Source organism: Azospirillum agricola (genome assembly GCF_020005195.1).
Taxonomy (GTDB): domain Bacteria; phylum Pseudomonadota; class Alphaproteobacteria; order Azospirillales; family Azospirillaceae; genus Azospirillum; species Azospirillum agricola.
The window spans coordinates 262,504-374,013 of record NZ_JAIFZR010000008.1; the positions used below are offsets into that span (position 1 = coordinate 262,504).

Below are 111,510 nucleotides of genomic sequence, written 5' to 3' on the forward strand. Positions count from 1 at the left end.
CAGATCGATGGTGTCGCGATCCCAGGGGACACCCAGCCCATCGGCCAGCGGGCTGACCTGTGCCCAGTCCAAGCTGATGGGAGGACCGCCCATCGCCGGGTAACGCCAGACCCGCTCACACTTCAAGAACAGCTCGAACACGGGCCAGAGGGGCTTCCAGAGACGGACGGTGTCCTCCCCCCTCCCGCCGCCAGCCGTGGGTGACAGCCGGCCTCGGGTCGAGCCGCTGCCAGCCCAGCGCTGGACGGCGGCGATCAGTTTCCCTTTTTCGGATCCCCGTTCAGCACCAGGAGCCATGCGTCCCACAGGGCGGTGCGGACATGGCGATAGGCGCACAGCCGCTCGATCAGCTCGGGCGAGTAGACGGCGAGACTGCCGTCCTTCTCGGCGATCCCGTGACCGTCCGGCAGGGCGACGACGAACTCCTTCAACTGCTCGGTCATGCCGTTGCGGATGTCCTTGTTGATGCGGACGACCTCGGCGTCGGCGGCGAGGCGGGCCTCGTCGTCCTCGGCGCCCGCCCGGCTCTTCTCCGCCTCGGCGAGCCGCTTCAGCAGATCGGCGTTGTGCTGGCGGGTGCGCTCCTGCACCTCCTCCAGTTCATCTTCGGGGGGGACGCGGATGTCCACGTAGGCCGTCTTGGTGACGAACTCCTGCTTGGACACGCCGCCGCTGGTGCGGGCGGACTTCGGCACGCGGATGTGGACGGGTGCGGTGACGACCAGGTCGTCATCGAGGACGAAGGCGATCTTGCTCATGGCGGTCTTCTCTCGGATCAAGCGACGGCGGTGGAAGAGGCGAAGATGGTCCAGTCGGCGCCCTCGGCCGCCGGGACCGCCTTGCCCGACAGGTCGAGCATGAAGTCCTTCTTGGACTCGCCCGGCTTGGGCGCGGCGAGCTGCCAGCGGGGCGTCCGGATGACGACGGCGTCACCGGCGCCGACACCGTGCTGGAACAGGAACTCGCCGAAGGCCCGGCTGGTGCAGAGGGTCCACCAATCGACGTCGTCGATGCTGGCCGCCTCGATCTTGGCGGACAGGGTGGTCTTGGCGTCGGAGATGCGGGCGCCCTTGCGACCGACCCGGCTGACATACTCCACCGTGTTGCCCTTGTCCCAGGCGACCGTCTCCAGCACGACGTCGTGCCCGAAGAGGCGGGCCAGCGGCGTGTTGTCGGTGTCCATCACCACCGGATCGGGCCACGCGGCGTAATCCGGGGTGATCTCGGCGATCAGGGACGGGGCGGCGTAATCCGCCGTCACCTCGACCTCATAGTACGGGTAATCGTCGGCGGTGCCGGACGCCTTGATGGTGCAGCGTCCGCCCAGCATCCGCCACGCCTGATCCTGGCCGTCGTTCTCCGGGTCTGGCAGCGTGAGGACGATCTCCAGACTCTTGTGTCCTCCCCGGTCGCTGGACGGCGCGTAGGTGCAGCCGGCCGGGGTCAAGGCGACGGTGAAGATGTCGCCGGCGACGAAGGGCGTGCCGATGGCGCCGGGAGTGATGGCCGCTCCGCCGGGCAGGTCGAAGGTGGTACCGATGGTCATGACGACGCCGGTTTCCTCATACTCCGCATCCGAGCCGACCCCCGGCGCCGACACGGTGAAGGCCGCGACCCCGGTGCCGCCGCCCGTCGTGCAGGTCAGCGTCGCGACGCAGGGGTGGACGCCGCCATAGGCGGTGGTGCGCGCGTACGTGAACGCGCCGGCGCCGCTGGTCTTCACGGCGGTGGCAGCGATCGTCGCCATGGGCGTCTTCAGAACCTGCGTGCGGACCGAACCGCCGGCGCGCATGAAGCGGTCCCAGCACGGCACGCCGGCGGCGCCGGCCCCGACCAATGCGACCTTGAACGAGAGCTTCGAGCGCTTGTTGATGAGGACCGAGGCATTAGAGCCGAAATAGGGCTTCACATAGGGAAGCTCCTTCTCCTCGGCCTCCAGCGGCGTCCACGTCACGTCCCAGAGGTGCACCGCGTCGGCGCCGGTGATCGACGCGGCGCCGGCGCCGAAGGCGGTTTCAATGGCCGCGTAGACGGCCTTGTGGTCCCAGTTGACCGGTTCGGAAGGCAGGGTCGCCATGGGGTGTTACTCCTGTGGACGGCGGCGGCGGGGGGTGGTGGTGACGAGTTGGGCCAGCGGCGACAGGGGCGGCTCCAGCTCGGGATCGGTTTCGGCGGCCGGCTCGGGAGCGGGCGGGACGGCCGGAGCCTCCGCCGGGACCGAGACGGCGGACGGCGGCGTCCCGTCCGGCACCGGACCTTCGGCCTGATCGTGGATGATGGTGTCGATGCAGCGGCGCATGGCCTCACTCCTGAAGGAAGCGTTCGGTGATGAGCGAAAGGGTGGCGCGGTGCGTCAGGACGCCGGCGAACATGACGGGCTCCAGCCGCAGGATTTGCGCGCCGACTGGGGCACCCTCGCCGGCGTGGCTGTCGGACAGACGGGAGACGGCGCCGTCCAGCGTCGGGTCGGCGCGGAAGGCCCGCACCACCGCCCGCGCCAGATCGGCCATAGCCAGCTCACTGGACCCGTCGTCGTCGAAGCCCATCAGCCCGACGATCCGCCATTCAGCGAGCGCGGTGGCGCGGCCGACGCGCTTGGGCCGGTAGACCTCCGACGTCAGCGAGACGAACCAGCCGCGCAGGGCGGCGCTGGCGGTGTCCGGGTCGGTCCAGCCGTAGAGCGCGAGCAGGCCCTTGCTCTCCTTGGCGTAGCGCTCGCGGTCATGGACCCGGCCGATCCGGGGGACGCCGGCGAGCGTGGCGACGATGGCGTCGCGGACGGGGTCGGTCATCACAGCCCCTCGACCTTGTGGATGGCGCGCAGGGCGGCGGCGCCCATGATGGCGTCGAGCTGCGGCTGGATGGCACTGAAGGTGTCGCGGAACATGAAGGCGCCCTTGGTGCCGACGTGGAAGATCTTCCACTGGATGGCCCGCGCGATGCCCAGCGCCTTGCCATCGTCGGCGTTGCGCAGGCCGAGCTTGCGCTTGACCCAGTCGAACAGCGGCTCGATCGGTGGCATGTGCGGCTTGCTGCCCAGCTCGACCGGCTCGGCGTAGGCGAGCGCGGTGCCGACCAGACCGGTGACGCGGTCGCCGGACAACTGCACCGGCAGCGCGCCGATGCTGTCGCGCAGGGTGCCGGCGCCGCTGGTCGGGGTGCGCTCCTTCACCTCGCGCTCGGCCAGCATCTGGCCTTCCAGGATGCCGCGCGCCAGCTCGGTCAGGAAGATGTCCGGCGCGCGGGCGAGGGCCGCCGCCGCCCGCGCGTCGAAGGCGAGGCCATAGGACGGCGTCGCCATCACTCCCTCCGTCCGCGCAGCAGGCCGAGGCGGCCCGGAAGCCCGACCTCGGCGGCGCCGACCGGCCGCACCACGCCCGCCGCGCCGCCGAGGTGATCGTCGTAGACCTTGCGCGCCGCCCGTGCGCGGGCGGCGTAGCGGTCGGACGCCGTCTTGTGGTCGACCGTGTCGGCCGGGATGGTGCTGTCGGTGTCGCCGGCGGTGGCGACCGCCAGCTGCTCCAGCAGGGTCGAGGCGGCGAGGCTGGCGACGGCGGTGCGGTCGCCCTCCGGAATGGTGTCGTCGCTGCCGGTCAGCCGGTGGCCGACGCTGAAGGTGATGCGCACCGTCACGCCGTCGGCCGGCGGCAGCACCTTGCATTGCAGGCGGGGGCCGTCCGGTGAGGCGTAGAGGGTCAGCGCGCCGGGCCGGCGGATGGCGGGCGGGTTGGCGCCGACCGGCCATTCCAGCGACAGGATGCGGCTGCCGTCCTCCCAGCCGGCCGGGACGGCGAGCAGATAGTCGCCGGTGGACACGGTGTCGGCGACCAGGACACGCGGCCGGTCCTTGGCGTAGCGGCGCACCGCCTCGTCGATGGCGCGGTCAACGGCGCCCGCGCGCAGGCGGGCGTCCTCCTGCACCAGATCGGCGATCAGCGCCTCGATGTCGCTGCGCGCCATGGCGTCAGGCCCGCACGAGATGAAGGGAGACGCTGATGTCCTTGTAGACCGGGCTGGTGCCGGCCAGCGTCGCGCCGATGGAGAGAACACCTTCGTCGGCGACGGCCGGACGCAGGCCGCCGGTCGACGGCACGTTGACCATGGTGGCCGACGTCACGGCGGTCGAGGTGATGCCCAGCGGCGCCACCAGCAGGCTGGCGCCGTCGACCGACAGGGTGAGGGCGCAGGACTGGCCGGTGCCGGTGGACGCGCGGGCTACGGCGTCCATGCCGAGGATCATGTGCCGCCCGTTGAGCTTGACGCGGGCGAGGTTGGCGGTGGTGGCGGTGTGGTCGCCGCTGAGCTGCACCAGCATGGTGTAGGCGCGGGCGCCGCCGTTGGGGGTGTGCGGGGTCGGCATGGGCGTTCCTTCTGACGGGGGCGTCGGCGGGTTCTGACGGAGGGAATCAGGCGGGAACGACCGACTTGCCCAGGCCGCGGTAGTCGAGGACGGTGCCGCCGTAGGTGTGGCGGATTTTGTAGGTGATCTGGTCGTTCGAGAAGAGAGAGCCGGCGGTCGGGCTGTCCTGGGTCCACAGCTCCGGTTCCTGCTGGCCGTCGAGGAAGCCGATCTCGATCGTCGGCACGTCGCGCGGATCGGCCGACACCGCCCAGTCGTTGGCGTCGGTCCAGTACCAGACGGGGCGGATCGTCGGCTTCAGCGTGGCGGTGAAGTCGGGGTCGTTGCGCTGCCCCAGCGTGAAGAGGTCGAAGGCCGTCTCCTCCTGCTCGTCGGGCACCCACAGGAACTTCGGGTTGACGCCGATGACGTCCTCGCCGCCGACGTCCGGCTGCTGCTTCATCTTGAGCCGCAGATCCTTGTAGGAGGCGGACGCCAGGGCGGCGGTGATCAGGTTGCCGTGGTCGACGTGGAACAGGGCCTTGCCGTCGTAGATCGTCGGGTTGGTCCGCAGGAAGTCGAGCACGAACTTGGCCAGCGTCCGCTTGGCCGCCCGCCCCAGGCCGGTGGGGATCCAGGACACGAAGCCGACGTCGTCGTTCTTGATGTCCTCCAGCGCGATGCTCTCCAGCCGGCCGCGCTTGCGGACCTTGTACTTGGCCGGATCGTCCTCGCCGGGGCTGTCGAGTTCCAGATAGGGGTCGTTCTTGGCGACGATCGGCAGGTCGCCGTAGCCGCCCCAGCGGACGCGGGATTGCTCGCGGAAGTCGCCGACGTTGACGACGATGGCGAGGTCGCGCCAGATTTCCATCTCGACGTAGGCGCGATAGACCTGGATGACGCGCTTGTTCATGGAGTCCAAGAAGACGTTGACGAAGTCGTCGCCGTCGAGCGCCTCGCGCAGCAGGGCGCGGTCGCAGTTGCGCAGCCGGCCGGTGACACGCTCGTCGCCGGTGGCCATGACGTAGAGCGCCTTGATCGACTGGGCCTGGGCGTGGTGCTTGTGCGTCTCGTCCCAGAAGGCGTCCAGCGCTTCGCGGAACTTCTCTCCGCGGCTCTGGCCGGGCTCGAAGGTCGGGGCGTCGCCCAGCTCCATCACGGCGCCGTTCCGGGCGAAGGGCGCCAGATAGGCGACCTCGTCGCGGATGCGCTGGTCGACGGCCGCCTCCGTGAAATCGACCTTCGCTTCGAACTCGCCGACGATCCGGGCCTTGGCCTGGGGCGGCAGGCCGCAGCGCTCGACGCGCTCGCGCATCAGGCTGTTGCGGCGGATGGTGGCCGACATGCGGGCCTCGACCAGCCGGGCGACCTCCTCGGCGTTCGGCGTCGGCGCCGGGGAGGGCGGCGGCGAGGTGGGCGCGGGCGTGTCGAGCGCCTCGGCGAAGATCGCCTCTAGCGCGTCGTCGGAGAGGGTGGCGACGTCCTTGCCGGCAAGCAGCGCCGGCCGCTTGGTCTGGATCGCTTCGATCATGCGGGCGCGCAGCGCCATGTCTTCGTCCTTCGCTTCGATGAGGGAGATGACGGCGCCACCGGCGCCGGGCTCGACGATCAGATCGACCGAGCGGATCTTCGTGATGGCGGTGGCCATGCGCAGCGGCTTGCCGCCGGCCTTGCCGGTCCTGGCCTTGCCCTCGGCGTCGATCGACAGGCCGAACAGGTCGGCCATGTCGCGGGCGACCGCCTCGCGCAGCTTCACGCCGATGGCGTCGGCCGGGTCGATCAGAGACAGCACCGCCTGCACCTCGCCGCTGTCGGCGCCTTGGCCCTCGACGAAGGCGGCGCCGGAGATGCGGCCGACCAGATTGCGGAGATCCTTGCCGCCGCCCTTCAGGTGTTCGGCGTCGGACTTGACGAAGACGCGGACGCCTTCAAACAGGCCGACCGCCTCGCGCAGCACCGCGTCGGGATAGAAATTGCCGTTGCCCGACAGGCCGGCGCGGATCACCCGGACCTTGAACTTGCCGGTGACGGCGGCGTCCTCGCCGGCCGCCGCCTCCAGCAGGGCGCCGGCCGCCTCGCGCATGCTGGCGTCGATCGGCGTGAAGGTCTCGACCACCGGGACCGGCGTGCCGAGCGTAACGGTGCCGTCCTTCACCAGCTCGTAGGGGTAGGAGAGCAGACGGTCGTCGGCGCCCTTGCCGGAGACGGACACCACCGCCTCGGCCGGCCACAGGCCGCGCAGGTAGACGTAGACGTCGGCGGTGCCAGCCTGGGTGAAGAGCGCGCGGACGGCACCCTCGACACGGCGGATGATGTCCTGGAAGGAGCCGGCCGCCGCTTCGCGCAACGCCACCTCTCCCACGATGCCGGCGGGCGGGAACAGCATGCTCACGCCTCCTGGACGAGCTTGCGCCCGTCCACCGTCACGACGACCGCGCGCTCGGCGGTGATGGCGACGGCGAGGATGTCGTCGCGCTGGATGCCGAAATGGCGGGCGGCGGCGACCAGGGTGTCTTCGTCGACCGGGTCCGTGGCGACCGGGGTGGCGACGGGTGCGGGTTTGGCCGCTCGGGAGCGGCGGGGCGGCGGGGCCATGCGGTGCGTCTCGCATCGGGGAGCTGAGGTCCCGATTGTGAGGCGCCGAAGGCATGCGCATCATGGGTATGGATACTGCGTCCGAGGTGCCCCGATGGCGTCAATTCTGACGGTGGTTTGACGGGGGCTGGATGCGTTCGGGGCGGTTGGGGGCACCCTCGTTAGGGTCGGGAGGCGGAACGCGCCACAGGCGACGGCGCGCCGCCTTTCCAATCCGACCGAGTCATTCTATATATGGGACGTGACCGCCGCCGTGATGTGAAGTCGGCTTCATCCTGGCGTGCGCCGCCGCAAGCGGCGAGCTGCCGGCCTTACCCGCTCGACGGGACAGGGGTTTCGGGGGAGTTGCGCCCCCTGGCGACGGTCACAAAGTCCCATGGACCACCTCATACGCTTTGCCGTTGGTCAGCTCGCTCCGGGCGACCAGACCGGCGGTGACGACGCTGTTGTGCCGCTGGATTTTGTTGCGGCTGTCGCGGTCGCGCAGCACCACCGTGAAGCGCGCCAGACGCTTCTCCGCCCCGCCGACCTCGGCGATGTATTGCAGGGTCGGTCGCCCCGCCTTCGCCGCGGCGAGGTCCCACAGCACCGCCTTCGGTGATGCAAGGATCTGGGGCAACCGGCGGGCAAGGTCGGCGGGGACGGTCTTGCCCTTCGCCGCCTTGGTGTCGCGCAACATATGCGCCAGCATGCGGTCGGCGACGCCGATCTCGCGGGTGGCCACCACGGCGCCGGCCGTCCGCTTCAGATAGTCCTCCACCTCGGGCAGGAGCTGGGCGGCGGTCATCACCGTTCCATCGGGCTTGGCCTCCCGCCGCAGGATGCGGCCGGCCCAGTTGTCGAAGCCGGTGGCCTTCGCCTCGTCGAGCAGGCGCTTGGTCGCGTTGGCGTCCAGTTCGTCGCGGGTGAAGGGGACGTCGAGCGGGTGTTTCACTTCCCAGCTCGCCATCAGGGGCAGGCTGGTGCAGCCGCAGCGGATGCGCTCCTTCGCCGGCGCCTTCGGATCGCGCGGGAACATGATGGGCTTGCCGCCGACCAGGAAGGGTTCGTCGGGCTTCTTGACCTGGCCGTCAGCCAGGTCGTGCGTCAGGCGGGAATGAACCTTGCCGGACCGGCGCCACTGTTTGCGCATGCCGGGGAGAACCGTCTGGGCCTGCTCCTGGCGGGCCTGGGCGGCGGCGGCGAAGGCGGCACCGATCTCGGTCTGCACAATGGTGACGGCGCGGTTGATGCCGCCGGCCTTCAAGTGCCCGGCCACGGCCTGCGCCGCCTCGAACGGCGTCCGGCCGCCGACCATGGCGATCCCCAGCTCGCCGTTGATCTTGTCGATCAGGGTGGTCGAGATGCCCTTGATGCGGTCGGTGCAGAACGCCTGCATCGCCTCCAGCCGGCGGGTGTCGAGGACGCGCAGCATGCCGCCCAGCTCGACGCCGGCGGCGGCGATCGGCGCGTCGACCAGCAGGGCGCCGGCGTTCCAGGCCGACGACAGCCCGTCCGAGACAGCGCGGTCGAGCCTGCCCTCCATCTCGGTGATCGCGCGGGCGATCTCCGCCTTGAGCGCCGTCAGGTGGTAGAGCTGCCAGTCGGTCGGCGCGCCGGCGAGCTGGGCGAGAACGGCGGTCTGCGCCTCCTTCAGGACGCGCAGCACCTCGGCCTGGGTTTCGGCCTGGATGCGCGACCGGTCCTTCAGCCGGGCCGTGCGCTCGGCCTTGAAGGCGCGGTCGCGTTCGGCATCGGAGGCAGGGGGGTCAGCCATGGCAGCCCATCATCCGGCCTTCAAGACGAGCTGCGAGAGTGCTGAACGCGAGCGCGCCAGCCAATGGAACCACCCCGTTACCGCCGATCCGCAGTCGGTCCACCCGATGGGCCATCCCATCAGATGCTCGACGAACCGCGGGGACAAGCGACGGGTTTCGGCTGAGAACGTCCAACCAGGAACCGTATTCAGCAGGACCAGGAGCGAAGAGAGGCAACTCGTCGCCGGCCAATCGTGGGCCACATAGTTGGAAAGCTGCTGACCCAACTTGGAGCGCTGGGTCCGCTCCTTCTGCGATCGCTTGGAATTGGGGGTTCGGAAGTCCCGCGCCGCAGGCGAAGGCCAGAGCTGGATGGCGTCGATCAACAGAAATTGCCGGTCCCGGCGCTTGCCATCGACCTTTGGCAGCTGGCGCGATCCGAGCCGAGTTACGGCAGACGCGAATGAACTGCCACGCTTCCCGATGTCGATGGGCGTAGGCCAGGATAAAAAGTCGCTCGCGCCTGTGACTTGCGCCGACCTCCTGCGCGCTGAACAATCCTTCCGCAACGATGAAACCCAGCGCTTCCAATTGTCCGCGCACGACGGAATACCCCAGCGTGAGATGGCCGGGCACGTTTTCAAGCCAGACGAGCCAAGGCCGGGACTGGACGATGATGCGGCGGATGTGAGGCCAGAGATGGCGGGGATCGTCGGCGCCACGTCGCCGGCCGGCGTGGCTGAAGGGCTGGCAGGGATAGCCCGCAGACAGGATATCCAGCGTTCCACGCCACGGTCGGCCGTTGAAGGTGGCAACATCGTCCCAGACAGGAGCCTGATCCAAGGCCGCGTCCGCCATCCGCGCCACGAGAGTGGCCGCCGCATAGGCTTCCCGCTCGACGTACACCACAGTGCGATATCCGGGGATGGCGATGTGGAGGCTGAGTTCAAGCCCGCCACCGCCGGCGCAGAAGGCGCCACCTCGCAAAGGCCGGGAGGAAGATACAGCCAGGTCATGGGGCATCCACGTCATCCGGTTCCTGATAAGCATCGCTCGCCGCCTCGTCCTCGGCGTCGGCCATCGCCTTCTCCAGCTCCTGCTTGGCGTCGATCTTCTGGCCGAGCTGGCTGGCGACCAGGGCGATCAGGGCCACGGCCGTCTCGCGCGACAGCAGCTTCTGCATGACGGCGTTCGCCGCCGCCGCCACCGTCTGGGCCAGGGCGCCGGCCATGGCGGCGACGTCCTTCGTCGCCAGATCGGGGAAGACGGCACGGACCTGGAAGGCCGGATCGGCCGGATCGGCGGCGCGGTCGAGCGCCGCGCGCCGCCGCCAGACGACATAGAAGCCGATCTCTTCCAGGATGTGCTTCAGGTCGGTCTGGCGGTCGGTCAGCACCTTCAGCGTCGGCGTTGCCATCTCCGACGCACTGGCGCGGTTGACGTTGCCGCCGTTCCCGTACCAGTGCTCCGGCAAGGTCGAGCCGCCCAGCACGTCGTTGCGCAGGTTCCGCAACGCCTCGCCGCTGTCGGACGCCGAGAAGGTCGGGGCGATGGCCTCCCACTTCTCCCGCTCGTTGTGGACCCGCACAGTGCGCGGGCGCGGCGCCTCGATCTTGGACGCACGCTCGTCGACCTCGGCCTGATCGGCGCCGTCCAGCGTGACGTCCCACAGGACGGAGCGTTGCAGCTCGACGCGCTCGATCTCGCCGAACAGCATCTCCTCGTAGGCGTCGCACTTGTCCACCGCCGAGAGCAGGTCGGAACGCCCCCGGCGCCCCAGCGCCAGCCCGTTGATGCGGAAGAAGAAGCAATCACCGTCCGTCATGCCGGCGCGCAGGCGCAGGGCGCCTTCGCCGAACAGCTGGTCGTCGTCGCCGGCGACGATCACCCGGTACAGCTTGCGCCCGCCCGACAACTTGCGCACCACCACGCCGATCGGCTGGGCGGCGTTGTCGGGATCGGTGACGATCGCCTCGATGGTGCCGGGGTCGACGTAGCCGAGACGGATGGCGCCGGACGTCTCGTTCTCGAACACCCGGAAGCACAGCTCGCCGAACAGCCCCAGCTCGCGGGCGTACATCTTGAACTTGCGGTCGAGCCGGTTGATCGGGTCGCGCACGAAGCCGTCGAGCCAGCCCTGCGCCTCGTCGTCGTCGGCCTCCAGTTTCCAGCCCTCGGCCAACAAAAAGGCCAAGGGCAGCTCGATCAGGCGGTTGGCCAGCCGGTTGCGCTCCCAGGCGTAGACGGCCAGCTTCTGCATGCGCACCTGTGTCATCGGCGCCAGGTCGCGCGACGCATCCGAGGAGATGGGGCGCCAGGACCCGTCCTCGTCGTCGGGGGCGATGCTGTCGCCGGCCGCCTCGCGCAACGGCGCGGACACCGGACCGGCTGCAAGGCCGAACTGGGCCAGCCAGAGTTTCGGATCCAGGAACCACATCACAACCTCCGCAGCAGGCGCGACAGCCCGCCAAACATCCGTCCGCGCTCGCGGGGCGCGCCCGTTGCCTGGGTGCGCCGGCCGCGCTCGCCTCGGTCACCCGCTGGCGGCACGCTGGCGCCGGCGGCGGCGCGCGAGCCGATGGCGATCTGCCAGAGCATTTCCAGGCAATCGACGCCATCGTCATGGTCGACCAGCGGGTAATGCTCGATCTGCTCGATCAGCTGGGACATGGCGGCCGAGAGCCGAATCATGCCGGCCGACAGGTAGGGCTCCAGGCTCTCGATCCGCAGGGCCTTGTCGGTGTGGGGCACCACGGCCTTGGCCGGTACCGGGATGCCGCGCTCCACCGACTTCTCCAGCGGGCTGGTGCGGAAGAATTCCTGGAACTGGATGGCTTCCACGCCCCAGCTCGTGCAGTGATAGGTGTCCTGGAAGCCGATCACGTCGTTGATGATCTTGGCCGGGACGCGCCGCTTGATCGACGCCTCGACGACGTCGAGGATCTTCTTCTCACGGTCATAGCCGCCGACCAGGATGGCGGACGGATCGCGCGATTTGTTCTGCTTGCCCATGCTGGGATCGACCGCGCCGAAGAACGCCCAGACATCGGAACGCTGCACCCAGTAGGTGATGACGCCGAACACCCGGTCATCCTCGGACAGTGGGTCGTTCTGCTGCTCGCTGGCGAAGGCGGTCCGGCCGATCTTGAAGCGGAGCTTCATCAGCGCCTGGAAGGGCCGCACCGCCGGCCAGGACACCTCGGCCCCGCGCACCATGGCGGCGAGGTTGGCGGCGAGGAAACGCTCGGCGGCGTCCTTGCCGTCGTTGCGAAGCTTCTCCTCCCACTTCTCCCAGAGATCCATCCGGTCGGGCCAGCGGCGCACCGACTGGAGCTTCACCGACCGCCAGAGCGGGTTCTTCATCGTCCTGCTGAGCACGCTGTCGTAGTGCAGGATCGTGCCGATGTAGAGGATGTCCAGCGATCCGGCCGCGTCGCCGACGTTGATGACGGCGGAGTTCAGCCACCGCTCCAGCTTGTTGCGCTGGTCGACGGTGCGGACGTTCTCGTCGTTCTCCAGATCGTCGAGCACGGCCAGATCGGGCCGGTGAGGGCCGTGGCGCAGGCCGCGCACCCGCTGCCCGCCACCGCGCGCGTGCACCTTGATGCCGTTGGCAGTGACGATGACGCCTTCCTTCCAGGTCCGCCCCTGCCCGCAAATCTCCGGGAAGTCGAGCTTCAGGCGTGGGTTGCTCTCCAGCTCCGTCTTGATCGCCTCGACCATCAGGACGGCCTGCTCGTTCACATCCATGATGACCAGGATGTATTTCTTGATCGCGCGGGCGATGCACCAGAGCGGCGTGAGCTGGGAGCAGATGGTGGACTTCGCCTCGCCGCGCGGGGCGGCGATGGCGTCGGTTTCGCCTTCGGGCGAGGCGAGCAGCTCAGGGATGCGGGCGTAGAGATGGTCGTGCAGCCGGGAGTTCGGCGACTTGATGTAGTGCGGGAAGTAGGTCCGGGCGAAGAACTCCAGCCCGTCCGGCGCCAGGGCCTGGGCACGCCGCGCGGCGATGGCGTCGGCGGCCTCGTCCAGTCCCGTCACCTCGGCCTCGATCGACGCCTGCCATTCGGCACGCATCTCGGCGACGGTGTCGAGGAACTCCTTCCGCGACAGCTTGGTCAGATGCTCGGACCGATGACGCGCCATCAGGCGAAGTCCCGCGCCAGCTCGGACGCGAACTCGTCCAGCGCGTCGATCAGGAACTCCAGCACGGCCGGGGGCGCCTTGCGCTTGCGGATGAAGCCGGCGAGGCGCTGGATGACGTCGGTGGCGACGGCGAGGCGCGACAGCTCGGGCGACGCCTTGCTCACGGCGCCCATCGTCTTGTTGAAGGCATCGGCCAAGCGGGACAGCACTTCCGCCTTCTTCAGCGGGTCAATGGTCCGCGCCGCCTTGACCTCCTCCATGCACGCCTGATGAAGCATCAGATAGTCGTTGAGGATCATCTCGGCGACGGACTGGCGACCATCGCCGGCGAGCCGCGCGGCGGTGCGCGCCTTTTCCCAGTCGTCGCCCTCGGCCTCCGCGTCGCTCTTCCAGCGCCGGGCGGTGGACAGGGAGACGGCGACCCGGTCGGCCGCCGCTGGCAGCTCCAGCCGGTCATAGACATAGGCGCGCCGCAGATCGGCGCGGGTGGCGTCACCGTGGGCCATCAGCTCTGCTCCAGCGTGCCACGGGCCAGCCCGGCCGCCGTCAGCAGGGCCAGCCGGCGGGCGGTGCCGGCGCTGGGGCTGTCCACGGCGGAGTGGGTGCCGTTGCCGCACACCAGATCGACGCCGTTGTCGGTCAGGGTGAGGACCACGTCGTTCCCCGTCTCGTCGGCGAAGGCGAGGCCGACGGAACCCAGGAAGCGCACCTGTTCGGCGACCTGCTGACGGGAGATGCGGATGCGCTGGGAGCCGGTCAGGATGCGGTGGAGCGCCCCTTCCTTGATCGAATGACCGGGCAACTTGTAGGCGGCGATCAGCATCGCCAGACGGGTGGAGCGCAGCCACGCCGCGCCCTCGGCCTCCAGCTCGAAATGGTCGGTCATGCGGACACCTTTTGACGGTTTGCGGCGGCGTTGGAGAAGATGCCCTCGTGGCGGAGCACCCGCTCGTCGATCTGGTCGACGGTGCGCTGCACCGCCTTGATGTCGCCCTGCACCTCGGTCAGGCGGACCAGTACGTTGGTGATCTGGGCCGCCGTCGGCATCTGTTCCATGGTCTGGCGCAGCTGGTCCATCTGGCCGTCGAGCTTGGCGTGGGCGACGTTGTGGTTGGCGACCCACTCGGACAGCAGGTCGAACCGCGCGTTGAGGCGCGCCTCCAGCGCCACGGCGGCGTCGGCGGACGCCTTGGCGCTGGAGGCGATCTTCTCGGCCGCGTCGATGCGCAGGCTCTGCAAGTCGTCATGGCTGGCCAGCCCCTTGCGGAGCTGGCCGACGACCCATTTGACGAAGGGGAAGACGAGCATCGCCAGGACGAAGGCGACGATGGGCCAGTAATCGCGCAGCCATTGCATCATCGCGGGCGTTCCTCGGTTTCTGTCTGGCAGTCGATGCAGCGCGTCGCGGCCTCGTAGGCGATGCGGCGGGCGGTTGGGATGGGCTCGCCGCAATCCTGGCAATGGTCGCGGCCGGGGGCGGCGAGCCGGTCGCGGATGTCCGCGACCGGCGCCATCAGGTCGATGCGGGCGGCGGCCTCGGCCGCCCGGTCAGCGTCGTCAGCCAACGGCCGGCGCTCCGGCGGAACCATCCTGGAAGACGGTGTGGCCGTCGTCGTTCTGGAGGATGACCGAGCCGAAGGTGCGCGCCATCCGCGCCTCGACCATGGTGGTCAGCGCCGCCGCGGTGATCCCGAAATGGGCAAGGGCGTCGGGCACGCGGTCCAGCGCGTAGTTGACGGCGAGAGCCAGGGTGCGGTTGTGCAGGTCGACCGCCGACAGGGAGGCGTCGGCCGCCTCGTCGATCCGCGTCTCGGCGTAGGCCACGGCCTGAAGCAGCGCCCTGTCCAGGTAGTCGCGGACGTGCTCGTCCAGGTCGAGCCGGGTCCGTTGCTGGATGTGGCTCACCAGCACGCTGATGACGGCGCGCCCGAGCCAGAGCGCGGCGGCGCCGATGACGGTGACGACGGTGCTGGCGATGCCGGACAGGTCGACCGTGGTGCCGCCCGCCGCGCTTGCCAGCGCCGGCAGCGGCACCAGGGCGGCGATGGAAAGGGCGAGCAAAGACCGGCTCAGGCCGGCCGGCGTAAGGGCGACGGACAATGGGAGCCTCCTACAGGAAAGGCGCGACACGGCGCCGGTAGTTGTCGACGAAGTCCTCGACCCGCCCCTTGCCCTTCGGGGTGTTGTAGACCTGCTTCCAGACGCGCCCATGCCCCTCTACGTCACCGGGGGCGGCGAGGCGGACGGGCGAGCGGTAGTAGATCAGGCGGGCGATGGCCGTGGCGTAGGCGAGGTTGGAAGCGAGCTGGTGATCCGGCGACGGGTCGGCGGCCAGCAGGCGGCAGACGCGCGCGTTCAGTTCGGGACGGTGCCGCAGGAAATTGGCGTGGACGTCCGCACGGGTCGCCGGCTCGATTTGATAGATGCCGTAGGCGGGGCCGAGGCGGATGTCGCCGGGACCGGTGATCTGGTCCAAAGCTCTGAAACCGCTTTCCTGTGCGGCGGTGCCGAGCAGAAGGGCTACGGCCGCCTCGCTGTCGATGCCGGGAGCGTCCGGACCGGAGAGGCGGGCCAGGGTATCGCGCACGATGTGGCGCGCGAAGTGGGAGACGGAGAGGCCGGTGGCCAGGGGGGCGGTTGTCGTCATGACAACCATTTTCGCGCGTTGCTACCCCTATCGACATGGAGACGAAATCGAGTGGGCTACCTCAGTCAGGCAGCGTTATCCCGATGCTGTCGAACAGGGGGAGCGGGCGGGCGGGCGGAGCCTGCGGTTCCGTGACGAGCATCTCACCGGGCTTCATGCGGCTGAAGCGATGGGGAACGTCACTGAAGATCGCGCGCAGAACCCGCCTGTCCACCGGTGCGGGCGGAAAGCTGATGGCGGGCGCCAAATGCTGCACATGCTCCCGGCTCATGTCGAGGAGCATAGCGATTTGGGACGTGGTGTAACCGGCGGTGCGCAGGACGCGAGCGCGGTAGGCCCGCAACACAGGCCGGGCGTTCGGGATGGACAAGGTTTCGCGGCCATACGCCTGGGCGATCAGGCGGGCGGCGCGCCACCCGACCGCCCGCACCAAGGGATGGGCCTTGGTCAGGCTGTTCCGCTCCGGGATGTAGAAGCGACGTCCGCGTGCGGCCACGCACAGATCGACCGCCGCCTGCAAGCCGGCAATCTCGGCGATCTCGCGCAGGATGCCGGGCAGGATGTGCGGGGTAAGGCCGGGCGGGACGTCGGTGGTCATAACGAAGGATCCTCTGGCCGGGTGGTGGCGCGGGTGCGCCAGCTCTTCAGCGCCTCGACGACACGGACGGCGACCTGGGGCGACAGCCAGCCGACGTCCTGGCGGGTCTGCCGCTTCACGAAGGCGGCGAGCGCCGCCTCGGACCGATCCCGGACGGCGCCGAGGTCGGCCAGCTCCAACCAAAGGCCCCGGATCATCGCCATCTGCGCCGTGTCGGTGTAGCGGCGCCGGCCGATCGCCGCCGGGGCCTTGCGGGGCGCGCCGGCTCCGTGCAGGGCGTCGACGACGGCGCGGAGCTGGGTTTCGGTCATCGACCGGGTGGAGGTGGTGCCGCCGGTGACATGGGCCAGCCAGGGGCGCCAGACGTCGTCGTCGGCCAAGTCGGGGACCTGACGGCGGAGCACCTGGACCTTGGTCCGGAGCGGCTTCAAGGCGTCAACGGTTGCGGGGGTTTTGACGGTGCGGGTCATGACGGCACTCCCTTCTTGGCCTTGGCCGGATCACCCTTGCAGATTGGGCAGACACGGCCTTTGCGTTCGGCGGTGACGCTGCGCTCCGGAACCCAGCCGGTCGTGTGGTGGCAGATTTTGCACCACAGTCGGATGTAGGCCCGTCCATCGTGGCTCGGATTGCCGGCGTCGAACACATGCATGGTGCGGGGCCGGTGACGAGCTGGCGCACGGGGCTTGCGGAAGAGGTCGAGCTGCCGCATCACGGCGCCCTCCGAGTCAGCGGGCCGACGTTCCGTTCGGCGGCGTCGTTGAACCAGGCTGCCAGATCGCCCGGCGTGACGCCGGCTTCCCGGCACAGATCCATGGTGACGTCGAACAGGGCGCGCGGATCGGCGTCGAGACGCACGGGCGGCGTGACGCCGGTCAACGCCATGGCGGCACGGAGGAGGAGGCGCGCAAGCTGGGCACGCGACGCACCATCCAAGGCGCGGCCCTGGTGCAGGCGCTGGGCGGCCACGCCGAGGGAGAGCGCAAGGGCGGCGGTGTCGCGCGGCATGATTCAGCTCTCCAGCCGGCCGGAGAGCGGCGGGCGGCCCAGCGCCGAGAGCGACCGGTTGGCCTTCTCGACCAGCTCGTCGTCGGACAGGGTCTGGCGGTCCACGCGGTGGGCACCGGCGCCGGCCGACAGGACCACGTAGCCCCGGCTCATCAGGTGACGGCGGGCTTGGTCGACGACGTCGACGCCGAACAGCGGCGACGTTGTGGAGGGCGTGGTGCGGCCGAAGCGCTGAACACTCCACCGGCTCGACTTCCCGGCGATGGTCGCGCGACGCTCCGCTCCTTTACGGTACTCGAACGACAGGCGCCCGTCGCTGGCCAGGGTGCCGATGGCGCGCGACGCTCGGCGAAGGTCGGTGCCGATCTGACGGGCGACTTCAGCGTTCGTCGGACAGGCCGCCCCGGCGTCGACGGCGGCGGCGAAGATGCGCAAGATTGCGTCGGCCATGGAAGGTGGTGCGCCGGCCGGAGCCGGCGTTGCGGTGCGCGCGGGTTTGGACGGTGCCGGCACCGATGTGGCCGGCTCCGGCAGAACGATGCGCAGCGGCGCGGGCTCCGGCACGGGCGCCGAGGGCGAAGTGATCGGCGTGGGCGGAAGCACGGCGGCCACGCGCTGTCAGGGAAGCATCAGGAGCGCCGCAATCTCCTCCGGCGGACGACCGGCGGCGTGGTGCTTGAGAATGCGGCGGTCGATGGTCGTGGGCGACAGATCGGCGGGAAGCATGGCGGCCTCAATCGGCGGGAAGGTCGGCCGCGACGGTCGCCGACCGGCGCAGGATCGCGGCAAGGCTGGACTGGCCCGGCACCATCGGGCGCTCGGGCAGGCGCGCGGGGATGCCACGCGTCGGCCGGAGCGTCCGGACGTGCGGGCCGTCGAGAAGGAAACCGACCTCCTCCCGGTGGCCGGGGATGCCGGCGACCAGGAGGACGGGGACGACGCCGTCATAGACGGTGACGGACAGAGCGATGGGGGCGGCCTTCATGCGTGCCCCACCACGGCGTCCAGCGGATCCGCGAAACGAAAATCCGGAAGGATCTGGCGCAGCTCATGAGCGACCGCGTTGGTCCACCACACGTTGCTCCAATCCCAGGCGCGGACGATGCGCGGCTCGTTCCGGTAGTTGATGACGCCGATCCGCCAGCCCACGGCGCGGCGGTACCAGCCACCCGCGATACAATCCGTGAACTCGGTGCTCTGGCCCGGCTTGGTGTAGCGGTCCATGCCGTAGATCAGCTCGTCAGCGCCGCCGAGGATGGTGCGGCGCAGATGGGCCATGACGCCTCCGGGCGGCAGAGCGAGCGCCCCCAGTTCAAGCCTGTCACCATGGCGGGTGATCATCTGGTGCGGCCAGACGCCGTCCTCGTCGATGCAGGCGGCGACCAGTTCGTGGAATAAGGCAGGCAGATCGGTCATGGCATCAGCCCTTTCGCGGCTTCAGCCAGTCGGTCAAGCTGATCCGGCTGCTCATGGAGCTGTTGCTCGCGGGCGGCTTCGTTGATCGCCTTGTCGCGAGCGGTGCGGTAGGCGCGCAGGGCCTCCCAGGTGGCGTCACCTACGGCGCGCCGGTTGCGGCTGAAGGCGCGCCATGTCCGATAGACCTCCGCCTGCGTCGCCGGTGATACCAGCCGCCAGTGACGCAGACACATCAGCTTTCCGGCCCGCTGAGAGCCGGTGCAGCCGGGGACGGGGCAAGGGCTGCTCATGATGCGGCCCCCTTCCGGCTGGCGCCGACGATGGCGCCGGCCACCTCGGCGACGGTGTTGCCGCTGGAAATCACCAGCACCACGCCCCAGCGGGACGCGATGGCGGTCTCCAGTTTCTCCATGTCGGGGATGGCGCCCAGCAGCCGGCCGACCAGCATCCGGGGTGTGACGGCGGCGATCGCCGCCTCGCCGGTGCGGCCCATGGCCTCGCCGATGTGACGGCGGAGCCAGTGCGTCACCTCCTGCTCCAGCGGCAGGCGGCTGGACACGGGCATCACGGGCGCCGGGCGGTCCCAGCGCTCGATCGCGGCGACCGTCAGGGCCGCCACGTCGAGCAGACGGTCGCGGTAGGCGGCATCCGTCTCAGCGCGGGATAAGCGGTGGAGTTGCGCGTGGATGTGCCCCTCCATGTCCTCCGCGTTGTGGGCATCATCATGAGCGTGGTCATAACCGCGCTCGATCTGATGGACGCGCCGGGACGCTACGTCCGACAGGACGTGCGCCAGCGCGTGACCGGCCGGGCCGTCGAAGACGGGCGGGTACTGGACCAGCTCCACTTCGACGGGGCGTCCTTCCGTCAGTGTGGCGGTGTGGATGCGGTCACACATGGGGCGCCTCCACCGCATAGCTGGCGAGCCGGCGCTTGATCTGCTTGCGGAACCAACTGGCCGCCTCAAGCGCGACCTCGTCGGTCCTGGCCTCCGGGATGCCAGGAACCAGAAGCGTCCGGCCGTCATAGCCGTGCCGGGCGACCACTTCAGCCGCCTTGCGGACATGGGCGGCGGGACCACGCCCCAGCACCAGGGCGCCCTTGGGGGCGATGTGGGAGAAGCCGATTTCTCCGGAGCGGTAGCAGAAAACGGCAAGGGGGAGCTTGGCCATGCTGCACCTCACGCGCTGGCAAGGTCGATGGTGACGGCTTCCCAACGGGCGTCGGGCGTCGGTCGGCGGTGGAACCGGACGTAGGTCTTGGTTCCTTCGATCCGCACGCTGTCGGCAATCGCCGCCATGGCCCGCTGCCACCTGTCGTCTTCGATCGCCACGCGGCGCAGGGCAAAAACGCCGTCCCGGCTGACCTGCCCTTCCTTGTCGACGCGGAAGGCATGCTCGACCAGGGCGCGGATGTTGACGTTCGCGTCGGCGGCCCATTCGGCGATGCACTCGTCGATCAGGTTCTTCGCAATCTGAAGCTCCGGCCCGAAGGTCATGTTGTCGGCGACGGCGACCTGCACCCGCAGCGTCCCGTCGTAGCTGGTCAGGGTCAGGTTGCCCTTCTGGCCGCCGCGCTGGGCGTCGTACTGCTCGGCCAAGAGCGCCAGGAACGCACCGACGTCGTCGAAGGTGTGGCTCTTGAAGCGGGCGACCTCAGCCGACAGGGCGTCGGCGTAGCCCATCAGCTTGCGCACGAGCTGGTCCTGAAGCTTGTCGACCGGCTTGACCAGCGCTTCGGGAACCAGCCGGCCCTTGGCATCGGCCATGTAGCCGGCCGGGATCGTGGTGGTGGTGACGGTGTCCATGGGTTCGTCTTTCACTGCGAAGAAAATGGCGGGGAAGCGCTCCGGCCCGGCGGGGGCCGGCGAAGCGGTGGGCGGGGCGAGGCCAAAGGCGGTGTGCAGCGCCGCCTGGATGCGGGTGCCGGCGTCGGTCACGGCCGGCCCCGGCGGGGATCGGAGGGCGGCGGCTGGATGGCGACCAGCAGCGAGACGCACAGCCAGCGGCCGGCGTGCTGCGCCAGGGTGGCGGACGACAGCCCGCCGCCGTCCGGATCGGCGAGGAGGCAGGCGTAGCGGTCGCCGCCACGGTCCTGCCACGTTGAGATCCGGCGGATGACGGTGCGGCGGCCCTCGGCCGTGGCGATGTCGATCTCGACCAGGGCGCCGGGCCGGAGCGCGGTCATCGGCGCGACCGTGCGACAGCATGCAAGGTCACCTCGCTGGACTGGAAGGCGGTGGTGCCCTTGCAGGGTGTGCAGATGCGGTTGCCCACCCCCTCGGACGCGAAGTCGCTGCCGCAGCACAGGCACCGCCGCTGACGGAGCGCGGACTGTCCTCCCTTCTGGGGTGGCGGCGCATCGACCAGCGCATCCCACCCCAGCACCGTCAGCCGCAGCACGCTGGTGCGGCCCAGCCAGCCCGCCGCCCTAACCCAGCCGCGACTGAGGAGGTCGGCACGGATGGCCGCACCGTGCTGTTCGGAGCAGTCCAGAGCGACGCCAAGGTCCGGCCCGCTGATCGTCGATCCGGCAGCCTCGGCGTCGGCGACCAGCCGCAGGGCGCGCAGGGCCTTGGCGCGGCTGTAGGGCACGGCCTTGACCGGCGCCGCCGCCACACCCGTGTCCAGCGCAGCCCAGCCGGCAGACGTTACCCGCAGCCGGCCGGGCAGGCTGCCGCGGGGCGGCTCGACGACATCCAGCCAGCCGCACTCGACGCAGGCGCGGCGCAGGCCGGGACCGGTGCCGCCCGCCATGCCGATCTGCTCGGCGAGCGCGATGGCCGACATGGTCTGGCCGTCCGCCTCCAGCGTGGCGTAGGCGCGCAGCATGCGCAGGAGGGTGGCGTCGGTATAAGCCTGGGGCGCGCTCATGCGGCGTCTCCACCGACCGGAGACTGGGCGCGGCGCCGACGCTCGGCCGACAGATCGATCACGCCGTCAGGGATGTCCCGCGCCGACGCGGGGACGACATGCTGTTCCAGCCGCTCGGCTTGGTCGGCCAGCGCCTCCAGCAGGCCGATCACGTTGGCGGCCTGATGGCTGTCCATGAAGATCTGACCGTCGAAGGCCGCCACCCGCCGCCGGAAGGTGCCGCACAGGGAACGAAGATCACCGCTCAGCATCGGAACCTCTCGCGCGATCAGGGTTGGACGAGCACTGGCGGCACGCCTGCCAGTGGCGGAAACTGCGGGCGGAGCCCGTGGGCATCGGGCGGGCGCGGTGCTTGCTGCACACGTCAATCGCGATGGCCTCGCCGAGATACGGGCAGGCGACGGCACCGAAGCGCTCGATCACCCGCCGCGCCATCCGGTCCAGCCCACCGACGTAGCTGCCCGCCAGGGCCATGGAGACGGCGGGACGGGAATACTCAATCTCGCGGGCAGTGGCGGCGATGCTGGTCGCCTCGACGCGGGCGCGCAGTAGGGCCATGGCCGTCTCGATCTCGGCCGCCGTCATGGCTGGTCGCCCCTCTGGCTGTTGCGGGCATGGACGGTGTCGGTGTTGGGGTCGTACACCTCGGAAGCCCTGGCGCGGGCAATCGGGGTCAGGGGGCCGCTGTCACGGATCAGTGCGTAGCGTTTGACCGGCGGTCGCCCCGGCCCTTCTACCTTGGTCGGGCGCAGCTCCGCCAGATAGCCCGCCTGTTGCAGGGCGCGGACGTACCGGTGCGCCAGCGAGCGCGGGCACGTTTCCTCGCCAGCCGCCAGATCCAGAAGATCGCCGATGGTGAATTTGCGGCGCATCCGTATGGCGCGCCACAGCCGCGTCGGCAGGGATTTGGGCGCTGCCCGCATTCGGGGCAGCGAACCGGTCGGACCGCCGTTCAGCGGCGCTCCCGTGGCCCTGAAATCGGCGCCGGCCTGCGTCACCTCGTAGCAGCCCCGCTCCCGCCGCACGACGAAGCCGCGCTCGATCAGGCCGCGGGCGCCGTGGGACACCTGATGCGCCGCCAACCCCGTTCGCCCGGTCAGCTCGTCGAACGGGATGCAGCGCCCGGCGTCCGACAGCGCGGCGAGGACGGCCTGTTGCAGCGTGGCGTTGCCGGTTTCGGTGGCCATGGCCGGCTACTCCTTGACCGTGATGGGGCGGCCCGAGGTGCGGTCGTTCAGCAGCACCTGCCCGGCCATCATCGCCACGGTCACCGCCCCGGAGTTGCGCCGGCCACACCGCTCGATCGACTTGATCCCCTCCTTCAGCTCGCGGATGTAGCCGCCGCAGGAACGGTGCAGGAAATCCAGCATGCAGCCGGCGACCGACACCTCCGACAGGCCGCTGACCAGGGCGGCGGTGTCCTCGGGCGTGAGGGGGTGGAACTCGCAGAACTGACCGACGCGGCTGCCGATCTGACGGTGGCGCGTCAAGGAACTGCGCACCCGATCCATGCCGACCAGGATGAACGGGATCTCTAGCATGTCGGACAGGTCGCGCAGGGTTTCCAGCACATCGGTGCGCCGGGCGATGTGGTCGACCTCGTCGATCACCACCGCCATCTGCCCGCCTTCCTGCACGGACAGCCGGGACCGGGCGGCAAGGGCTTCCAGGGTCTGGCCGTACATCCGCTCGAACGTGTGCAGCGGTGCCGTGGACAGTTCGCCCAGCAACTCGCGCAGCATCCAGGACGGCGTCCAGCCCTGCTTCGCGCGGAGGAACACCACGCCCTGCTGAGTGGCCCACCACTGGACGGTTTCGGTCTTCCCCAGGCCGGGCGGCCCGTCCACCACCATCAGGCAGGCTTCCTCGGCGCCGCGATCCTGCAAGGCAGCCAGCTTGGCCAGGAAGCGGGTGGTGTTGCTCGTCTTGATGTACTTGTTACGCATGGCTGTTCTCGGCCTTGGGTTTGCGCACGATGGCGGCGAGCGCGTCGAGGGACACGTCCTCGGCCGCCATCAGCATGCGGAAGGGGTTGCGGCGGAGCTGCTCCGCCAGATACTTGCGGTCGTCGTCGGTGGCGCCGTCCGGATGGGCCGCCAGCCAGCGTGCCCAGGACGTGTCGTCCGCGAAATTCGGCCGGACATCCGCCGCCACGGGCTGGGCGGCGGGAACCGGAGGCTCCAACGCGGCGTACATCGCGTCGGCCGCCTCGATCTGGTCGGGCGTCAACTGGACGGGGGCCACGTCGATCAGCGGCCCGGCCCCGGCCCGCTCCAGCTCGATCTCGCGCAGCCGGTCATGGGCGATGCGGGCGCGCCCCTTGGCACGGACGTTGCGGGCATGCTCGACCTTCGTGGCCGGCATGTAGGGCTGGACGTTGCCGTCCCGCTGCGCGACGCACAGCAGCCGGCCTTCCACCGACCGGACCCACACCCGGTCACCATCGTGGATGTCGTAGCCGACCAGCACCGTATCACCGTGGTGCTGGACGAGCTGCTGATGGTAGTAGCGACCCCAAGGGAGCTGGACTTCGCCCCGGCGGGTGGCGCGGCGCTCGTAGGGCCGGAACAGATCGTCCATCTCGGCCGCGTCGAGCATCATCGGCTGCCAGCCCTTGTCCCGCCAGGATTGCAGGCACTCGGCCGGCGACATGTGGCGCATCTCCAGCGTCTGCGGATCCCGGATTTTCGGCAGCTTGCTGTGCGGGCGGTTGTTGTAGGCGTCGACTTCCGCCCGGAGGAAGGTCAGCAACTCCTGCCAGCTCGGCAACAGGTCGGACCGGCCGGCCCGCTTGATGTCGTCAGTGGTCAACTTGTCGATCCGTCGGGCCGCTTCGCGGTCCATGTCACGGGCGACGTAGGAAACCTGCTTCTTCGCCGAACGGCGCCACAGCGACTGGTTGGGGCGTTCGATCAGGCCGCGGGCCTGGGCGCGGCCGGCCTGCGCCTTCTCGTGGATGCAGTGTAGTCGAGCGTAGAAACCCGTCAGCTCGTCGCCCGTCACCTCGTTGACGAAGCCGCTGCCCCGGTCCGTGTACATGATGGCGAACAAGCCGAGGTTGGAGACGCCGTGCCGAAGCCCATCCATCACGACGTGCGTGCTTTCCGACAGCCCGGCCGACCAGCCGCAGACGTAGCGGGTGGCGGCGTCCATGACGGCCATCACCTCGGGCTGGAACGGCTTGCCGTGGATCGGATGAGCGCAACGGGCGCGGAATGTGTGGCCGTCTGACACGACGATGTCCATCGGCTCCAACATCGACGTGTCGCGTCTGATGAAGGCTTTCAGTGCCAGCATGGCGCGCTGCCCCAACCGGCCCTTGCTGCGTTCCTGGATCGACATCTTGTTCATCCAGCGGCGAGCGGTGGTTTCGGTCGGTGCGGTTATGTCGGGGGGGAGGTGCTTCGGCAGCTCTTCCAGACAGGCGAGCAGCGACGGGTGCTGCGGCTGACGCCAGAGCTTGAGCAGCGGCGCCAGCCACACCGGCACCGGAGCCGCCGGCTTGCTTTCCTTGGGCACCAAGCCGGCGATGCCGTGGGCGGCGCGGGCGCGGTACCAACGGAGCACGGTTTCGACCGACAGCGTGCGGTTGCCTTCACCCTTGCGGGAGCGGGCGTTGGCGACCGGCACCAAGGACAACAACGCCGACGACAACTGCCCGATGCGAGCGCCCTGGGCCACGAGAGCGACGGCACGCGTCGTGCTCGTACCTCCGAGCAGCTGGAGGCGGTCGACCTCGGCCAGCACTGCGGCGCGGGCGTCGCGGGTGCGCCGCTGCCAGTCGGCGAGACGCGCGGGTTCGGTGGCGACGGCGGGGGCTGGAGTGGCGGCCCGCGTTGTGGGGACCGGCAGCGCGCTGGACGTGACGCCGTCTTCGATTTCAAGGATGGCGCGCACAGCCGGCACACCGGCTTTGACCGCCTCCGTCAGAGCCTCGCGCAGCGGCGCCGGCCAGAATTCGATCGGGTACTCTAGGCCGCCGCCCCTCTTGCCCTTGCGAGGGCGAGAGGGCCAGCCGTCCCGCTTGAGAACCCGGATCGTGCCGGACTCACTCTCCGCCGGAACAGGAAGACAGGAGCGCAGAGACGCAATCTCTTTGGCCGTCAGAGCGTCACGCATAGCGACCGCCCATCTTGGCAAGGCGCCGCTTCTCAGCCTGCGCCTGGGCGGCGATGCGATCCTGTTCGGCCATCTTGGCGGCGATCACATCCTGCCCGATCAGTACCATGGCACCGACCAGCTCAGCGATCTGGGTCAGCAACGTATACTCACCGGTCGCTTCGGCGAAGGCGGGCAACCACTGCAAGGGGAAGCGATGCCCCTGATGGCTGTCGGCCGTCATGGCGTTCAACATGTCACGGGTGATGCGTTCGCCCGTCAGTTCCGACATGCGGGTGGCGACATCATCGCGGCTACGGCCGCGCTCGATGCGGGCTTGATCCAGGCCGTAGGCAACCAGACCGGCAACCCGCGTTGCGCATCCCAGGCTGCCGGGCAGAGCGACGGGAGGTTTGGGCAGGGCGCAGTAGACATCCGGGAGCATGCTGAACTGCGCCGGATGCGGGCTGGTGCCAGTGTGACGGCGGCGGCGCGTCATGCCCAGGTACTCGCCAGCGCGGAAAAGGAATGGCTCATGCCTACGCGGCCTCCTGACCTTTGACATTGCGGGGGGAGCGGGGCGTGGTACGTTTGCGCTTGGGACGCAGGCGATGGCCGGCGGCGTCGTAGCGCTCGGGAAAGAGCTTCTGGACGGGTAGGTGGAGCTTCTCGGCAACCGCCCGTTCCAGGCGTTCGGACGACCCGTTCGTGACCGCGTCGCTGACTGCTGCTACCGTCACGCTCAACTCGGCGGCTAAAGCCGACAGGCTGGACCCGGCGATACGCAGTCGAAACACAATCCACGGCCCGCGGACGCGGGCTTTTTTCGGGATGTCTGAGCTTGAGGTTTTAAGTTCCATGGCTGAAATTTGGCTCATTCGCGCTCGTCAAACAAGCTCAATTTTGCGGTCAGAGTTTAAATTTGCTCATAATTGCCGTTATTTGCTCAATTGCGCTTATCCGTCAAAGGCTTGCTGGAACTCTGGCTGGTCAGACTTCCAGCGCGCTTACGGTCAGGGTTCAGCCTATGAACTCTGACCAAGGCACGCTGGCGGCACGCCTTGCCCAGCTCGCTGATGAAGCGGGCAACGTCACGGCTTTAGCTCGAATTTGCGGAATTCCTCAGCGCACAATGGCTGGTTGGGTCGCTGGCGACCGAGAGCCTAAGATTTCTGATGCCGCCCAAATCGCGACACGAACCGGCATTCGACTAGAGTGGCTGGCGACGGGTGTCGAGCCGATGCGGCACGGTGAAGAGGTTGACGTCGCGGCCGGAGCGCTGAGTTCCCAGCCTTCGCAGCCAATCAACCGTCAAGCGCTGATGGATGTCATTCGTCTGGTGGAAGAGTGGCTGCGGCGGAACAAACGCGACCTATCACCTGACAAGAAAGCCGAAGTGTTTACCGAACTTTATGAAATGTCGATTGAAAATGACACGGACAGCGCAACAACTGATCCAAAGATCGTTGGGCGCATTTTACGTCTGGTATCATAAATGCTTGGGGATGAATGATGGCGATTCGGAATAACGGTGACGACGGCGACCGGCGACGGAAAAGGGTGGCGGACATATTCGAATATGCTTCAACTCCGCGCCGACGGTCAGGGTCTCAGAAGCCGTCCGCAGAGGTTGCTGTTTCCGGTAACATCATCACCGGCAATAATAATAGTTTTACTGTCATCAAGACGGAGCGGGTTGTTCGCAAGGAAATTGCTATCCCACAACCAGGAACTGAGCACATCACTGAAGCACAGATGGGCAAGTTACACGCCTTGGTTAGTGAAATTGTTCGTGTAGAAACCTTAACAAAGCGGGAACCCGCAACGTTCCAGCGTGTCTGGGGTGCTTTAAGAATGAAAATGAAAGTTGGCTCTAATCGTATGATACCAGTCGGAAAATTTAGTATGGCTGAGCGGTATTTGCAGCAATGGCTTGGGCGCCTCAGCGGGACAGCAGCTGCTCAGAAAGAAGATGATGGCCTGCGAAGCAGGCGCATCAAATATATTCAGACAAATATGCGTAAGCTCGGCTTTGAGGAACGGGTACGTGGCTATATGGACGGACAATTTCACGTATCTTCTTTATCTGATCTAAGCATTGAACAGATTGAGAAAGTCTATAGATATGTGGCTGGACTCAAAAAATCTCTAGGCTCGTAAAATGAAACATCCACCGGCACATGCTTGAATAAAATTATGGCGCCGTCAATTTCCCACTGCGGACATCTTTAATACGCTGAACCAATTCTTTGATAGCTGCGTCAGCTTCAGCGTATCCGATATGATCACGTGGGATATTGCGGCGCTCAAGGTCGGATTTATATTCATACCAACCTTGAAGATCTTTTTCAAATGGCTCGGCGGATTTTTCTTTTTCCTGTATTTTCTGTCGTTCGATATGCTCTCTTCGAACCACCAGGACTCGCAATATCGCCGTCAGAAATATTGCAATCATGATAATTGCAAGCGTTATTTCCCAATACGTAATTATTGTTACCCAGCCAATAGATAAAACAATAATGCTTAATATTGACCCCGCGATAATCCCGAATACATTCATTACGGCTGCTGCGCCAAAGAGTAGTGTTGCTGCGATGATCGCCAGTAAAATTATAACGAGCGTCATTGAGGCTTCCCCTGAGAGTGGTGGCCTTGATTGATCCCTCGCACTCTTAGCCAGTCAACTCAAAATGCCATCGACGCGAGACGGAATGAACCAACCTGTTTTGTGTCAAAGCATGTGCAAGATTTTCCATTTTCCGCTCGATCCTGGTCATTCCGCGTCAAATCGTCGAGCGCTTCCAGCCGTGCCAACCGATTGATCCACCTAACCCTTTCGATTGTTTCCTCTCCCTCCTCTCATGTCAAACCAACTACCTCCCCACAAAGCCTTGCACGCGGGTTTGCCGCCTTCAGGGAAGATCGGCAGTGTCAATCGGCTTGCAATTTCCAGCCGGCATCGGCTTGCAATTTCCAGCCACGCTTGCGGTTGCAGAACCTGTTGTCCAGGGAGTCCACGGGAGGGGCCTGTGGGCCCCCTGGGCAACGGGCGGAGGGAAGGCTTTGGATCAGGAGCGGTTCTTGAACCGCCAGCTCTCGTTGCCGGTTTTCAGGATGTCGCAGTGATGCGTCAGCCGGTCGAGCAAAGCGGTGGTCATCTTGGCGTCGCCAGCGAACACCGTCGGCCATTCAGCGAAGCTCAAGTTGGTGGTGATCAACACCGAGGTCCGCGAGTACAACTGGCTGAGCGCGTGGAACAGCAGTTGGCCGCCCCTCTGTGAGAACGGCAGGTAGCCGAGTTCGTCCAGCACCACGAGATCAACGCGGGTCAACTGGTCAGCGAGTTTGCCCGCCTGCCCGGTTCGGGCTTCGGCCTCCAACCGGTTCACCAGGTCGATGACGTTGAAGAACCGGGCACGGGCGCCGCGGCGCACGCAGTTGGCCGTGATGGCGATGCACATGTGCGTCTTGCCGGTCCCGGTTCCCCCGATGAACACGGCGTTGCGCTGGGTTTCCAGAAAGCCGCCATCGTGCAGGTCGCGCACCAGCCCCTCGTTGAGGGGACTGGCGGTGAAGTCGAACTCGGCCAGCGTCTTGGCCAGGGGCAGCTTGGCGGCGCCGAGCTGGTAACGGATCGAGCGCGCCTGCTTCTCCGCCCGCTCCGCGGCCAGCAGATCGCCCAGGATCTGCTGGACGGTGCGCTGCCGCTTCAGCCCGTCGCCCATCACCTCGTCGTAGGCGGCACGCATGCCGGCCAAGCTGAGCTCGGCCATCAGCGCCATCAGCTCATGCCGTTCCATGGCAGCCCTCCCGCACCGCGCGCAGGCGGTCGTAGCGCCCGCAGTCGGCGGCCGGCTCGATGGACAGCGTCAACGCCGTCGGCACCGCCATGGCCGGTGCCGGTGTGACGTCGTGGCGCCGGGCGAGGATGTTCAGGATCACGTCCCGGCTGTGCGTACCGCTCGCCAGTGCCTCGCGGCAGGCGACCTCCACCGCCTCCAGGCCATCGGTGAGGATGGCGGCGAGCACGCCAACGAACTGCCGGTCAGCGTCGTCGCCGCGGCCCAGGCGGGTCCGCACCGTCGCCAGGGCTGGCGGCAAATCCCAGTCCCGGAACGGCGCCCCGTTGCGCAGCGCCCCCGGCTTGCGGACGAGAACCGGAAGGTAGTGCAGCGGATTGTACCGCGTGTGGCCGTGCCCGAAAGCTCGAGGGTACTCGGCGACGATCGCCCCGTTGAACCACACCACGATCCGTGTCGCGTAGGCGCGGACCTGCACCGGCTTTCCGGCGGCGACCGCGGCCACGCTGTAGCGGTTGCGGTCAAAGTGGATCAGGCAGGTTTTCGAGACGCTGAGCGTGGCCTCGTGGAAGCCGTCGAAAGGATCGCTCACGGTGATCAGCGCCGGCCGCTCCGCCTGGAACACCTCCCACACCGTCCGGCTTTTATCCTCTGGATGCGACGTCTGTTGGGCCCAGACGATCACCTCGTCGTGCAGGCGTTCGTTCACCTCTTCCAGCGTCTTGGCCCGCAGCCGCGGCGTGAACAGCCGCTGGCGCAAGGTGCCGACCTGGTTCTCGACCTGGCCCTTTTCCCAGCCCGAAGCCGGGGTGCAGGCCACCGGCTCGACCAGGTAATGCGAGCACATCTGGGCGAAGCGGCGGTTGAAGCGGCGCTCTTTGCCGACAAATACGGCGTCCACCGCCGTCTTCATGTTGTCGTAGATGCCGCGCTCGCACAGGCCGCCGTAGAAGGCCGCGGCACGGGCGTGGGCGTCGAACACCATCTCCTGGGTCTGGCGCGGGTAGACCGCCACGAACGGCATGCGGCTGTGGCACAGGCGGGCATGGGCCACCTGCACCTTGGCTGTCACCCCGTCCAGGATGATCCACTCCTCCGCCCAGTCGAACTGGTACGCCTCGGCCGGGGCGAAGGTGAGCGGAACGTAGGCGTTCACCGGCCCACTCGGCGGCTGGCGCTGCTTGAAGCGCTTGATGTAGCGCCGCACCGTGTCGTAGCCGCCCTGGAACCCGGCATCCTTCAGCCGTCCGAAGAGCCCCAGGTAGTCGAGCCGGTCACGCACCGGCCGCCGCTCGTTCTCCGTGATCAGCCGTTCCAGCTCCTCCTGGAACCCGGCCAACTTCGGAAGCGGCTGGTGCTGGCGTTCGTAGCGCGGCGCCGTCTCGCCCGAGCGCGGGTATTTCGTCACCGTCTCCCGCGACACCTTCAGCGACCGGGCAATGGCCCGGATGCTTTTCCCCTTCGCGTGCTCGCGTCGTATCCGTGCGATCGTCTCCACCGTCAACATCCCTGTCCGCCCCACCCTGTCGTCCAAACCCAGGGTCGTAGTCTGCCAGATCAGGGGTGGCTGGTTATTGGACGCCGATCACCCCTGAAACTGGCCCAGTGTTGCAGGCCGATGCACACTTCACCGGCCTCTTGACCGCGGCCGGCATCGGGGTATCGATGGACGGGCGCGGCCGGTGGATGGACAACGTCTTCATCGAGCGGCTGTGGCGATCGATGAAGTACGAGTGCGTCTACCTCCACGCCTTCGAGACCGGCAGTGAGGCCAGAGCCGGGATCGGCCGGTGGATCGATTACTACAACATGGACCGTCCGCACTCCGCGCTCGGCGGCAGAACCCCGGAGGAGGCCTACCAGGGCACACCGGACCCCATCAGATTGGCGGCATGACACGGACCTGAACCAAGCTTAGCAAAGCCGCAAATCTGTCCGGGAAACGGGGGCCATCTCAACTACGCGTGGCGTGGGCGGCCGGAAAGCCAGCGGGCCGCTGCCAACCGACAGCTTCTGGTCGAGGTCCGACGCGTTCATGGTCGCCACCATGGCCGCTATGGCAGCCCGCGCGTGCATGCAGCCCTCCGTGCGGAGGGCGTCGCCGCCAGCCGGGGCCGGGTGGCGCGTCCGATGCGCCGGCACGGCATCCGGGGTGCCGCCGCACGCCGGTTCCAGCCCGTCACGACCGACAGCCGCCATGGCCTGCCAGTCGCTCCCGATCTGCTGGGCCAGGCCTTCCAGGTGGCCGAGCCCAACCGGGTCTGGCTTGCCGACATCACCTGCCTGCCCACCGCTGAAGGCTGGCTGTATCTGGCGGCTGTCCTCGGCTTGGCGACCCGGAAGATCGTTGGCTGGGCAATGCGCATATGCGCGCCGAACTCGCCATCTCGGCCCTGGTCATGGCCATCCCGCGCCAAAGGCCGCCGGTGGGCCTCACCCAGCATTCCGGCCGCGGCAGTCAGTAGGCTTCCTGGGAGTACCGGGACCTGTTGCAGGCGGCCGGGATGCGGCAATCCATGTCGCGCAAGGGCTGCTGCTACGATAATGCTCCCATGGAGAGCTTCTCCCACACTCTCAAGGTCGAGTTGCTCCATCGTACTCGCTTCGAAGCCCGCGACCAGGCGCGCCGCGAGCTGTTCGCCTACATCGAAACCTACGACAATCGCCAACGCGCCCACTCGGCCATCGGATACATCACCCCCGAACAGGCCGAGCTAAGATCTGCGTGAACCCGTGTCCACCCAAACGGGGCAAGATCACCCTCAGGACGGCGGGTCGACCCGCTTCATCGCCTTGCGACAGTGAACCAGCGCGTCGCGGATCATGACGTTGACCAACGTCGGCGACACGCCGAGGGTCTCCGCGATGTCCTTCTGGCTGTGGCCATGGATGCGGTGCATTTCGAAGGCGTAGCGGGTCCGTTCCGGCAGGTCGGCCAAGGCGGATTCGAGTGTCAGCAAAAGTTGGCGGTTCACATTCACGCTTTCCGGCGAGGCCGCTTCCGGCGTGCTCACCGCCTGCCCTTCCTCCTCCGCCGCCATCAGACGCGATTCCAGGCCTTTCCGGCGGTAGTGATCGATCGCCAGATTGCGGACGACCATCATCAGGTAGCCCGCCTTGGCCCGGATGGAACTGGTCGATTCCGTTCCCAGCAGCTTCAGGAAGGCGTCCTGAACCACATCCTCGGCGTGGTGGCGGCATCCGGTGATCCGCTCCGCCACCCCGATCAGCGACCGCCGATGCGTCGTGAAGACGTCGGTCAGGGTCTGATTCTCGGCGGTTCCTACCGGTCGCATGGGACGATCCTTGTGCAAAGCGACGCCACGGCGGGGCAGCAACCCCCAAGGCTTGACAAGCCGTCGCAAATTAATGCAACTGACAGTCATTTGCAAACGAGGAAAAGGAAGAATTTCCTGCGGTGATTTCCCGTATTTGTTGCGCGCGTTCTGGATGACCCCGCGCCTCCCAGGCTTTCTGCTCGGCGGGCTGGCGCTCGGCTGGTCAATGTTCGCCGCGCCGCCCGCCGCCCTGGGCGATTCCCTGGAGCCCACGGTCCAGGACAGGCCGCTGGCGATTCCGGCCCTTCCCCTCGGCGAGGCGCTGACCCGCTTCGGCCAGCAGACCGGCTTGCAAATCCTCTACAGCCCGGACCTCGTGTCGGACCGCCGGTCGCGCGCCCTGTCGGGACGGATGGCTCCGGCGGCGGCCCTTGCCGAACTGCTGAACGGAACCGGCCTGTCCTTCGACCTGCGGGACCGGATGGTGACGATCGGTCGGCCGCCGGAGACCGCCGACGTCCTGCCCGCCTTGACGGTGGAGGGCCGGTCGCCGTCGTCCGGCCGGGCGGCGAGCCTCGCCAGTTCCGACCGCAGCGTCGGCCGCACCGAAACCCCGGTCGAGGATCTGCCGCAGGGGCTCTCGGTCGTCACGCGCGCCGATCTCGACCAGCGGGACGTCCAGGACATCAACGGCGCGCTGGCATACAGCGCCGGCGTGCGCCCCATCGACTATCCCGGCGGCCAGGGCGCCATCGACGTTTACGTCCGCGGTTTTCGCCAAAGTTCCGAAGCCGTCCTGATCGACGGGCTGCGCAGCGGCTACAACCCCTATGGGCTGGAGTACGAGCCCTTCGGCGTGGAGCGGGTGGAGGTGCTGAAGGGACCGGCTTCCGCCATCTATGGCGCGATGCCGCCCGGCGGCGCCATCGCGCTGACCAGCAAACGTCCGACCGACGACCCGCTCCACCGGCTCCAGTTCCAGGTCGGACGTCATGACCGGCGGCAGGTCTCCGCCGACTTCAGCGACCGCATCGACGCCGGGGGATCGCTGCGCTACCGCCTGACCGCGCTGACACGGCGCAGCGGCACGCAGATCGACCACACGCCGGACGACCGCCTCTATGTCGCCCCTGCGCTGTCCTGGTCAGCCGGCGAGGGCACCGAGATCACCCTGCTCGCCAGTCTCCTCGACTTCCGCAAGATGGGGGCGGAGCAGAGCTTCCCGGTGTCGGGCACGGTGCTGGACAACCCCTACGGCCGCCTCGATTCCAGCCTGTTCCTGGGCTATCCGGGGGTGAGTTCCTACCGCTCGCGCACCCTCTCGGCCGGTTACGGGGTCCGCCACACCCTGTCCGGGGACTGGACGCTGCACCACAGCCTGCGCTACAGCCGCAGCCGCGTCGGCTACCGGTGGAGTTGGGCGGACTCCGGCGCGCTGGAGGCGGACCGCTATTACCGGTTCGGGCTGCAGGACCGGCCCAAGACCAGCTCCACCCTGCTGGCCGACGCCAACCTGCAAGGCGGCGTCACCACTGGGCCGTTGCGCCACAGCCTGCTGGCCGGCGTCGATCACGCCCGCTACCGGGTGCATGAAACGCGGCGGAACGGCACGGTGGCCGACCCGATCGACGTCTTCGCCCCGGTCTATGGCGGCCCCTACGCCTGGGACGCGGCACTGCTCAACGACCTGACCGACCGCGTCCGCCAGACCGGTCTCTATCTCCAGGACGAGATCGCCGTCGGCGGCTGGCGCGTGACGCTCGGCGGGCGGCTGGACTGGAGCACAACCGGCACCGGCGGCCGCCTGTCCGGCAACGTGCCGGTGGAGACGATGCAGTTCGACCGCGCTGCCACCAAGCGCGTCGGACTCGCCCACCGCTTCGAAAACGGCCTGACGCCCTACGCCGGCTATTCGACCTCCTTCCAGCCGACCAGCGGCAGCGACGCGCAAGGCCGCTCCTTCTCGTCAAGCCGCGGCACGCAAATCGAAACCGGGCTGCGCTACCGGCCCGAAGGCTTCGACGCGCTGTTCACCGCGTCGCTGTTCCGCGCGGTGCAGCGCAACCTCACCACCGCCGATCCGGACCATCCCGGTTACTTGGCCCAGACCGGGGAAACGCGATCACGCGGCGTCGAGCTGGAGGCGCGGACGGCGATCGGCGAAACGACCGATTTGATGGCGGCCTACGCCCACACCGACGCGCGGGTCACCCGCGACACCGCCGCCCCCGGCGGCACCGACAAGACCGGACATCGGGTGGCCTCGGTCCCCCGCCACGCCGCATCGCTCTGGCTGCGCCAGCGTTTCGAGGACGGGCCGGCCGATGGCCTGACCACCGGCATCGGGATGCGGTACGTCGGCGTGACATACAACGCCGCGAACAGCGTGCGCATTCCCGCCTACACGCTGGTCGACGTCAGCCTGGGCTACGAGTTGGACCGGCTCGGTCCGGCGCTCGACGGGGTCGGGCTGACGCTGACCGCGACCAACCTGTTCGACCGCCGCTATTTCTCGCCGGGCTTCTATGAGGATTCGGTCTTCGTCGGCAACCGGCGGGCGGTGCTGGCGACCCTGTCCTACCGCTGGTGAATGGCCCGCTGGTGACCGGCCCGCCGGCGACCCGCAAGGCGCCCGGCGGCCTCAGCGGGCGGAGGAAAGGAGGAGCGCGCCGTCCTTCGCGGCGATCGTCACCGGCAGCACCCGCGGCAGCGAGGCCACCACGCGGTCGAGGTCGGCGACGTCGTACACGCCGCCGATGCGCATCGCCCCGACCCGGCGGTCGGCCAGCCGCAGCGGCTGCGACAGGTAGGGGTTCAACAGCGGGACCGCCTCGGCCAGGGTGATGTCGTCGAACACCAGCTTTCCTTCGCGCCAGGACAGGACCCGCCTGGGATCGACACGCGCGACGCTGCCGAACCGGCTGTCGCGGGCGAAGCGGCCCTGCTGGCCCGGCGTCAACCGCAGGGGTTCCTCCCCCACCGCGGCGGAGGCGCTCACGGTCACCGCCCCTTCGGCCAGCGTCACGGCCAGCTCGCCGTCGTTGGCCCAGACGTTGAACCTCGTCCCGGTCACCCGGACCCAATGGGCGGCGGTGAAGACGGTGAAGGGCCGCGCGGCGTCGCCCGCCACCGCGAAATAGGCCTCGCCATGGTCCATCAGCACGCTGCGGCGGTCGCGGAACTGGGCGTAGAACAGGGTGGTGCGGACGTTCAGGTCCACCGTCGAGCCGTCCGGCAGATCGACCACGCGGTGCCGGTCGCCGCCAAGGAAGACGTCCACCGTGCCGGGCAGCACACCGAACGACCAGCCCACCGGCCAACCGACGGCCAGGGCCGCCGCGACACAGGCCGCCAAAGCCCAGCGCCGCTGTCCTGGCGCCCGAACAACGGGAGACCGCACCGTCTCGGCAGGACGTGCCGGAGCGGGGCTTGCGGTCGCCTGTGGCCGCAGCCCGGCGGACAGGCTCCAGAGTTCCCGCATCGCGTCGAATTCCGCCACGTGGCGCGGGTCCTCCCGGCACCAGCGCTCGAAGGCGGCCCGGTCGGCGTCGCTCATCTCCTCCGCTTGCAGGCGCAGGCACCAATCCGCCGCCTCTTCGGTCACGCGGTCGTCGTCGGAAGGATGGGACGGAGGCATACGGGCGCGCTCGGCTCCGGAAATCGTGTGCCAGCTATAGGGCAGACCGGGATCACACTGCAAGGCGGGCGGGGTCTCCGCGACCGCTCCGGAGGTGCCGCTTCAGTTTTGTGCCGCTCGTTCGTCCTAGTCGTCAGGGCCGTGCGCGTCCGCCTTCCCGGCGGGGGCGTCGCGTGGCCGGTCGTCCCCGTCCCTCAGGAACCCCGATGCCGACGTCTCCCCGTTCCAGCTTTTCCGCGCTGCTCCACCTCCTGCGCCCCTTCTGGCCGTTGCTGACCGCCGCCACCCTGCTGGGTGTGCTCGGCGGGCTCAGCGTGACCGGGCTGCTGGCCGCCATCAACCGGATCCTGCACGCCGGGGACAGCCCGGGCGCCGGGCTCCTGCTCGCCTTCGCCGGGCTGTGCGCCTTGGCGCTGGCCGGCTCGGTCCTGTCCGACATCGGCACCAACCGGATCGGGCAGCAGGTCATCGCGCGGCTGCGCAAGGATTTGGGCGACCGCATCCTGACCGCGCCGATCGACCGGCTGGAGCACCACCGCAGCCACCGCCTGATCCCGGTGCTGACCCACGACGTGGACACCATCAGCGACTTCGCCTTCGTCTTCGCGCCGCTGGCGGTGTCGCTCAGCGTCACGCTGGGCAGCCTCGTCTATCTGGCGCTGCTGTCCTGGCCGATGTTCCTGGCGACGGCGGCGGCCATCCTGATCGGCAGTGCCGTGCAGTATGCCGCGCGCGCCCGTGGCATCGCGGGCTTCCAGGAGGCGCGCGCCCACGAGGACGCGTTGCAGAAGCACTACCGCTCGCTGGCGGAGGGGGCGAAGGAGCTGCGCATCAACCGGCCGCGCCGACTGCGCCTGCAGAGCGAGGCGCTGCGCGGAACCATCGACCGCATCTGCGAGGTTCAAATCCGCTCGATCACCCTCTTCGTCGTCGCCAAGGGGTTCGGCTCCACCCTGTTCTTCATCGTCATCGGGGTGGCACTCGGCGTCGAGGCGCTGTGGCCGAGCACCGACCGCGGCACGCTGAGCGGCTTCATCCTGGTCCTGCTCTGCATGAAGGGGCCGCTGGAGCATCTGATCGGCACCCTGCCCATCGTCAGCCGCGCCCAGGTCGCCTTCCGCCGCATCGCCGAGCTGTCGGCGGCCTTCGCCTCGCCCGAACCGCATCTGCTGATGAAGGACGACGGGCGGCCGCCCGAAACCATCGACTCGCTGGAGCTGCGCGACGCCCGCTACGCCTACCCGCCGGCCGGACCGGGCGTGGAACCCTTCGTGCTCGGTCCCGTGTCGCTGCGCGTCGGGCGCGGCGAGATCCTGTTCATCGTCGGCGAGAACGGCTGCGGCAAGACCACGCTGATCAAGATGCTGCTCGGCCTCTACGCCCCGCAGGACGGGGAGATCCTGTTGAACGGCCGCCCGGTGACGCCGGAGACGCGCGACGACTACCGCCAGCTCTTCACCACCGTCTTCGCCGACTACTTCCTGTTCGACGACCTGATCCAGGCGGGCGGAAACGTGCCGGAGGAGGCACGTGCCTATCTGGAACGGCTGGAGATCGCCCACAAGGTGACCCTGGTCGACGGGGTGTTCAGCACCACCGACCTGTCCACCGGACAGCGCAAGCGGCTGGCCCTGCTCCAGGCCTGGACGGAGGGACGGCCGGTGCTGGTGTTCGACGAATGGGCCGCCGACCAGGACCCGGCCTTCCGCCGGATCTTCTACACCGAGCTGCTGCCGAGCCTGAAGGCGATGGGCAAGACGATCATCGTCATCTCGCACGACGACCGCTATTTCGACGCGGCCGACCATCTGCTCCGGCTGACTGCGGGGATGGTCGTGCAGGAAAAATTCACGTCGGCGGAAAAATCCCCTTAAGTTCCGCCCACCCCCTTCGTCTTAGAGCCAGAAGACGGGTTTCGCAGGACGCGGAACCCGCCGGATCGAGCGTCATTCGGGGGTTTGGAGATGGGGATTGGGGTTGGGCCGGCCGCACCGGCCGGTCGTCCGGCAACGGGCAAGCGCGGGCGTCCGAAGGCTTTCCTGCTGGCGACGACGATGGTCGGGATGGCGGCTTTGGCACAGCAGCCGACCGCCGCCCTGGCGCAGCAGCCGGCCGGTGGATCGATCAACAGCGGATCGGCCAACAGCGGATTGGCCAGCAACACCACGGTTCTCGCCCCGATCACCGTCCAGGGTGTCGTCGGCGGCACCGAAGGCTATGTCGCGACGCGCAGCGCCGTCGGCACGAAGGTGGAAACGCCGCTCGTCGAGATTCCGCAGACGATCTCCGTCGTCACCCGCGAGGAGCTGGACCAGCGCGCCGTGCAGGATTTCGGCGGCACGGTCGCCTACTCGCCCGGCATCGTCGTGGTCGATTATCCGGGCGGCCCCGGCGCCCCGGACTTCTCGATGCGCGGATTTCGCGACTTCAACCTGTTCGGCATCTACCGCGACGGCCTGCGGACCGGCTTCAACAATTACGACACCAATTTCGAGCCCTACGGGCTGGAGCGCGTCGACGTCGTGAAGGGACCCTCGTCGGTCCTGTTCGGCCAGACCTCGCCCGGCGGCGTGGTGAACCTGACCACCAAGCGGCCGACCGCGACGCCGCTGCACGAAATCCAGTTGCAGACGGGCAGCTACAAGCGCCGTCAGGCCGCCTTCGATCTCGGCGGGCCGGTCGACGGCGAGGGCAAGGTGCTGTACCGCCTGACCGGGCTCGGCCGCCTGTCCGACACCCAGATCGACCACGCGCCGGACGACCGCTTCTACATCGCGCCGGCCGTCACCTTCAAGCCGACCGACAAGACCAGGATGACCCTGCTCGCCAGCTACCAGACGCTGAAGATGAGCGGGACGGAGCAGAGCATCCCGCGCGCCGCGCTCGACCTGATCGGCACCGATCTCTATTTCGGCGTCCCGGGCGTGTCCGACTGGCGGGTGAAGAACACGTCGATCGGCTACGAGATCGAGCATGAGCTGAGCCCGAGCTGGACGATCCACCAGAACGCCCGCTACATGCATTCGCGGGTGAGCTTCCAGTCCGCCTTCAGCACCGAATGGCCGGTCGAGCTGGTGAACGGCCGCTATTACCCGGTTGGGCTGCAGGATCGTCCGAAGAGCACTGACACCTACCTGGTCGACAGCAACGTCCAAGGCAGACTGACCACCGGCCCCGTCTCGCACACCATCCTGGCCGGTGTCGACTACGGCTACTACTCCGGCAAGGAGACGCGACGAAACTCATTGAATTCATTGATCGTCGACGTCTTCAACCCGACCTATCCGGGGACGGAGTTCATCTACGCCGACCCCTGGGTGAACGGGAAGAGCAAGCTGTCCCAGATCGGCGCCTATCTCCAGGATCAGCTGCGCTACGACAATTGGATCCTGACGCTCAGCGGCCGTCAGGACTGGGTGGTCGGCAAGGAGGTCGACTATCTCTCCAACGGCTTCCAGACCACGCGCGACCACGACTTCACCGGGCGCGCCGGCCTCGGCTACGTCTTCGACAACGGCATCGCGCCCTACGTCAGCTACGCGACCTCGTTCCAGCCGACCACCGGCACCCTGGCGCCGGAACGCGGCGGCGGCACCTTCCAGCCGACCACCGGCACGCAGTACGAGGTGGGCGTGAAGTACCAGCCGACGGGCTGGAACAGCTTCATCTCCGCCTCGCTCTACCACATCACCCAGCAGAACGTCGTGACCAACGACCCGCTCTACAGCGGCTACGCCGTACAGGAAGGCGAGATCCGCAGCCGCGGCGTCGAGCTGGAGGGTAAGATGGCGCTGACGGAGGCGTTCAGCCTGATCGCCTCCTACGCCTTCATCGACGCCGAGATCACCAAGGACAACCCCGCCGTCGGTTCCTCCACCAGCTCGGTCGGGCTGCGGCCCAAGGGGATTCCGCGCCACATGGCCTCGGCCTGGGGCGACTACACCTTCCAGTCCGGTCCGCTCGACGGGCTTGGCCTCGGGGCGGGAGTGCGCTATATCGGCTCGTCCAAGAACATCGCCAACACCGCGACGATCCCCGAACACACGCTGTTCGACGCCGCCATCCGCTACGACCTGGGCGTCCTGCGTCCGGAACTGGCGGGCGCCAGCGCCGCGCTCAACGTCAGCAACCTGACCGACAAGAAATACTATTCGGCGGGCTTCTACGACAACACCGTGCTGTACGGCAACCGCCGCCAGATCCTGGCGACGCTGAAATACAGCTGGTAAGGCCGGGCCCTTGCCACCGATGCCAGGCATCGACCATGCCCTCGTCCGGCGCCAGCTCCTCCGCACCGCCGCTCTGCTGCCGATCGGCCTGATGGCCGGCCGCGCACGCTCGGCGGAGCGAAAGACGATCGGCGGAGTCTGCGCGCTCGACTGGACGAGCGCGCAGGCCCTGCTGTCGCTGGGCATCGTGCCCCGCGGCATTCCCGAGCGTGACCGCTACCGCCGGGCGGTGGTCGAACCGGCGGTGCCGGACGGCGTTCCGGACATCGGCGCGCGGGCGGAACCGAACCTGGAGCTGCTCGATCGGCTGGCGCCGGCGCGGTTCGTCAGCGACGGCATGCTGTCGGCGGTGCAGGGCCGGCTGGAACGGATCGCCCCTGTCACCCTCTACCCGTCCTTCGACACCCGGTCCGACGAGGACAGGCAGCCTGGTGGACAACTCGCCTTTGCCATCGCCTCGCTGCGCGGGCTGGCGGCCGGCCTCGGCGTGCCGGAGGCGGCGGAACAGCCGGTCGCCCGGCTCGACCGCGCGCTGGCGGCGGCGCGCGACCGGCTGTCGGGATGGGAGCCGCGCCCGCTCTACGTCCTCAGCGTCCTCGACGGGCGGCGCGTCCTCATCCACGGGCGCAACAGCCTTTATCAGGACGTCCTCGACCGGCTGGGGATCGCGAACGCCTGGACCGGCCCCAGCGGCCCCTACGGCCACGCCACGGTGACCATGGACCGGCTGGCCGGGCGCCCCGACGCCGGGCTGGTCAACATCGGCAGCGAGGGCTGGCGGGCGCTGGAAGCGCTGGCCGCCCTGCCGCTGTTCGCCGGGCTGCCCTTCCTGCGCGAAGGCCGGGTCACCATCCTGCCGCCCATCCTGTTCTACGGCGGCGTGCCGACGGCGGAGCGTTTCGCCCGCCTGCTCGGCGAGAGGCTGGCGCCGCATCATGACTGACACCGCGATGGCATCCCCGTCCCGCCGCCTCGGCCCTGCCGGACCGGTCGCAGGCCTGTTCCTGCTGGCCGGGCTGGCGTCCGTCACCGCCCTCGGCCGGCAATTGCCGCCGGAGCTGTGGTGGCGGGCGCTCGTCGCTCCCGACCCGGCGCGGCTCGACCAGCTCACCGTACATTACGTCCTGTTCCCGCGCTTCGCGGTCGCCCTGTTGATCGGGGCGGCGCTGGGGCTCGCCGGGGCCATCCTGCAGCAGGTCCTGCGCAACCCGCTGGCCGAGCCCGCCACCCTCGGCATCTCCGCCGGCGCCCACCTGTCGCTCGCCGTCGCCACGCTGTGGCTGCCCGACGTGCTGGCGCTGGGGCGGGAATGGGTGGCGCTGGCCGGCGCCGGGCTGTCGGCGGGGGCGCTGCTGGCGCTGTCCTGGCGCAAGGGGCTGTCGCCGGTCACCGTCGTTCTGGCCGGGCTCGTCCTCAGCCTCTACGCCGGGTCGGTCAGCGGCGTGATGGTGCTGTTCAACCACGACCTGCTGATCGGCCTGTTCCTGTGGGGCGCCGGCTTCCTCGACCAGCAGGATTGGGGCATGGCCGCTTTCCTGGCGCCGCGGCTGGCGGTGCTGGCGCTCGCCGCCACGCTGGTGCTGCGCCCGTTGATCCTGCTCGGCCTCGGCGAGGGCGGGGCGCGCAGCCTGGGCCTGTCGGTGGCGGGCGCCCGGCTGGCCGGTCTGGCGATCGCGGTGACGCTGGCCGCGCTGAGCGTCGCCGCCGTCGGCGTGGTCAGCTTCGTCGGGCTGGCCGCCCCGACCATCGCCGGCATGGCCGGCGCCCGCCGGCTGGGTCCGCGCCTGCTCTGGGCGACGCTGTGCGGCGCCGCCCTGCTGTGGGCGACCGACGCCCTGGTGCTGCTGGCCCCGGTCACCTACCGCGAACTGCCGACCGGCGCCGTCACCGCGGTGCTGGGCGTGCCGATGCTGCTCTGGCTGCTGCCCCGCCTGCGCAGGGCGGCACCGCCGGTCACGGCCGCCGCCGCGCCGCCGCCGCGGGCGTCCCGGCCAGCCGTGCCGCTCGTCGTCGGCGCCCTGCTGCTGCCGCTGGCCCTGTGGGTGGCGGTCGCCGCCGGCCGCGGTCCGGACGGCTGGGAGTGGAGCGTCGGCAACGACCTTGCCGTGCTGGAGCCCTGGCGCCTGCCACGGGCGCTGGCCGCGCTGGCCGGCGGGGCGATGCTGGCGGTGGCCGGCGCCACGCTGCAGCGGATGACCGGCAACCCGTTGGCGGCGCCGGAAATCCTCGGCGTGTCCTCCGGCGCCATCCTCGGCGTGATCGTTCTGATGTTCTCTGCCGACGCCCCCGGCCGCGGCGCCCAGATCCTGGCCGGCGGGGCAGGGGCGGCGGCGGTGCTGGCGGCGATGCTGGCGCTTGGCCGCAGGGACGGCTTTTCGCCCGACCGGCTGCTGCTGGCCGGGATCGCCACCAGCTCCATCTCCGGCGTCGTCGTCGCCGTCCTGATGGCCGGGCACGATCCACGCCTGCAGACGCTCGTCACCTGGCTGTCCGGTTCGACCTACATGGCCGGCCGGACCGACGCGCTGGCGGCAACGCTGCTGGCCCTGACCGCCGTCGCCGTCATCCCCTTCGTCGCCCGCTGGCTGGACCTGCTGCCGCTCGGCGGTGGGGTGGCGGCGGCGCTGGGGGTCAGCCCGCCGCTCAGCCGCGTCCTCCTGTTCAGCCTGTCGGCGCTGCTGACCGCGGCGGCGACGCTGATCGTCGGGCCGCTGAGCTTCGTCGGACTGATGGGGCCGCACCTCGCCCGCATGCTCGGCCTGCAGCGGGCGGCGGCCCATCTCGCCGGCTCCGCCATGCTCGGCGGACTGGTCATGCTGGCCGCCGACTGGCTCGGACGCGGCGTGATCTTCCCCTATCAGGTGCCGGCCGGGCTGCTCGCGTCCGTGATCGGCGGCCCCTTCCTCCTCTGGCTTCTGGGACGGCGCTGATGCCCCGCGTCTTCTGCGACACCGTGATTTCCCAAGACATCCTTCCCGGCACCCCCGCCGCCGCCGCGGACTGGCTGGTCGTCGCCTCCGAGCCCTATGGGCTGACTTTCACCCGCGAGGGCGACCGCCGGACGGCGGACGGGCCGTTCGGCCGCCTGACGCTGACCGTGGGCACGGATGCCCTGTGCCTGCGGGTGGAATCGGGCGACCGTGGCCTCCTGGAGCGGTTCCGCGGCTCCGTCACCGAGCATCTGCTCGGCCTGCTCGGGGAGGGCGCGGCGATCGTCTGGACCGGCGACGTCGAGACCGGGGCCTTGTTCGCCGATTTCCGCGAAATCCGCGTCACCGCCGTCCGCGACCTGACCCCCCGCCTGCGCCGCATCACTTTCCGGGGCCTCGATCTCGGCCGTTTCGCCGGCTCGGACAACCTGCATGTCCGCCTCTATCTGCCGCCGCCGGGGCTGGAGGTGCCGTCCTGGCCGCGCCCCGCCCCCGACGGACGGCCGGTCCTGCCCGAACCCGAGCGGCGGCCGGCGGTCCGCTACTACACCCTGCGGCGCGTCGATGCCGATGCCGGCGAGCTGGACATCGACGTCGTCCTTCACGGGGATGACGGCCATTCCGGGGAGGCTCCCGGCGCCGGCTTCGCCCGGCGGGCGCGGCCCGGCGACCTCTGCGGCATGTCCGGTCCCTACGGGCTCGGCGTTTCTCCGGCCTCCTGGTACCTGCTGGCCGGCGACGAGACGGCGCTTCCCGCCATCGCCCGCATCCTGGAGGAACTGCCCGACGACGCCTGCGGCACCGCCCTGATCGAGGTGGAGGATGCGACGGACGAGCTGCCGCTCCAGGCCCCCGCGGGGGTCGCCATCCGCTGGCTGCATCGCCGGAGCGCCGCGGCGGCCAGTCCGCTGGTCGAGGCGGTGCGCGCCCTGACCCTCCCGGCGGACAGCGCCACCCTGTTCGCGTGGGTCGCCTGCGAATTCGACGAGCTCGCCCGGCTGCGCGCGTGTCTGCGCGGGCGCGGTGTCGACCGCGACCGCATGCTCGCCGTCGCCTACTGGCGGCGCACCCCGCCGACAGCCTCTCCAGACCGCGGGACCCCCGGATGACGTCAGCGATCAAGCCGATGTTCCACCTCGACGGGGTGCGCTTCGCCCTGCCGGGGCGCCTCCTGCTCGACCTGCCGTCCTGCGACCTCTATGCGCGCCGGGTGACCGCGCTGATCGGCCACAACGGCTCCGGCAAATCGACCCTGTTGAAAATCCTCGCCCGCCAGCAGAAACCCAGCGGCGGGCGGGTGCTGTTCGACGGCCAGCCGCTGGACCGCTGGCGGCAGCGGGCGCTTGCCCGCCGCATCGGCTACCTGCCGCAGCACATGCCCGCGGCCTCCGGTCTGCTGGTGCGCGAACTGGTCGCGCTCGGCCGCTATCCCTGGCACGGCGCGCTCGGCGCCTTCCGGGCGGAGGACGCCCGCAAGGTGGAGGAGGCGCTGGCGCTGACCGATACCGTGCCCTTCGCCGACCGGCTGGTCGACAGCCTGTCGGGCGGCGAGCGGCAGCGGGTGTGGCTGGCCATGCTGATCGCGCAGGACGCCGGCTGCCTGCTGCTCGACGAGCCGATCTCGGCGCTCGACGTCGCCCACCAGGTGGAGGTGCTGGCCCTGGTCCGCCGCCTGTCGTGCGAGCGTGGCATCGGGGTGGTCGCGGTGCTCCACGACGTGAACATGGCGGCGCGCTTCTGCGACGACATCGTCGCCCTGCGGGGCGGGCGGCTGATCGATCGCGGGACCCCGGCCGAGATCATGACGCCCGACCGGCTGGGCGCCGTCTACGGCCTGCCGATGGCGGTGATCCCCCATCCGGACAATGGGGAGCCGGTGGCGCTGGTGCGCTGAGCGTCGGCGGTGTTGCTGATGGTGGAGCTGTGGTTCTCCTTCTTCTTCGGCCGCTGGTGAAGACCGTCGCGCCGAAGGCGCTGGCCGCCGCCAAGAAAGCGTGAACCGCGCCGGGTTTCCCGGCGCGGTTCAACAATGGCCGCCGACAATCCCGGCGCGGTTCACGATACCCCCGCGCCTTCGGCTATTGAGGGTCCGTCATCCCGGGTCGGAAGGCGGTCGCGGGATCATGACCAGCCGAAATCATCGTCCAGCGTCTTGAAACGCTGTAGATCGACCAGGGCGCTGAAGTCGGCATAGGTCATCATGGCGGATTCCCGCGACCTCGGCGTCCCTTCGGCGCGCAGCGCCGCCAGCGTCTGGGCGATGGCGCGGGTGGCCGAGAACAGGGCCGACACCGCGTAGAAGACGACGGAGAAGCCCATCTCCTGAAGGTCGGCGGCCGTCAGCGCCGTCGTTTCGTTGCCGTCGACGATGCTGACGACCTTCGGTCCCTCGACCGACCGGGCGACGGCCTCGACCTCGGCGATCGTCTTGATGCCGTCCACGAACACAAGGTCGACCCCGGCGTCCTGGTACAGCTTGGCGCGGCGGATCGCCTCGTCGGGTCCCACCGCCGCCACCGCGTCGGTGCGGCCGATGACCAGCAGATCGTCGGTGCCGCGCGCGGCGAGGGCGCATTTCAGGCGCCGCACATTCTCCTCGGCGGAGATCAGCTTGACGCCGGCCAACTGGCCGCAGCGTTTCGGGGCCATTTGGTCCTCGAAATGGACGGCGGCCACCCCGGCCTGGATGTATTCCCGGACCGTGCGCTCGATGTTGGCAGGGCCGCCATAGCCGGTGTCGGCGTCGGCGATGATCGGGATGGTCACGGCGCGCGCCATGTCGCGGGCGTGGGTCGTCATCTCCGTCTGGGTCATCAGCCCCAGATCCGGCGTGCCCAGCCGGACGGCGGTGGCGCCGAACCCCGTCATGTAGAGGGCGGGGAAGCCCGCCGCCTGGACGAGGCGGGCGGTCAGGGCGTCCTGCGCGCCGGGGGCCATGACGATCTCGCCCCGGTCGAGGAGCTGCTTCAGTGTCTTCGCGGAATTCATGACGGCGTCCCGTTCTGCGCGGCCGGCGCGGGAAGGCGCCGGCCCGGTTTTCATGAAGCGGCCAAGCCCAGCGGGGTCATGCCGCAATCCTGGACGGCGAAGGTGGTGTGGAACACCTCGCCCTCGAACATCGCCAGCAGGTCGCGCGTCGGCTCCCGCGTTTGTTCGCGGATGTCCGAGGCCAGGGCGTCCCGCATCGCCGCGAGGCTCGGGTAGCGGGTGGACAGCACGAGTGCCAGAGGCGGCGCGTGGTCGTCGGCGTCCAGCGGGCGCAGCAGCCGCACCTCCAGCGCGCCCGGAAAGCGTTGCCACAGCGGCACCAGCCGCTCGGCCAGCAGAGCCTCGAACTCGGCCTCGCAACCCGGCGACACCCGGCCCCGGAAGAAGGCGCAGCGCAGGACCGGGGCGGAGTCTTCCGGTGGCGCCGTCATCGGATCATCCCCAGATGGCGGGGAAGCCACAGCGAGACGTCGGGCACCAGGACCAGGACCAGCAGGGCCGCCACCAACACCGCCAGATACTTCATCATCGGCCGGACGACGTTCTTCATCTGCGTCCCGGTCAGCGCGTTGGTGACGAACAGCCCGACCCCGATCGGCGGCGCGAAGAAGCCGAGCCCCATCGCGATCACCATGATGACGCCGAATTGCAGCGGGTTGATGCCCATCGCGCCGGCGATCGGGGTCAGCAGCGGCCCGAACAGGATCAGCGCGGGCGCGCCCTCCAGGATCATGCCGAAGCCGAACATGATGACGATCGACACCAGCACGAAGCTGAGCGGCCCGAACTGCTGGCCGAGCGCGATCATCGCGGTGGAGATCTGGTCGGGGATGCGCTCGATCGTCAGGGCGTAGGACAGGCTGGAGGCGACGGCGACGATGAACAGGATGCTGCCGGTCATCGCGGCGGCCCGCACGAACAGGGCCACCGTCATCTTCAGCGTCAGCTCGCGGAACATCAGCCCGCCGACCACGAAGGCGTAGATCACGGCGAAGGCCGAGATCTCGGTCGAGGTGGCGATGCCGGTGGTGACTCCCCGGCCGATCATCAGGATCATCGCCAGCGTCACCGCGGCGCCGCCGATCAGCGGCAGCAGCGGACGGCGCGGAACCTCGACGAAGACGCGGTCGAGATCGACGCGGGTGCCGGCGTAGATCGCGACGCCGGCCAGGCACAGCGCCATCAGGACGGCCGGGATCACCCCGGCCATGAACAGGCCGCCGATCGAGATGTTGGACACGAAGGCGAAGATGATCAGGTTGACGCAGGGCGGGATCGTCTCCGCCATCACCGCCGTGCAGGCGAGCAGCCCGGCGGTCTCGTTCTCGTCCTGCCCGGTCTTGCGGATCGCCGGCATGATGACGCCGCCGACCGCCGCGATGTCGGCCAGCTTCGACCCCGACACGCCGGAGAACAGCATGGTGGCGAAGATGACGATCAGGTTCAGCCCGCCCCGGAACCGCCCGATCATGCGCAGCAGCAGCTCGATCAGCCGCGACGACATGCCGTTCACCTCCATGGTGAGGCCGGCGAGCACGAAGAAGGGGATGGCCAGCAGCACGAAGTGATGGGCGCCCGAGGACACCTGCTGCGCCCAGATCAGCATCGACAGCGACGGATCCATCAGGAAATAGGACATCGACCCGAGCCCGAGCGCGAAGGCCACCGGCACGCCGAGCACCAGCCCGCCGATCGCGGTGACGCAGAGCAGCAGGATCGGCGACACCGTGTTGTCCGGCAGCAGGACGTTCCAGCCCAGGATGGCGGCGACGACGGTCAGGCAGACGGCCAACGCCGGCCAGCGCGCCACCGGCTCCGCCTTGAAACAATTGTTGACCGCGAACACCGTCATGGCGGCGACGCCCAGCAGCACCGGCAGGTGGAACCACCATTGCGGCAGGCCGATCGGCGTCGTCTGCCCGTGGGTGTCGAGCATCAGGTCGTAGGTCGCGTAGAGCAGCATGCCTGCCATCAGGGCGGTGGCCCAGGCCGCGACGGACGCCACGAAGGGCCGCCAGCGCGGGGGCAGCAGGTTCACGACGACGTCGATGCCGACATGCTGGGTGCGGCCGAGACCGCTGGCGGCACCCAGGAAGATCATCGTCGACATCAGGCCGCTGGCGATCTCCTCCGCCCAGTCGAACGGGGCGTGGAAGTAGTACCGCGCCACGACGGAGGCGGCCACGATGACCATGTCCAGCGCCAGGATCGCGGCGCCGAGATATTCGATCGCCGTGACGAAACGGGCGAGCACGCGCCCGGTCAGCGCCGTGTCGGCGTATTCCCGGCGCGGGGGCAACGCTATGTCCATGACAGTCACCTCGCTTGGGAGAGGGGGGCGGGGCGGGGGACCGGTCAGGCGCTGGCCTTGATCTTCTCGAACAGCGGCGCCGTGGCGGGATACTGCTTGAGGTAGGCGGTGTAGAGCTGCTCGCTCATGCGGCGCTTCAGGTCCTGCATCTCGTCCGGCTTCACCTCCAGGAAGGTCAGGCCCTTCTCGCGCAGCTGGGTCATCGCCTCCTCCTCGACCTTCGGCACCTCGGCCCGGCAGGCGGCGGTCGCGGCGGCGGCGGCCTCCTGGAACTGCGGCAACAGCGCGGCCGGAATCTTCGCCAGCCCGCGCTTGCCGATGTAGGCCAGCAACGGCGTGTAGATGTGCCGGGTCTGCAGGCAGTGGCGCGACACCTCGTACCATTTGTAGGACAGCACCGTGCCCGGATCATGCTCGAAGCCGTCGACGACGCCGGTCTGGAGCCCCGTGTAGACCTCGTTGATCGGCATCGGCGTCGGGGTGGCGCCGATGATGTTGAAGGTGTCGATGAAGGCCTTGGTCGGCAGCACCCGCAGCTTGTTGCCCTTGAGCTGGGGCAGCGTGGCGATTTCCTTGTTGGTGTAGATGCTGCGGGCGCCGACCTGGAAGCCCCAGCCGAGAATGGTGACGCCGGCCCGCTCCTGGAGCATCGCGTCGTAGGCGTCGCCGACTCCGGCGTCGAGCGCGCGGGCGCAATGGTCGTAGCTGTTGAACAGGAAGCCCAGATCCAGCAGCCCGAATTCCGGCACCATGGTGGCCCAGATCGAGGCGCCGGTCAGCATCATGTCCACCGAGCCGCCCTTCACCTGGTTGACGACGTCGGCTTCGCGGCCGAGCTGGCCGTTGGGGAAATACTCCAGCTTGATCTGGTCGCCGACGCGCTTGGCCAGCTCCTCCTGGAACGGCTTGAACCACAGGTAATGGGCGCCGAAACGGTCCGGCGGGGCGGAGGAGGACACCCGCAGCGTGATCGGCGCCGCGGCCTGCGCGCGGCCGGAGCCGGCGATGCCCAGGCCGGCGATCCCGGCGCCGAGCGTGAGGCCGGTTCCGAGGGTGGCGGCGCCGGCGATCAGGCGGCGGCGGGAAATCGGGGTGTTCTGCATGGATGTTTCCTCGAATTGACGGCGTCGGCCGTTCTTGTTGTGAAGGCGTTGCGCTTCCGGTGGGGTAGGAGCCGGCCGGTCAGGCCGCCGGCAGGACCTTGCCGGGATTCAGGATGTTGGCCGGGTCGAGCGCCGCCTTGACCGCCTGCATGACGCGGACGGCGCGGCCGTGCTCAAGCTCCATGAACTTGATCTTGCCCGAACCGATGCCGTGTTCGCCGGTGCAGGTGCCGTCCATGCCGATGGCGCGGCGGATCAGCCGGTCGTTGATGCCGTCCGCCTCCTCCAGCTCCGCCGGAACCGACGGGTCGATGACGAGGCCGAGATGGAAGTTGCCGTCGCCGACATGCCCGACGATCGCGACGAAGAAGGAGGCCGACGCGATGTCCGCCTGGGTCTCGGCGATGCAGCGGGTCAGGCTCGATATGGGGACGCAGACGTCGGTGCTCCACACCTTGGCGCTGGGGCGCATGGCCTGGACCGCGTAATGGACGGCGTGCCGGGCGCGCCACAGGGTCGCGCGGGTGTCGGGATCGCTGGCCGCTTCGAAATCCAGCGCGCCGTGGTCGGCCGTCAGCTCCTTCGTCATCGCGATCTGCTCGGCGACGGTGCCGGGCGAGCCGTGGAACTCGAAGAACAGGGTCGGCGTCTCGCGGTAGGACAGGCCGCAGTAGCGGTTGGTCGCCTGCACGGTGCGCGTGTCCATCAGCTCGACCCGCGCGACCGGAATGCCGCACTGGATGACCGACACGACCGAGGCGACGGCGGCCTCCACCGTCGCGAACGGCACGACGGCGGCCGAGATGGTCTCCGGGATGCCGTAGAGGCGGACGGTCAGCTCGGTGATGATGCCGAGCGTGCCCTCCGAGCCGACGAACAGCCGCGTCAGGTCGTAGCCGGCCGAGGATTTGCGGGCGCGGCTGCCGGTGCGGATGATCTCGCCGTCGGCGGTCACCACGGTCATCGACAGCACGTTCTCGCGCATGGTGCCGTAGCGCACGGCGTTGGTGCCCGACGCCCGCGTCGCCGCCATGCCGCCCAAGGTGCTTTCCCCGCCGGGATCGATCGGGAAGAACAGCCCGGTGGCCCGCAGCTCCTCGTTCAGCTGGATGCGCGTCACCCCGGCCTGGACCGTCGCGTCCAGATCCTCGGCCCGCACGGCGATGACGCGCGTCATGCGGCTGAGATCGACGCAGACGCCGCCGCGCAGGGCGGAAACATGCCCCTCCAGCGAGGTGCCCGCCCCGAAGGGCACCACCGGAACGCCGTGGGCGGAACAGAGGCGCAGGATCGCCGCCACCTCCTCCGTGCTCTCCGCGTAGCAGACGGCGTCGGGCGCCTGGGTGGCGTGGTAGGATTCGCCCCGCCCATGCTGCTCGCGCTCCGCCAGGCCAAGAGCCAGGCGCGCGCCCAGAAGCTGCCGCAGATCCGCCAGCATCGCGTCCGGCAATCGCCTGCCGCCCTCGGCGTCCGGGATCCTCTGGGTGGCCACGATCTCCATCGGCGTCTTCCCTCGCATGATTCCGTGTCTCCGGCGTCTGGCCGGCCCGTTTGCTGGGGATACCCTCTATCACGGTGCGTGACTGTGTGCAACACCCTGTACCTTGGATACAGTGTCCAAGATGGAAGATATTGCTCTTCGGGGGCGGAGGGATTATCTCTGCGTGATGGCCCGGCGGTTCGATGACCGCCTGATGAAGGCCTGACAGGGCGCGCGCAACCGGCGGACCGTGGAACAGACAATGATACCCCGCTTGCAGATCGAGCTTCCCAAGGCCCTTTCGACGATCGTCGAGGAGCGGCTGCGCGACGCCATCGTCAACGCCGAGCTGTCCTTCGGCCAAGCCCTGTCGGAGGACGCGGTTGGGCTGTCGCTCGGCGTCAGCCGCACCCCGATGCGGGAGGCGCTGACCCGGCTGGAGCAGCAGGGGCTGGTGGTGATCGTGCCGAAGAAGGGGACCTTCGTCTTCCAGCCGACGCTGGAGGACGTCGAGCAGCTCGCCTCCTTCCGCCTGCTGCTGGAGACCAGCGCGCTGGAACGCTGCATGGAGAGGGCGCTGACGGAGACGCGGGACGGCATGGCCGCCGCCCTGGAGATGATGCGGGTTGCGCGCGAGGCCGGCGACACCAAGGCCTACGCCCGCGCCGACACCGTTTTCCACGAAAGCTTCGTCAACCATTGCGGCAACGTGCATCTGGCGAACGCCTACCGGACGATCTCCGGCCGGGTGGCGGCGTTGCGCGCCCATCTCTCGGTCCCGCACAGCGATCAGCAGGATTTGTCGTTCGGCGAGCACCGCAGCATCATCGAAGCGTTCGAGAATCGGGATTCGGCGCTGCTCGGGCAACTGCTGTCCCAGCACATCCTGCGCGCCCAGGCCGCCTACGCGGACGCCCTGGTCGAGAGGCAACGGTAGCTGTCGGCTGCGGCGCGCTTTCGGATGGCGGTGCCCTCGATGCTTCCATGAAGAGTGCCGATGGCCGGTGATGTCGCGTCGAGGTTGTCTTGATGGCGGGTTGCTGCTATTGGCTTGCCGCGTGTTCCGCGCGCTGGGCGACCGCATGCTGCAGATCGAGGATGTGTCGAAGGGTTACGCCGGGAAGCCGGGGCTCGTTCCGGTCCTGGACGGCGTCACCCTGTCGCTTGCCCGTGGCGAGCTGTGCGCCCTGACCGGCGCCTCCGGAGCGGGCAAGACGACGCTGATGAATTTGATCGGCCTGCTCGACCGGCCGGACAGCGGTGACATCCGGATCGATGGAGTGCCGGTCGCCGGCCTTCGGGATCGCGAGGCGGCGGCGCTGCGCAACCGGATGATCGGCTTCGTCTTCCAGTCCTTCCATTTGCTGCCGCGCCTGACGGCGCTGGACAATGTCGCCCTGCCGCTGCTCTACCGCGGGGTGCCGGCGGTGCAGAGGCGGCGGCTGGCCGCCGCGGTGCTGGACCGCGTCGGGCTCGGCGGGCGGGCCGGCCATCGGCCCGACGAGCTGTCGGGCGGCCAGCGTCAGCGGGTGGCGGTCGCCCGCGCGCTGGTCGGCGGGCCGGCGCTGCTGCTGGCCGACGAGCCGACCGGCAACCTCGACAGCGGGGCGGCCAACGGCGTCATGGATCTGTTCCTCGCCTTGAACCAGGATCTCGGGGTGACGGTCGTGATCGTCACCCACGACCCAACGATCGCGGCGCGCTGCCCGCGCCGGATCGTGATGCGGGACGGCCGGATCCTGGACGACAGCCGGGGCGGGCCGCGCGCGGTTGACGGAGCGTGACCACGGGGGTGGACATCGTGCCGCCGGGGCGTCTGGCGATCCTGCGGGAAATCGCCGCCGACGCGGCCGGCAACCTGAGGGCGTTGCGAGGCCGCACGGTGCTGGCGCTGCTCGGGATCGCCATCGGGACGGCAGCGGTGATCGCGATGCTTCACATCGGGCAGGGCGCCCGCACCGAGGCTTTGCGGCAGTTCGAGGCGATGGGGGTCGATCTCGTCGCCATCACGCCGCGATCCGACGACCGCGGCGGCGCGGTGATCCCGCTTGCCGCGGTGCAGGCCCTTCCCCGCCTGGGGCTCGGCCTCCGGCGGGCGGTTGCGATCGTCACCACGGGGGCGAGCGTCCGGACGGGGCGCGCCGAGATGGGCGCCAGCCTGGTCGCCAGCACGGAGGAGCTGCACGCCATCCTCAAGGCGCCGCTCCTGTCCGGCCGCTTCATCTCCGTCCTCGACGGCCATGCTCTGTTCGCGGTGATCGGCAGCGGCGTGGCCGAGGCTATGGCGGAGGCCGGGCGGGCGGCGCGGGTCGGCGCCGCCGTCACGGTCAACGACCAGGTGCTGACGGTCGTGGGAATCCTGCAGCCGGCGCCGGCCAACCCGCTCCTCGGCATCGACCTCGACCGGTCGATCGTCGTCCCCTTCGCCGCCGCCCGTCGCTTCGCCGGCGATCCGCGGATCACCAGTGTCGCGGCCCAGCTCGCGCCGGGCGCCGGTGACGAGGCGGCGGCGGGTGCCGTCCTGGGGTATCTCGGCGGCCAAGTCCCACCCCCGGGGGTGGAGGTGCAGACGGCGCGGCGGATGATCGTCGGGGTGGAAGCGCAGATGCGCGTCTACAGCCTGCTGCTGTTGGCAATCGGATCGGTGTCGCTGCTGGTCGGCGGCGTCGGCGTGATGAACGTGATGCTGATGAACGTGATGGAGCGGCGGGCGGAGATCGGCTTGCGGATGGCGATCGGGGCGAGCCGCCACGCCATCCGCGTGATGTTCGTCCTGGAGGCGCTGATCCTGTCCGGCGTGGGATGCGCGGCCGGCACCGCCATCGGTTATGGTGCCGGCTGGCTGTTCGCCATGGCGTTCGGCTGGCCCTTCGCCCCGGCGCCGCTGGCGTTGCCCTTGGGGGGCGGGATGGCGATCGTCGTCGGGCTGTTTTTTGGAAGCTATCCCGCCGCCCGGGCGGCGCGCTTCGATCCGATCGCGGCGCTGCGCAGCCAGTAGGAGGCAGTTGGCGGGATGCCGCTACCGGAAGTTTATGATCCTCGCGCGCCGCGCAACGTGCGTGTTGCCTCGTGCACAACCTTATGGTATTTTTCTTCTGAGAATTTCCCGATCGCAAGGGGTGACGTGATGGCCGTTGTCAGCTCGGTTGTCGGTGATGCCGGCGCTTACCAGGCGCGGGCGTTCATCGCCGGCAAGGCCCCGGCGGAGGCGCCCAAGACCGCAGGCCCGGCGGCTGTCGGCAAGCCGGCGGTCGTCGTGACGCTTTCCGGTGCCGTGTCCACCGCATCGAATCAAGCGGCATCGGCCGGAAGGAGCCTCGCCGAGGTCACCAGCGACGCCCGGTCGGCGCTCGACGCCAATCTGGCCAGGATGAAGGAGGCGGGACACACGCTGGGCATGGGGGAAAATCAGGGAACCCAGGCGGACATCGACGCCGCGTTCCAGGGCCTCGACCGGCGCTCCCTCCATGCCATCGCCAGCAACAGCGGCGGCCTGTTCTCGGACGACGAGCAGGCCTTCGCCCGGACCGTCATGTCGCAGCAGCAGGCCGCCGCGATGGGGCTGGGGGAGACGGGCAGCTTCATGAGCGATCCGGCGGCCGGCTTCAGGAACGGCGTCCGCTTCCTGGATGCCGCCAGCCCGGAAGAGCGGGCGTCGGACAACTGGCGCGTGAATCGCGCCGCCACCCAGGTCGGCTATGAATCGTCGATGCAGCGGGATCATCCGGGCGAGACGGCGGAGAATCTCGACAGCGGCGATCCGGTCGTCAACCTGCTGGTGAAGGGGATTCATGGCGTCGAAGGGACCTGGGCGTCCGTGCATGACGGCTCCTACGTCAAGGACATCGGTCAGATCGCCCTTTTAAAGGGCGGCGCCCAGGCATCCGACCTGCAGCAGGCCCGCAAGGAGCTGGAGGCGAACAGGCAGGCCGCTTCGGTGCGGGTCGATATGACGCTCTGACCGCCCGGCTTGCGCCCGGTTCGGGGCGCGCTGCCCATCAGATTGCTCGCCGGGATCTATTGGCTCACCGGGGTCTACGACTTCGTGCGTTTCATAGGAAACGCGCGAAGCCGTAGCCTTGTGTTCGGCGATCGGAGTCACGCTGCAAGTCGATTCCGATTTTACGCGATCCGATCCCATGCGGAACAGAGTGGTGCGGAACAGAATGGCGGACGTGTTGATCGCACGTCCGCCATTCCTTTTTCAGTTCAGCGTGAAGGTGATCGAATAATTGTGCGTCGTCGGGTTGAACGCGGTGATGGAAGCGGAGCAGCTCACGAAGGTGCTGCCCGACGAGGTCGCGGCCTGGGTGTAGCCGCCGCCCGTGGTGTAGGACGTGTCGAATTTGCAGCCGCGCGTTCCATTCTCGAAATAGAAATGGATGGACGCGATATCGGTGAAGGAGCTGTTGACGCTGAACAGCGACTGGCCGCCGCTGGCCGGCGCCACGCCGGGCGGATTCGGCGACACGGTGCCGAGGATCTGGCCGCTCGGAGACCGGAAGGTCATCGCGAAGGCGGTGTTGTTCTTCACGGTGATGGAGGTCAGCAGGCCAGCCTGCGCCGCGCCGGCCCCCATCGCCAGGACGGTTCCGGCCAAGGCCGCCGCCAGCAGGCGAGATTTGCGGCGCATCGATGCATTCAACATGGTTTTCCCCCGTTTATGATTTTCTCGCATATGGCGAGCAATTTTGAAGTTGAACCATCTCATATTGATTTGCAACAAATTTTATACACTTTATAGGTGTATCAAATTTTACAGATCGCAGCCGCGCGGCCCTGCGCAACGGGGCATCCGGGCATTCGCCAAGGCAGGTCGCGGGTTCGAAAGCGGGCGGTGCCAGGGGCCGGCGGCTCGAACGCCGTCAGGGAAGGATGACGATGTCGCCCACGGCGAGGCCGGAAAGCACTTCGACGCCGTTCTCGTGCGTTGCGCCCAGGACGACTCGACGCTCCTGCGGGGCGCCCGACCGGGGATCCCTCACCAGAACGGCCGGCACCGCAGGCTCGCCCCGGATCGCGTCGATCGGGACCAGCAGGGCGTGGGGGTTGGCGGCGAATTCGATGGTCATCCGCGCCGACATGCCGATGCGGATGGGTGGGCGTTGCGAATCGCGGTCTTCGGGAAAGGTCGCCCGAATCTCGAACATCGGCGTCCGGGCGCCCGGTTGCGGGTCCGCCTCGGCGCTGATGCCGGTGACGCGGCTTGGGATGGGGGCGCCTGGAAAGGCGTCCCCGGTGATCGAGACCGGCTGCCCGATCCCGATGTGGTTGACGTCCACCTCGTCGATCTTGCCGATGACCACCAAGCTGGCGGTGTCGGCGACCGCGAAGGCCGGCTGGCCGCGCGCCAACCGCGTCCCCGGCTCGACCGCCGCCGGATTCGGCATGCCCGGTCCCGGCGGGGGAGGGCGGGTCAGGATGCCGGCGGCGGTCGCGCGCAGGACCGCGCTGTCGGCCTGCCGTTGCAGATCGTCCAGCCGCGCCCTGGCGTTCTCCAGCTCGAGTTCGGCCAGCGTCCGGTTGTCGGCGTTGCCGCGCTCCATCGTGACGGCCAGATCCTGCCGCGCCCCGGCGAGGAGCAGGGTCTGCGCGTTGCGCTGCTGGACCAGCCCGTCATGCTCGTTGCGCGACACGATGCCCCGGTCCAGAAGCGCCTTCGTCTCCGCAACCTGGCGGACCAGCGCCGCCAAGCCGGCCTCCGCCGCCTGTAGGGCGCGGCGGGCGCGCAGCACGTCGGGGCTCGCGTCCCAGCGGGCCAGGGCGCCCGCCGTCATCGTCGCCTTCAGGACGCTCGCCTGGGCGTCGCGAAGCCGGCCCTGTAGCTCTCCGGACTCCAGGGTCAGCAGCGCGTCGCCCTCCCTGACCCGGTCGCCGAGCTGGACGTGCTTTTCCCGGACCACCCCGTCGAAGGGCGCGACGACCGGAACCGCCCGCCCGGCGGCGACGGTGCCCAGCACCGTCACCCGCGACACGACCGGCGCCTCCGCGACCGTGATCGTCCGCGCCGCGCCTTGCCCGTCGCTTCGGCCATCCGGCGGCATGGCCGGCCCCCATCCGAGCCCGATGGCGACCGCCCCAGCAACCAGGACGGCCGCCATTCCGGCCATGGCGGCGCGCCGCCGCCCGGGTCCGGCCATGGGACCGTCCACCATGGGTTGGGCCGTCATGGGTTGGATGGCGTCGGAGGCCGGGCGTGGGCGCCGGCCATGCCGGGGGCCGCCTTCGTCGGGACCCTGGCCGTGATTCAGTCCGCCAGCGTGATTTGCCATGTCGACAGCGTCGTCCCAAGTTGCATATCGAGAATCGTCAGGGCGTTCAGGTAGCCGATCATCGCGCTGAGCTGCTGGTTCTCGACCGACCGCAGATCATTCTCCAACGCCCTCACCTGGAAGTTGGAGGATCGCCCGACCTTAAGCTTCTCCTTCTCGATGTCGACGGCGCGCTGGGTCAGGTCGCGGGCCCGCCGCGCCGATTCGAGCTGGCGCCAGCGGATGTTGATGTCGGTCAGGGAATTGCGGACCTGCATCTCCACCCCCTGCCGGATCGCCGCAAGTTGCAGTTCGGACGTCTGGAGGGCCGTCGATGCCTGAACATAAGGCTGGTCCCGGCGCAAGCCGTTGAGCGGAATGGCCAGCGACAGGCCGGCCGTCATGTCGGAGACGCGGCTCGACTCCGCCCCGGCGCCGGAAACGCTTTCCCGCCCAAGCCGGCCCGTGGCGAAGAGCGACACGTCCCACAGCCTTTCGTTCCGGGTGACGGTGACGCCGAGCCTGTTCTGCTCGACCACCAGCCGCTGGCCCAGATAGTCCGGCCGTTCCGCCAGCGCCATGTCCATCGCCTGCGTCAGGTCCGGCGCGACTTTCGCGGGGTTGGTGCTCTCCTGGGCGACGATCGCCGTGCCAAGGTCGAGCGCCAGCAGATCGAGAAGCAGCAGGCGGGCCGCATCGAGTCCCTTGACGGCTTCCAGCACGCGGATCCGCTGGTTCTCCAGGTCGGCCTCGGTCTGGACGACCTCGACCTCGGCCATCCGGCCTGCGGCGATCAGCGCGCGGTTGACCGCGAGGAGGTCGCGGGCCCGGCCGACCGCGCCGTCCGCCAGCGCCGCCTCCTCCTGCGCCCGAAGCAGGTCGCGGTAGGCGAGGATCACCTGGGCGATCGTTTCGGAGACCGTCGCTTTCAGGCGAAGCTGGTTGATCCGCTCCGACAGCCGGGCCGCGCGGACCGGGGCCATGTTGACCTCGACGCCGCCGCCGCGGAGCAGGGGCTGGTTGACGCTGATTTCCGCCACCGAACTGCGGGTCCGTCCGGCACCGCCTTCCGTCAGCGTGTTGGCCCAGGCGAATCCGAAGGTCGCGCCGGTCGGCAGCTGGATCGTCGCCGACGGCGCGACTTCGGCGCCGGTTGTCCGGAGACCGGCGCTCCGCTGCCGGATCACGCTGCCGCTGACGGCGAACTGCGGGCCGAACCGGTCTTCGGCAACCCGCAAATCGAATTTCTGCGCGATGCGGTCAATATGGGCGCTGCGAATCGTCCGGTTGTGGCGCAGCGCCAGAAAGACGGCGTCGGCCAGGGTCAAGGGAACCGTCGAGGGACTGCCGGTCCCCCCCCGCTTCGCCTTGGGAGCGGGGGAGGAGGGTGGTGCCCCGGCGGCATCACGGGCCAGCGTGTCTGCCGGGTTCAGGCAGAGCGCGATCGAACAGGCCAGGACACCGGTCAGGACGCCGGGGAAGCGCCGCAGGTGGGTAACCTTTGCATGCATCGTATCGCTTGTCCGGATCGCCGAAGGTCGAACTCTGTTTCCGCCTGTGACCGACAGTAGCTTGAATCGTTAAGTTTTATCAACCGTGAATTGGTTTTCTGGTCGTTCCTGCTCGGCTGGGTATCGGAGGGGAGATGGCCGAGGCGCCGTCGAGTTGGCGGCGGAGCGGTTGCTGGCGGCGTCTGGCCTGGGTTATGGCGGGGGTATGTACCGCGGCCCGGAAATGAGACACCGGGCCTGAGCTTATTCAGGCGGCCAAGGGTAGCTCGGCCATGGGCATCTGATCAACCTGGAGCTGGTCGGCGCGCACCAGGGCTGGGGTGCGGTGTCCATGCCGGGCGACGAGCCAGGTTTCGTTGCAGTGGTGGGCGAACTCGACCAAGGGGCGGCGCAGGTCCTCGACGGTGTCGAAGGTGTGGACCCGGAGGAAGTTCTCCTTGAGCGTCCGGATGAAGCGCTCAGCGACGCCGTTGCCCTCCGGCTCGCGTACGAAGGACGGCGAGCTGACGATGCTCAAGCACATGATTTCCGCCTGGAAGTCGCCGGACATGTAGTTGGAGCCGTGGTCGTGGCGCAGCTTCAGTCCAGCCGCGACGCCTGGGCCGATGCTGCCGAAGTGTGCAGGCGGTTGCCGCTCTTGGAGGCGTGAATGCCTACCACCTCGGAGTTGGCGTGATCGACCGCGATGAAGACGCGCCCCACGCCCTCGGCCACGGTGACCGTCTCGGTCATGTCGGTCCCCCACATCGTGTTCACAATCTCGGTGACGATGGTGCCGTCGTGTGGGCGCGTGCGGGGCCGTCCAACCCGATGCGGTGCCAGCAGCCCGTGGCGGCGATCTTTTCCTCCAGCAGCTCGTTGGCCATGGTGATCTCGCCGACCTTGACCTTCAGGCGCGCGATCTCCTCATCGCGCTCGTCGCGTTCGCGCTCCTTCATGGCGGACGCGGCGGCCGCCAAGGCTCGCTCGCGCCACTCCGACAGGCGCGCCACCGTGACGTTCAACTCGCGGGCGACGATCTCCAGCGGCTCGCCGCGCAGCAGGCGCGTGACCGCCGTCACCTTGCGCGCGGCGGAAAAGCGTTGGGGCGTGCTGGCGTCCGCGCCCGAGGGGGCGCCTGCGCCAGCGTTGTCGGCGAGATCCGGCGCCCCCTCGGGCTTACGCTCCTGTTCCTTGTCCATCTCGAAGACATCCAGTTGCGGTGCAATCTACCGCAGCCGGATGTCTCGTCGAACCGTGCCGCGGCCCAGGCGGAGGGATCCCTCTGCCGCATCGCCCCGGTCTCTATCGCGTGAACGCGGTGGATCAGGCGCCGAGCTTCGGCACCGTGTGTGTGTCGAGCGCCACGCAGATGTTCTTCGTCTCCATGTAGAAATCGAAGCTGTAGTCGCCGCCGTCACGGCCGATGCCGCTGGCCTTCATGCCGCCGAAGGGGGTGGGGAGATGGCGGTTGTTCTCCGAATTGATCCACACCATGCCGGCGTCCAGCTTCAACGCGACGCGGTTGGCCCGGCCGACGTCGCGGGTCCAGACATAGCCGGTCAGCCCATAGGCGACGTCGTTGGCCACCGCGACCGCCTCCGCCTCGTCCTGGAAGGGAATGGCGGTCAGGACAGGCCCGAAGATTTCCTCCTGGGCGATGCGCATGTGGTTGTGCGCGCCGGTGAACAGTGTCGGACGGACGTAGTTGCCGCCGGTGCCGGCCTCTTCGGCGCGGATGCCGCCGACCTTGACCGTCGCGCCGTCCTCCCGCGCGATGGCGCAATAGCCCAGAACCTTGTTCAGATGGCGCTCGTGCACCAGCGGGCCGACCTCGGTGGCGGGATCCAGCGGGTGGCCGACGCGGATGCGGGCGACGCGCTCCGCCAACCTTTCGACGAAGGCGTCATGGATACCGCTCTGCACCAGCAGGCGCGAGGACGAGGTGCAGCGCTGGCCATTGAGGCTGTAGATCATGAACACCACGGCGTCCAGCGCCCGATCCAGATCGGCGTCGTCGAACACGATGACCGGGTTCTTGCCGCCCAGTTCGAAATGCACGCGCTTCAGCGTCGGGGCGCCCTGGGCCATGATGTGGCTGCCGGTGGTCGATTCACCGACGAAGGCCACCGCCTTGATCGCCGGATGCTCGGTCAGCAGCTTGCCGGCCTCCTCGCCCAGCCCGTTGACCAGATTGGCGACGCCGGCCGGCACACCGGCTTCAGCCATGATCTCGGCCAGCAGCATGGCGGTCAGCGGGCTCCACTCCGCCGGCTTGTGGACCACCGTGCAGCCGGCGGCCAGCGCCGGGGCGATCTTCCAGGTCGACAGCATGAAGGGCGTGTTCCAGGGCGTGATGACCGCCACCGGTCCCAGCGCCTGCCGGACGGTGAAGTTCAGGTGATCCTTGGCCGGCAGCGACAGGCCGTTGGCGGCATCCGGCGCCCGGTCGGCGAAGAAGCGGAAATTCTCTGCCGCGCGTTCGGCGGCCTTGCTCATGAAACGGATCGGCTGGCCGCTGTCCAGACTTTCCAGCAGGGCGATCTCCTCCGCCCGCGCCAGGATGCCGTCGGCGACCCGGTGCAGGATGCGCTTGCGCTCGGTGCCCGGCAGGGCGGCCCAGGCGGGGAAGGCGCGCTGCGCCGCCGTCGCGGCGGCATCGACGTCGGCGGCGTTGCCGGCATGGACCCGGTTGATGATCCCGCCGTCGATGGGGGACAGGTTGTCGAACAGCCGGTCCGACTGGCCGGGCACCTCCCGCCCGTCGATGAAATGGCCGAGCGGACGATCCCGGAAGCGGGTCAGGAGCCGTTCCGCGGTTGCGAGATTCGTTTCGAAAAGGGATGCCATGGCGTTTCACTCCAGAGTTTGGTTGGCGCTTGTTGGGCCGAGGCGGGGTGGGCCGAGGTAGGGCCGGCCGGGGCGCGGCGGGCGGTGCGCCCCGGCGCAAACTTGACTTGTTAATATTTAACATGTTATATAAATCGGGCGACGGTGCTGTCAAGCGCTTTCCCTGCGTGGGGCCGCCGCGCTATGGTGCAGGAAACCTCCAGACATGCGTCGATTCTTTCCAGATGAGGCCGGAGCCTTGGGCAGACCTTCCAGAAAAGCCGCGGCGGCAGCCGGACCGGTGGTGGAACCCACAGAGGTGGCCGGGCACTCCGGTGGCGAGATGCGGGCCTTCCGCCGGTCCCTGCCGATGGCGCTGCTGAAAGCGCGCGAAGCGGTGATGGCGCGCTTCCGTCCGCTGCTGCACGAACATGACCTGACCGAACAGCAATGGCGGGTGCTGCGCGCCCTGACCACGGCGGACGGGTTCCGCGCCGGTGAACTGGCACGGGTCAGCAGCATCAGCATGCCCAGCCTGTCGCGCATCCTGCGCACGCTGGAAAAGCGCGAGCTGATCCAGCGCGGCATAGAGGACAAGGACCTGCGAGCGGCCCAGATCTCGATCACGCCGTCCGGCCGCGACATGATCACGCTGATCGCCCCCCACAGCGAACGGCGCTATGCCGAGATCACCGCGGCCTTCGGCGCCGACCGGCTGGCGACGCTGTATGGGCTGCTCGACGAACTCGCCGATTGCCTGGGCGGTCCGAACGGGGACGGCGAGGAGGAGTAGGGGGCGGGGAGCAGGCAGGGCTCCGAAGTCAGGTTAAGAAGGGCGCCTATAAGCCCTCTCCCCAGGGGAGAGAGGGCTTTACATGGTGCACGTCCTTTATAGTCCCCCCATGCACAGATATTTGATCTCCATATAATCCTCGATGCCGTAGCGGGAGCCTTCGCGGCCGAAGCCGGATTGCTTCACCCCGCCGAACGGGGCCACCGCGGTGGAGATCAGGCCGGTGTTGATGCCGACCATCCCGTATTCCAGCGCTTCGCCGACGCGCCAGACGCGGGCGTGGTCGCGGGTGAAGAGATAGGCGGCGAGGCCGTAGTCGCTGTCGTTGGCGAGACGCACGGCGTCGGCGTCGTCGGTGAAGCGGATCAGGGGAGCGACCGGGCCGAAGATCTCCTCCACCGCCACCCGCATCGACGCGGTGACGCCGGTCAGCACCGTCGGTTCGAACCATGTGCCGCCCAGCGCATGGCGCCGCCCTCCCACCGCCACGGCGGCGCCGGACCCGGTGGCGTCGGCCACCAGCTCCTCCACCTTCGCCAGGGCGGCGGCATCGATCAGCGGCCCCTGCTGCACGCCGTCCTCAAGCCCGTTGCCGACTGTCAGCGCGGCCACCGCCTCCGACAGTTTGGCGGCGAAGCGCTCGTAGATGCCGTCCTGCACCAGGAAGCGGTTGGAGCAGACGCAGGTCTGGCCGGCGTTCCGGTATTTGGAGGCCAGGGCGCCGGCGACCGCCGCGTCGAGATCGGCATCGTCGAAGACGATGAAGGGGGCGTTGCCGCCGAGTTCCATCGACAGCCGCTTGACCGTGCCGGCGCATTGCCCGATCAGCAGCCGGCCGACTTCGGTGGAGCCGGTGAAGGTCAGCTTGCGCACCGCCGCGCTGGCGGTCAGCACCGCGCCGATCTGCCGGGCCGACCCGGTCACCACCGAAAAGACACCGGGCGGAATGCCGGCGCGCTCGGCCAGTGCCGCCAGCGCCAGCGCCGACAGCGGCGTCTGTTCGGCCGGCTTGACGATCATCGTGCAGCCGGCCGCCAGCGCCGGCGCCGCCTTGCGGGTGATCATCGCCGCCGGAAAATTCCACGGCGTGATGGCGGCGCAGACGCCCACCGGCTCCTTCACCACGACGATGCGGCGGTCGGGCAGGGGGGACGGGATGACGTCGCCATAGAGGCGCTTCGCCTCCTCCGCGAACCATTCGACGTAGGAGGCGGCGTAATCGATCTCACCGCGCGCCTCGGCCAGCGGCTTGCCCTGCTCCAGCGTCATCAGCAGGGCCAGATCCTCGCGGTTCTCCTGGATCAGCTCGAACCAGCGGCGCAGCAGGGCGGCGCGGCGGCCGGCGGTTTCCGCCCGCCAGCCGGGGAAGGCGGCCTCGGCGGCGGCGATGGCGCGCGTGGTCTCGCCGGCGCCGCAGCGGGGGACATGGGCGATGGTGGCGCCGGTCGCCGGGTTGGTGACGGGGCTGCGCCCGCCATCGTCGGCGTCGATCCAGGCGCCGGCCACGAAGCAGCGCTCGCGCAGCAGGGTGCTGTCGGTCAAGTCGATCATCGATGGGTATCCTGCGGAGGGTATCCTGCGGGGTGGTCAATAGCCGCCAGGCACCGGAGCGGTTGTCGCTGGAGAGGTCGTCGGTTCGGAAGACGGCTGGAGGAAGCGGGCGGCAAGGTCGGCGGCGGCGCGGGCGAACAGGGTGGTGTCCACCCCGACCCCGACGAACAGGGCGCCGGCCGCCAGATAGGCGCGGGCCAGCGCCTCGTCGGTCGCCAGCACGCCGGCGGCCTTGCCGGCCTTGCGGGTGCGGGCGATGCCGTCCTCAATGGCCGCGCGCACGGTCGGATGTCCCGGCTGGCCGCGCAGGCCCAGCGACGCCGACAGGTCGGCCGGGCCGAAGAAGACGCCGTCCACCCCCTCCACCGCGGCGATGGCGTCGAGATTCTCCAGACCGCGGGCGGATTCCACCTGCAGCAGCAGGCAGATCTCGCCGTCGGCCTCGTCCAGATAGGCGCCGATGCGGTTCCAGCGCGAGGCGCGGGCGAGCGCGCTGCCCACCCCGCGGACACCCTCGGGCGGATAGCGGGTGGCGGCGACCAGCGCCGCCGCCTGCTCCGCCGTCTTCACCATCGGCACCAGCAGGGTCTGGGCGCCGAGGTCGAGCATCTGCTTGATGATCGCCGCGTCGCCGACCACCGGCCGGACGATGGGATGGCTGGGATAGGCGGCGACGGCCTGGAGCTGGGCCAGGATGCCGCGCAGGTCGTTCGGGGCATGCTCGCCGTCGATCAGCAGCCAGTCGAAGCCGGCCCCGGCTGCGATCTCCGCGCAATAGGCGTCGGCCAGCCCGAGCCACAGGCCGAACTGTGGCTGGCCTGCCGCCAATGCCCGCTTGAAGGCGTTTTCCGGATTCCTCATCGAAGCCCTCCTTGAAACCTTACACGAAGCGCAGCGCGATGGAGCCGAAGGGGCCGTAATCGGCATGCACCGTGTCGCCGGCCTTGACCGGCACCGGGCGGGTGAAGGAGCCGGCGAGCACGACCTGCCCCGGCTCCAGCGCCACGCCATGCGGCGCGAAGCGGCGGGCGAGCCAGCAGATGCCGTTGGCCGGGTGGTTCAGCACGCCGGCCGCGACGCCGGTCTCCTCGATCACGCCGTTGCGGTAGAGCAGGGCAGCGGCCCAGCGCAGGTCGGTGTCCAGCGGCCGCATCGGCCGGCCGCCCATGACGATGCCGGCGTTCGCCGCGTTGTCGGAGATGGTGTCCATCACCTTGCGCGGGCGCTTGCTGTCGGGATCGATGCGGTGGCAGCGGGCGTCGATGATCTCCAGCGCCGGCACGACATAGTCGGTGGCCGACAGCACGTCGAACAGGGTGACGTTCGGCCCCTCCAGCCGCGCTTTCAGGATGAAGGCCAGCTCGACCTCCACCATCGGGGCGATGAAGCGGTCGATGGCGATGTCGCCGCCGTCGGGGAACAGCATGTCGTCGAGCAGGGTGCCGTAATCCGGCTCGTCGATCTGCGAGGACTGCTGCATCGCCCGGCTGGTCAGGCCGATCTTGTGGCCGATGACCTTGCGCCCCCCGGCGATCTTCGCCTCCACCCAGCAGCGCTGGATGGCGTAGGCGTCCTCGATGGTGATGTCGGGGTGGTCCAGCGAGATCTGGCGGGTCTGGACGCGGGTGTTCTCCGCCTCGTGCAGGCGCGCGGCGGCGGCCCGGACGGCATCGGGACTGAGCATGGGGAAAGCCTCGTCTCAAGCGGCCTTGTAGCGGCCGTGGATGTTGTTGTGCTTCCAGGTGCCGGCCTCGCTGAACTCCTGGATGTCCAGCGACAGGGCGAGGAAGCGGCTGGCGAAGAGGTCGGCGAAATGGTCCCTGACCATGGCGAACAGCTCGTCGCCGGCCTTTTTCTTCTGCTCGGCGCTGCGGCCGCTGCCGATCCTCAGCGTCAGGTGGACGAAGGCGTCGTCGGCCGTGCCGTCCGCCACGCAGAAATCCTCCAGCCGGATGGCGCGGGAGCGGATGCCGCCGATGGGAAAGGCGCCGCCCTGGGCGATCAGCACGGCGTTGGCCTTGCGCAGCAGCGCCGGAATGTCGGCTTTGGCGCCGAGGTTGCCGGTGTACTCGACGGTCAGATGCGGCATGCTCCGTCCTCCCGCCTCAGACCGAGAAGACGGCGTTGATCTGGCCGGTGCCGGAGGAGGCGAAATAGGGCGTGACGATGTCGACGCTGCCCTCGTAGCGGTCCCAGCCCAGCGCGCCGAACAGCATGGCGGTGTCGTGCATGTAGCCCTCGCCCCAGCATTTCTCGGCATACATCGGCAGCATGGCGGTGAAGGTCGCCCAGTCGCCGCGCTGCCACAGATCGACCACGCGCAGGTCGACCTGCTCCAGGAAGGGGTCCCACATCTTGTGCAGGTATTGCTCCGACACGCCGTTCTGGGCGAAGCGATGGGACAGCGAGCCGCTGGCGAGGATGGCGACGGTGCCGTCATACTCCTCCTCGATGGCGCGGCGGACGGCGCGGCCCAGCGTGGCGCTGTCCTTCAGGTCGTGGACGGTGCAGAGCGAGGAGACCGACACCACCTTGAAGCGGCGATCCTCGTTCATGTAGCGCATCGGCACCAGCGTGCCGTATTCCAGCGTCAGCGAGGTTTCCGAATGCGACCGGGTGTTCACCCCGGCCGCCGTCGCGGTGCGGGCGAGCAGATGGCCGAGCGCCGGGTTGCCGTCATAGGCGTAGGGCAGGTTCTTGATGAAGTGCGGCAGCTCGTTGCTGGTGTAGACGCCCTCGAAATGGGCGGCGCAGTTGACGTGGTAGCCGGAATTGACCAGCCAGTGGGTGTCGAACACCACGATGGTGTCGACGCCGAGGTCGCGGCAACGCCGGCCGATCTCCTTGTGGCCGGCGATGGCGGCGTCGCGGCACCCCTTGTGCGGGCCGTCCAGCTCCGACAGGTACATGGACGGGACGTGGGTGATCTTGGCGGCGAGTGCGAGTGTGCCCATGCTTTCCTCCGGAATGCGGCCGGTTCGGCCCGGCTTGGTGATGGAAGTCTGAAAACCCGTCAACCGGCGACGATGTGGTTGACGAGGCTGCCGATGCCCTCGATCTCGGTCGTGACGGTGTCGCCCGGCATGACGTCCGCCAACCCTTCCGGGGTTCCGGTCAGGATGACATCGCCCGGCGACAGGGTCATGATCGACGACAGGTAGGCGATCAGGTGCGGCACGTCGAAGATCATGTCGCGCGTGCTGCCCTCCTGCGTCACCTGCCCGTTGACCAGCGTGCGCAGCGAGAGGTTCATCGGATCGGGCACGTCCGCCGCGTCCACCAGCCAGGGGCCGAGCGGCGTGCAGCCGTCACGGTTCTTCACCCGCAGGTTCGGGCGGTAGTAGTTTTCCAGATAGTCGCGGATGGCATAGTCGTTGGCGACGCTGTAGCCGGCGACCACTTCATAGGCGCTGTCGCGCGGCACGTCGCGGGCGGTGCGGCCGATCACCACCGCAAGTTCGCATTCGTAATGCATGAAGGTGGCGTCGGCCGGGCGCCGGGTGCGGGCATGATGGCCGGTGATGGTGTTCGGTCCCTTCAGGAAGACCAGCGGCGTTTCCGGCGCCTTGAAGGCCAGTTCCTTCGCATGGTCGGCATAGTTGAGGCCGAGCGCGAAGACGGTGCGCGGCTCCACCGGCGGCAGCCAATCGACCGCCTCGGGGGCAACCAAGCGGCCGTCGGACAGCCGCAGCCGTCCCTCTTCCTCGACGGCCGCATGGACCGTGCCGTCCAGCAGGATGCGGGCGCGCTTCATGGCGTTTCTCCTTCCACCGCGGCGTCTTCGATGACGATGTCCAGCGGGGCGAAGCCGTCGATCTCCAACCGGACGCGGTCGCCGGCCCCGGCCTGCGGCCCGTTCAGCGCGATCCCCAGATGCAGGATGTCGCCGGCCCGCAGGGTCATGAATCCGGTCACCTCGGCCAGCAGCCGGGCCGGCGGGCGGACCAGATCGGACAGGCCGCGCTCCGCCACCACGGTGCCGTTGACCAGCGTGCGCAGGGTCAGCCCCTCCACCGCCGCCACTGCCGCGTAGGGCAGCGTCTCGCCCATCGGGCAGGAGCCGTCGAAGCAGCGTTCGCGCACCGGCGGTCGGTAGACCGACGGGTTGGGCAGGCTGACGTCCAGGATCGGGCGCAGCCCGGCGACCGCGTCCATCGCCGTGGCCTCGTCCAGGGCGGTGGCGTCGCGGCCGATGACGAGGCCCAGCGTCGCCGCCACCTCCACCCGCTCCGCCCCGCGCGGCAGCCGCACCACGGCGCCGTTGCCGGCATGGGTGTTGTAGGGTTTGATGTAGAGGATCGGCGCCTTCGGCGGCGCGCCGTAGGGTGGCTGCGACAGGGCCGGGCCGAGGCGGTCCAGGGTTGGGCGGTCGTTCAGGATCACGCCGTAGACCATTCCCTGAGGGGAAGTGGTTTGCATGGTGTCAGCCTCCGAAGGCATGGACGAGCCACAGGCAGATGCCTGGCACGAAGACGATCAGCAGGATGCGCAGCAGGTCGGATGCCAGGAAGGGCATGACGCCCAAGGCGGTTTCGCGCATCGGCACGCCGCGCGCCAGCCGGTTGATGACGTAGAGGTTCATGCCGACCGGCGGATGGACGAGGCCGATTTCCACCACCATCAGCGCCAGGATGCCGAACCAGACCGACTTGTCGTCGGCGGCCATGCCGAAGAAGTCGAGGCCCATCACCACCGGGTAGAAGATCGGGATGGTCAGCAGGATCATCGCCAGCGAATCCATCACGCATCCCAGCAGGATGTAGATGCCGATGATGCTGAACAGGACCAGCAGCGGCGGCATGCCGCTGTCGCGCACCCAGGCGGCCAGCTCCACCGGCATCTGCGACACCGCCAGCGCCGAGTTCAGCAGGTCGGCGCCGATCAGCACGACGAAGATCATGGCGGTCGCCTGGGCGGTGCCGTGGATGCTGGCGACCAGCTGCGGCCAGCGCATGCCGCCCGAGGCGAAGGCGATCAGGCCGCAGGCGGCGGCGCCGATGGAGGCGGCCTCCGTCGGGTTGGCCCAGCCGTCATAGATGCCGACGATCACCACCAGGAAGACCAGCAGCACCGGCAGTACGCCGAGCTGGGCGCGCAGCCGCTCCGACCAGGGCAACGGGGCGCTGGCCGGGCCGGCGGCCGGGTTGCGCCGCACGATCAGCGCGATCACCGCGAGATAGCCGAGCGCGGCGATGACGCCGGGAACCACCGCGGCGACGAACAGCTTGCCGATGGATTCCTGCGTCAGCACCGCATAGACGACCAACGGCACCGAGGGCGGGATCAGGATGCCCAGCGTCCCGCTGGCCGCCAGCGTTCCGGTCGCCAGCCGCCCGGAATAGCCGCGCGCCTGCAATTCGGGCAGCGCCACCTGGCCCATGGTGGCCGCGGTCGCCAGCGACGATCCGCAGATGGCGCCGAAGGCGGCGCAGGCGGCGGTGGAGGCCATCGCCAGACCGCCGCGCCAATGGCCGATCAGGGCGCCGGCGGCGCGGAACAGTGCCTTCGACAGCCCGCCATGGGTGGCGAACTGGCCCATCAGCAGGAACAGCGGGATGACCGACAGGTCGTAGTTCGACAGCCGGGCGAAGGCGAGGTTGTTGAGGGTGAACAGCAGGGCGGCGGTCTGGCCGTCGTTGATGGTCAGGTAGATGGCGCCGCCGGTGATGAACATCGCCACGCCGATGTGGACGCGCAGCGCCAGCATGCCCATCAGCCCGGCGAAGCCGGCAAGTCCGATTGCGGTCCCGCTCATCGTGCCACCTCCGCCGTGCCGGCCGTCTGTCGTTCGTTGGATGTCAGGTCGCGCCAGCCGCGGGTCAGCGCGCACAGCGCCGTCAGGATGAGGCTGGGCAGCATGGCGAGCATCGGCATCCAGACCGGCAGGCCCAGAAGCGGCGTCACCTCTCCCGCCTCGCGGATGTCGATCACCTGGAGACCGGTGCGCCAGACCAGCAGCAGGGCCAGCGCGCCGAGCAGCAGGTCGGCCACCGCGTCGAGCAGCCGGCGCATCCAGGCCGGGGCGGTTTCGGTGAAGAAATCGACGCGCAGATTCTCGCCCAGGATGGTGCAGAGCGGCAGGAAGGCGCAGGCGGCCACTGCGGTGCCGACCTGCATCAGCTCCACGTCGCCGGTGACCGGCAGGTTGGCCAGCTTGCGCCCGAAGATGGACAGCAGCGACATGCCGATCAGCGCCATGAAGATGCCGCCGCCGGCCAGGGCGAAGCCTTTCGCCGCAAGCAGCAGGGCACGCTCGCCCGCGCTCCTTGGCCGGAAGTCCGGGCTTCCGATGGGTTCATGCATGATGAAGGGTCTCCGCGAGGGGGATCAGCGGGCGGCGAGCGCGCGGGCGTCGGCCGCCAGGGCGGCGCCGTCGATGCCGCGCTTGGCGATGTCCTGGCGCCATTCGGCTTCGACCGGCGCCGCGGCGGCGCGCATCACCTCGTAATCCGCGGGATCCTGATTCTGGATGGTGCCGCCGTCCTTGGCGACCAGGGCGCGGGTGTCGGCGGTCACACGGTCCCAGACCTGACCGAAGCTCTCGACCAGCGCCGGGCCGCTGTTGCGGTCGATCACCGCCTTCAGGTCGGCCGGCAGAGACTGGTAGCGCTCCTTGTTCATCAGCAGCGTCAGGACCGTGGTGGAGTAGTAGGGCTGGCCGGCCGGCGGCTGGGTGTGGAACTTGGTCACTTCCTGGAGCTTGGTCGGCGTCACCACCTCCCAGGCGCCCATGGCGCCGTCGACGATCCCCTTGGAGATCGCTTCGGTCACCTGGGCGGGCGGCATGTTGACGGGGGTGGCGCCCAGCGCGGTCAGCAGCTTGGAGACCATGCGGGTGGAGGCGCGCAGCTTCTGCCCCTTCAGGCTGTCCACCGCGGCGATGGGCTTGCCGGCGGTGTGGAAGGCGACGCCGCCATCGACATGGACCGCCAGCACCTTGTAGGCGGCGAACTCCTCCACCGCGTGTCGCTGGTAGAAGTCCCAGGCCGCCCGGCTGCCCGACTGGCCGTCGCGCACGACGAAGGGCAGCTCCATCGTCTCGATGATCGGGAAGCGGCCGGCCGAATAGCCGGGGGCGGTCCAGACGATGTCGGCGACGCCGTTCTTCGCCAGATCGACCAGCTGCGCCGGCGTGCCGCCGAGTTGCATCGCCGGATAGAACTGGCAGGTGATGCGTCCGCCCGACTGCTCGCCCAGGGCCTTGCACCAGGGCTCCATCACCTGCTTCTGCGCCGGCGCACCCGGCGGCAGGAAATGCGTGATCTTCAGCGAGACGCCGTCCGCGGCTGTGGCAGGGTTGGAGACGGCAAGCGGCAGCAGCGTGGCCAGGGCGAGTGCCGCCGGCCGGATCGTTTTCAGCATGGGGTTTCCTCCACCGATGCGCGGGGGACTGGGCGGACCGAAGGGTCCGCCCGTCCTCTTGTCGGCGCGTTGCTCATTGATGGCGTATGATGCTGTTAACGAGTTAAACATTAACATGTTAAACAGTCAAGCGCGATGTGCGCGGCTCGGCGCGCTGGCCGTCTCGGAAGGTCAGTCCATTGCCGGGTAAAGGCCTCGGGTGCCCGCCATCAGCCGCGTCAGGCCGAGCAGGGCGTCGAGGTTGGGGGTCGCCTGCCCCAGCCGCCCGGCGATCTCCTTCACCACCCCCAGCAGCGCGTCGATCTCCAGCGGCTTGCCGGCTTCGGCATCCTGGAGCATCGATGTCTTGAAGGCGCCGAGCCGCCGCGTCACCGCGTTGCGGTCCTCGCCGCTCTGGTCGATCGGGCAGCCGATGAGGCGGCCCAACTCGGCCGCCTCCGCCATCACCGACAGGCAGAAGCCGCTGACCAGCGGATCGTCGAGGATCCGGTCGCAGGTGGCGCCGGTCAGCGCCGACACCGGATTCATCGTCATGTTGCCCCACAGCTTGTACCAGATGTCGGTCTGGATCCGCGGGGAGGACTGGACCTCGAACCCCGCGGCGGTCAGGCAGTCCGCCAGCCTGCCGAGGCGGGGCGACAGGCTGCCGTCCGGTTCGCCCACGATCAGCCGGTTGCCGAAGCCGTGGCGCACCAGACCCGGCTCGGCAACCGAGCAGGTGGCATGGACGACGCAGCCGATGACCGCATCATCCGGGATGGCGGCGGCGATCCGTCGGCCGGGATCGACGCTGTCGAGCGGCATCCCGGCGAGCGGCCCGCCGAAGCGGTGGAAGAACCACCAGGGCACGCCGTTCATCGCCGGCAGGACCATGGTCTCCGTCCCGATCAGAGGCGTCAGCGACGGGGCGAGGCCGGGCAGCGACTGCCCCTTCACGGCGATGACGACGAGATCCTGCGGTCCCAGCGCCGTCAGGTCATCGGTCACCCGGACGGCCCCCGTGACCTGCCCGTCCGCGGTGGCGAGCCGCCAGGGGCCGGCGCGCAGGGCGTCGGCGGTGGCGCCGCGCGCCAGGACCGACACGTCACAGCCGGCCTGGGCCAGACGGATGCCGACGAGGCCGCCGATGGCGCCGGCCCCGATGATGCAGGTCTTCATCGACGTCCCGTCTCCATTGCTTGGGTGATCCTGAGGGTGCCTATGCGCGCCGCCGCAGCGTTTCCGACGGCGTCTCGCCGTAGCGGCGGCGGTAGTCGCCGGCGAAGCGTCCGAAATTGCCGAAGCCCCAGCGCAGGGCGATGTCGGCCACGCCCCCGGTTCGCGTGCTTCCGGTTTCCGGGCCTTGCAGCAGATCGTCCCGCGCGGCGGCCATGCGGATGTCCCGCAACTGCTGCATGGGGGACTGGTCGCGGAAACTGCGGAAGCCGGCGGTCAGGGTCCGGATGCTGACGCCGGCCGCCTCCGCGATCTCCGCCAGGGTCAGCGGCTCCCCGGCGTTGGCGCGCATGAACTCCTCGGCCGCCCGGACATGGCGCGGGGCGGCGGCGGCGGGCGTGCCCGCCATCTGCTCCGTCCCGCTGTGCTCATGCCCGGTCAGCAGCATCAGCATCGCGGTCTCCTCCAGCTGCTTCCGGAGAAAGTCGGGCAGGGCCGGGTGGCCGGCCGCATCCGGTCCGGTGGACGATGGCCCGGCGGATGGTGCGGTGCAGGACAGCACCATCCGCACCACCGACCGCCAGCGGGCCTGCATGGCGGTTCCCGGCCGGATGCAGGGCGCGAATTCCAGCGGCCGGACGGGGGCCTTGCCGACCAGCCGCTCGTACAGGCCGTCCAGCGCCGCGGTGCCGAGGCGGAGATGCAGCCGCTCGCTGTCGGCGCTGAAGCGCTTCCTCACTGGCGATCTGGCGGAATCGACGACCATCAATCCCGGGCCGCCGCTGAAGCTCTGCGCCTGCGTGTCGATCTCGGACCAGCCGCTGACCTGCGTCGTCACCAGGATGAAGCGGCCGGTCGGCACCTGCGACAGCTCCACCCCGGTGTTGAAGCGCAGCAGGGCCATGCTTCCCGACCAGCCGACCCGCAGCCGCATGCGGAAATCGCGCGGCGGCCCGATCACCCGCATCCGGTGCGGGGTGTAGCTGCGGAACAGGCGCTCCGAGGCGCAGTCGGGGTCACTGGTGACCCACTCTCCCGCCTGTTCGCCGGCTTGGGAGGCCAGGGCCTGTTCCGCCTCCAGCCCCAGCAGCCGGGCTTCGGTGGCCGACCGGCTCGTTTCGTCCCGACCGCATCCGTCCCCACCGCTTCCAATCATTGTTCGCGAATCCCCTTGTGGAGCACGCGAACAATGAAGCGATTAACATGTTAATTAGTCAAGGCCCTTGGAACGGGATCTTGGGCCGGGGCCTTGGACTTTGTCCGTCACGACCGGTAGGTCGGGTCGATGCGGTCGATGATGCGGGTGAGCGCCGCGAAGGCGTCTTCGCCGGCCCCGTATTTCGGATTGAAATTCAGGCTGTCGGCAACGCATTTCTCCAGCACCGCCACCGGGATCGGCCGCGCCCGGCCCATCGAATGGGTGGCCATCTGGATCTCGCAGGCGCGGTTGACCAGCCACATCAGCGAGAAGGCCTGTGCCAGCGTGGATCCTACCACCACCGGGCCATGGTTGCGCAGCAGCAGGACCGGCTTGTCGCCGGCGCTGGCCAGGATGCGCCGCCCTTCGTCGAGATGGACGGTGATCCCCTCGAAATCATGGTATGCGATCTTGCCGTAGAGCTGGGCGGCGTAGAAGTTGGTGAAGGCCAGCCCGTCCTCCAGGCAGCAGACCGCCTGCGTCTGGGTGGTGTGGACATGCATCACGCAATGGGCATCCGGCAGGGTTGCATGGATGGCGCCGTGGAAGGTGAAGCCGGCCGGATTGATCGGCCAGTCCGAATGGCCGACGATATTTCCCTCCACATCGACCTTCACGAGGTTGGAGGCGCGGACCTCCGAATAATGCAGGCCGAACGGGTTGATGAGGAAGTGGCCGGGTTCGTCCGGGACCCGGAGCGAGATGTGGTTGTAGATCAGCTCCGACCAGCCGAGATGGTCGAAGATGCGGTAGGCCGCGGCCAGCTTGACGCGGGCCTGCCATTCGGCCGGGCTGAAACGGGCGGGCTGTTCGAAATAGCGGGGGGCCGTGCTCATGTCTGGTCTCGTTGTTCCTGGTTGGTGGGACGCCGAAATCAGCGGGGCCGCGGGGCCAGCTGACGGGCCGCGGCGGCGAGGGGGGCCGCGTCGATGCCCTTCGCCGACGCCTGGACGATCCATTCGGCGGTGACCGGCTCCAGCTTCTTCAGCGCCTCGTCATAGGCGCTGCCCGACAGCACCGTGACCGACTGCCCCTGTGCCTTCACCCTGTCGCGCGTTGCGGTGATGGTGGCGTCCCAGGCCCGTCCGAAGCGCTCGACGAGGACCATGCCGCTGTTCTTCTCAAGGATCGCCTTCAGGTCCGCGGGCATGGCGTCGAAGCTTTTCCTGTTCATCAGCAGGGCCAGGACGGTGGCGCCCAGGACGGGCTCGTCGGGTGAGGTTTCCAGATGGAAGCGGGTGACCTCGTCCAGCTTGGTCGGGCCGATGACCTCCCAGACCGCGGACGCACCGTCGACCACGCCCTTGGAGATCGCCTCGGTCATCTGGGCGGGCGGCATCGCCACGGGGGTGGCGCCAAGCTCCGTCAGGGTGCGGGCGATGGTGCGGTTCGGCGTGCGCAGCTTCAACCCGGCGAAATCGGCCGCCTTGGCGATCGGCTTGTTCGCGGTGTGGACGGTCATGCCGCCGTCGCCATGCAGGGCGAGCAGCTTGTAGGCGGCGTATTCGTCCTGGAGATGCGCCTGGTGGAAGGTCCAGATCGCCCGCCCGCCTGCGACGCCGCCGACCGGCAGCATGCCCGGAAGCTCCAGCACCTCGGTCTTGGGGAAGCGGCCGGTGGAATAGCCGGGAGCCGTCCACACGATGTCGGCCACGCCGTTGCGCGCCAGATCGACCAGCTGGGCCGCGGTGCCGCCCAGTTGCAGCGCGGGATAGAACTGGCAACGGATGCGGCCGCCGGACTCCCGGCCGAGATCGTCGCACCACGGCTCCAGGACCTGCCTTTGCATCTGCGCCACGCCGGGCAGGAAGTGCGCGATCTTCAGCGTCACGGTTTCGGCCGCATGGGTGCCGGCCGACGCCATGAGTCCTGTTGCAAACACGATTGCGGACGTGAGCGTGCGCAGACTGCTCATCCCTTGAACCTCCCATTGACTTGGCTTTTCTGTCCGCCGGTGGTGTTCACGGCGGTGTTCACCCAGGGTAGGCGGGGCTGGCGTCTTGCTCTATCCGTGCCGGGCAGGCGCTGTCCGGAACAGGCGGAAATTTTGCAATAGAACCCGACAAACGGCCTTATGGCCGGTCGAATGGCCGAACTTGCCCGATTACAGAAGGCGCTCTTTTGTTGTCTTCTTGCAGCGGATCACGTTACGAGCTTGGGAATTTCAGCCTCAGCCAACCGCAAGAATCGGTGGTTGCGTGGCCCCCGCAACCATTTTAACCCGACAATTTTTGGCAATGTCTTGGAAGCCGCTCCTTGTGAGCGGTTTTTCCTTATTTGCAGCAGATTTTTTTATTCGCGAACGCAAGGATACCGGCAAGATCGCCTGGCACTACTTTGGCGGTTCTACTGGGGCCTGGGCCGGGCAAGACCGACTGCGTGCACTGGATGCCGACCGCCCAGGTCAGGCCGTGCACGCTCAGCCCCTTGTGGAAGGCGGCGCCGTCGCCGTACACCATAACCGCTATTGGAAAGGTTGTCCGAGCAACGGCGAGATGGCGGGGAGCGGGCTCCGCGAACGGTGCGGGGCGATGGCGGAACGCCGTCCCGCGGATTGGCGGTCAGAACGACATCAGCAGCCGTGCCTGAGCGGTGACGGTGCCGCGGTCCGTTTCCGGCCCGTCCGTCAGCGCGACGCCGACGCTCAGCCCGCCCTGCACGTTCCGGCCAAGCGTGTAGTCGAGGCCGAGGCCGAGGCCGACGAGTCTGGTGTCGGCCCGTTCGTTCACTCCCTGTAGGGCATCCAGGCTGTAGTTGTGACCATAGGCAGCATCGACGAAGGCGAAGGGAGAGGCCGCATCCTCCACCCGTCCGACGCCGGGCACATCGGCGATCCCCAGAGCGGCGATCCCCAGAGCGCCCAAGACCGGGAATGCCGGCAGCCGCAGCTCGTTGCGCAGCACGAACCCGGTATCGACGCTGCCATCGCGCAGCGTGTAGCCACGGGCGGCATAGTAGCCGCCAAGCGCAAGCTGCTCGGTCTCGGGCAGCGCCTTGCCGGCAATCTGGCCGGTGAACGCGGTGGTCCAGACGAAGCCGTTCAGGGCAGGAACAGCGGCAAGCGACGTCACCTGATTGAGTGTGCCGTACCCATAGGCATAGTCGGCCCCGGCCACCCGTCCGTTGGAAAAGCTGTTCCAGGCCGCATCGGTGTTGCCGGGCACGATCCCGGTCCGGTTGACCACGGCGCGGACGTCAACCTCGGTCGCATCGCCGCCAGAGTGCTGCCAGGCGGCCGCCCAGCCGACGGTCAGGTCGAACACCCCGGCCGATCCGTCGGCCAGGTTCGTGCCCCGGTACAGGGTCTTGCGTGACATCCATTTTGGCGCGATGCCGGCATAGACGTCTCCCCACCCGGCCAGCCGCTTGTCGATGTTGGACAGCGCCGAGCGATAGAGAATGGGAATCTCCACGGTGGTGGTGTGGAAGGTCAGGATGTTGCCGGCGCTCTCCTGGCCCGTCGCGACGAAGTTCGGGGCGATGCTGACCGCCTGCCGCGGAAAGGTCATCGCCGCGATGCGCCCGGCATGGTTGACATAGGTCGGCCAGCGCCCCCCCGACAGCCTGACCGAGGCGGGATCGGAGACGACGTCCGGGCTGCCGGTGAACTGATAGGCGACGGTCAGGTCACGCACGGCCTCGATGCCCGCGCTGAAGCCGGCGAAGATGCGGTTGGAGTCGTGATCCTTGACGGTGCTGGTGTTGGACCAGCCGGCGAACGCCTGCCATGGCCGGGAACGGTTGAGTTCCAAGGTCAGGTTGCTGGTGCCGGGATCGGACCCCGGCTCGAACACGCCGTTGAGCTGGCGGTAAGGGAAGCGGTTGAGCCACTCGAGATCCTCGGAGATGCGTTCCGCTTCGATGAGTTGGCCGGCGGGCGCGCGCAGGCTGGCGGCGAGCGCCGGAGCGGTTTCCTGCACCCCGCCTTCGCCGTCCTTGATCTGCACGCGGCCGGTCCGGAAAGCCACCACGCGCAGGTGCAGCACGCCCGAGGTGATCTCCTGGGGGGGTGCTGTGATCGAGACGAAGGGGCGGCCTGCCTCGCGGTAGGCCCGCGCCACAGCCGCCTGAACCTCGGTCAGCAGCTTGCGTGACAGCGGCTTGCCGATGAAGGGGGTCAGGGCCTCCCGAAACCCGGTTTCATCCAAGCCCTCCGCCCCCGTGACCGTGATGCCGGCCGGCGGATGGGGGATGATCGCGCTGTCCAGCCCGATGAGGCGGAAGCCGGCGACATCGACCCCCAGTGGGGTATCGTCCCCGGACCCCGTCGGCGCCGGACCGGGGCGCAGCCCCCCACCGGTCCCCTCCACCGCCGGGGGCAGATGGCGTTCCATCGCCGTGGACTGGGCAAAGGCGGCGCCCGGGGCACCGCCGGCGATTCCCATCGCCGCCGCCGTCGTCACCACCCCGAACAACCGGGAGGCGGTTCCACGGAACCGCGACGGACGAGCTTCGACTCCGTGCATCTGAAACATCATCACCGGGCCTGTCACGGCTGTTGGAAGAAGCGCAGGAAGCGGCCGACTTGCGTGTTGGCCGGATGTGGCTGATTGGCGCACGCCCCTCCGGCGGCCCCGCCGATACAGCCGGATTCGCCTTCGTCCTCCCGCATGCCGTTGCCCCGCCCGCTCCGGGTGGCGGACGCGGTCGCGCTTTGGGTGTCGGAAGTGGGGGCGCTGTCGCCACCGGACAGGAGGGGCTTGCCGCCAGAGAACGCGGCGTCCGTCTCCCCAACCGTGGTTTCGACCATATTGCGCGGCAGCGTCGCTGCGATGACCTGGCGGGTCACCTCTTGCGGGGGGGCGTTGGTCGGCGGCCCGCTGTTGGCGCTCTCGGTCTGCTGCACGGTGAGCACGCCCGCCCCATAGGACAGCGCATAGTTGGAAGAGGCTGCAAGGGTTCCCTGCGTGATGGCGTAGGAGCCGGCGGGCGAAGACGCGGTGGCGCCGGTGGCCAGCGCCCCCGACAGCGTGTCGCCGTTGACGAGGCCGTCGCCGCCGACGCTGTAGGTGAGCGCCGGATTGGCGTTGCCGTAGACCCGGCTCTTGCTGTCCGCCGTCACGGTGATCGGGCGCGCGGTGACCGACAGCGTGCCGGGGTTGAAGACAAGGCTGTAGTTGGACGAGGCCGCCAGCGTGCCCTGGCCGATGGCGTAGGAACCGACCGCCGACGCCGTCCCGGCGGCGGTGGCGAGCCCCCCCGACAGCGTGTCGCCGTTGACGAGGCCGTCGCCGCCGACACCGTAGGTAAGCGCCGGGTTGGCGTTGCCGTAGAGCCGGCTCTTGCCGTCCGCCGTCACGGTGATCGGGCGCGCGGTGACCGACAGCGTGCCGGACTGATGGAGGATGGTGTAGTTGCCGGCAGCACCGCCGCCCAGGGCGCCGCCGGATGTGGTCGTGGCGTAGCTGCCGACATTGGAGGCGGCGGTGGCGGTGGTCGCCGTGCTGACCCCGGTCAGCAGGCTGCCGTCCTGCCCGTTCTTCCACCCCGCAGTGGCATAGCCGATGGCGGGCACATTGCCGCCATAGGTCATGCTGCCGCCGCCGGCGGTGACGGTCAGCGCCGCCGGGGTCACGCTCATCGTGCCGGCGGCGTAGCTGAGGGTGTAGTTGCCGGTGGCGGCTCCGCCCAGCGTGCCGCCGGACGCCGAGGTGGCGTAGCTGCCGACGTTCGAGGCGGCGGTGGCGGTGGTGGACGTGGTGACCCCGGTCAGCAGCGTGCTGTCCTGACCGTTCTTCCAGCCAGCGGTGGTGTAGGCGATGTTGGTTGGAGGGGCGTCGCCGTAGGTCATGCTGCCGGCGGCGGTGACGGTCAGCGCCGCCGGGGTCACGCTCATCGTGCCGGCGGCGTAGCTGAGGGTGTAGTTGCCGGTGGCGGTTCCGCCCAGCGTGCCGCCGGACGCCGAGGTGGCGTAGCTGCCGACGTCCGAGGTGGCGGTCGCGGTGGTCGTCGTGGCAACCCCGGTCAGCAGGCTGTCGCCTTGCCCGTTCTTCCAGCCAGCGGTGGTGTAGGCGATGTTGGTTGGAGGGGTATCGCCATAGGTCATGCTGCCGACGGCGGTGACGGTCAGCGTCGCCGGGGTGACGCTCATCACGCCGTTGACGTAGCTGAGGATGTAGTTGCCGGTGGCGGCTCCACCCAGCGTGCCGCCGGAGGCCGTGGTGGCGTGGCTGCCGACGTTCGAGGTGGCGGTGGCGGCGGTGGACGTGGTGACCCCGGTCAGCAGCGTGCTGTCCTGACCGTTCTTCCAGCCGGTGGCGGTATAGGTGATGGTGGTCGGGGGGGTGTCGCCATAGGTCATGCCGCCGTCGGCGGCGGTGACGGTCAGCGTCGCCGGATTGACGATGCCGGCACCGGCGAAGCGTGTGGCGCCGCCTGTGACAAAGGTGCCGCTGAGGCCGGACACGGCGAGGGACTGCGCCCCGGCCTCGGTGGCCGTGAGGGGGCCGACGGACAGGGTGCCGGTGACGGTGTTCCACCAGCCGTCGCCGACCGTGCGGGCTGTGGCGCCGGCCGGATCGTCGCCATAGGTGATGCTCCGAATTCCCCCGACCACCCCGGAGACGCCGTAAAGTTCCGGCCGGAGGCTGCCGGGCACGGGCAGCGCCCACACCGTCCAGTCCCAGCCCTGGAAGAGGCTCCAATCCTCCGCCATTTCGGCAGTTGTCAGGCCGACCGCCCCGCTGCCGCCGGCCGATCTGGCCTGCCCGGTGCTGTCCGTACCCCAATAGGACGCGGTCACGGAGCCGGCATCGCTTCCGATCAGGCCGCCGATGTCGGTGCCCGAGCCGCTCACCGCGCCGGCGGCGTAGGCCTGCGTCACGGTGCCGGCGTTGAGTCCGATCAGGCCGCCGACCTGATCGGTGCCGGTGACGGAGCCGGTGGCATAGACCTGGGTCACTGTGCCGCCGTTTACCCCGATCAGGCCACCGACCATGAGGTTGCCGCTGACGGCGCCGGTGGCATAGGCCCGCGTGACGCTGCCGATGTTCATTGCGCCGATCAGGCCGCCCACCGCGTTTGTGCTGCCGGTCACGGTGCCGGAGGCGAAAGCGTCGGTGACGGCCCCGTAATCCAGGTAGCCGATCAGGCCACCGGCCGTCCCGGAACCGGCGACGGAACCGGTGGCGTACACGTTCGACAACGTGCCGGCGCTGTTCTTGCCGACCAGTCCGCCGACATTGGTCATGTTGTCGCCGCCGACCGAGCCGGTGGCATAGGCGTTGGTGATGGTGCCCGCGTTGCTGCCGACCAGCCCGCCGGCCTCCGGGGAGTTGAGGACAGACCCGGTTGCGTAGGAGTCGCGGATCGTACCGTTGTTGTCTCCGATCAGGCCGCCGGCCTTGCCGACGCCGTCGACGGTGCCGGTGGCATAGGCCTGCGACACCGTGCCCCCGCTTGTTCCGATCAGACCGCCGGCTGGGCCGACCGTGGAACTGACCGCCCCGGTGGCATAGGCCCGCGTGACGCTGACACCCCAGGCCAGATCGCCGATCAGGCCACCCACCGGGCTCCAGTGGGCGCTTACGTCGCCGGAGGCGTAAGCGTCGGTGACGGCACCCCCCGCCATGGTGCCGACCAGACCGCCGACCGGCCCGTTGCCGTTGACGGATCCGGTCGCGTATACGTTCGACAGCGTGCCGTCGTTGTTCACGCCGACCAGTCCGCCGAGAGAGTTCCTGCCGTCGCTGCCGACCGAGCCGGTGGCATGGGAGTTGGTGATGTTGCCCGAGTTGATGCCGACGAGCCCACCGGCGAACCAGGAGTCGGGGACAGACCCGGTTGCGTAGGAATCGCGGATCGTGCCGGTGTTTTCGCCGACCAGCCCGCCGGAGTTGTTGGCGTCGCCCCAGTCGGGCCTCACATCGCCGGTGGCGTAGGAGGACTCGATGGTCCCGCCGTTGTTGTAGCCGACCAGCCCGCCATTGTAGAAACGGCCGCTGTTCGCATTGTTGATGACGGTGCCGCTGGCGTGGACCCGCGTCAGTGTGATGCCGGCGCCGTCGACACGGCCGATCAACCCGCCGACGTAGCCTTTTCCGGTCACATCGCTGTTGCCGGACGAGTCGGTGACGCTGCCGCCGGTCATCTCGCCGATCAGGCCGCCGACATAGTTCGTCCCCGTCACCGTCGCCGCCGCGTTGACGTTCTTGATCAGGCCGCTGCCACGTCCCGCCAGACCGCCGGTATGGGCCCCGCCCGTCACTCCTCCGGTCAGCGACAGGTCGCGGATGATCGATCCGGGACCGGCGTTGGCAAACAGGCCGACACCCTCCATGGACCCCGCGTCGATGGTCAGGTTGGCGATGGTATTGCCAAGCCCGGCGAAGGTGCCGACGAAGCGCCCGTCGACCAGGGCGTTGCTGTAGGTGTTGCCGTCGCCGTCCAGGCTCTGGGCCAGCGCGTAGTTGCCGGTCCGGTCCGCATCGCCACGGTTGAAGTCGATGTCGTCGATATCCGACAGCGCGTGCAGCAGAGTGTAGGTCGCGAGGCTGCCGGTCGGACCGATTTGCAGCGTGGCGCCGTCCCCCGACAGGGTGATCGGTGCCGTGACGCTGTAGTCCTTGCCGACGCCGTACTCCATCACCAGCCCGGCGCTGTTGCCCGTCGCCGTCACCGCGGCGTTGACCGCGATGCGCCCGGCGGCCTGGAGAGTCAAGGTCGTGTTGGCCGACCATGACACCGGGTCCGCCACCGTGATGTTGCCCTCCTGGCTGCCGCCCGCCCCGGTGGACACCGTCACGTTGGCCGTCGCCAGTGCCGCCGTCAGCGTGCCGACACTGAGCACGCTGTCGTCGCTGGCGGCGTCGAAGCCCGACATGCCGCTGCCGGTGCCGTTGGAGATCGTCAGGTCGTGGGGATCGAGCAGCAGCGATCCCGTCCGGCCGGACTCGGCCCGCAAATCGGCGGTCCCATGGAACGACAGCGACGCCTTGCCCGACACCTCGGCCCGGCCGCCGTTGCCAGCGATGCCGTCGCTGCCGATGCCGTTGCCCCGTGCGCTGATCGCGCCGTCGAACAGCGTGCGCTCGTCCGACCACACCACGACGCTGCCGCCGTTCCCGGCGCTTCCGTCCGCCGACAGCCGCGCCCCGGCCTCGACGGTGGTGGTCGCGGCGTTGGCCACCGTCTCGGCAAGCGTTTTCGTCCGCGCGTCCTTGCCACCCTGATAGTCGCCGCCGATCAGCACGGCGCCGCCGCTGGTGCCGCCCGCGTCCACGGTGGCGGTCCCGGCCACCGTCACCGCCCGGCCCGTCACCGCCACGGTGCCGCCCGCCGTCCGCGCCGGCTTGACGCCGGGTATGGGCGGCGCCGATCCCTTGGCCGTCAGCGTTCCCGTGACCGTGGCCCTCCCTCCCGATACCCGGATGTCGCCGCCCTGGCGGGTGCCATCCGCCATCGTCCGCATGGCGGCGATGGTGCCGCCGGCTTCCACCGCGCCGTCGTCGCCCGCGGTCAGGTAGATCCGCCCGCCGCTGGCCGATGTGCCGGTCGCCGAGATGACGCCGCCGGTGTTGCCGGCGAGCGCGTAGACGTTGCCGCCGTTGGCCCGCAGCTCGGCCACCGCCGCGCTGATGGTGCCGGTGGTCTTCGCCTCGGTGTCCGCACCGCCGACCCTGACCTGGAACTTGCCGCCGTTGACGGCGCCGTCCCGCGCCAGCACCTCGTAGCCGGCGGCCAGCGCGGCCGTGCCCTTGGGCGCCGCGATGGTTCCGGTGTTCTCGACCGCCCGCGCGATCAGCGCCACGTCGCCGCCCAGCGAGCCGATCGACCCGGCGTTGGTCACCGTCGCCTTGGAGGTGCCCGAGAAGGTCTTGTCGCCGCCGCGTAGGAACTCGGCGTCGCGAACATCCAGGGTGGAAGCGACGAACGATCCGCCGGTGGCGACCCGCCCGCCGGGTCCGACCGCGACCCCCGCGGGGTTGATCAGGTAGACCGAGCCGGTGGCGGTCAGCGAGCCGTCGATGCGCGAGGGGACGTTGCCGGTGACGCGGTTGAGCGTGGCGCCGCCGCCGTTGTTGACGTGAACCGTGTTCCCCGCCCCGATGGAGAATGACCGCCAGTTGACGATGGCGTTGGGAGAGGATTGGTCGATGATGAGGCTGGTGCCTGACGGCGTCGCTATGGACACCAAGCCCGCGGCGACGGCCGGCCCGCTTGGCAGCGGCTGCGCCAGGGCCGTGCTTCCCCGGCTCGCCAGCAGCGCGACGCTCGCCATCAGGCTCAGCAACAGCCGTGATGGCCGGCCCGACGATCCGGCCCTGCGGAACGCTTGAGAATCGACGCTGGTCATCCGCTAACCCCTGTTTCGGTCTTCATCGGCAATGGGCGGTCCGGCCGGCTTGGCACGGCGGCTCCCGGCCCTTTCCGGGCGCCAAGCCGCTGTGCCCGGGCCGAAGGTCGGCGCGGTGCTGATGGGGGTCGCCTCCGGCCGCTTCGTCGGGCGTGTTTCCCGGTGTGGAGGATGGGGCGACGTGCGGCGCGAGCTTAAGTCAGGCTCGACAGGTTGCGGTATCCCCACATCGTGTGATGGGGCGGGCGTGCCGGCCGCGCCGCCTCACATGTTCGTGGGATGCCGCGGCGAACCCGTTGCCGGTAGACTCCCCATGAGGGCACTGTCCGCGCCCTTGACCTGTGTTTGGGTATTGTCACGGTTTCGCGAACCTTCCTATCCTGCGCTCGCGGACCAAGACGCGATCCCCCTCGGACGAAAGGCGTTCCCCTGTGGTGACCAGTGAGTTGCACGCAACCCCGTCGCCGGACCACCGCATCCGCGTCCTGCTGGTGGAGGATGACCGTCCGATCCGCGAGCGCATGACCGCGATCCTGCGCGCCGCCGACCGTGTCGATCTGGTGGCCGCCGCGGCCACGCTGGCGGAGGCCCGCGCGCTCTGCGCCGCCCATGTGCCGGCGGTCCTGGTCACCGACCTGAAGCTGCCCGACGGCAACGGACTCGACCTGATTCACGAAACCCGGCGGCTCTACCCGGCCATGGAGATCATGGTGGTCTCGGTCCTGGGGGATGAGCGCAGCGTGCTGACCGCCATCGAGGCGGGAGCGGCCGGCTATATCCTGAAGGATTCGACGGCGATCGATCTGGTCGGCTCCGTGCTCGACCTGGTGGCCGGGCGCTCGCCGATCTCGACGTCCATCGCCCGCACCATCGTCCGCCGCGTCCAGAGCAGGCCGGACTCTCCGTCGGCCACGCCGCCGGCCGAGCCGGTGCCGTCGCTCACCGAGCGGGAGACCGACATTCTGTGGGGGGTCGCCAAGGGACTGACCTATGGCGACATCGCGGAGCGGTTGGGCATCTCCCGCAACACGGTGCTGACCCACATCAAGAACATCTACCGCAAGCTGGAGGTGAACTCCCGCGGCGAGGCGGTGTTCGCCGCGATCAATCACAACATCATCAACCTGAAGGGCTGAGGGGCCGCCATGCCGTCGACGGACGCCGTTCCGGGCATGAGCGGTGGCGTGGCGCCCGCCCCGCTGTCCCGGCCGGCCTGGGCATGGCGGTCCGCCCTGTGTCTGGCGATCCTGATTCCCGCCCTCACCGCGCTCGCATTCATCATCAATCCCACCCTATCCGATGAGGCGGCCGCCCTGTTCATCGGCGAGGCGTTGCTGGCGGTGCCCGGCGATCAAGCCGCCGACCCGGCGGCCTGGACGCCGGTGCCTCTGCCGTACCGCTGCCCGACCACAGGGACCGCGGAGGGGTGCGTGGCCAACTTTCGCATCGGATACTGGTACGATCCGGCCGCCCAGTCTGCGGACCAAGGCGGCGTGTCGTTCTATGCGCCCTCTTTCCAGGGTGTGCTCGTCGTTTCCCTGAACGGCGTCTTCCTCGCCACGAGCGCGTGGGGACGGGCGGAAGCCGATGTTTCCGGCAACATCCCGTTCCTGGTGCCGGCGCCGCTTCTGCGCCCCGGCATGAACGAGTTCGAGATCGTTTTGTCCAAGCGCGGCGTCATCAGCGCCTTCCTCGATCGCGTCGCCATCGGGCCCGACGCCCTGCTGCGCCCGGACCATAACTGGCGACGGTTCCTGTACTCGACCCTGCAACGGATGATCGACGGCTGGCACATCACCATGGGCCTAGCGCTTTTCATCATCTGGCTCGCCTGCCGGCGCGAACGGATCTTCCTGGTGACCAGCAGCGTTATCCTGTCTCACGCCGCCGTGTCGCTGCCGGCGATCCTGGGCGATGGGGTGCTGAGCGAAACCTCCCTCCAACTCATCAACCACACCCGGTTTCTGACCACCAGCCTCGTCCTGCCCATGGCGCTGCTGTTCGTCCGCCGCCCGCTCCCGGTCCCTCTGGGCGTCTTCCTGCTGCCGCCGTTCATTGCTGTCGTCAGCTTCCTCACTCTTCCGGTCGATCTGCACCGCTGGTTGCTCACGACCGTCTACTTTCCGATCATGTCCGTCGCCGCTCTTTGGGTGCTGTCGGTGGTGGTGCGCGTGGCTTTCCGTGAGCGCGACATCGCGGCCACGGCGCTGGCCGGCGCCTTCCTGTTCAATCTGGTCATCGCGGTGCATGACATTCTGCTCACCCGCGACGCCCTGGGGGAAAGCCGGGTGCTGCTCGGCCGCTTCGCCTGGCCCGTCATCATGGCGGTCGTCTCCGCGGTGCTGATCTGGCGCTTCGCCCAGACCATGAACGTGCTGGATCAGTTCAGCCAACGCTTGAGGAGCGAAGTGGCGGCGGCCGAGGACGCCCTGCGCCGCAGCTTCGCCCGTGAGCAGCAGCAGGCCGAGGCCGCCGTGCTGGAGGCCGAGCGGGTGCGCCTGATGAGTGACCTGCACGACGGCATCGCCGGTCAGCTCGTCTCGATCCTGGCGCTGTGCGAGTTGCGGGGGGAGGCCTCGGGCGAGGTCGCCGTCTCGGTTGGCGGCGCGCTGGCCGACCTCCGGCTGGTGGTGGCATCGCTGGAGAGCTCGGGCGATGATCTTGGCGTGATGCTCGCCCTGTTCCGCGAACGCATCGAGCCGCAGCTCATGGCCCAGGGTGTGACGCTGGTGTGGCGTGCTTCCGCCCTGCCGGAGGTGAAGGGGCTGCACCCCGGCGCCACCCTCAACATCTTCCGCATCCTGCAGGAAGCTTCGGTCAACGCCGCCCGCCACAGCGGCTCGTCCACGCTGACCATCGAGGCCGGGCCGTCTCCGCGACCGGGCCATGGCGTGCGCTTGTGCCTGCGCGACCAGGGACGCGGCGGGGTGGCCAGCCGGCCGGGCAGCTACGGCCTGGGAAACATGCGCCGACGGGCGGATGCCCTGGGCGGGATGCTCGACATCCAGTCCGGCCCTGACGGAACCGCCGTCACTTTGGACTTGCCGGCCGAGATACGCGGACCGGCACCGGCGTGACCCATCTCGCGCCCCTCGGATGGCAACACATCAATCTGGCCGGCGACTGTCTCTGGAGCGCGGACCGGGTGCCGGACACGTCGGGATACCGCTCCCATCGAACTCCTGGCCGCCTGATCGTCCCGTTCTGTCCGATTGGCGTGTATTTTCGCCCGTCCTATGGCGTCACCCCAAGAGGGGAGGCCCGCCCAGCTTGAACGGCCCGATGGTCCGGTTGATCCGGTTTGCGGAGTTGCCGGTGTCGCTGGGGGCCGGCTTCGTCTCGTCGGAGGAGAAGAGTTCCAGCGTGAGCGGATAGAGGGCATTCCGCTGATGGAGCCATCACATTATGTCGAAATATTTATGTCGGACGCGCGGCCGCCATCTCCGCGAGGTCAAACGGCGGGGCGTCACCGGCCTGATGGGATGCCATCGCCCGCCGAAGCGCGGCCAGGACACGCGGGTCTTCCGACTGGGTGACGTTGAAGCGCAGGAAGGCCGCGGCGCTCTGCGAGACGCTGAACACGTTGCCCGGCGCCAGGACGATGTTCTCCTCCATCGCCTTGCGGGCAAGCGTGGCGGAATCCTGCCCGTCGGGCAGGCGGCACCAAAGATAGAAGCCGCCGCGCGGCATGAGCCAGGGCCGGATTCCGAGCCCATCCAGCCGTGCCGCCGTTTCACGGCTGGCCCGCGCGAGGCGCCGGCGCAGCTCGGCCATATGCTTGCGGTAGCCGCCCTCGGCAAGAATGCCGGCGATCAGCTCGGCCGCGGCCGGGCTCGCTCCGGCGAAGCGGGTCGCGACCTGGAGGTCGACCAGGCCTTCGATCCAATCCGCTCTCGCGGCGATGTAGCCGCAGCGGATCGAGGCGGACAAAGTCTTGGAGAAGCTGCCGACCCGGATGACGCGGTCGAACCCGTCGAGCACGGCGAACCGTGGCGACGGGTCGGGCTCGAAATCGGCGAAGATGTCGTCCTCGACGATCGTCAGGCCGTGGGCCGAGGCGACGCTCAGGATCCGGTGGGCGGTCCGCGGCGAGAGGCTGGCGCCGGTCGGGTTGTGGAGCGCCGAGTTGGTGATGTAGAGCCGCGGCCGTTCCCCGACGAGCGCCGCCTCGAACGCGGCTGCGTCCGGGCCCGAGGGGGTGTAGGGGACGCCGACGATGCGGGCCTGGTGTGCCCGGAGCAGCGCCTGGAAATTGAAATAGCAGGGATCGTCGATCAGCACCGTGTCGCCGGGCCGCAGCAGGAAGCGGCAGATCAGGTCGACCGCCTGCGTCCCCGAACCGGTCAGCAGGATTTGGTCCGGTGAGGCGTCGATGCCCTCCTCGGCGAAGCGCCCGAGCAGCAGCCGGCGCAGCCGCGGCGAGCCGCGCGTGCCGCCATAGTCGGTGAGCGGCGCGTCCTCGTCGCGCGCAAGCGTCCGGAGGCCGCGGCGGAGGGCCGCGGTCGGCATCCAGTCCGCCGGCAACCAGCCGCAGCCGGGTTTCAGGGCGGCGGGATCGGCATCGAGCGACTGGCGCGAAACCCAGAAGGGATCGACGGCCCGGTCACGCCGGGGACCCGTCTCCGCCAGCGCCGGCGTTGGAGGGACGGTGCCGGCGACATAGAAGCCGGACCCGCGCCGGGCCTGGATCAGACCCTCGGCGGCCAGACGGTCGTAGGCTTCGACGACCGTGGAGGGCGACACACCCAAGGTCGCGGCAAAGCGTCGGATCGAGGGCAGGCGGTCGCCGGCCGCCAGCGCGCGGCTCGACAGCTTCAGCCGGATGGCCGTCATCACCGCGCCGGTGCGCGTCGCGTCTTCGCGCTTCATACCTTCTCCAAAAGCAGTGCGGCCGGGAATTGTGTGTGTCTGTGAGGGCGTACAGTTTCGTCGAATCGTATGGCACTGTCCCTGTCCATTCCAGCACCGAGTTTCTACGATCGCCGCTTCGGAGAGCGGAGGATCAGGGGCTTGCGCATGGATCGGACAATGGACGGGTGGGGCAGCGGTCTCCTGGGCGTCGTCATCTTCAGCGGCTCGTTGCCGGCCACGCGGATCGCCGTCGGCGATTTCCCGCCCCTGTTCCTGACCTCGGCCCGCGCGCTGATCGCGGCGCTTCTTGGGGCGGCCTTTCTTCTGGCGCTTCGTCAGGCCAGGCCAGCGCGAGGCGATCTTCGTCCGCTCGCCGTGGTCGCCCTCGGCGTCGTGGTCGGTTTCCCATTGCTGACGGCGCTGGCGCTCCAGCGGATCACCGCGGCCCACTCCGTCGTCTTCATCGGTCTTTTGCCGCTTGCGACCGCTCTTTTCGGTGTCCTGCGCGGTGGGGAGAGGCCGAAACCGGTGTTCTGGCTGTTTTCGGGCATCGGCGGCGCGACGGTCGCTGGCTTCGCCGCCCTCAACGGCGGTGGCGGGGCGCTCGTCGGGGATGCGCTGATGGTGGCCGCCATCCTGCTGTGCGGCCTCGGCTACGCCGAGGGGGCGGCGCTCGCGCGCAGGCTCGGCGGCTGGCAGGTCATCTCCTGGGCCCTGCTGCTGGCGCTGCCGGCGATGGCGGCCGTGGCGTTGGCGACGGCGCCGGATTCCTGGGCCGGGATCGGCGGTCCGGCCTGGCTCGGCCTCGGCTACGTGTCGGTCTTCAGCATGCTGGTCGGCTTCGTCTTCTGGTATCGCGGGCTTGCGCTGGGCGGGATCGCCGGGGTCGGGCAGCTTCAGTTGCTCCAGCCCTTCTTCGGCCTGGGCTTGGCGGGGCTGCTGCTTCGCGAGCCGGTCGCCTGGACGATGATAGCGGCGGCCGGGCTGGTGGTGCTCTGCGTCGCCGGCGCCAAGCGCTTCGCCTGAACGGCTAGGCCGGCAGCCCGTCCTCGAAGGCGGGAAGCCGCCACGCGCCGCCCAGTTCGGCGTTGCGCAGCAACAGCACCAGCTCCTCGCGCGACCTCGTCACGGCCGTGTAGAGCCAGCGCCATCGGTGTTCCCGGAACGCGGCCGAATCGTCGATCACGGTGACTGATGGGAACTCCGACCCCTGGGAAGCGTGGCAGGTGATCAGCCAGGCCCAGTCGTAGAGCTGGATGTCCTTGCCCACGCGCGGCTGGACCATTCCCTCGGTGTAGTGCGCCTGGAACATCCAGGGATGCACGATCAGCTTGCCGCGCGACCGGACCTCATCCTCCATCTGCACGCCCAGCGACCACAGCCCGGCGTCCCGGCCGCTGGCCTCGGTGGCCGCCCGCGTCAGGGAGCCGATCATCCCGTTGAACAGCTCCTCCTCCTTCTGGTTGCGTCGGCAGATGACGCGTTCGCCCGCCTGCGGCATCACCGACTCATGGCCAAGAAGGGAGCGCATCCTTCTGGTGTAGGTGGTGCGGACACGGTGGGTGCCGCAGATGGCCTGCGACGAGGGCCGCATCACGAGCCCTTGGGTGCCGCGCTCCAGGGGCAGGACATGGACCTTGCCGACCGAGCCGAACCGTCGGGGAAGTTGCTGCCGGCGCAGCAGATGGGCGAGCCGGATCACCGGGCTTTCCTGGGCGGTGCGGTGCGGCTCGGTCAGGCGGAAATCGGGTTCCCCGCTGGTGAACAGTCCTTGCCCGGACACCGGCGGGAGCTGGTAGTCGTCGGCGATCACCAGGATCTTCTTCCCGGTCCGCAGCAGGTCGCGCGCCACGTCGTCGCCGACCATCGAGCCTTCGTCGCAGACGATGAGGTCGGCCTCGGCCATCGGTCCATCGGAGCGGCGGGCGAAGAACAGCTCGCCGGTGTCGCCGTCCTTGCGCGGGGCGTAGAGCAGCGAATGCAGCGTCGCGGCCCCCTCGATACCCTTCTGGCGCAGCACCTGCGCCGCTTTTCCGGTCGGTGCACCGACCACATAGTCCCTCAGCCCGCGACGATCCTGGAGATGTTCGAGCACGAAGGCGGTGGTCCTGCTCTTTCCCGTTCCGGCCTCGCCCGCCAACCAGAAGACCTGCGCGGCCTGATCGTCCATGTACCAGGCGTCGATCGCCTGGATGGCGCGGTGCTGCTCGTCGGTCGGCGTGTCGGAGGGCGAAGGCATGGGCTCGCTTGGATGATGGTCGTGATCGGGCGCACGGTTGCGCAACGCGTGGCACCAAGGCTGCCCGGCCGAAGCCGGACGGGGTCACGCCGGACACATGTTCTCCTATCGTTCCGCCGTGCGGTCCGTCAACCGGGAATGTTCGGCCAACCGGGAATGCTCGGCGCGTATCGCGCAGGGAATGGAAATGGTTCCGACACGGGGCGGGGCGAACCGCTCACGCCGCGAGGGCGCCGGACGGGATCAATCTTCCGGTCCGGGGCTGCGATCGGTCACCGACGGGGTGGGACGGGACACGACATAGACGCCCACCGCCACCAGGACCAGACCGACGCCGCCGAGCACCGCGAAGCCGGGTGACGACAGGGCCAGGATTCCGAAACCGGACGCCATTCCGGCAATGGCCATGAGCTTGGCCTTGAACGGAATCGCACCCCGGTCCTGCCAGTCGCGGACGGCTCGTCCGAACCGGGGATCGTTGCGCATGCGGTCACGCAACTCCGGATTCCCGCGGGCGTAGGCCCAGGCCGCCACGAGAAGGAACGGCACGGTGGGCAACAGCGGCAGAAACGCACCGGCCGTGGCCAGGCCGACCGCTCCGTGGCCGACCAGCAGCCATGCCAGCCGCCGCTTGCGTCCCACATCTTTTCTTCCGTCTGCCACCCGGCTCCCCGCCCGCTGTCGACGTCCTCCGGAGTCCTAGCACGCCTTTCCATCACGGTCCCAGTGTCTTGACAAGCCCGGTGCCGCCTGTCCGGGAAGGCGGAGGCCGCAAGCCCTGCCCGGCGGAAAAAAGAAACGGGCGGCCGGAGAGCCGGCCGCCCGAGTGGAGGGAGAAAACGCGACAGGGAACCTGCCTCGTCCCTCATCCTCTCCCGAACCCCATCCTGAGTCTTGTCGGGTTCCGCCCTGTTCGGGACAACCCTGATCGGCGTCCAGGCGGCGTAGGGCGTGGCGTGGGTGGCAGCGCGGGCGGATTTCGCCCATCCGGCCAGCCCGCTCAATCGTAATGCTGGAAATTGCCTTGGCTGGTGCAGGCCTTCCAATAGGCGACGACCGAACAGGCGTCCGCGGGCAGGCGGAGCGTCTGGCGGACGTGGGAACGGATGCGCTGCGCGGCCCTGTGCTCGGTTCCGGTCCAGACCGCCGTCCCGCCGGTTCCCGCCGGGGTGGCCGCCAGAACCGCGTCGGCCAGGGGAGACGAGCCCGTCCGGGGGCCGCCATGCCCGTGGAACCATGTGATGGCGGCGGTCGCCGGCGAGGGCAGCTCCTGCCGCTCGGCGTCGTCGGGCACCTCGATGAACACCTCCGCCGTGGCCGTCCCCGGCAACGCCTCGAGAAGGTGGGCGATGGCCGGCAGGGCGGTGTGGTCGCCGGCCACCACATAGCGGTTGGCCGGCTTCATCGGGATCCCGCCCGTCGCCGTCAGGCCGGCCCGTTCGCCCGGCTTGGCGCGGGCCGCCCAATTCGAGGCCACCCCGCCGCCGTGCAGCACGAAATTCACCTCCAGCGTGCCGGCGGCGGCGTCGAAGCGCCGCACCGAATAGATGCGCAGCGGCGAGGATGCCGAGCCGTCCTGCGACGGGACGACGATTCCGACATGCGGGGCGAGGACGCCGGGCTTCAGCGTGAAGCCTTCCAGCGCCGGGCCGCCAAAGACGATGCGGCGCGTGCGGGGCGTCGGGCTGGAGACGGCGATCACCTCCGCCCAGCGCAGATCGTGAGGCGGCGTGCTGGCCAAGACGAAGGCTCCCTGCTTCGGTGCGTGCCTGACCGGCATCCTAGATGGTAATGCGACTTGTTCGCAACAATCCCTTGTCCTATAGGTGGGTGGGCCGAAGGAAGGATTCCGGGGGTCACCCGATCCGGCGGCTGGGAAGTCGATCCATGCTGTTCCATCCCAGAATGCAAAGCAGCACGGAGGGGATCACCATCCTTGGCGACCTCCAGTGGCGCGCCTGGAACGGCATGATCGCCGATGTCTGGAACGTCGCCTGCGATCGGGATGCCCGCGGCGAGTATGTGTCGGAGGCGCCGCGTCTGGTGGTGGTTCTCGATCAGGTGGGCGAGGGCGGCCTGCACCTGATGGCGGCGCCCGGCCGCGATGGTGGCCGGCTGGGCCGGCGCGAGCCGTTGAGCTATGTGCCGGCCGGCTTGCGGGTGTGGTCGCGCACCGAGAACATCCGCCGCCTCACCCATCTGGACCTGCATTTCGACATGACCGTGCTGGGAAGCCGCTTCATGGAGGGGATGGACCTCCAGGGGCTGGACCGGCCCCGGCTGACCTTCGCCGACGACCGGCTTCTGTCGTTGGCGCGCCTGATCGCGGCGGAATGCAACGCCTCCGGCAACCTGCACGACCTCTATGGCGAGAGCCTGATGGCCGCGCTGTTCGTCGGGCTCCTCCAGACCGAGCCGAGGATCGACCGCCGCAAGGCGCAGCTGCCGCCGCGCCAGCTGCGGCGGGTGATCGACTACATCGAGGAGCATTGCAGCCGTCCCATCCGGTTGCATGAGCTGGCCGAGCTGACCGGCCTGTCCACCACCTATTTCTGCTGCGCCTTCAAGGAATCGACCGGCGTGCCGCCTCACAAGTGGCAGATGCGGGCGCGGGTCGAGCGGGCGAAGGCGCTGCTCACCGGCTCCGCTCCGGGCATGACGCTGGCAGCGGCGGCGGCGGCGGCCGGTTTTTCCGACCAGGCGCACCTGACCCGCGTGTTCCGGCGGATTGTCGGCACGACTCCGGCCGCATGGCTGCGCGACGGCGGCGCCTGAGCCCGGATCACCGGGAAATTCACGGGGCGCGACGAATGTCGGAAGATCGTCCAACCCAGCCAAAGACGGTTCAATCCGGCCTTCCATGCGTATGCTAATCACTCGCAACAAGGTTCCACGTTCGGACGGGCTGGTCGTCCGGAGCGGTTCCACCGGTGGTGCATACAGTCCGAGGCCGATTGCGATGGTTCCTGTTTCGAATAAGCGACTGATCCGTCTTCTCTTGAACGGCACGGCGCTCGCCGCCCTGCTGCTGCCGGTGGCCGTCCACGCGCAGAGCGCGCCTGCCTACGCGCAGAGCGCGCCGGTCCAGACGCAGAGCGCGCCGGCCAGCGGGCCGGCCGTCCTCGGCCCGGTGACGGTGCAGGGCAGCCGGGCCGCCGAATCGGCGACCGGCCCGGTCAAGGGCTATGTGCCCGGCCGCTCGGCGACCGGCTCGAAGACCGACACCCCGCTGGAGGAGATCCCGCAGTCGGTGTCGGTGGTCGGCCGCGAGGAGATGGACGACCGCGGCGCTCAGAAGGTCGACGAGGCGCTGCGCTACACCCCCGGCGTCTTCAGCCAGCCCTTCGGTCCGGACAGCGACACCAACTGGGTCTTCATCCGCGGCTTCCAGGCGACGCAGTCGGGCATCTACCAGGACGGGCTGCAACTCTACAGCTACGGCTTCGGCGGCCAGTTCGTCGACAGCTACAATCTGGAGCGGATCGAGGTGCTGCGCGGCGCCTCCTCGGTGCTCTACGGCGGCAGCAACCCCGGCGGCCTGCTGAACTACGTCACCAAGCGGCCCGGCGGCGCCCCGCTGCACACTGTCGAGGCCGGCATCGACGAGCATGGCAACGCCCATCTCGGGATCGACTACAGCGACAGCATCGACCCGACGCTGAGCTACCGGCTGACCGGCCGCATCGCCGGTGGCGACACCCACACCGACTTCGCCGACGGCTTCCGCGGCACCATCTCGCCCAGCGTCAAGTGGTCGCCGAACGACCGCAACACGCTGACGGTGATGACCAACTACACCGACATCGACGAGACGCACAACGGCGGCGCCTTCCTGCCCTATTTCGGCACGGTGGAGAACGCGAGCTTCGGCCGCATCGACCGCACCCGCAACTTCACCGAGCCGGGGATCGACACCTACCGCCGCAAGCAGGCGTCCATCGGCTACGAGTTCGAGCACCGCTTCGACAACGACCTGACCTTCCGCCAGAACGCCCGCTACGGCTGGAGCCGGGTCCACGAGGTCTCGGTCTATCCCTACGGCTACAACGCCTTCTCAGCCCTGCCGACCGATCCGAACAACCTGCTGTCGCGCATCAATTTCGAGCACACGACCGAGGTCAACTCCCTCCTGATCGACAACCAGCTCGAAGGCCGATTCCAGACCGGGCCGGTCGCGCACACCCTCCTGGGCGGGATCGACTACAAGTACTTCAACATGAGCCAGGTGCAGGCGTCCGGCTCGGCGACGCCGATCAGCGCCACCAACCCGGTCTACGGCGCGGCGCAGGGCCAGCGCTTCGCCTACATCGACCAGGACCTGACGATGAATCAGGTCGGCTTCTACCTGCAGGACCAGATGCGCTTCGGCCAGGGCGTGCTGCTGACGCTGAGCGGCCGCTACGACCGCGCTTCGACCGACGCCGACGGGCTGCCGTCCTACGAGGGCACCAAGGGCAAGCTGAGCGGCCGCGCCGGGCTGGCCTACGAGTTCGCCAACGGCCTGACCCCCTACGCCAGCGTCTCGACCTTCTTCAACCCGGTGCTGGGCACCTCGCCGGTCGTCGGCGTCTTCAAGCCGGAGAGCGGCCACCAGTACGAGGCCGGCGTCAAGTACCGGCCGACCTGGATGGACGCCCTCTTCACCGCGGCCCTCTTCGACCTGACGCGCACCAATGTGGTGACCGGCGCCTTCAACGCCGAGACCCAGCTCGGCGAGGTCAACTCGCGTGGCGTCGAGGTCGAGGCGAAGGCCAACATCACCCCCAGCCTGAAGGCGACCGCCTCCTTCACCGCACTGGATCTCGACATCAAGAAGGACGCGAACCCGGCCCTGATCGGCAAGACGCCCTACATCGTGCCGCAGATCCAGGGCGCGGCCTTCCTCGACTACACCTTCCGCGACAACGTCCTGGACGGCTTCGGCATCGGCGGCGGCGTGCGCTACGTCGGCTCGTCCTGGGCCGACAACGAGAACACGCTGAAGGTGCCCGCCGCGACCGTCTTCGACGCCCGCGTCGGCTACCGGAAGGAGAACTGGGGCGTGAACCTGTCGGTCACCAACCTGTTCGACAAGGCGTATGTCGCAAGCTGCCAGACTCAGTTCTCCTGCGGCTACGCCGAGGGGCGCACCGCCCTGTTGAACGTCAACCTGTCCTGGTAGGTTGAGCGGAGGCAAGCGTCACCGGACCCGCAAACTCCTCCCGGTGGATTTTAGGAAAGCCGATGAGCAGCCCAGCCCAGACCCCGCCTCTGTACGACCTCGACTCCGTCGGTTTCTCCGTCGGCGGCCGGTCGATCCTGTCGGGTCTGTCGCTGCGGCTGGAGCAGGGGCGCGTCTACGGGCTGGTCGGCCCGAACGGCTCGGGCAAGAGCACGCTGATCCGCATGCTGGCCCGCCAGCAGCCGGCGAGCGCCGGCCGCATCCGCTGCCTGGGATCGGACATCGCCCGCATCGGCGACCGCGACTTCGCGCGCTCCGTCGCCTACATGCCGCAATTCACCCCGCCGGCCGAGGGCATGACGGTGCGCGAGCTGGTGGCGCTCGGCCGCTTCCCCTGGCACGGCGCGCTCGGCCGCTTCGGGGCGGAGGACGCCGCCAAGGTGGCGGAGGCCATCGCCGAGACCCGCCTCGACTCCATGGCCGGCCGGCTGGTCGACAGCCTGTCGGGCGGCGAGCGCCAGCGCGTCTGGCTGGCGATGATGCTGGCGCAGGACACCCGCTGCCTGCTGCTCGACGAGCCGACCTCGGCGCTCGACATCGCCGCCCAGGTCGAGATGCTGGGGCTGGTGCGCCGGCTGAGCCGCGCGCGCGGCATCGGCGCCGTCATCGTGCTGCACGACATCAACATGGCCGCCCGCGTCTGCGACGAGATCCTGGCGATGCGCGGCGGCGCGCTGGTCGCGCAAGGCCCCCCCGACGTCATCATGACCGGCGAGACGCTGGGCGCGATCTACCGTCTCGCCATGGGCGTCCTGCCGCACCCCGCCACCGGCGAGCCGATCGGGTATGTGCTGTGAGGCGGCCGTTGGAGCTGTCGCGCCGCCGCGCGCTGGGCCTCGCCGCCGGGCTGGCCCTGCTGCCCCGGCCCGGCCTCGCCGCCCGCCCGACCATCGCGCGCCGGGTCGCCGTCATCGACTGGGCGGTGCTGGAGACGGTGCTGGCGCTGGGGGTGGAGCCGGTCGCCGCGACCGAGCTGCTCCAGTTCCGCAAGGTCGCCGTCGAGCCCGAGGTGCCAGTCCCGGTCATCGACCTCGGCCTGCGCGGAACGCCGAACTACGAGGCGCTGAACCTCGCCGAGCCGGACCTCATCCTCACCTCCAACTATTACGAGGGCCAGCGGGCCAGCCTGGAGCGGGTCGCGGAGGTCCTCTCCCTGTCGATCTATGTTCCGGGCGTGCCGCCCTATCCGGCCGCCGCCGAGGCGGCGACCACCCTCGGCCGGCGGCTCGGCCGGGAGGCGCAGGCCCGCGCGTTCGTCGCGACGGCGGCGGCGGAGATCGCCCGTCTGCGCGATTCCCTGAGGGGCACCCTCAGCCGCCCGGTGCTGGCGATCAATTTCGGCGACGCCCGCCATGTCCGGGCCTTCGGCACCGACAGCATGTTCGGCGAGGTGCTGCGCCGGTTGGGGATCGAGAACGCCTGGAAGGCGGATTCCAGCTACAGCGCGGCGGCCCCCGTGGGCATCGAGGCCCTGGCCCGCCTGCCCGACGCCGCCGTCATCGTGGTGCCGCCGGTTCCGGCCGACGCCCTGCGGACACTGGCCGACAGCGCCCTGTGGCAGGCCCTGCCGATGGTGCGGGAGAAGCGGGTGAGCGTGATCGAACCGGTCAACCATTTCGGCGGACTTCCCGCCGCCCTGCGCTTCGCCCGCCTCGTCTCGGCCGCCCTGCTCCAACAGGAGGGCGGCCGGCATGGCTGAGCGCACGATGACCGGGATGCCGATGAACCGGATCCTGCTGTGGGGCGTCCTGGCGTTGCTCGCCGCCTGTCTGTCCACTTTCCAGGTCGCCGGGCATGTCTCCCCGTCGGCGCTGCCGGCGCCGCTCGACGCCATCATCCTCACCCACAGCGTGCTGCCGCGCATCGCGGTGGCGCTGGTCGGCGGCGCCGCGCTGGGTCTGTCGGGGCTGCTGCTCCAGCGCGTGCTGCGCAACCCGCTGGCCGAACCCTCGACGCTCGGCGTGCCGGCCGGCGCCCAGCTCGCCATGACGCTGGCGATGCTCCACGCGCCGGCCCTGATGGATGGCGCGCGCGAGGGCGTGGCGCTGGCCGGCGGGCTGGCGGTGGTCGGGCTGATCCTGAGCATGACGTGGCGGCGCGGGCTGGAGCCGGTCGCCGTCGTGCTGGCCGGCATGATGGTGTCGCTGACCGCGACGATGGCCAGCGCGGCGCTGATCCTCGCCAACGGCGACTATCTCTTCTCCATCTTCATCTGGGGCGGCGGAGCGCTGGCGCAGCAGAGCTGGGAGCCGACCCTGACCATCGCCCTGCGGCTGCTTCTCGGCGTCGGCGCCGCCGTCCTGCTGTCGCGCCCCCTTTCCATCCTCGGGCTCGACGATTCCAGCGCGCGCAGCCTTGGCGTCGCCCTCAACGCGACGCGCTTCGCCATCATCGGCGTCGCGGTCTGGCTGGCGGCCAGCGTGACGGCGGAGGTCGGCGTGATCGGCTTCGTCGGGCTGGCCGCCCCGGCGCTGGCGCATCTCAGCGGCGCGCGGACGCAAGCGCAGAAGCTGGTCGCCGCCCCGCTGATCGGCGCGCTGCTGCTCTGGCTCACCGACGGGCTGGTGCAGCTGCTGGCCGGACTCGACGGCGAGCGGGTGCCGACCGGCGCCGCCACCGCCCTGCTGGGTGGGCCGCTGCTGCTCTGGCTGCTCCCGCGCCTGCGCATGTTCGAATGGCCGTCGCTCGACAGCCGGCCGGCGCGTTCGCGCCGGAGCCGGCGCCCGTGGCTGCTGATCGGCCTGTTCGCCCTGCTTGGCGCCGTCGCCGCGGCGTCGGCACTCACCGTCGGCTATGGGCCGGACGGCTGGACCGTCTCCACCGGCTCGCTTCTCGACCGGCTGCTCGGCTGGCGTGGCCCGCGCGTGGCGGTGGCGGCGGCGGCCGGCGCCATGCTGGCGGCGGCCGGGATGCTGTTGCAGCGCGTCACCGCCAACCCGTTGGCCAGCCCGGAAATCCTCGGCGTCGGCACCGGGGCGGGCGTCGGGCTGACCGCCGCCCTGTTCCTGTTCGCGGCGCCCGGAATCGGTATCCAGATCGCCGCCTCGGCGGCCGGGGCGGTGCTGGTGCTCGCCGCCATGCTGACCCTGTCGCTGCGCGCCGGCTTCGGGCCGGAGCGGCTGCTGCTGGCCGGCATCGCCATGAGCGCCCTGTGCAGCGCCGTGCTGACCGCCGTCATCGCCACCGGCACCCCGCAGGCCTTCGCGCTGCTGCGCTGGCTGAGCGGTTCCACCAACGACGCCACCCCGGCCGACGGCTGGTTCTGCGCCGGGGCGGCGGTCCTTCTGCTCGCCGGCCTGCCCCTGGCGTCGAAATGGCTGGAGATCCTGCCGCTGGGTACGGTGACGGCGCGGTCGGTCGGGCTGCCGGTGCGGCGCTGCCGCATCCTGCTTGTGCTGCTTGCCGGCCTGCTGACGGCGGCGGCGGCGCTGTTCGTCGGGCCCTTGAGCTTCGTCGGACTGATCGCTCCGCACCTCGCCCGTCTGGTCGGTCTTGGCCGGCCGCTGGAGCAGGGGAGCGGCGCCGTCCTGATCGGCGCCAGCCTGATGGTGGTGTCGGACTGGCTGGCGCGGACCGTCGCGTTCCCGTATCAATTGCCGCTCGGGCTGTTCGCGGCGCTGCTCGCCGGCCCCTATCTGATCTGGTTGCTTGGCCGCCCGGACGCGCGCGCCGGCTAGCCCATCTTTGTTCCCGTCCCGACGTTCCGGAATGAGAAGAGCCATGCTCCGCCGTTTCTTCGCCTACTACCGTCCCTACAAGGGCCTGCTGCTGCTCGACATCGGCTGCGCCATCCTGTCGGGCCTGCTTGAGCTGGGCTTCCCGATGGCCGTGCGGGCCTTCGTGGACAAGCTGCTGCCGACCCAGGACTGGGCGCTGATCGTCGCCGCCACGGCCGCCCTGCTGGCGGTCTACATGGCGAATGGCGGGCTGATGGCCATCGTGACCTATTGGGGCCACAAGCTCGGCGTCAACATCGAGACGGAGATGCGGCGCAAGAGCTTCGATCATCTCCAGAAGCTCTCCTTCAGCTTCTACGACAACAACAAGACCGGCCACCTCGTCGGCCGCGTCACCCGCGATCTCGACGAGATCGGCGAGGTCGCGCATCACGGGCCGGAAGACCTGCTGATCGCGATCATGACCTTCGTCGGCGCCTTCTCGCTGATGGCGGTGGTGCATCTGCCGCTGGCGCTGATCACCGCGGCCATCGTGCCGGTGATCGCCTGGCTGACCAGCCGCTACGGCGGGCGGATGACGCGCAACTGGCAGTCGCTCTATTCCCGCGTCGGCGACTTCAACGTCCGCATCGAGGAGAATGTCGGCGGCATGCGCGTCGTCCAGGCCTTCACCAACGAGGAGCACGAGCGCAAGCTGTTCGCCGAGGACAACGACCGCTACCGCCGGACCAAGCTCGACGCTTACAAGATCATGGCCGCCTCGACGACGCTCAGCTACATGAGCATGCGGCTGATCCTGATCGTCGTCATGCTGACGGGCGCGCATTTCGTGCTGGTGGGCGAGATGACCCAGGGCGGCTTCTTCGCCTTCCTGCTGCTGGTCAACACCTTCTTCCGGCCGATCGAGAAGATCAACGCGGTCATCGAGACCTACCCGCGCGGCATCGCCGGCTTCCGCCGCTACACGGCGCTGCTCGACACCCAGCCGGACATCGGGGATGGGCCGGACGCCGTTCCGGCCCCGGCGCTGAAGGGCGACATCCGCTACAGCGGCGTGTCCTTCGGCTACGACGCGGCGCGCCCCGTCCTCAAGGACATCGACCTGACCATCAAGGCCGGCTCGACCGTCGCCTTCGTCGGCCCGTCGGGCGCCGGCAAGACGACGATCTGCTCGCTGCTGCCGCGCTTCTACGAGGTGACGGGCGGCAACATCACGGTCGACGGCATCGACATCCGCGCCATGACGCTGGCCTCGCTGCGCCGGCAGATCGGCATCGTCCAGCAGGACGTCTTCCTGTTCGGCGGATCGATCCGCGAGAACATCGCCTATGGCCGGCTCGGCGCGTCGGACGCGGAGATCCTGGAGGCGGCGCGCCGCGCCCATCTCGACGGGCTGATCGCCTCGCTGCCGGAAGGTCTGGACACCATCATCGGCGAGCGCGGCGTGAAGCTGTCGGGCGGCCAGAAGCAGCGCCTGACCATCGCGCGGATGTTCCTGAAGAACCCGCCGATCCTGATCCTCGACGAGGCGACCTCGGCGCTCGACACCCAGACCGAGCGGGAGATCCAGAAGTCGCTGATGGAGCTGGCGGAGGGGCGGACGACCCTGGTCATCGCCCACCGGCTGGCGACCATCCGCAACGCCGACGAGGTGTATGTCGTCGGCACCGAGGGCGGCCTCCAGCGGATCACTCACGAGGAACTCGCCAGGCGCGGCTGAGCTCCCGGTGGCGAGGCCGCAGGCGGCAAGCTCCGGCATGTCGCTTACGCTGACCGACGGACCGGCTCCGCTCTTGGATCCGGGAGACGGTGAAGGGGGCGACGTGATGATCGCGCTGGCCGACCAGGGAATGAGCATGCTATGCGTGACCCACGAGATGGGCTTCGCGCGCGAGGTCGCCGACCGGGTCGTGTGCATGGACCGGGGGCGGGGCGTCGAGGACGACACGCCGGATCCCTTCCTCGCCAATCCCGCAAGCGTGCGGGAGTTCCTGGAGCGGGTGATCCACAATCATGCCTGACGGGCCTTGTCGGCCGGAAGCGTCCCGGTCGGCCGAACCGGCGCGGATGGGCCGGAGGATGGGACGGGAGGGCGGCTTTCTGCTCCTTTCCTCCCTCCTGTTCTGTTGCAGCGACGTCTTCATCAAGCTGCTGACGCAGGAGATGCCGCTCGGCGAGTTCATGGTGCTGCGCGCCCTGGCCTGCATCGTCTTTTTCCTGGCGGTCATGCCACGGACGGAACGGAGCGGCGTGCTGCGGCACGCCGGCAACCGTTTCGTCCTGATGCGCAGCCTGTTCGAGGCGGGGTCGGTGACCTGCTTCATCCTGGCGCTTCAGGCCCTGCCCACCGCCACCGTGTCGTCGATCTACATGACGGGGCCGGTCTTCACGGTCTGCATCGCGGCGGCGCTCGGCATGACGCGGCTCAACTGGCGGCTGGCAACCAGCGTCGCCATCGCCTTCGCCGGCGTCCTGCTGGTGGCGCTGCCGCGCGAGGCCGGCTTGACCGAGGCCGTCGCCCTCGCTTTCGTCTCGGCGATCCTCGTCGCCGGGCGCGACCTCGTCACCCGCGGGATGCCCGCGGGCATTCCGTCGATGACCGTCGCCCTGGTGACCATGGTCGGCGTCGGGTTGGCCGGGGCGATGCTCGGCCCGTGGGGGGCGCCATGGATGATCATCGGACCGGGTGTCGCGGGGATGCTGCTGCTCGGGGCGATGTTCACGGCCGGCGGCAATTATCTGATCATCGTAGCCTACCGGACCGGCGATCCGGGGCTCATGTCGGTGCTGCGCTATGCCTCGATCCCCATGGCGATGGTGGTGGGAGGAATTGTGTTCGGGCATGTCCCCTATCCGTTGCAGTTCCTGGGGGCAGGCATGGTGATCCTCGGGGGCTCGATCGCGATGGGGCGTGGGCGTTCCAGGAGCTGAGCCGGGGTACCGGTCACGTTCTACTCGGAAGCGGGGGCGCGGGCGGAATTCCCTGACACAGCCGCGCTTCGAGAACCTGGAGCACCCGGCGCCAAGCGAAGCTTTCCCATGAAAAAGCCCCGGCCGGAGGGGCCGGCCGGGGCACTGCGGGAGGGTTTGGCGGGAGGGAGCGGGGATTGCTCAGCGCTGCTGGAGGAGGGCGCGCTGCCCGGCGAAATTGCCGATGCCGGCCGACAGGTTCTGGACGTTGCCGAGGTTGCCGCCGGGGATCGGGCCGCGGCTGCCGAACTGCTGGACCAGCGCGCTCTGCGAGGCGCGGTTGCCGATGCCGGCCGCCGTGTTGCCGACGATGGCGGTGTTGGAGCCGCCGCCGAGCACGGGCGCGCCGAGGACGCGGCCGGGGCCGCCCTGCATCACGGTGGCGCCCTGGCGGGCGACGTTGCCGATGCCGGCGGCCATGTTGCTGACGTCGGCCGTGTTGGCGGTGCCGAGGATCGAGCCGCCGGTCGCCTGCCGGGTCATCGCCGACTGAAGCGCCACGTTGCCGACGCCGGCCGCGGTGTTGGAGATTGAGCTGACATTCTGGGCGAAGGCCGGTGCGGACAGCAGGGCGGCGGTGGCGAAGCCGGCGAACAGGGCGGTGCGGATCATGGCGCGTCTTCCTTCATGGCGGGGAGGAGGGAGGTGAGGCCGGCGGTGGCTGGCCGTCCTGGCCGTCTGCCCTGTCACCGTCTCGATGACTGGACACTACCCCCGCCCCGGATCCGCCGCTGTGAGCCGCGCCACAAGCCGGCGCAGAACGCTCAGCCGCGCCGCGCCGCCTCGATCGCGGCGACATCGATTCTCCTCATGCCCATCATGGCTTCGAACGCTCGCTTCGCTTCCCCGCCTCCGGCCGCCATCGCCTCCGTCAGCACGCGCGGTGTGATCTGCCAGGAAATGCCCCATCTGTCCTTGCACCAGCCGCAGGCGCTTTCCTGGCCGCCATTGCCGACGATGGCGTTCCAGTAGCGATCGGTCTCTTCCTGATCGTCGGTGGCGATCTGGAACGAGAAGGCTTCGTTGTGCTTGAACGTGGGGCCACCGTTGAGGCCGAGGCAGGCGACGCCGGCCACGGTGAACTCGACCGTCAGCACGTCGCCCGCCTTGCCGGAGGGGTAGTCGCCGGGGGCTCGGTGAACGGCACCCACCGTGCTGTCGGGAAAGGTTTCGGCGTAGAAGCGGGCCGCGGCCTCGGCGTCCCTGTCGTACCAAAGGCAGATCGTGTTCTTTGCCATGACGTGTCCTTTCGTTGAATCCGGCATCCGGCCCTGGGTTCCACACGCTGCCTTCTGAGTTGGGGCGTCGGGTGTGTTTCTCCACCCCCGGACTCCCTGCTCTGCCCAGAAGGGGAGGCGCGGACGCGGCCGGCGGGCGGGCGGAGAAGCATTTTAAAAATAATCGGTGATGCGAACATATTCGCTTCCATGGCCCCGGCCATGCCCGCCGATCGGCTACCGATTGGGTCGGGCTTGAAGAGCAAAGCCGGGAGTTGAGCCCAGAAATTTGGCGATGGTTCAAAAAGCCCATTGTTAGGGCACTGACACAGCGCTATCATATTTCGGTTACTTCAATCGCATAACGATTAAAACTGCTCAGGCGAGGAGATCGAGCGTGGACTTGGTCGCTGAACTGGCGGGTTTGATCGGCGCCGACGCCGTTCTGACCGCGCCCACCGATCTGGAAGCCGTGACGGAGGATTGGCGCGGGCGGTATCGCGGCGCCGCACTCTGCCTCGCGCGTCCGGCCAACACCGAGGAGGTGGCGGCGGTCGTCCGGTCCTGCGCCCGGCATGGGGTTCCGGTGCTGCCGCAGGGCGGCAACACCAGCCTGTGCGGCGGTGCCGTGCCTTCGGCCGAGGGGCCGGCCCCGGTCATCCTGAGTTTGGCGCGACTGCGCAAGGTCCGTGCGATCGACCCGGTCAACAACACCATCGAGGTCGAGGCCGGCTGCGTCCTCGCCACGGTGCAGGAGGCCGCCGCCGCCGCCGGACGCCTCTATCCGGTGAGCCTGGGCGCGGAAGGCTCCTGCCAGATCGGCGGGACGATCGCGACCAACGCCGGCGGCACCTCGGTCCTGCGCTACGGCAACACGCGCGACAACGTGCTGGGGCTGGAGGTCGTGCTGCCCGACGGCACCATCTGGTCGGGGCTGTACGGCCTGCGCAAGAACAACACCGGATACGACCTGAAGCATCTCTTCATCGGTTCGGAAGGCACGCTTGGCGTCGTCACCGCGGCGGTGCTGAAGCTGCACCCGCTGCCGACCCGCCACGCCAACGCCTGGGTCGGGCTGTCCTCGCCCGAGGCGGCGCTGGAGCTGCTGACCATGGTGCAGGAAAGCTCCGGCGCCAGCCTGACCGCCTTCGAGCTGATCAACCAGCTCCAGCTCGATCTGGTGGTCGAGCATGTCCCCAACCGCCGCAGCCCGATCGGCGAGCCGGCCGACTGGCACGTGCTGATCGAGCTGGCCGGCAACGGGGCGCCGGGCGTCCTCGACGCCGAGTTGCAGGCCATCCTGGAGCGCGCCTTCGAGAAGGGGCTGTTGGTCGACGCGGCGCTCGCCGCCAGCGAGGCCCAGCGCGTCGCCATGTGGGACGTCCGCCACAGCGTGTCGGAGGCCAACAAGAAGGGCGGCGTCGGGCTGACCACCGACTGCGCCGTGCCGCTCTCCGCCGTGCCGGCCTTCATTGAGAGCGCGACGGCGGCGGTGCGCCGGCTGGTGCCGGACCTGCCGATGGTCGTCGTCGCCCACATCGGCGACGGCAACGTCCATTTCATCCCCTTCTTCACCTTCGAGGCTTGGCGGCAGGTCGCCGACACCGAGGCGCTGGCCGCCGCCATCCGTCACGCGGTGAACGACGAGGCCGCGCGTCTCAAGGGCACCTTCAGCGCCGAGCATGGCATCGGCCGCACCCTGGTGCCGGAGATGGCCCGCTACAAGCCGCCCGCCGAACTGACGCTGATGCGCGCGATCAAGCAGGCGATCGACCCGCAGAACCTGTTCAACCCCGGCCGGCTGCTGCCGCCGGCCTGACACCGCCGGCCTGACACCTCCGGGTGGGGCCGTGCGAGCGGCCGCTTCGACGCCGTGTCTTTGTCCGCCTTCCGTCCTTTGCCATCCGCTGAAATCAGACCCCACGCTGACTTTCCACGAGGAGTTCCGTCATGAGCATGAGCAAACCCGGCTGGTCCCGCCGCTCCCTCCTGAAGACCGGCGCCGCCGGCGCCGCGGCGCTGGCGATGCCGGCGATCTGGAGCCCGGCCCGTGCGCAGAACAAGCGGATCGTCGTCCGCGACGACGGCGGCATCTACACGCAGGCCTACAGCGCCATCTACTACAAGCCCTTCTTCGAGGCGACCGGCATCGAGGTGGTCGGGGTCCAGGCCAACGCCGAGCCGACCGCCCAGATCCGCTCGATGGTCGAGGCCAAGTCCTACACCTGGGACATGGCCAAGATCAGCCGCCCGGCCATCCTCATGCTGACCAGCGGCGACAAGCCGCTGCTGGAGAAGCATGGGCTGGAGAACGACCCGGTCGTCGCCAGCATTCCGAAGGAATACATGTCGGAGTACGGCGTCGGCACGAACGTCTACACCACCGTTCTGGCCTACCGCACCGACGCCTTCAAGGGCCGCAAGGCGCCGGCCTCCTGGAAGGACTTCTTCGACGTCGCCAACTTCTCCGGCCGCCGCGCGCTGCGCAAGCACCCGTTCGACACCATCGAGCAGGCGCTGATGGGCGACGGCGTGCCGACCGGCGAGGTCTATCCCTGCAACCTCGACCGCGCCTTCGCCACCCTCGACCGCCTCAAGAAGGATGTGTCGGTCTTCTGGACCAGCGGCGCGCAGGTCGAGCAGATGCTGGGCTCGGGCGAGGTCGACATGATCCCGACCTGGGTTTCCCGCGCCCAGGCGGCGGTCGCCGCCGGCGCCCCGGTCGGCATCGTCTGGGATCAGAACATCTGGGGCCTGGACAGCTGGTCGATCCTGGCCGGCACGCCGAACGCCGACGCCTGCCGCCAGTTCATCAAGTTCGCCTCCGACCCCAAGCGCCAGGCGGCCCTGGTGAAGTACTTCCCGGCCGGCGTCACCCAGCCGGAGGCCTTCAAGCACATCGACGCCAAGCTGGCCCCCGACTGCCCGACCTTCCCGGAGAACATCAAGCGCGGCCTGCCGATCGACGCCAAGTACTGGCTCGACAACCAACAGGCGGTCCTGGAGCGCTACAACGCCTGGCTGCTGAGCTGAACGGACAGCCTCCGTTTGTTGGGCGATTGTCTGAAAATATGAAAAGCCCTTCTTCCCCCGCGGAAGAAGGGTTGGGATGAGGGGTATCCGCCGAAGGCGGAAGGATTTTTGCTTTGCCCCCTCGCCCCAACCCCTCTCCCTCAGGGAGATGGGGCTTCAGGCGATCGCTGCGGGCAGCCCCCGACCGCCTTTTCCCTCTCCCCTCGCCACGAGGCTACCATGTCTTCTTCCAGCCTTACGGTCCAAGGCCTTGCCAAGCGCTATGGCGATTTCGTCGCGCTCGCTCCCACCGATCTCATCGTCCCGGAGGGCGAGTTCCTGACTCTCCTCGGGCCGTCGGGCTCGGGCAAGACGACGCTTCTCAGCCTGCTGGCCGGACTGGTGCAGCCCGACGAGGGGAGCGTGCGCATCGGCGCGCAGGACGTCACCTACAGCCCGCCCTACGAGCGCGACATCGGTGTGGTGTTCCAGAACTACGCGCTGTTCCCGCACATGACGATCGAGGAGAACATCGCGTTCCCCTTGAAGATGCGCAAGGTGGGCGCCGAGGAGGCGAGGAAGCGCGCCCGCGAGGCGCTGGAGATGGTGCATCTGCCGCATGTCGCCGGCCGCTACCCGAAGGAGCTGTCGGGCGGCCAGCAGCAGCGCATCGCGCTGGCCCGCTGCATGGTCTACCGCCCATCGATCATCCTGATGGACGAGCCGCTGGGCGCGCTCGACAAGAAGCTGCGCGAGCACATGCAGCTCGAGATCAAGCGGCTGCACCGCGAGACCGGCACGACCGTCGTCTACGTCACCCACGACCAGGAAGAGGCGATGACGATGTCCGATCGCATCTGCCTGATGAACGCCGGCCGCATCGAGCAGCTCGGCACCCCGGCCGACCTGTATTTCCGTCCCAAGTCGCTGTTCGTCGCCGATTTCCTCGGTGAATCCAACATCCTGCCGGCCGACGCGCGCGGCCGGATCGGCGACGAGATGGAGGTCCATCTGGGCGGTCAGCGGGTTCCCGGCCGGGCGCTCGCCAACGGCCACGACCTGCCGCAGGGCAGCTCGGTGCACGTCATGGTGCGCCCGCAGAACGTCGCCGTCGCCCGCGCCCAGGAGGGTGCCGAGGGCGCCGGCGTGCGCGGCCGCGTGTCGGACGTGATGGTCACCGGCAGCCTGACCAAGATCTACATGGAGCCGCTCGACGGCGCGCTGCCGTCGCTGGTCGCCGCCTTCCCGACCCGCAACGACGGCGAGGCCTACCGCATCGACGACGTGCTGAGCCTGTCCTGGAGCGGCCGCGACGCCGTGGTGATCGCGCAGGGCGATACGAAACCCGCCGCCAAACCCGTGGCGGCCTGACATGAGCAGCGAAACCATGTCCGTCCAGGCAACCGCATCGCCCCGCCCGCGGCGGGCCGCCCCCTCGCTGTGGCGCAAGCAGGCGGCGATGGGCGCGCCGCTGGTCTTCCTGCTGCTCGCCTTCCTCGTCTACCCGGTGGGTCAGCTCCTGACGCTCAGCGTCTACAACGGGCAGGGCTTCACGCTGGCGCCCTACCAGCAGCTCTTCAAGTCCGCGCTGTACGTCAACGTGCTGTGGATCACGATGAAGATCTCGCTGGCGACGACGCTGTTCGCGGTCGTTGGCGCCTACCCGATCGCCTACTTGATCTCGGTTGCCAAGGGACCGGCGAAGAGCCGGCTGATCTTCTGGGTGCTGCTGGCCTTCTGGACCAGCTTCCTGGTGCGCGCCTTCGCCTGGGTGGTCATCCTCGGGCGCAACGGCGTGGTCAACCATCTGCTGCTGTCGCTGGGCATCATCGACCGCCCGGCCGACCTGCTCTACAGCTTCGGCGCCGTGCTGGTCGGCATGGTCCACGCCATGCTGCCGCTCGCCGTCATGACGATGCTGGCGGTGATGGAGAACATCGACCGCACCCTGCCGCGCGCCGCCACCACGCTGGGTGCCCGTCCCGGCACCGCCTTCTGGACGGTCTATTTCCCGCTGTCGGTGCCCGGCGTCGCCGCGGCGGCCATCATGGTCTTCGTCTCGGCCATCGGCTTCTTCATCGTGCCCGCCCTGCTGGGCGGCCGGCGCGAGACGATGATCACCCAGCTCATCATCGACCAGGTGCAGCAGACGCTGAACTGGGGGCTGGCGGGCGCCATCTCGGTGCTGCTGCTGGCGGTGGTTCTGGCCGTCTTCCTGATCTACGATCGCGTCTTCGGCTTCGCCAGCCTGACCGGCGAGAGCGCCGCCGCCGCGCGCAACCGCGACACCGCCGCCCGCCGGCTGGGTGCCCGCGTGCTGGCCCTGTTCGGTGCCGCGAGCGACGCGCTGCTGGCGCTGATGCCGCGCCGCCGCCGTGGCGGGAACGGGGATGGCGCGCCCCCGCGCGCGCTGGTCGTCTTCGTCTGGACGCTGCTGGTGCTGGTCAGCCTGCCGGCCTTCCTGATGATCCCGCTGTCCTTCGGCAAGGGCGGGCTGACCTGGCCGCCGTCGGGCTTCACCACCCAGTGGTACGAGCAGATGCTGCAATCGCCGATCTGGATGCAGGCGCTGTGGCGCTCGCTGGTGGTGGCGCTCGGCACCGGCCTGCTGTCGATGCTGATCGGCGTGCCGACGGCCTTCCTGATGGTGCGCGGCCAGATGCGCGGCAAGGGTGCGATGCTCGCCTTCATCCTGTCGCCCATCGTGGTCCCGCGCATGATCATCGCGGTCGGCATGTTCTACGTCTTCGCCCAGCTGGGGCTGGTCGGCACGGTGATCGGCCTCGTGATCGGCCACACGGTGGTCGCCGTCCCCTATGTGGTGATGACGATGATGGCGGTGCTGCGCAACTACGACACCCGGCTCGATCTGGCGGCGCAGAGCCTCGGCGCGCGGCCGGTGGCGGCGCTGCGGCACGTCACCTTCCCGATCCTCGGCGCCGGCATGCTGTCCGCCTTCCTGTTCGCCTTCGCGACCTCCTTCGACGAGCTGACCATCTCGCTCTTCTCGTCGGGCGGCCTCAGCGCGACGCTGCCCAAGCAGTTCTGGGACGAGGTGACGCTCCAGGTGTCGCCGGTGATCGCCGCCGTCTCCACCTGCCTGCTGATCTTCATCGCGGCGCTGATCTACGCGGCCGACCGGCTGCGCCGCCGCAGCGTCGCCCGCTGACCCCGCCCACCCGCAACGCTTTACCGTTCTTTCGAACACCCAAGGAATTGACATGCTTGACGCTACCAAGCTCCGCGGCATCCTGCCCGCCACCCCGACGCCGGTGACGGCCGACGGCACCATCGACGTGGCGGCGTCCAAGGCGCTGTTCTCCTGGCTGACCGCGCAGGGGGTGGACGGCACCGTTCCCCTCGGCGGCACCGGCGAATATGGGGCGCTGGCGCGCAAGGAGCGCATCCGCTTCGCCGGGCTGACGGTGGAGCACATGGCCGTGCAGGGGCCGGTGATCGCCGGCGTGCTCGACACCGGCTACCACGACGCCCTGGCCGCCGGCCGCGAGTTCGCCGCCGCCGGCGTGGATGGGCTGCTGGTGCTGACCCCCTACTACACCAACCCGACCCAGGCCGGCATCCGCGACTATTTCCTGCGCTACGCCGACGAATCGCCGGTGCCGATCCTGATCTACGAGATCCCCTACCGCACCCGCATCGCCATCGATCCGGAGGTTCTGCACGAGCTGTCCCGTCATGAGCGGATCGTCGGCATGAAGGCGTGCAACACCGACATGTACCATTTCCTGCGGGTGGTGGCCGGCGTCGACCCCTCCTTCGCGGTGCTGAGCGGCGAGGACACGCTGTTCCCGCTGCACGTCGCGGCGGGCGCCAAGGGCGGCATCGTGGTGACGGCCAACCTGCTGCCGCGCGCCTGGCGCCTGGTCTACGACCTTGCCTCCACCGGCCGGGTGAGCGAGGCGTTGGACGTCCACCGCTCGCTGATTCCGATGATGAACCTCGCCTTCGCCGAGACCAACCCGGGCCCGATGAAGGCGGTGATGGATCTGATCGGTGTGAACGCCCCGGCGATGCTCGCTCCGCTGGTCGAGCCGCGCGACGAGATCCGGCAGGCGCTGCGCGCGGAGCTGTCGCGTCTGCTGGTCGCCTACGAAGGCGTGGCGTCGCGTCTGGCCTCCTGATGGCGGCCCGTTGAGGGTGGCATCATGAACCCATGGCATCCGGTCT

Annotated in this window: 106 protein-coding genes and 3 pseudogenes (1 of these 109 only partly in view); 32 read left to right on the forward strand and 77 right to left on the reverse strand. The window is 69.0% G+C overall.

Going from position 1 to position 111,510, the window contains the following annotated elements:
• The 40 genes from JN22_RS35435 to JN22_RS33685 form a co-directional block, all read right to left on the reverse strand.
• Positions 1–141, reverse strand: the 5' portion of a protein-coding gene (locus JN22_RS35435; RefSeq protein ID WP_179166348.1) for a DUF1799 domain-containing protein. 84 nt of this gene lie to the left of the window's left edge; only the first 141 of its 225 coding nucleotides appear in the window; the start codon lies at positions 139–141; the stop codon falls past the left edge of the window.
• Positions 142–254: 113 nt separating this feature from the next.
• Entirely contained in the window at positions 255–758 is a 504-nt protein-coding gene (locus JN22_RS33495; RefSeq protein WP_085558214.1) for a hypothetical protein, read from the reverse strand.
• 17 nt (positions 759–775) lie between these two features.
• The gene (locus JN22_RS33500) at positions 776–2,077 is read right to left on the reverse strand and encodes a hypothetical protein (RefSeq protein WP_085558215.1); all 1,302 of its coding nucleotides are present in this window, start codon (positions 2,075–2,077) and stop codon (positions 776–778) included.
• 6 nt (positions 2,078–2,083) lie between these two features.
• Positions 2,084–2,299: a hypothetical protein gene (locus JN22_RS33505; RefSeq protein ID WP_085558216.1), complete on the reverse strand. Its 216-nt coding sequence runs from the start codon at positions 2,297–2,299 to the stop codon at positions 2,084–2,086.
• A gap of 4 nt (positions 2,300–2,303) precedes the next feature.
• Positions 2,304–2,792 (reverse strand): hypothetical protein, encoded by a 489-nt coding sequence (locus JN22_RS33510; protein ID WP_085558217.1) that lies wholly within the window; start codon positions 2,790–2,792, stop codon positions 2,304–2,306.
• The gene (locus tag JN22_RS33515) at positions 2,792–3,301 is read right to left on the reverse strand and encodes an HK97 gp10 family phage protein (RefSeq protein ID WP_085558218.1); all 510 of its coding nucleotides are present in this window, start codon (positions 3,299–3,301) and stop codon (positions 2,792–2,794) included. The genes JN22_RS33510 and JN22_RS33515 overlap by 1 nt, the downstream gene beginning before the upstream one ends.
• Positions 3,301–3,960 carry a hypothetical protein gene (locus JN22_RS33520; RefSeq protein ID WP_085558219.1) on the reverse strand — a complete coding sequence of 220 codons (660 nt, stop codon included), beginning with the start codon at positions 3,958–3,960 and terminating at the stop codon, positions 3,301–3,303. The genes JN22_RS33515 and JN22_RS33520 overlap by 1 nt, the downstream gene beginning before the upstream one ends.
• Positions 3,961–3,964: 4 nt before the next feature.
• A complete protein-coding gene (locus JN22_RS33525) occupies positions 3,965–4,360 on the reverse strand; it encodes a hypothetical protein (RefSeq protein ID WP_085558220.1) in 396 nt (131 codons plus the stop codon).
• A gap of 46 nt (positions 4,361–4,406) precedes the next feature.
• On the reverse strand, positions 4,407–6,725 hold the full coding sequence (locus JN22_RS33530; RefSeq protein WP_085558221.1) for a phage major capsid protein: 2,319 nt from the start codon (positions 6,723–6,725) through the stop codon (positions 4,407–4,409).
• Between the two features lie 2 nt (positions 6,726–6,727).
• Positions 6,728–6,934 carry a hypothetical protein gene (locus JN22_RS33535; protein ID WP_085558222.1) on the reverse strand — a complete coding sequence of 69 codons (207 nt, stop codon included), beginning with the start codon at positions 6,932–6,934 and terminating at the stop codon, positions 6,728–6,730.
• Positions 6,935–7,298: 364 nt separating this feature from the next.
• Positions 7,299–8,690, reverse strand: coding sequence for a hypothetical protein (locus JN22_RS33540; RefSeq protein ID WP_085558223.1), 1,392 nt, complete (start codon positions 8,688–8,690; stop codon positions 7,299–7,301).
• Positions 8,683–9,693 (reverse strand): DNA cytosine methyltransferase, encoded by a 1,011-nt coding sequence (locus JN22_RS33545; protein ID WP_085558224.1) that lies wholly within the window; start codon positions 9,691–9,693, stop codon positions 8,683–8,685. The genes JN22_RS33540 and JN22_RS33545 overlap by 8 nt, the downstream gene beginning before the upstream one ends.
• Positions 9,683–11,107 (reverse strand): hypothetical protein, encoded by a 1,425-nt coding sequence (locus JN22_RS33550; protein WP_085558225.1) that lies wholly within the window; start codon positions 11,105–11,107, stop codon positions 9,683–9,685. The genes JN22_RS33545 and JN22_RS33550 overlap by 11 nt, the downstream gene beginning before the upstream one ends.
• Positions 11,107–12,816: a phage terminase large subunit gene (gene terL, locus JN22_RS33555; protein WP_143269031.1), complete on the reverse strand. Its 1,710-nt coding sequence runs from the start codon at positions 12,814–12,816 to the stop codon at positions 11,107–11,109. The genes JN22_RS33550 and terL overlap by 1 nt, the downstream gene beginning before the upstream one ends.
• On the reverse strand, positions 12,816–13,322 hold the full coding sequence (locus JN22_RS33560; RefSeq protein ID WP_085558226.1) for a DUF1804 family protein: 507 nt from the start codon (positions 13,320–13,322) through the stop codon (positions 12,816–12,818). Before JN22_RS33560 ends, terL begins: the two co-directional genes overlap by 1 nt.
• Entirely contained in the window at positions 13,322–13,702 is a 381-nt protein-coding gene (locus tag JN22_RS33565) for a hypothetical protein (protein ID WP_085558227.1), read from the reverse strand. Before JN22_RS33565 ends, JN22_RS33560 begins: the two co-directional genes overlap by 1 nt.
• The gene (locus JN22_RS33570) at positions 13,699–14,175 is read right to left on the reverse strand and encodes a DUF2730 family protein (RefSeq protein WP_085558228.1); all 477 of its coding nucleotides are present in this window, start codon (positions 14,173–14,175) and stop codon (positions 13,699–13,701) included. The genes JN22_RS33565 and JN22_RS33570 overlap by 4 nt, the downstream gene beginning before the upstream one ends.
• Positions 14,172–14,381 carry a TraR/DksA C4-type zinc finger protein gene (locus tag JN22_RS33575; protein WP_085558430.1) on the reverse strand — a complete coding sequence of 70 codons (210 nt, stop codon included), beginning with the start codon at positions 14,379–14,381 and terminating at the stop codon, positions 14,172–14,174. Before JN22_RS33575 ends, JN22_RS33570 begins: the two co-directional genes overlap by 4 nt.
• Entirely contained in the window at positions 14,374–14,916 is a 543-nt protein-coding gene (locus JN22_RS33580) for a hypothetical protein (RefSeq protein WP_143269033.1), read from the reverse strand. The genes JN22_RS33575 and JN22_RS33580 overlap by 8 nt, the downstream gene beginning before the upstream one ends.
• Before the next feature lie 10 nt (positions 14,917–14,926).
• The gene (locus tag JN22_RS33585) at positions 14,927–15,463 is read right to left on the reverse strand and encodes a hypothetical protein (protein WP_085558230.1); all 537 of its coding nucleotides are present in this window, start codon (positions 15,461–15,463) and stop codon (positions 14,927–14,929) included.
• 61 nt (positions 15,464–15,524) lie between these two features.
• Complete coding sequence (locus tag JN22_RS33590; protein WP_085558231.1) at positions 15,525–16,061, reverse strand: hypothetical protein; 537 nt, start codon at positions 16,059–16,061, stop codon at positions 15,525–15,527.
• The gene (locus JN22_RS33595) at positions 16,058–16,531 is read right to left on the reverse strand and encodes a regulatory protein GemA (RefSeq protein ID WP_085558232.1); all 474 of its coding nucleotides are present in this window, start codon (positions 16,529–16,531) and stop codon (positions 16,058–16,060) included. The genes JN22_RS33590 and JN22_RS33595 overlap by 4 nt, the downstream gene beginning before the upstream one ends.
• Positions 16,528–16,773, reverse strand: coding sequence for a hypothetical protein (locus tag JN22_RS33600; RefSeq protein WP_143269034.1), 246 nt, complete (start codon positions 16,771–16,773; stop codon positions 16,528–16,530). Before JN22_RS33600 ends, JN22_RS33595 begins: the two co-directional genes overlap by 4 nt.
• On the reverse strand, positions 16,773–17,069 hold the full coding sequence (locus JN22_RS33605) for a hypothetical protein (protein ID WP_085558233.1): 297 nt from the start codon (positions 17,067–17,069) through the stop codon (positions 16,773–16,775). Before JN22_RS33605 ends, JN22_RS33600 begins: the two co-directional genes overlap by 1 nt.
• Positions 17,070–17,072: 3 nt before the next feature.
• Positions 17,073–17,519 (reverse strand): hypothetical protein, encoded by a 447-nt coding sequence (locus JN22_RS33610; RefSeq protein WP_085558234.1) that lies wholly within the window; start codon positions 17,517–17,519, stop codon positions 17,073–17,075.
• 283 nt (positions 17,520–17,802) lie between these two features.
• Entirely contained in the window at positions 17,803–18,054 is a 252-nt protein-coding gene (locus JN22_RS33615) for a hypothetical protein (RefSeq protein ID WP_085558235.1), read from the reverse strand.
• Positions 18,051–18,485 carry a hypothetical protein gene (locus JN22_RS33620; protein ID WP_085558236.1) on the reverse strand — a complete coding sequence of 145 codons (435 nt, stop codon included), beginning with the start codon at positions 18,483–18,485 and terminating at the stop codon, positions 18,051–18,053. The genes JN22_RS33615 and JN22_RS33620 overlap by 4 nt, the downstream gene beginning before the upstream one ends.
• The gene (locus JN22_RS33625; RefSeq protein WP_085558237.1) at positions 18,482–18,718 is read right to left on the reverse strand and encodes a hypothetical protein; all 237 of its coding nucleotides are present in this window, start codon (positions 18,716–18,718) and stop codon (positions 18,482–18,484) included. The genes JN22_RS33620 and JN22_RS33625 overlap by 4 nt, the downstream gene beginning before the upstream one ends.
• 53 nt (positions 18,719–18,771) lie before the next feature.
• Positions 18,772–19,383: a hypothetical protein gene (locus tag JN22_RS33630; RefSeq protein WP_143269035.1), complete on the reverse strand. Its 612-nt coding sequence runs from the start codon at positions 19,381–19,383 to the stop codon at positions 18,772–18,774.
• The gene (locus JN22_RS33635) at positions 19,376–19,657 is read right to left on the reverse strand and encodes a host nuclease inhibitor protein (RefSeq protein ID WP_143269036.1); all 282 of its coding nucleotides are present in this window, start codon (positions 19,655–19,657) and stop codon (positions 19,376–19,378) included. The genes JN22_RS33630 and JN22_RS33635 overlap by 8 nt, the downstream gene beginning before the upstream one ends.
• Before the next feature lie 8 nt (positions 19,658–19,665).
• Positions 19,666–20,424 (reverse strand): DUF3164 family protein, encoded by a 759-nt coding sequence (locus JN22_RS33640; RefSeq protein ID WP_223678029.1) that lies wholly within the window; start codon positions 20,422–20,424, stop codon positions 19,666–19,668.
• Positions 20,421–20,672, reverse strand: coding sequence for a hypothetical protein (locus JN22_RS33645; RefSeq protein WP_085558239.1), 252 nt, complete (start codon positions 20,670–20,672; stop codon positions 20,421–20,423). Before JN22_RS33645 ends, JN22_RS33640 begins: the two co-directional genes overlap by 4 nt.
• The gene (locus JN22_RS33650) at positions 20,669–21,358 is read right to left on the reverse strand and encodes a hypothetical protein (protein ID WP_085558240.1); all 690 of its coding nucleotides are present in this window, start codon (positions 21,356–21,358) and stop codon (positions 20,669–20,671) included. The genes JN22_RS33645 and JN22_RS33650 overlap by 4 nt, the downstream gene beginning before the upstream one ends.
• Entirely contained in the window at positions 21,355–21,609 is a 255-nt protein-coding gene (locus JN22_RS33655) for a hypothetical protein (protein WP_085558241.1), read from the reverse strand. Before JN22_RS33655 ends, JN22_RS33650 begins: the two co-directional genes overlap by 4 nt.
• Positions 21,596–21,943 carry a hypothetical protein gene (locus JN22_RS33660; protein ID WP_085558242.1) on the reverse strand — a complete coding sequence of 116 codons (348 nt, stop codon included), beginning with the start codon at positions 21,941–21,943 and terminating at the stop codon, positions 21,596–21,598. Before JN22_RS33660 ends, JN22_RS33655 begins: the two co-directional genes overlap by 14 nt.
• Entirely contained in the window at positions 21,940–22,545 is a 606-nt protein-coding gene (locus tag JN22_RS33665) for a hypothetical protein (protein ID WP_085558243.1), read from the reverse strand. Before JN22_RS33665 ends, JN22_RS33660 begins: the two co-directional genes overlap by 4 nt.
• 6 nt (positions 22,546–22,551) lie before the next feature.
• Complete coding sequence (locus JN22_RS33670) at positions 22,552–23,304, reverse strand: AAA family ATPase (RefSeq protein WP_085558244.1); 753 nt, start codon at positions 23,302–23,304, stop codon at positions 22,552–22,554.
• On the reverse strand, positions 23,297–25,255 hold the full coding sequence (locus JN22_RS35295) for a Mu transposase C-terminal domain-containing protein (RefSeq protein ID WP_179166349.1): 1,959 nt from the start codon (positions 25,253–25,255) through the stop codon (positions 23,297–23,299). Before JN22_RS35295 ends, JN22_RS33670 begins: the two co-directional genes overlap by 8 nt.
• Before the next feature lie 214 nt (positions 25,256–25,469).
• On the reverse strand, positions 25,470–25,955 hold the full coding sequence (locus tag JN22_RS33680; protein WP_143269037.1) for a hypothetical protein: 486 nt from the start codon (positions 25,953–25,955) through the stop codon (positions 25,470–25,472).
• A 40-nt stretch (positions 25,956–25,995) separates the two neighbouring features.
• A complete protein-coding gene (locus JN22_RS33685) occupies positions 25,996–26,334 on the reverse strand; it encodes a helix-turn-helix domain-containing protein (RefSeq protein WP_085558247.1) in 339 nt (112 codons plus the stop codon).
• A 149-nt stretch (positions 26,335–26,483) separates the two neighbouring features.
• Between JN22_RS33685 and JN22_RS33690 the strand changes: the two genes are divergently transcribed.
• Positions 26,484–26,951, forward strand: a complete 468-nt coding sequence (locus tag JN22_RS33690; protein WP_085558248.1) for a helix-turn-helix domain-containing protein — start codon at positions 26,484–26,486, stop codon at positions 26,949–26,951.
• 14 nt (positions 26,952–26,965) lie between these two features.
• A complete protein-coding gene (locus tag JN22_RS33695; RefSeq protein WP_179166350.1) occupies positions 26,966–27,616 on the forward strand; it encodes a hypothetical protein in 651 nt (216 codons plus the stop codon).
• A 34-nt stretch (positions 27,617–27,650) separates the two neighbouring features.
• Here the strand turns inward: JN22_RS33695 and JN22_RS33700 are convergent, their stop codons facing one another.
• From JN22_RS33700 to istA, 3 genes are all read right to left on the reverse strand, one after another.
• Positions 27,651–28,082: a glucose-6-phosphate exchanger SLC37A4 gene (locus tag JN22_RS33700; protein WP_143269039.1), complete on the reverse strand. Its 432-nt coding sequence runs from the start codon at positions 28,080–28,082 to the stop codon at positions 27,651–27,653.
• A 442-nt stretch (positions 28,083–28,524) separates the two neighbouring features.
• On the reverse strand, positions 28,525–29,256 hold the full coding sequence (gene istB, locus JN22_RS33705) for an IS21-like element helper ATPase IstB (RefSeq protein WP_085558249.1): 732 nt from the start codon (positions 29,254–29,256) through the stop codon (positions 28,525–28,527).
• Positions 29,243–30,763: an IS21 family transposase gene (istA, locus tag JN22_RS33710; RefSeq protein WP_085558250.1), complete on the reverse strand. Its 1,521-nt coding sequence runs from the start codon at positions 30,761–30,763 to the stop codon at positions 29,243–29,245. The genes istB and istA overlap by 14 nt, the downstream gene beginning before the upstream one ends.
• A gap of 119 nt (positions 30,764–30,882) precedes the next feature.
• Between istA and JN22_RS33715 the strand changes: the two are divergent.
• Both JN22_RS33715 and JN22_RS33720 read left to right on the forward strand, forming a co-directional pair.
• Positions 30,883–31,152 (forward strand): annotated as a pseudogene (locus tag JN22_RS33715) (transposase); the annotation flags it as partial.
• A 63-nt stretch (positions 31,153–31,215) separates the two neighbouring features.
• A pseudogene (locus JN22_RS33720) lies at positions 31,216–31,985 on the forward strand (IS3 family transposase); the annotation flags it as partial.
• 33 nt (positions 31,986–32,018) lie between these two features.
• Here the strand turns inward: JN22_RS33720 and JN22_RS33725 are convergent.
• Positions 32,019–32,552 (reverse strand): RNA polymerase factor sigma-70, encoded by a 534-nt coding sequence (locus tag JN22_RS33725; protein ID WP_085558251.1) that lies wholly within the window; start codon positions 32,550–32,552, stop codon positions 32,019–32,021.
• A gap of 154 nt (positions 32,553–32,706) precedes the next feature.
• Between JN22_RS33725 and JN22_RS33730 the strand changes: the two genes are divergently transcribed.
• A complete protein-coding gene (locus tag JN22_RS33730; RefSeq protein ID WP_085558432.1) occupies positions 32,707–35,124 on the forward strand; it encodes a TonB-dependent siderophore receptor in 2,418 nt (805 codons plus the stop codon).
• 51 nt (positions 35,125–35,175) lie between these two features.
• On the opposite strand, the gene JN22_RS33735 is transcribed toward JN22_RS33730, so the two are convergent.
• A complete protein-coding gene (locus tag JN22_RS33735; RefSeq protein WP_085558252.1) occupies positions 35,176–36,171 on the reverse strand; it encodes a FecR family protein in 996 nt (331 codons plus the stop codon).
• A gap of 206 nt (positions 36,172–36,377) precedes the next feature.
• On the opposite strand from JN22_RS33735, the gene JN22_RS33740 reads away from it, so the two are divergent.
• From JN22_RS33740 to JN22_RS33765, 6 genes are all read left to right on the forward strand, one after another.
• The gene (locus tag JN22_RS33740; RefSeq protein WP_085558253.1) at positions 36,378–38,045 is read left to right on the forward strand and encodes a cyclic peptide export ABC transporter; all 1,668 of its coding nucleotides are present in this window, start codon (positions 36,378–36,380) and stop codon (positions 38,043–38,045) included.
• 189 nt (positions 38,046–38,234) lie between these two features.
• A complete protein-coding gene (locus JN22_RS33745; RefSeq protein ID WP_223678030.1) occupies positions 38,235–40,400 on the forward strand; it encodes a TonB-dependent siderophore receptor in 2,166 nt (721 codons plus the stop codon).
• A 19-nt stretch (positions 40,401–40,419) separates the two neighbouring features.
• On the forward strand, positions 40,420–41,343 hold the full coding sequence (locus JN22_RS33750) for an ABC transporter substrate-binding protein (RefSeq protein WP_085558255.1): 924 nt from the start codon (positions 40,420–40,422) through the stop codon (positions 41,341–41,343).
• Positions 41,336–43,330: a Fe(3+)-hydroxamate ABC transporter permease FhuB gene (fhuB, locus tag JN22_RS33755; RefSeq protein WP_211099748.1), complete on the forward strand. Its 1,995-nt coding sequence runs from the start codon at positions 41,336–41,338 to the stop codon at positions 43,328–43,330. The genes JN22_RS33750 and fhuB (JN22_RS33755) overlap by 8 nt, the downstream gene beginning before the upstream one ends.
• Positions 43,330–44,439, forward strand: a complete 1,110-nt coding sequence (locus tag JN22_RS33760; protein WP_085558257.1) for a siderophore-interacting protein — start codon at positions 43,330–43,332, stop codon at positions 44,437–44,439. Before fhuB (JN22_RS33755) ends, JN22_RS33760 begins: the two co-directional genes overlap by 1 nt.
• Positions 44,436–45,224, forward strand: coding sequence for an ATP-binding cassette domain-containing protein (locus JN22_RS33765; RefSeq protein ID WP_085558258.1), 789 nt, complete (start codon positions 44,436–44,438; stop codon positions 45,222–45,224). Before JN22_RS33760 ends, JN22_RS33765 begins: the two co-directional genes overlap by 4 nt.
• A 227-nt stretch (positions 45,225–45,451) precedes the next feature.
• On the opposite strand, the gene JN22_RS33770 is transcribed toward JN22_RS33765, so the two are convergent.
• The 5 genes from JN22_RS33770 to JN22_RS33790 form a co-directional block, all read right to left on the reverse strand.
• Positions 45,452–46,318, reverse strand: coding sequence for an isocitrate lyase/PEP mutase family protein (locus JN22_RS33770; protein WP_085558259.1), 867 nt, complete (start codon positions 46,316–46,318; stop codon positions 45,452–45,454).
• Positions 46,319–46,368: 50 nt separating this feature from the next.
• Complete coding sequence (locus JN22_RS33775) at positions 46,369–46,749, reverse strand: antibiotic biosynthesis monooxygenase family protein (RefSeq protein WP_085558260.1); 381 nt, start codon at positions 46,747–46,749, stop codon at positions 46,369–46,371.
• A complete protein-coding gene (locus JN22_RS33780) occupies positions 46,746–48,629 on the reverse strand; it encodes a TRAP transporter large permease (protein ID WP_085558261.1) in 1,884 nt (627 codons plus the stop codon). The genes JN22_RS33775 and JN22_RS33780 overlap by 4 nt, the downstream gene beginning before the upstream one ends.
• A gap of 44 nt (positions 48,630–48,673) precedes the next feature.
• Positions 48,674–49,732, reverse strand: coding sequence for a TRAP transporter substrate-binding protein (locus JN22_RS33785; RefSeq protein ID WP_085558262.1), 1,059 nt, complete (start codon positions 49,730–49,732; stop codon positions 48,674–48,676).
• Between the two features lie 79 nt (positions 49,733–49,811).
• Positions 49,812–51,251 carry an FAD-binding oxidoreductase gene (locus JN22_RS33790; RefSeq protein ID WP_396022028.1) on the reverse strand — a complete coding sequence of 480 codons (1,440 nt, stop codon included), beginning with the start codon at positions 51,249–51,251 and terminating at the stop codon, positions 49,812–49,814.
• 223 nt (positions 51,252–51,474) lie between these two features.
• Here JN22_RS33790 and JN22_RS33795 point away from each other — a divergent pair, with 223 nt between their 5' ends.
• The 4 genes from JN22_RS33795 (at position 51,475) to JN22_RS33810 (ending at position 55,173) form a co-directional block, all read left to right on the forward strand.
• Positions 51,475–52,149, forward strand: a complete 675-nt coding sequence (locus JN22_RS33795; RefSeq protein ID WP_085558263.1) for a GntR family transcriptional regulator — start codon at positions 51,475–51,477, stop codon at positions 52,147–52,149.
• A gap of 121 nt (positions 52,150–52,270) precedes the next feature.
• Entirely contained in the window at positions 52,271–52,996 is a 726-nt protein-coding gene (locus JN22_RS33800) for an ABC transporter ATP-binding protein (protein WP_223678031.1), read from the forward strand.
• Entirely contained in the window at positions 52,993–54,210 is a 1,218-nt protein-coding gene (locus JN22_RS33805) for an ABC transporter permease (protein ID WP_085558264.1), read from the forward strand. The genes JN22_RS33800 and JN22_RS33805 overlap by 4 nt, the downstream gene beginning before the upstream one ends.
• Before the next feature lie 15 nt (positions 54,211–54,225).
• Positions 54,226–55,173 (forward strand): hypothetical protein, encoded by a 948-nt coding sequence (locus JN22_RS33810; protein WP_143269041.1) that lies wholly within the window; start codon positions 54,226–54,228, stop codon positions 55,171–55,173.
• Positions 55,174–55,416: 243 nt separating this feature from the next.
• Here JN22_RS33810 and JN22_RS33815 read toward each other — a convergent pair whose 3' ends face one another.
• From JN22_RS33815 to hpaE, 5 genes and pseudogenes are all read right to left on the reverse strand, one after another.
• The gene (locus JN22_RS33815) at positions 55,417–55,845 is read right to left on the reverse strand and encodes a hypothetical protein (RefSeq protein ID WP_085558266.1); all 429 of its coding nucleotides are present in this window, start codon (positions 55,843–55,845) and stop codon (positions 55,417–55,419) included.
• Between the two features lie 232 nt (positions 55,846–56,077).
• Positions 56,078–57,352: an efflux RND transporter periplasmic adaptor subunit gene (locus tag JN22_RS33820; protein WP_179166351.1), complete on the reverse strand. Its 1,275-nt coding sequence runs from the start codon at positions 57,350–57,352 to the stop codon at positions 56,078–56,080.
• 107 nt (positions 57,353–57,459) lie between these two features.
• The gene (locus tag JN22_RS33825; protein ID WP_085558268.1) at positions 57,460–58,974 is read right to left on the reverse strand and encodes a TolC family protein; all 1,515 of its coding nucleotides are present in this window, start codon (positions 58,972–58,974) and stop codon (positions 57,460–57,462) included.
• A gap of 247 nt (positions 58,975–59,221) precedes the next feature.
• Positions 59,222–60,083, reverse strand: a pseudogene (locus JN22_RS35440) (transposase); the annotation flags it as partial.
• A gap of 196 nt (positions 60,084–60,279) precedes the next feature.
• The gene (gene hpaE / locus JN22_RS33845; RefSeq protein WP_085558269.1) at positions 60,280–61,803 is read right to left on the reverse strand and encodes a 5-carboxymethyl-2-hydroxymuconate semialdehyde dehydrogenase; all 1,524 of its coding nucleotides are present in this window, start codon (positions 61,801–61,803) and stop codon (positions 60,280–60,282) included.
• A gap of 298 nt (positions 61,804–62,101) precedes the next feature.
• Between hpaE and hpaR the strand changes: the two genes are divergently transcribed.
• Positions 62,102–62,575 (forward strand): homoprotocatechuate degradation operon regulator HpaR, encoded by a 474-nt coding sequence (hpaR, locus tag JN22_RS33850; protein WP_223678032.1) that lies wholly within the window; start codon positions 62,102–62,104, stop codon positions 62,573–62,575.
• Positions 62,576–62,671: 96 nt separating this feature from the next.
• Here hpaR and JN22_RS33855 read toward each other — a convergent pair whose 3' ends face one another.
• From JN22_RS33855 to JN22_RS33930, 16 genes are all read right to left on the reverse strand, one after another.
• Entirely contained in the window at positions 62,672–64,126 is a 1,455-nt protein-coding gene (locus tag JN22_RS33855) for an NAD-dependent succinate-semialdehyde dehydrogenase (RefSeq protein WP_085558271.1), read from the reverse strand.
• Positions 64,127–64,162: 36 nt separating this feature from the next.
• Positions 64,163–64,987 (reverse strand): 4-hydroxy-2-oxoheptanedioate aldolase, encoded by an 825-nt coding sequence (gene hpaI / locus JN22_RS33860; RefSeq protein ID WP_085558272.1) that lies wholly within the window; start codon positions 64,985–64,987, stop codon positions 64,163–64,165.
• Positions 64,988–65,006: 19 nt separating this feature from the next.
• Positions 65,007–65,810: a 2-oxo-hept-4-ene-1,7-dioate hydratase gene (hpaH, locus tag JN22_RS33865; protein ID WP_085558273.1), complete on the reverse strand. Its 804-nt coding sequence runs from the start codon at positions 65,808–65,810 to the stop codon at positions 65,007–65,009.
• A 15-nt stretch (positions 65,811–65,825) separates the two neighbouring features.
• Entirely contained in the window at positions 65,826–66,215 is a 390-nt protein-coding gene (locus tag JN22_RS33870; protein ID WP_085558274.1) for a 5-carboxymethyl-2-hydroxymuconate Delta-isomerase, read from the reverse strand.
• A gap of 16 nt (positions 66,216–66,231) precedes the next feature.
• Positions 66,232–67,080, reverse strand: a complete 849-nt coding sequence (hpaD, locus tag JN22_RS33875) for a 3,4-dihydroxyphenylacetate 2,3-dioxygenase (protein ID WP_085558275.1) — start codon at positions 67,078–67,080, stop codon at positions 66,232–66,234.
• Between the two features lie 59 nt (positions 67,081–67,139).
• Entirely contained in the window at positions 67,140–67,880 is a 741-nt protein-coding gene (locus tag JN22_RS33880; RefSeq protein ID WP_085558276.1) for a fumarylacetoacetate hydrolase family protein, read from the reverse strand.
• Positions 67,877–68,545, reverse strand: a complete 669-nt coding sequence (locus JN22_RS33885; RefSeq protein ID WP_179166353.1) for a fumarylacetoacetate hydrolase family protein — start codon at positions 68,543–68,545, stop codon at positions 67,877–67,879. The genes JN22_RS33880 and JN22_RS33885 overlap by 4 nt, the downstream gene beginning before the upstream one ends.
• A gap of 4 nt (positions 68,546–68,549) precedes the next feature.
• The gene (locus JN22_RS33890; protein ID WP_085558278.1) at positions 68,550–69,881 is read right to left on the reverse strand and encodes a TRAP transporter large permease; all 1,332 of its coding nucleotides are present in this window, start codon (positions 69,879–69,881) and stop codon (positions 68,550–68,552) included.
• The gene (locus JN22_RS33895; protein WP_085558279.1) at positions 69,878–70,429 is read right to left on the reverse strand and encodes a TRAP transporter small permease; all 552 of its coding nucleotides are present in this window, start codon (positions 70,427–70,429) and stop codon (positions 69,878–69,880) included. The genes JN22_RS33890 and JN22_RS33895 overlap by 4 nt, the downstream gene beginning before the upstream one ends.
• A 24-nt stretch (positions 70,430–70,453) precedes the next feature.
• Positions 70,454–71,488, reverse strand: coding sequence for a TRAP transporter substrate-binding protein (locus JN22_RS33900; RefSeq protein ID WP_085558280.1), 1,035 nt, complete (start codon positions 71,486–71,488; stop codon positions 70,454–70,456).
• A 171-nt stretch (positions 71,489–71,659) separates the two neighbouring features.
• The gene (locus JN22_RS33905; protein ID WP_085558281.1) at positions 71,660–72,646 is read right to left on the reverse strand and encodes a 2-dehydropantoate 2-reductase; all 987 of its coding nucleotides are present in this window, start codon (positions 72,644–72,646) and stop codon (positions 71,660–71,662) included.
• Between the two features lie 40 nt (positions 72,647–72,686).
• Positions 72,687–73,799: an AraC family transcriptional regulator gene (locus JN22_RS33910; RefSeq protein ID WP_085558282.1), complete on the reverse strand. Its 1,113-nt coding sequence runs from the start codon at positions 73,797–73,799 to the stop codon at positions 72,687–72,689.
• Positions 73,800–73,906: 107 nt separating this feature from the next.
• Positions 73,907–74,677 (reverse strand): class II aldolase/adducin family protein, encoded by a 771-nt coding sequence (locus JN22_RS33915; protein ID WP_085558283.1) that lies wholly within the window; start codon positions 74,675–74,677, stop codon positions 73,907–73,909.
• Positions 74,678–74,715: 38 nt separating this feature from the next.
• Entirely contained in the window at positions 74,716–75,705 is a 990-nt protein-coding gene (locus JN22_RS33920; RefSeq protein WP_223678033.1) for a TRAP transporter substrate-binding protein, read from the reverse strand.
• Positions 75,706–76,402: 697 nt separating this feature from the next.
• A complete protein-coding gene (locus JN22_RS33925) occupies positions 76,403–78,319 on the reverse strand; it encodes a ShlB/FhaC/HecB family hemolysin secretion/activation protein (protein WP_085558285.1) in 1,917 nt (638 codons plus the stop codon).
• Between the two features lie 11 nt (positions 78,320–78,330).
• Positions 78,331–84,135: a beta strand repeat-containing protein gene (locus JN22_RS33930; protein ID WP_085558286.1), complete on the reverse strand. Its 5,805-nt coding sequence runs from the start codon at positions 84,133–84,135 to the stop codon at positions 78,331–78,333.
• 434 nt (positions 84,136–84,569) lie between these two features.
• On the opposite strand from JN22_RS33930, the gene JN22_RS33935 reads away from it, so the two are divergent.
• Together JN22_RS33935 and JN22_RS33940 are read left to right on the forward strand one after the other, a co-directional pair.
• Positions 84,570–85,271: a response regulator gene (locus JN22_RS33935; protein WP_223678034.1), complete on the forward strand. Its 702-nt coding sequence runs from the start codon at positions 84,570–84,572 to the stop codon at positions 85,269–85,271.
• 9 nt (positions 85,272–85,280) lie between these two features.
• Positions 85,281–87,212 carry a sensor histidine kinase gene (locus JN22_RS33940; RefSeq protein ID WP_085558287.1) on the forward strand — a complete coding sequence of 644 codons (1,932 nt, stop codon included), beginning with the start codon at positions 85,281–85,283 and terminating at the stop codon, positions 87,210–87,212.
• Between the two features lie 340 nt (positions 87,213–87,552).
• On the opposite strand, the gene JN22_RS33945 is transcribed toward JN22_RS33940, so the two are convergent.
• Positions 87,553–89,004 (reverse strand): aminotransferase-like domain-containing protein, encoded by a 1,452-nt coding sequence (locus tag JN22_RS33945; RefSeq protein ID WP_085558288.1) that lies wholly within the window; start codon positions 89,002–89,004, stop codon positions 87,553–87,555.
• Positions 89,005–89,151: 147 nt separating this feature from the next.
• Here JN22_RS33945 and JN22_RS33950 point away from each other — a divergent pair, with 147 nt between their 5' ends.
• On the forward strand, positions 89,152–90,012 hold the full coding sequence (locus JN22_RS33950) for a DMT family transporter (RefSeq protein ID WP_085558289.1): 861 nt from the start codon (positions 89,152–89,154) through the stop codon (positions 90,010–90,012).
• 4 nt (positions 90,013–90,016) lie between these two features.
• Here the strand turns inward: JN22_RS33950 and JN22_RS33955 are convergent, their stop codons facing one another.
• The 3 genes from JN22_RS33955 to JN22_RS33965 form a co-directional block, all read right to left on the reverse strand.
• On the reverse strand, positions 90,017–91,225 hold the full coding sequence (locus tag JN22_RS33955) for an ATP-dependent DNA helicase (protein WP_085558290.1): 1,209 nt from the start codon (positions 91,223–91,225) through the stop codon (positions 90,017–90,019).
• Positions 91,226–91,468: 243 nt separating this feature from the next.
• Positions 91,469–91,867, reverse strand: a complete 399-nt coding sequence (locus tag JN22_RS33960) for a YbaN family protein (RefSeq protein WP_223678035.1) — start codon at positions 91,865–91,867, stop codon at positions 91,469–91,471.
• 358 nt (positions 91,868–92,225) lie between these two features.
• The gene (locus JN22_RS33965) at positions 92,226–92,966 is read right to left on the reverse strand and encodes a siderophore-interacting protein (protein WP_223678036.1); all 741 of its coding nucleotides are present in this window, start codon (positions 92,964–92,966) and stop codon (positions 92,226–92,228) included.
• Positions 92,967–93,112: 146 nt separating this feature from the next.
• Between JN22_RS33965 and JN22_RS33970 the strand changes: the two genes are divergently transcribed.
• The 8 genes from JN22_RS33970 to JN22_RS34005 all read left to right on the forward strand — a co-directional run bounded on the left by JN22_RS33970 (position 93,113) and on the right by JN22_RS34005 (position 103,054).
• Positions 93,113–94,000: a helix-turn-helix domain-containing protein gene (locus JN22_RS33970; protein WP_143269044.1), complete on the forward strand. Its 888-nt coding sequence runs from the start codon at positions 93,113–93,115 to the stop codon at positions 93,998–94,000.
• Positions 94,001–94,223: 223 nt separating this feature from the next.
• The gene (locus JN22_RS33975) at positions 94,224–96,386 is read left to right on the forward strand and encodes a TonB-dependent siderophore receptor (RefSeq protein WP_223678037.1); all 2,163 of its coding nucleotides are present in this window, start codon (positions 94,224–94,226) and stop codon (positions 96,384–96,386) included.
• Positions 96,387–96,448: 62 nt separating this feature from the next.
• Positions 96,449–97,243 (forward strand): ATP-binding cassette domain-containing protein, encoded by a 795-nt coding sequence (locus tag JN22_RS33980; RefSeq protein WP_085558294.1) that lies wholly within the window; start codon positions 96,449–96,451, stop codon positions 97,241–97,243.
• Positions 97,240–98,145, forward strand: a complete 906-nt coding sequence (locus tag JN22_RS33985; protein WP_143269045.1) for an ABC transporter substrate-binding protein — start codon at positions 97,240–97,242, stop codon at positions 98,143–98,145. Before JN22_RS33980 ends, JN22_RS33985 begins: the two co-directional genes overlap by 4 nt.
• Positions 98,138–100,123, forward strand: coding sequence for a Fe(3+)-hydroxamate ABC transporter permease FhuB (fhuB, locus tag JN22_RS33990; protein ID WP_085558296.1), 1,986 nt, complete (start codon positions 98,138–98,140; stop codon positions 100,121–100,123). The genes JN22_RS33985 and fhuB (JN22_RS33990) overlap by 8 nt, the downstream gene beginning before the upstream one ends.
• 43 nt (positions 100,124–100,166) lie before the next feature.
• Entirely contained in the window at positions 100,167–101,843 is a 1,677-nt protein-coding gene (locus JN22_RS33995; protein WP_085558297.1) for an ABC transporter ATP-binding protein, read from the forward strand.
• A 37-nt stretch (positions 101,844–101,880) separates the two neighbouring features.
• Positions 101,881–102,144, forward strand: a complete 264-nt coding sequence (locus JN22_RS34000; RefSeq protein WP_085558298.1) for an ATP-binding cassette domain-containing protein — start codon at positions 101,881–101,883, stop codon at positions 102,142–102,144.
• Positions 102,145–102,202: 58 nt separating this feature from the next.
• Positions 102,203–103,054, forward strand: coding sequence for a DMT family transporter (locus tag JN22_RS34005; RefSeq protein ID WP_179166354.1), 852 nt, complete (start codon positions 102,203–102,205; stop codon positions 103,052–103,054).
• A 180-nt stretch (positions 103,055–103,234) separates the two neighbouring features.
• Here the strand turns inward: JN22_RS34005 and JN22_RS34010 are convergent, their stop codons facing one another.
• A complete protein-coding gene (locus JN22_RS34010; RefSeq protein WP_085558300.1) occupies positions 103,235–103,705 on the reverse strand; it encodes a hypothetical protein in 471 nt (156 codons plus the stop codon).
• 152 nt (positions 103,706–103,857) lie between these two features.
• Positions 103,858–104,331 carry a VOC family protein gene (locus JN22_RS34015; RefSeq protein WP_085558301.1) on the reverse strand — a complete coding sequence of 158 codons (474 nt, stop codon included), beginning with the start codon at positions 104,329–104,331 and terminating at the stop codon, positions 103,858–103,860.
• Positions 104,332–104,707: 376 nt separating this feature from the next.
• Between JN22_RS34015 and JN22_RS34020 the strand changes: the two genes are divergently transcribed.
• The 5 genes from JN22_RS34020 (at position 104,708) to dapA (ending at position 111,464) form a co-directional block, all read left to right on the forward strand.
• On the forward strand, positions 104,708–106,129 hold the full coding sequence (locus tag JN22_RS34020) for an FAD-binding oxidoreductase (RefSeq protein WP_085558302.1): 1,422 nt from the start codon (positions 104,708–104,710) through the stop codon (positions 106,127–106,129).
• Positions 106,130–106,260: 131 nt separating this feature from the next.
• Positions 106,261–107,343, forward strand: a complete 1,083-nt coding sequence (locus JN22_RS34025; RefSeq protein WP_085558303.1) for an ABC transporter substrate-binding protein — start codon at positions 106,261–106,263, stop codon at positions 107,341–107,343.
• Between the two features lie 219 nt (positions 107,344–107,562).
• Positions 107,563–108,693 (forward strand): ABC transporter ATP-binding protein, encoded by a 1,131-nt coding sequence (locus tag JN22_RS34030; RefSeq protein WP_085558304.1) that lies wholly within the window; start codon positions 107,563–107,565, stop codon positions 108,691–108,693.
• A 16-nt stretch (positions 108,694–108,709) separates the two neighbouring features.
• Complete coding sequence (locus JN22_RS34035) at positions 108,710–110,491, forward strand: ABC transporter permease subunit (RefSeq protein WP_143269065.1); 1,782 nt, start codon at positions 108,710–108,712, stop codon at positions 110,489–110,491.
• A gap of 52 nt (positions 110,492–110,543) precedes the next feature.
• Positions 110,544–111,464, forward strand: coding sequence for a 4-hydroxy-tetrahydrodipicolinate synthase (gene dapA / locus JN22_RS34040; RefSeq protein ID WP_085558306.1), 921 nt, complete (start codon positions 110,544–110,546; stop codon positions 111,462–111,464).
• Positions 111,465–111,510 lie beyond the last annotated feature (46 nt).

What these genes read in the sequence shown, in the direction of transcription:
- JN22_RS33495 (WP_085558214.1), bottom strand. Translation starts at nt 758, where the DNA reads ATGAGCAAGATCGCCTTCGTCCTCGATGACGACCTGGTCGTCACCGCA.
- JN22_RS33500 (WP_085558215.1), bottom strand. Translation starts at nt 2,077, where the DNA reads ATGGCGACCCTGCCTTCCGAACCGGTCAACTGGGACCACAAGGCCGTC.
- JN22_RS33505 (WP_085558216.1), bottom strand. Translation starts at nt 2,299, where the DNA reads ATGCGCCGCTGCATCGACACCATCATCCACGATCAGGCCGAAGGTCCG.
- JN22_RS33510 (WP_085558217.1), bottom strand. Translation starts at nt 2,792, where the DNA reads ATGACCGACCCCGTCCGCGACGCCATCGTCGCCACGCTCGCCGGCGTC.
- JN22_RS33515 (WP_085558218.1), bottom strand. Translation starts at nt 3,301, where the DNA reads ATGGCGACGCCGTCCTATGGCCTCGCCTTCGACGCGCGGGCGGCGGCG.
- JN22_RS33520 (WP_085558219.1), bottom strand. Translation starts at nt 3,960, where the DNA reads ATGGCGCGCAGCGACATCGAGGCGCTGATCGCCGATCTGGTGCAGGAG.
- JN22_RS33525 (WP_085558220.1), bottom strand. Translation starts at nt 4,360, where the DNA reads ATGCCGACCCCGCACACCCCCAACGGCGGCGCCCGCGCCTACACCATG.
- JN22_RS33530 (WP_085558221.1), bottom strand. Translation starts at nt 6,725, where the DNA reads ATGCTGTTCCCGCCCGCCGGCATCGTGGGAGAGGTGGCGTTGCGCGAA.
- JN22_RS33535 (WP_085558222.1), bottom strand. Translation starts at nt 6,934, where the DNA reads ATGGCCCCGCCGCCCCGCCGCTCCCGAGCGGCCAAACCCGCACCCGTC.
- JN22_RS33540 (WP_085558223.1), bottom strand. Translation starts at nt 8,690, where the DNA reads ATGGCTGACCCCCCTGCCTCCGATGCCGAACGCGACCGCGCCTTCAAG.
- JN22_RS33545 (WP_085558224.1), bottom strand. Translation starts at nt 9,693, where the DNA reads ATGCCCCATGACCTGGCTGTATCTTCCTCCCGGCCTTTGCGAGGTGGC.
- JN22_RS33550 (WP_085558225.1), bottom strand. Translation starts at nt 11,107, where the DNA reads ATGTGGTTCCTGGATCCGAAACTCTGGCTGGCCCAGTTCGGCCTTGCA.
- terL (WP_143269031.1), bottom strand. Translation starts at nt 12,816, where the DNA reads ATGGCGCGTCATCGGTCCGAGCATCTGACCAAGCTGTCGCGGAAGGAG.
- JN22_RS33560 (WP_085558226.1), bottom strand. Translation starts at nt 13,322, where the DNA reads ATGGCCCACGGTGACGCCACCCGCGCCGATCTGCGGCGCGCCTATGTC.
- JN22_RS33565 (WP_085558227.1), bottom strand. Translation starts at nt 13,702, where the DNA reads ATGACCGACCATTTCGAGCTGGAGGCCGAGGGCGCGGCGTGGCTGCGC.
- JN22_RS33570 (WP_085558228.1), bottom strand. Translation starts at nt 14,175, where the DNA reads ATGATGCAATGGCTGCGCGATTACTGGCCCATCGTCGCCTTCGTCCTG.
- JN22_RS33585 (WP_085558230.1), bottom strand. Translation starts at nt 15,463, where the DNA reads ATGACGACAACCGCCCCCCTGGCCACCGGCCTCTCCGTCTCCCACTTC.
- JN22_RS33590 (WP_085558231.1), bottom strand. Translation starts at nt 16,061, where the DNA reads ATGACCACCGACGTCCCGCCCGGCCTTACCCCGCACATCCTGCCCGGC.
- JN22_RS33595 (WP_085558232.1), bottom strand. Translation starts at nt 16,531, where the DNA reads ATGACCCGCACCGTCAAAACCCCCGCAACCGTTGACGCCTTGAAGCCG.
- JN22_RS33600 (WP_143269034.1), bottom strand. Translation starts at nt 16,773, where the DNA reads ATGCGGCAGCTCGACCTCTTCCGCAAGCCCCGTGCGCCAGCTCGTCAC.
- JN22_RS33605 (WP_085558233.1), bottom strand. Translation starts at nt 17,069, where the DNA reads ATGCCGCGCGACACCGCCGCCCTTGCGCTCTCCCTCGGCGTGGCCGCC.
- JN22_RS33610 (WP_085558234.1), bottom strand. Translation starts at nt 17,519, where the DNA reads ATGGCCGACGCAATCTTGCGCATCTTCGCCGCCGCCGTCGACGCCGGG.
- JN22_RS33615 (WP_085558235.1), bottom strand. Translation starts at nt 18,054, where the DNA reads ATGAAGGCCGCCCCCATCGCTCTGTCCGTCACCGTCTATGACGGCGTC.
- JN22_RS33620 (WP_085558236.1), bottom strand. Translation starts at nt 18,485, where the DNA reads ATGACCGATCTGCCTGCCTTATTCCACGAACTGGTCGCCGCCTGCATC.
- JN22_RS33625 (WP_085558237.1), bottom strand. Translation starts at nt 18,718, where the DNA reads ATGTGTCTGCGTCACTGGCGGCTGGTATCACCGGCGACGCAGGCGGAG.
- JN22_RS33630 (WP_143269035.1), bottom strand. Translation starts at nt 19,383, where the DNA reads ATGTGTGACCGCATCCACACCGCCACACTGACGGAAGGACGCCCCGTC.
- JN22_RS33635 (WP_143269036.1), bottom strand. Translation starts at nt 19,657, where the DNA reads ATGGCCAAGCTCCCCCTTGCCGTTTTCTGCTACCGCTCCGGAGAAATC.
- JN22_RS33645 (WP_085558239.1), bottom strand. Translation starts at nt 20,672, where the DNA reads ATGACCGCGCTCCGGCCCGGCGCCCTGGTCGAGATCGACATCGCCACG.
- JN22_RS33650 (WP_085558240.1), bottom strand. Translation starts at nt 21,358, where the DNA reads ATGAGCGCGCCCCAGGCTTATACCGACGCCACCCTCCTGCGCATGCTG.
- JN22_RS33655 (WP_085558241.1), bottom strand. Translation starts at nt 21,609, where the DNA reads ATGCTGAGCGGTGATCTTCGTTCCCTGTGCGGCACCTTCCGGCGGCGG.
- JN22_RS33660 (WP_085558242.1), bottom strand. Translation starts at nt 21,943, where the DNA reads ATGACGGCGGCCGAGATCGAGACGGCCATGGCCCTACTGCGCGCCCGC.
- JN22_RS33665 (WP_085558243.1), bottom strand. Translation starts at nt 22,545, where the DNA reads ATGGCCACCGAAACCGGCAACGCCACGCTGCAACAGGCCGTCCTCGCC.
- JN22_RS33670 (WP_085558244.1), bottom strand. Translation starts at nt 23,304, where the DNA reads ATGCGTAACAAGTACATCAAGACGAGCAACACCACCCGCTTCCTGGCC.
- JN22_RS33680 (WP_143269037.1), bottom strand. Translation starts at nt 25,955, where the DNA reads ATGACGCGCCGCCGCCGTCACACTGGCACCAGCCCGCATCCGGCGCAG.
- JN22_RS33685 (WP_085558247.1), bottom strand. Translation starts at nt 26,334, where the DNA reads ATGAGCCAAATTTCAGCCATGGAACTTAAAACCTCAAGCTCAGACATC.
- JN22_RS33690 (WP_085558248.1), top strand. Translation starts at nt 26,484, where the DNA reads ATGAACTCTGACCAAGGCACGCTGGCGGCACGCCTTGCCCAGCTCGCT.
- JN22_RS33695 (WP_179166350.1), top strand. Translation starts at nt 26,966, where the DNA reads ATGATGGCGATTCGGAATAACGGTGACGACGGCGACCGGCGACGGAAA.
- JN22_RS33700 (WP_143269039.1), bottom strand. Translation starts at nt 28,082, where the DNA reads ATGACGCTCGTTATAATTTTACTGGCGATCATCGCAGCAACACTACTC.
- istB (WP_085558249.1), bottom strand. Translation starts at nt 29,256, where the DNA reads ATGGAACGGCATGAGCTGATGGCGCTGATGGCCGAGCTCAGCTTGGCC.
- istA (WP_085558250.1), bottom strand. Translation starts at nt 30,763, where the DNA reads ATGTTGACGGTGGAGACGATCGCACGGATACGACGCGAGCACGCGAAG.
- JN22_RS33725 (WP_085558251.1), bottom strand. Translation starts at nt 32,552, where the DNA reads ATGCGACCGGTAGGAACCGCCGAGAATCAGACCCTGACCGACGTCTTC.
- JN22_RS33730 (WP_085558432.1), top strand. Translation starts at nt 32,707, where the DNA reads ATGACCCCGCGCCTCCCAGGCTTTCTGCTCGGCGGGCTGGCGCTCGGC.
- JN22_RS33735 (WP_085558252.1), bottom strand. Translation starts at nt 36,171, where the DNA reads ATGCCTCCGTCCCATCCTTCCGACGACGACCGCGTGACCGAAGAGGCG.
- JN22_RS33740 (WP_085558253.1), top strand. Translation starts at nt 36,378, where the DNA reads ATGCCGACGTCTCCCCGTTCCAGCTTTTCCGCGCTGCTCCACCTCCTG.
- JN22_RS33745 (WP_223678030.1), top strand. Translation starts at nt 38,235, where the DNA reads ATGGCGGCTTTGGCACAGCAGCCGACCGCCGCCCTGGCGCAGCAGCCG.
- JN22_RS33750 (WP_085558255.1), top strand. Translation starts at nt 40,420, where the DNA reads ATGCCAGGCATCGACCATGCCCTCGTCCGGCGCCAGCTCCTCCGCACC.
- fhuB (WP_211099748.1), top strand. Translation starts at nt 41,336, where the DNA reads ATGACTGACACCGCGATGGCATCCCCGTCCCGCCGCCTCGGCCCTGCC.
- JN22_RS33760 (WP_085558257.1), top strand. Translation starts at nt 43,330, where the DNA reads ATGCCCCGCGTCTTCTGCGACACCGTGATTTCCCAAGACATCCTTCCC.
- JN22_RS33765 (WP_085558258.1), top strand. Translation starts at nt 44,436, where the DNA reads ATGACGTCAGCGATCAAGCCGATGTTCCACCTCGACGGGGTGCGCTTC.
- JN22_RS33770 (WP_085558259.1), bottom strand. Translation starts at nt 46,318, where the DNA reads ATGAATTCCGCGAAGACACTGAAGCAGCTCCTCGACCGGGGCGAGATC.
- JN22_RS33775 (WP_085558260.1), bottom strand. Translation starts at nt 46,749, where the DNA reads ATGACGGCGCCACCGGAAGACTCCGCCCCGGTCCTGCGCTGCGCCTTC.
- JN22_RS33780 (WP_085558261.1), bottom strand. Translation starts at nt 48,629, where the DNA reads ATGGACATAGCGTTGCCCCCGCGCCGGGAATACGCCGACACGGCGCTG.
- JN22_RS33785 (WP_085558262.1), bottom strand. Translation starts at nt 49,732, where the DNA reads ATGCAGAACACCCCGATTTCCCGCCGCCGCCTGATCGCCGGCGCCGCC.
- JN22_RS33790 (WP_396022028.1), bottom strand. Translation starts at nt 51,251, where the DNA reads ATGCGAGGGAAGACGCCGATGGAGATCGTGGCCACCCAGAGGATCCCG.
- JN22_RS33795 (WP_085558263.1), top strand. Translation starts at nt 51,475, where the DNA reads ATGATACCCCGCTTGCAGATCGAGCTTCCCAAGGCCCTTTCGACGATC.
- JN22_RS33810 (WP_143269041.1), top strand. Translation starts at nt 54,226, where the DNA reads ATGCCGCTACCGGAAGTTTATGATCCTCGCGCGCCGCGCAACGTGCGT.
- JN22_RS33815 (WP_085558266.1), bottom strand. Translation starts at nt 55,845, where the DNA reads ATGCGCCGCAAATCTCGCCTGCTGGCGGCGGCCTTGGCCGGAACCGTC.
- JN22_RS33820 (WP_179166351.1), bottom strand. Translation starts at nt 57,352, where the DNA reads ATGGCCGGACCCGGGCGGCGGCGCGCCGCCATGGCCGGAATGGCGGCC.
- JN22_RS33825 (WP_085558268.1), bottom strand. Translation starts at nt 58,974, where the DNA reads ATGCATGCAAAGGTTACCCACCTGCGGCGCTTCCCCGGCGTCCTGACC.
- hpaE (WP_085558269.1), bottom strand. Translation starts at nt 61,803, where the DNA reads ATGGCATCCCTTTTCGAAACGAATCTCGCAACCGCGGAACGGCTCCTG.
- JN22_RS33855 (WP_085558271.1), bottom strand. Translation starts at nt 64,126, where the DNA reads ATGATCGACTTGACCGACAGCACCCTGCTGCGCGAGCGCTGCTTCGTG.
- hpaI (WP_085558272.1), bottom strand. Translation starts at nt 64,987, where the DNA reads ATGAGGAATCCGGAAAACGCCTTCAAGCGGGCATTGGCGGCAGGCCAG.
- hpaH (WP_085558273.1), bottom strand. Translation starts at nt 65,810, where the DNA reads ATGCTCAGTCCCGATGCCGTCCGGGCCGCCGCCGCGCGCCTGCACGAG.
- JN22_RS33870 (WP_085558274.1), bottom strand. Translation starts at nt 66,215, where the DNA reads ATGCCGCATCTGACCGTCGAGTACACCGGCAACCTCGGCGCCAAAGCC.
- hpaD (WP_085558275.1), bottom strand. Translation starts at nt 67,080, where the DNA reads ATGGGCACACTCGCACTCGCCGCCAAGATCACCCACGTCCCGTCCATG.
- JN22_RS33880 (WP_085558276.1), bottom strand. Translation starts at nt 67,880, where the DNA reads ATGAAGCGCGCCCGCATCCTGCTGGACGGCACGGTCCATGCGGCCGTC.
- JN22_RS33885 (WP_179166353.1), bottom strand. Translation starts at nt 68,545, where the DNA reads ATGCAAACCACTTCCCCTCAGGGAATGGTCTACGGCGTGATCCTGAAC.
- JN22_RS33890 (WP_085558278.1), bottom strand. Translation starts at nt 69,881, where the DNA reads ATGAGCGGGACCGCAATCGGACTTGCCGGCTTCGCCGGGCTGATGGGC.
- JN22_RS33895 (WP_085558279.1), bottom strand. Translation starts at nt 70,429, where the DNA reads ATGCATGAACCCATCGGAAGCCCGGACTTCCGGCCAAGGAGCGCGGGC.
- JN22_RS33900 (WP_085558280.1), bottom strand. Translation starts at nt 71,488, where the DNA reads ATGCTGAAAACGATCCGGCCGGCGGCACTCGCCCTGGCCACGCTGCTG.
- JN22_RS33905 (WP_085558281.1), bottom strand. Translation starts at nt 72,646, where the DNA reads ATGAAGACCTGCATCATCGGGGCCGGCGCCATCGGCGGCCTCGTCGGC.
- JN22_RS33910 (WP_085558282.1), bottom strand. Translation starts at nt 73,799, where the DNA reads ATGATTGGAAGCGGTGGGGACGGATGCGGTCGGGACGAAACGAGCCGG.
- JN22_RS33915 (WP_085558283.1), bottom strand. Translation starts at nt 74,677, where the DNA reads ATGAGCACGGCCCCCCGCTATTTCGAACAGCCCGCCCGTTTCAGCCCG.
- JN22_RS33920 (WP_223678033.1), bottom strand. Translation starts at nt 75,705, where the DNA reads ATGGCGTCGGCCGGCACCCATGCGGCCGAAACCGTGACGCTGAAGATC.
- JN22_RS33925 (WP_085558285.1), bottom strand. Translation starts at nt 78,319, where the DNA reads ATGATGTTTCAGATGCACGGAGTCGAAGCTCGTCCGTCGCGGTTCCGT.
- JN22_RS33930 (WP_085558286.1), bottom strand. Translation starts at nt 84,135, where the DNA reads ATGACCAGCGTCGATTCTCAAGCGTTCCGCAGGGCCGGATCGTCGGGC.
- JN22_RS33940 (WP_085558287.1), top strand. Translation starts at nt 85,281, where the DNA reads ATGCCGTCGACGGACGCCGTTCCGGGCATGAGCGGTGGCGTGGCGCCC.
- JN22_RS33945 (WP_085558288.1), bottom strand. Translation starts at nt 89,004, where the DNA reads ATGAAGCGCGAAGACGCGACGCGCACCGGCGCGGTGATGACGGCCATC.
- JN22_RS33950 (WP_085558289.1), top strand. Translation starts at nt 89,152, where the DNA reads ATGGATCGGACAATGGACGGGTGGGGCAGCGGTCTCCTGGGCGTCGTC.
- JN22_RS33955 (WP_085558290.1), bottom strand. Translation starts at nt 91,225, where the DNA reads ATGCCTTCGCCCTCCGACACGCCGACCGACGAGCAGCACCGCGCCATC.
- JN22_RS33970 (WP_143269044.1), top strand. Translation starts at nt 93,113, where the DNA reads ATGCTGTTCCATCCCAGAATGCAAAGCAGCACGGAGGGGATCACCATC.
- JN22_RS33980 (WP_085558294.1), top strand. Translation starts at nt 96,449, where the DNA reads ATGAGCAGCCCAGCCCAGACCCCGCCTCTGTACGACCTCGACTCCGTC.
- fhuB (WP_085558296.1), top strand. Translation starts at nt 98,138, where the DNA reads ATGGCTGAGCGCACGATGACCGGGATGCCGATGAACCGGATCCTGCTG.
- JN22_RS33995 (WP_085558297.1), top strand. Translation starts at nt 100,167, where the DNA reads ATGCTCCGCCGTTTCTTCGCCTACTACCGTCCCTACAAGGGCCTGCTG.
- JN22_RS34000 (WP_085558298.1), top strand. Translation starts at nt 101,881, where the DNA reads ATGTCGCTTACGCTGACCGACGGACCGGCTCCGCTCTTGGATCCGGGA.
- JN22_RS34005 (WP_179166354.1), top strand. Translation starts at nt 102,203, where the DNA reads ATGGGACGGGAGGGCGGCTTTCTGCTCCTTTCCTCCCTCCTGTTCTGT.
- JN22_RS34010 (WP_085558300.1), bottom strand. Translation starts at nt 103,705, where the DNA reads ATGATCCGCACCGCCCTGTTCGCCGGCTTCGCCACCGCCGCCCTGCTG.
- JN22_RS34015 (WP_085558301.1), bottom strand. Translation starts at nt 104,331, where the DNA reads ATGGCAAAGAACACGATCTGCCTTTGGTACGACAGGGACGCCGAGGCC.
- JN22_RS34025 (WP_085558303.1), top strand. Translation starts at nt 106,261, where the DNA reads ATGAGCATGAGCAAACCCGGCTGGTCCCGCCGCTCCCTCCTGAAGACC.
- JN22_RS34030 (WP_085558304.1), top strand. Translation starts at nt 107,563, where the DNA reads ATGTCTTCTTCCAGCCTTACGGTCCAAGGCCTTGCCAAGCGCTATGGC.
- JN22_RS34035 (WP_143269065.1), top strand. Translation starts at nt 108,710, where the DNA reads ATGTCCGTCCAGGCAACCGCATCGCCCCGCCCGCGGCGGGCCGCCCCC.
- dapA (WP_085558306.1), top strand. Translation starts at nt 110,544, where the DNA reads ATGCTTGACGCTACCAAGCTCCGCGGCATCCTGCCCGCCACCCCGACG.